The sequence below is a fragment of the Brevibacterium sp. K72 genome (assembly GCF_050562175.1).
Classification (GTDB): Bacteria; Actinomycetota; Actinomycetes; order Actinomycetales; family Brevibacteriaceae; genus Brevibacterium; species Brevibacterium casei.
Window position 1 is genome coordinate 1,309,823 of sequence record NZ_CP191582.1, and the last position, 113,618, is coordinate 1,423,440.

The window sequence follows — 113,618 nt, forward strand, 5'->3', positions numbered from 1 at the left end:
TGCACCAGGCGGCGGACATCCTCTTCTGCCGGGGCAATCTCGTCCCGGTCGGCAAGGACAATCTGCCTCATGTCGAGATCACCCGGACGATCGCCCGGCGGTTCAACGAACGCTACGACCGTGTCTTCGCCGAACCCGAGGCGATGCTCACGACGACCCCGGAACTGCCCGGACTCGACGGACGGAAGATGTCGAAGAGCTACGGCAACGCCATCGCCCTGGGGATGAGCGCGGACGAGACGGCGCAGGTCATCCGCAGGGCGGCGACGGACTCCGACCGGCGGATCACCTTCGACCCGGACAGCCGCCCCGGGGTCTCCGCCCTGCTCACCACCGCGGCGGTGTGCGCCGGGCGGACACCGGAGGCCATTGCCGAGGAGATCGGGGACTCCGGGGCGGGAGCCCTGAAGAAGGCCGCCACCGAGGCGGTCAACGAGTTCCTCGCCGACCACCGGACCCGACGGCGCGAGCTCGAACGCAATCCGTCCGCGGTCCGTGAGATCCTCTCAGCGGGCAACGCCCGGGCGAACGTCATCGCCGAGGAGACGCTCGCCGAGGTGCGCACGGCGATGGGCATGGACTACGGGCGCTGATCGGGCGGGAGCGTCACGGGGGCCGGTCAGCCGGCACTCCGCCACACGTGCGCCCGCTACTTGTCCTTGTCGATGAGGTCGAGCAGCTCCTTCGCCGCCTTCTCAATCTCCGTGTGCTTGTACTCGCCGGCCCGGGATTCCGCGGCGATGACGCCGGCGCGGTGGACCTCGACGAAGTCGCCGTAGGGGAACGAATACGCCTTCTTCGTCCGCGGATCCGCCTCCTCGTCGATGCCGAGATGCCATTTCGCGTACGCGTCCCAGCCGTTGTTGGCGATGAAGACGTCTTCGCCTTCGGCCGTCGGCTTCTCCGCCGACCAGTCGCCGAGGTCGTTGCTGTCCACCTTGCCGGCGCGGATGAGCTCACGAGCGTGCTCGACGGCATCGGTGTTGAGTGAGATCGTCATGGAGTCAATGTAGCCTGCCGAATGGGGAAAGCGCACGGGTTTTCCGCTGACAGTTTCTCCGGCCGCCTCGGTGGGGGTGTCCTTGCCTCGCCGTCGCCGCGACCTCACCGCCCGTCCTTCCGTACCGGCGAAGCGTCGTCACCTCCTCTCCGTCGACGGAGGAGGACGGCGACCTCGAGATGCTTCGTGTGCGGGAACATGTCGAAGACGCGCGCCTGCTCGACGACGTAGCTCGGCATCCGGTCGAGGTCCTTGGCCAAGGTGAGGGGGTTGCAGCTCGAATAGACGATGTGCTCGACGCGTGAGTCCTCGAGGGTCGTCGACAGCGTCGCCCCGATCCCTCGCCGAGGCGGATTGACGATGACGCAGTCCGGCCGGTCCCCGTCCGCCTGCTGGGAGTCCGCCAGCCGAGACTGCGCGAACTCCGTGGCATCGGCGGCCGTGAACTCGACGTCGACGCCGAGTTCGTCCGCGCTCGCTCGAGCCGACTCGATCGCCTGTTCGCTCACCTCGATGCCGGTCACCCGCCGAGGCGGCCGTCCGTGGTCGTCTCCCGCGGCCGTGTCCGTGCCGGGTCTCGGGTCGGCGCCCGGACCAAGGTCGGCGTCTGCACCCGTGCCGGGCACCGCGCACCACAGGGCGAACCCGCCGACACCGCAGTAGAGGTCCCACAGGGTTCGGGGTGCGATCTCGTCGACCCAGGCCGCGACCTGATCGTAGAGGCGCATGGCCACCTCGGTGTTCGTCTGGAAGAAGCTCTGCGGGCGCAGGTGCAGGTCGACGCGCTCGAGGTCCATCCGCAGCGTCTCTCCGCGGAGCATGACCTCCCGACTGCCCTCGAGTGCGGCCTTGTGCTCGGGCAGCAGATTGACGGAGACGACCGTCGCCTGCGGGAGGGCGGCGAGCAGCCGGTCCTGACGTGCGGTGATGACCTCGAGTCCGAACTGTGAGCGGACGACGAACCGGATCATGAGGTCCCCCGAGGGGGCCGCGGTGACGTGGACGAACTTGAGTTCGCCTCGGCGGGTGGGGACATCGTAGGGGTCGAGTCCGGTGTCGTCGAGGAAGTCGGCGAGGGTCGGGATGACCGCGCGGATCGCCGGTGCCTGGATGCCGCAGTCGCGGAGGTCGACGCCGTCGAACTCGGCATCGAGGATGCCCAGCGTCACCGCACCGGCGCTGCCGCCCACGGCGAGCTTCGCCCGGTTGCGGAAGTCGTGGTCGGGACCCGCGGCGGCCGGCAGCCACGTGCGCGGCGGGTGATCGGCGAGGACGTCGCGGCACCAGGATTCCTTATCGGTGATCTGCTGCGCGTGCGGAGTCTCGATGAGCGTGCACGACCGGCAGCGGTGCGCCTCGAAGTACGGGCAGACCAGGCCCCCGGAGGTCGCCGAGGCGGGGGTGAGGGGCAGCGTGGTCATGACCGCCATTTTACGTCGCGGGAACCATGTGGCGGCGAGGGGACCACCTGGGGCTGGTGCGCTCGCCTCGGAGCGGTCCCCTCGGAATGGTTCCGTCGACCCGGGGAGTGCCGAATGCATTGACCTCCTCACGGAGGGGCCATAGACTCGGAGTAACCAAATCGATTTGGCTCACGGTGTGCCACGGCACCGGAGAATCCCGAAGGACATCATGAATCCTCTGCGCACCCTCCATGAAGCTCCGACGCTCCTCGTCCCCGAGCAGGTCCTCATGCCCCACGGCCCGCAGCGCGACTGCGCGGTCCTCGTCGTCGACGGAAGGATCGCGGAGGTCGACTCCCTCGATGCCCTCGCCTCCCGCCCGGCCTGCCTGGGCGCGAACCGCATCGACCTTCCGCGCCGACTCCTCATGCCGGGATTCATCGACGCCCACCATCACCTCTCGCAGGCGTTCGGCAAGTCACTCGTCTTCGGAGAGCCGTCCGAGATCTTCGCCCGAGTCTGGGTCCCCATGGAAGGACACATGGATGCGGAGGCCATCGAGGTCGCCACCAGGCTGGCGGCATGGGAGTCGCTGCGCGGAGGCTTCACCACGGTCGCCGACGCCGGGACGAGGGCCGGGGTCGACGTCGCCAGGATGGCCGAAGCCACGACCGAGGTCGGACTCCGGTGCGTCCTCGGGATCATCGGCAACGACCTCGGCGGCGGGGTGCGCACGGCCTCCGTCGCCGAGGTGAGGGCCGCCGCCGAACACCACCTGAGCAGGTGGGACGATGCCGACCTCGTCCATCCGTCCCTGGCCGTGTCCATTCCCGAGGCCGCCTCGGACGAGGCGCTGGTCGTCCTCGCCGAACTCACCCGCGAGGCGGGTTCGGTCTTCCAGACGCACCTCAACGAGCACCTGGCGGCGGTCGAGCGCTCGCTCATCACGGGCGGCGAACGACCGCTCGAACGACTCGACCGCCTCGGCGTGCTCGGTCCCGAACTCCTCGCCGCCCACGCGACCCTTGTCACTCCCCGGGAGATCCGCCTGCTCGCGGAGTCCGGAGCGGCGATCAGCTACAACCCCGTCGCGAGTTCGTGGAAGGGCAACGCCGTCGCCCCGGCCCTGCTCCTCCACGAACTCGGGGTGCGCATGGGCCTGGGCACGGACGGCACCCGGTCTGACGCGTTCCGCCTCCTCGATGCCGCTGAGACCGCCCAGCGGCTGACGACCGGCGTGGCATCCGGTGACTCCTCGAGCGGCGGTGGGTGGACCTGGTTGGAGAAGGGCCTGCGCGGAGGCGCCGACGCCGTCGGACTCGCCGGCAGAGTCGGCGAGATCGCTCCCGGCGCCCATGCCGACCTCCTCGTCGTCGACCTCGACGTGCCCGAGTTCGTGCCCTCGTGGGACCTTCCGTGGGAACTCGTGCGCCTCGGCAACCGCGACCAGATCGAGTCGGTCATCGTCGCCGGGCGTCTGCGCCTGCACCGAGGGTGGCCCGTCGACTGGGACGGGCACGGTCTGCTTGAGCGTGCCCGGCAGGCGGCCGATCGCGTCGTCGGCGGTTCGCCGATCATCCGCGTGGACCCGCTGTCCACCGAGCATCGGGCGTCCTGGATGAAGGAGCACGGCGCCGAGGTGGCTCAGGCGGAATCCGCTGTCCGCGCAGTCGATCCCTACGAGACTCCGGGGCCTCTGAGCGCCCGCGGTGCCTCAGGGGTCCGCGGATGACGGTCCTCGCATTCTCGATCGTCGCAGCGACGGTCCTCATCTCCGCGTTCGTCCAGGGGTCGACGGGTATGGGGTTCGCGATGATCGTCGCCCCGGTCGTCAGCTTCATCGACCCGACCCTCATCCCGGTCATGCTCCTCGTGCTCATGATCCCGCTCAACGCCTACGTCGCAGCTCGGGAGAGGAGCGCCATCGACTGGCACGGGGTGAAGTGGATCAGTGTCGGACGCTTCGCGGGGACATTCGCAGGACTCTGGATCCTCCTCATCGTCAACCTGCACCAGCTCTCCCTCCTCATCGGCTGGTCGACGCTCATCGCCGCCGTCGCAGCACTGCTCGCACCGAAGTTCTCACCGAATCGCACCGCCCTCGCAGCCGTCGGCCTCATCACGGGGGTGACTGAGACATCGACAGGAGTCGGCGGCCCGCCGTACGCGCTCGCCTACCAGCACAGTCCCGGCCCCGAACTGAGGTCGACCGTGGCCGTGTGCTTCCTCGTCGGTGAGGTGATCTCCCTGCTCGTGCTGGCGCTGAGCGGCCAGGTCGCCGGCCCGACCCTGGTCACGACGGCGATGCTGCTGCCCTTCCTCGTCGTCGGGTCCTTCCTCAGCCGCTACGTCCACCACCGCCTCGACGGTCCGGTGCTCCGTTACACGGTGCTCGGATTCGCCATCGTCTCGGGCGGACTCGTCATCATCCAGGCGTGATGCGACAGGCTCGGCTGTCCCCCGCGCCGGCCGTTCCACCGGGCAACCTCAAGTACCCTGAACCCATGCCTGCTCAACCGCGTCCGCATCGCGCGACGATCGCCGATGTCGCCCGCGAGGCCGGAGTCTCGCGGACGACGGTCTCCCATGCCCTCAACGGTCTGGGCAAGGTCAACTCGCAGACGCGTGAGCGGGTCATGGCTGTCGCCGCCGAACTCAACTATCGTCCGAGCGTGCGGGCGCAGGGCCTGCGGAAGGGAAGATCCCAGAGTCTCGCCCTCCTGTCCTCGATGCCGGCGGCGGTCTCAGCGGGCCCCTCGCAACTCGGCTTCTTCACAGAGCTGGCCATGAGCTGCGCCCGCACCGCGCTGCTGCGCGGGTACGTCTTCATGCTCACGCCTCCGGTGAGCGGCACCGACCCTGTCGACCGCCTCGACATCGACGGTGCGGTCCTCCTCGAACCCGCCGTCGACGACCCGATCGCCTCCGCCCTCGAGGCCCGGGGGATCCCCTACGTGACGATCGACGGTCCCGGCGGGGTTGCGCAAGCCAGTGGGGTCGTCGACCTCCGGCATGCGCAGACGGCAGAGCTGCTCGTCGAGCACCTCATCGCGCAGGGGGCTCGCAGACCCGCCCTCATCGTCGGCACCAGCGAGCGCGGAGCCCAGGTGGCCGCGCGAAACGCGTATCTGGCGGCCGCCGCCGAGTACGGCTTCGCACCCGTCATCGCCGAAGCGGACGAAGAGGAAGGCGAGCCGGCCGGTGCCGATGCGGCTGGGGCCATCCTCAGCGATGCCCCGGATGTCGACGCCCTGTTCGTGCCGATCGACACGTTCGCCTCGGGTGCGGTGCGGGCGGCCGAGGCCGCGGGGCGCTCGGTCGGCGTCGACCTCCTCGTCGCGACACGGTATGACGGCCTGCGGGCGCGGACGAGCACCCCGCCGCTCACCGCGGTCGATCTCGGACTCGACGAGGTCGCGCGAGACGCCGTCGAGCTTCTGCTTGCCGTGCTCGATGGATCGCCCGCCTCTCCGGAGGTCGAGAGGCCCCACCGGCCGGATCCACGACTGATCGTCCGGGCGTCGACCGCGGGACCAGGCGGCCACCTCGGCGAGCGCCCTCAGATCCGGTAGTCCCCTGGCCGCTGTTCGAGCCGGCTCGGATCCTCGATCGGGGTGCGGGACTTCGGGTGCCTGTCTCTGCGTCCGGTGTGGTGGAAGAGGAGATTGAGGAGGACGGAGACGAATGCCGCCATCGCCACACCGCTGCCGAGGAGAGATGCCGCATTCGCGGGCAGGTGTGCGTACATGCCGGGGAGGAGGACGGGGAGCAGGCCAGCGGCGAGGCCGACGGTTGCCGTGATGAGATTGCCGGTCTGGTTGAAGTCGACACGGGCGAGCATCTGAATCCCGAGGACGGCGATGATCGCGAACACGACGACCGCGCTGCCCCCGACGACGGCCGGCGGGATGCCGTTGAGGATGCGGGCGAGCGGGCTGACGCCGATGAGGATGAGCAGGATGCCCGCGAATGCGGTGACGAATCGGCTGCGGACTCCTGATGCGCGCACGATTCCGACGTTCTCCCCACTCGTCACCAGCGCAGGGGTGCCGAAGAGGGCTCCGGCCACGGTGATGAGGCCATCGGCCCGGATGAGGCGGGGAACGTCTCGGGTGGGTTCGACCTTCTTCCCGACGATCTCCCCGTTGATGATCGTCTGGCCGGTGGCTTCGGCCATCGAGGCCAGTGCCCAGAGGAGCATGGGGATCGCTGCGACCAGATCGAAGGTCGGTGCCCCGAGCGGCAGGAGCGTCGGGGTCGCGAACAGAGGACCGTCGAGCTGTTCGATGAAGGTGGTCTTTCCCATGACGGCCGCGAGCACTGTCCCTCCGACGAGGCCGATGGCGATGGAGAGCTTGCCGAGCATGCCGCGCAGGAATCTGAAGGAGAGCACGGTGATGACGATCGTGACGCAGCCGAGAAGGAGGTTCTGTGGGTCTCCGTACGAGTAGGTTCCCGGTTCTCCGACGATGAGCTTGCCGGTGACCTGGATGAGGTTGATTCCGATGACGACGACCATGACGCCGATGACCAGTGGAGGAAAGAACTTGAGGAGTCTGACGAACAGCGTCACGGCGACGATGTAGAAGACGCCTGTGATGAGCACGGCTCCGACCGCCGTGGAGAGGTCGGTGCCTTGGCCGATCGAGATGAAGAGGATCGTCGCCGCACCGCCGGGAACCATGACGAAGGGCAGTCGCACCCCGATCCTCCACACGCCCACCGATTGGAGGATCGAACCGAGCCCGGAGAAGACGAACACCGCCGAGAGGACCGCCGACGTCGTCTGCGGCGACAGCGACAGTGCGTTGGCGATGAGGAAGACGGCTGAGATCGGCGTCGCCACCATGACGAGCACGTGCTGGATCGCAAACGGGATGAGCGTGTGCACCGGTCGCAATCGGTCGACAGGGTGGATGCGCGAGGGGTCGGATGCCGCATGGTCGGTGTTCGTGTCAGCTGCCATCGCTGGGGTCTCTCCTTCGCCAGGGACCTCGTCGCTGAGGCCCATCGACCGCGGCCGAGGCCGCAGGCGCGTGAGTAGGGATTCACTAGAGCCAAATCGATTTGTTCAATCGTGGCGGGAGTCACACTCGACTGTCAAGGGCGGATTCGGATACTGGGATGCCGGGTCGGCCGCCGGCGTGGGATGGGAGGGTCGTGCGCGGACTTGGGGGTCGTGCGGGGACTTAGGGGTCGTGGGGACGCGCGGGAACCATGTCGCGGCGAGGGGACCGGCCGAGGCTGGTGCGCTCGCCTCGGAGCGGTCCCCTCGGGATGGTTCCGTCGACCCGAGGGGGCTGCGCGGGCGACTCAGTCCGCGGTCTGGGCGCTCTTCATCGCATCGTAGGCGGCCAGCGCCGCCTGCCGTGACTCGCCGAGGTCGACGATCGGATCGCCCTCACCCACCGGACCGTCGAGACGGGGTCCGGACTCCTTGAGCCACCGTGTGACATAGACGCGCTCAGGATCGAAGCGGGCGCGCTGCCGCTCGGGATTGAAGACGCGGAAGAACGGTGAGGCATCGGCCCCGCAGCCGGCGACCCACTGCCACGACACCGGGTTGTTCGCCTCATCGGCGTCGACGAGCGTGTCCCAGAACCACTGCTCCCCGGACTGCCATGGCAGCAGCAGGTTCTTCATGAGCAGGCTGGCGGTGACCATGCGCACGCGGTTGTGCATCCAGCCGGTCTGCCACAGCTGCCGCATTCCCGCATCGACGAGGGCGATGCCGGTCCTGCCCTGCTGCCAGGCCGCGAGCGCCTCGGGGTCGTCCTCGTAGGGGAATTCGGCGAACTCGGGTCTCATCGGACGCCAGTCCAGGTCGGGCACGTGGAAGGTGAGGTGCCACGCGAACTCGCGCCAGTAGAGCTGCCGCACCCACGCCTCGCGATCGCTGGCACCGACATCGGTGAGAGCGGTGACGGCGGCGAGGAGCTGCCGCGGGGAGACCTCGCCGAACCGCAGTCGCGGCGAGAGCCTCGACGTGCCGTCCCGGTCTGCGGGGATGTCGCGGTCCTCGGCGTAGCCGTCGACCCGGGCGCCGAGGTCGTCGACCTCCTCCTCGGCGGCAGTGCATCCGGGCGTCCAGTGCCCGGCGATCGTGTCCTCCCACCACGGGAACGGTGAGGTGCGCGAACCCTCGGTGCCGCTGTCCCCACCGGCGGGGCCCGCGGGTGAGAGGAGTGCGAGGTCGTCGATCGTGGCGACGAGATGCGAGTCGGACTCACGGACCTGCTCGATCCGGGCGGCGGTGTCGGAATCGAGTGTCTGCGCCGGCGGTACCGGCAGCGGCGAGCCGACCGGAACCTCGCGGGCGGCGTTCCAGAACGGGGTGAAGACCTTGTAGTACGCGCTCGCCGAGGATGGTTCGACCTGCCACGGTTCGACGAGGAGGGCGCCGGGTGAGGCTTCGACGGCGATGCCGTTCTCGCCGAGTGCGTCGGTGACGACCTCGTCGAGAGCACGTGAGGCCGGTGCGTAGCGGCGCGACCAGCGGACCGTGCCCGCTCCGAGGTCTGCTGCGGCCGCGGGGATGATCTCGGCTGCGGGTCCGGCCGCGACGAGGAGGGGGATGCCGAGCGAATCGAGTTCCCGCTCGAGGACGGTGAGCGACTCATGCACCCACCACCGGGCGGCTGCGCCGAGCGGCCTGGGACCCCGGCCTTCGTCGTCGCGGACCTCGCGGACCCAGATCGCGACGACGTCGCCGTCGGCGCGCGCGGCGCTGAGCGCTTCGTGGTCCGATACGCGCAGATCGTCGCGGAACCAGAGCAGGGTGAGGTGGCGCGGATCGGTGAAGGCCATGAAGAGGATTATGACACCGAGACTGCCGTTTCGCGTCGAGACCGGCAGTTATGAGTGTCCATCTCGACGCGAAACGGCCGTCGCGGCGGGCTGTGCGCTCAGAGGAAGGCGAAGCTGAGGATGAGGAAGAGCGCGAAAGAGACGATCGGGGCGACCACTGAGACCGCGGTGGCGATGATGCCCAGAGTGCGGCCCCGGTCGGACACGGCTGCGACGATGCCGAGGACGAGACCGGTGAGGCCTGCGACCGTGCACAGTGCCTGCACGCTGAAGAGCGTCACCCCGAGATTCGTGTACCACGCATCGTCACCGAAGTACGAGCCGGTCGCCGCCTCCGCAGGCCCGGCAGTGACTCCGAGGATCGCCGAGGCGATGAGGGAGATGCCGGCAGCCGCGAGAGCGAGGAGGAGCGCCCACCTCCCGAGTCGAGACGACCCGGGAGTGCCCGATGCGACGGCGGCGTCGACGGGGCCGGTCTGCACCGGGCGGTGGACCGCCGGGACGGCGTCGGCAGACACGGAGGCTGCACCAGTGGCGCCGCCGTAGACGGTTGGGCCTGGGGAGACGGTGCCGCCGGGCTGGGCGACAGTGGCGCGTGCAGGCGAGTCGGTCGGGGCGATGGCCGGTCCCTGTGCCGCGAGCTCGTCATCGGTGGGCTGGGGGAACGCGAAGTTCGGCGAGGTCATGGTCACGACGCTACGCACGCCCGAGCGCGGGTCCCATGCGGCTTCCCCATGCCCCGGGTCGGGAAAACCTCACACTCTCATCGCAGCGACGTGCGGCCGCCTCTCCCACCCGGGGTGCATCCCACCCGGCGGCCTCTTCCACCCGGCGTGCATCCCACTCGGCGGGCAGCACTCCCTGAGGCACCAGTGACCTGCTCCCGCCCGAGTCCCTTCTCAGCCCTTGGTCGCGGCGATGAGGAACCGCATCTGCGTGACCTCGATCGGTCGGCGCTCGGCGGCAAGTCGTTCGAGGGCGCCGATGTGATCGCCGACGACGAAGCCCGGAACATCCCAGGGGACGTAGGCGAGGTACTCGATGACCGCCTCGACGTCGGTGAACCGCATCGTGCCCATCCACCTCCGCGCCGCCTCGACCGTGAGCCCCTGCGCTTCGACCTCGTCGACGCAGCGTTCGAGCTGGACCTCGGGGTTCTCCGGGGTCCCGCCGAACCACCGGCGGAACTCCTCGGCCTCGGTGCTGTCGACCTGCTGGGTGAGGAAGAGACCGCCGGGGGCGAGGATGCGGGCCACCTCGGCGATGTCGTAGCTCTCGTGCCGGTTCATGACGACGTCGAACTGCCCGTCCTCCCACGGCATGGGGTCCCCGGATTCGCTGTCATACTCGGTGACGTCGATCCCGTAGTCCTCGAGCGCCGAGGTGGCCACGGGAACATTGGGTGCCCACCCCTCGCTCGCGTGGATCGCGACATCCGGGACGGAGGCGGCATTGCGGCCGCGGAAGCGCTTGACGATTGAGATGAGGCGCTCGCCGCCGCCGGTGCCCATGTCGAGCACCTCGTCGGCGTCCTCGATCGCGTCGAGGCACATGGTGTCGAAGTCCCAGGGCGGGTCATCGGCGATGAGGCGGCCTTCGAGGGCGGTGAAGTTCCATCCGGTCATCGCTGCGGTCTCGTGGATCCAGGTCCACCGGGAATGGCGTTCGGCCGTGGATTCGGCGCGAGCGCGGCTGCTGTCGGCGAATTCGGGCATCTCGACGCTCCTTCGTCTGGCACGGCGGCCGTTGCTTCGAGCGTAGCCGAGTCCCCGCGGCATGCGAAGCACCGTTCGAGCACGATTCGGACTCGGCGGCTCCGGCCCAGGCGGGCGACGATGTGGCCGGCGACGCGCCGACGACATCGCCGGTTGCGTGCCGACGGATCACCGGCGTGGCACCTCGGGATCCTCCGGCGACGCGCCGAGAAGATCGACTCAGACCAGGAAGGAGCCGACGAGGACGACGATGCTCAGCGCGAGCAGCCCGAGGCAGTTGAGCCAGAAGTCGCGGCCGATGTACCGGGCGCGGATGTGCGACCATGCCGCGGCGAGGAAGTAGACGACGATGCCGACGGTCGCGGCGAGACCGACGCCGGGGATCCAGAAGCCGGCGACGAGTCCGGAGGCAGCGAGGAACTTGACGACGGCGAGCACCCACCACCAGTCCCGGGGCAGCCCGACCCCGTCGAGGCAGGCCGCGATCGCCTTCGGCGGGCGGAACGTCATCACGCCGTCGCCGAGGACGATGAGGGCGAGGACCGCCACCGGCCACCACGGATCGGGGAGCAGGGTCACGGCAGCCACCTCGGCGAGGGGATCCTCACCGCAGCTACCGCGGCGGGCGAGCTCACGGCACACCCCGGAACCGGGTGTGGAAGGCGATGATGTGGGCGAGTGCTGCGACCGCCTCGTCGAAGCCCATGTCGCTGGCCGCCCATCGGAAGAGCACACCCATGTAGGAGTCGTAGAGCGCCGCCGCCGAGGCCCGCGCATTGGGTTCGCTGATCCCGATCGAGACGAGGTTGTCCCGCAGCGAGGCCTGGAGCGCCTCGGAGAGTCCGGCGAAGACGTCGGGCCGGCCGTGGACGCGGATGAGCGCGGCCGCGTAGTCGCGGGCGAGGTCCTCGTGTGCGGCGAAGAACTCGAGGAACGGGAGGAAGATCCCGAGCAGATGGTCCTGGACCGCCGAGGCGGGCGGCCGTTCCGCGCGAGCGTGCGGAAGCGCGTACGTGCCCGCCTGGAGCTGCGCGATCCACCGGTCGTAGCAGGCGATGAGCAGGGCATCCTTGTCCCCGACGGCCATCACCCGGCCCGCGGACACTCCGGCGGACTCCGCGATCGCCCGTACGGTCGTTCCCCGGTACCCGCGGTCGAGGAAGAGCTCGGCGGCGACGGTGAGGATGTGTTCCTCGGTCCGCTGTCGCTGGGCCTCACGGGCATTCGACTGAACACGTTCAGTGGACATGCATCCACTCTAGGTCCGCGCGTCATCCGGCACAAGGTCGCCGAGGTGTCGAAGAGGTGACGATCGCGCGCACAGGAGGTGCACGCACCCTGTGTTGTCGCGACAGGAAAGTTAATGTACCTTAACTTCATGCCATCGAACGCGTCGGAGACACAGCGGGGGACAGCCTCGGCGAGGAAGCGGGGGACGTCCTCACTCCTCCTGCTCGGGCCGGCCTTCGTCGCGGCCGTCGCCTACGTCGACCCCGGCAATGTCGCGGCCAACCTCACCGCCGGCGCCGAGTACGGGTACCTCCTCGTCTGGGTCCTCGTCGCCGCGAACCTCATCGCCGTCCTCGTCCAGTACCTGTCCTCGAAGCTCGGCCTCGTCTCCGGGCAGTCGCTGTCCGGGATCCTCGGTCGGCGACTCGGGCGCAGGCGTCGGCTCGCCTATTGGGGGCAGGCGGAGATCGTCGCGATCGCCACCGACCTCGCCGAGGTGGTCGGTGGCGCCATCGCGCTCAAGATCCTCTTCGACCTTCCGCTCCTCCTCGGCGGGGTCATCGTCGGCATCGTCTCCCTTGTCCTCCTCTCGATCCAGTCCTCGCGCGGGCAACGGCCCTTCGAGTTCGTCATCATCGGCTTCCTCGCCATCATCGCGATCGGCTTCCTCGCCGGGCTCGTCGTCGGCGATGTCGACTGGGGGCAGGCCGCCGGCGGGCTGGTGCCCCGGCTCGAGGGGACGAACTCGCTCGTCCTCGCCGCCTCGATGCTCGGGGCCACGGTCATGCCGCACGCGATCTACCTCCACTCCGCGCTCTCGGTCGACCGGCACGGAGGGCAGCCGCGCACGGCGATCCCGCGTCTGCTCCGGGCCAGCCGGTGGGACGTCGTCGCCTCCCTCGTCATCGCCGGATCGGTCAACATCGCCATGCTCCTCCTCGCCGCCGCTGCCCTGCGCGGTGAGGGCGGCACCGACACGATCGAGGGCGCGCACGCGGTCGTCACGGCCAATCTCGGCGAGGTGGTCGGGCTCTTCTTCGGCATCGGACTCCTCGCCTCGGGGCTCGCGTCGTCGGCGGTCGGCTCCTATGCGGGGGCCTCGATCATGCAGGGGCTGCTGCGGGTCGACATTCCCATCGTGTGGCAGCGGGCGGTGACGATGATCCCCGCGCTCATCGTGCTCGCCATCGGCGCCGATCCCACGTGGGCGCTCGTCCTCAGCCAGGTCGTCCTCAGCCTCGGAATCCCCTTCGCCATGGTTCCGCTCGTGAGACTGACGGCGAACCGGGCGATCATGGGTGAGTACGCCAACGGGCGGTGGATCACGACGGCCGCGGTCATCGCCTCGGCGCTCATCATCGCCCTCAATGTCGCGCTCCTCGTGCTGCTCGCCCTCGGCATCGAGTAGGCCGGGCGCCCTGGGGCGATTGTGGCTTCGGCGCCGCGCGAGCCGGTGCACCGAGACGGACACTTCGCGCCGAGACCGACAATTCTGGGCGTCGGTCTCGACGCGAAGTGTCGGTTTCGACGGGCTCACCGCCCGCGGAGGTCGACCGGGCGGAGGATAGTCCGCGGGTCGGAGCGCACCCACCACGGGACCGGTTCGCCTGCTACCTTCGCCGCGCGGCGTTCGTCCCGGGTGGCGTAGCGGTAGGTGAACATCCGCGCGCGGATGAGCGCCGGTGCCTCGCCGTCGAAGGGGTCGGGGCCGAGCAGCCTGCGGATGAGGGGGTCGCCGGTGCCGAGGCGTTCGACGAGGGCGAGGAACCACGAGTCCCGATAGTCGCCGAGGGCGGCGAACCACATGAGCCAGTCGAGGCGCAGGTGGTAGGGGGCGACGACGGGGCCGCGACGGTCGACGTCTCCGGGTTTGCCCTTGAACACGTACTCTCTCCACCCGTCGGTGCCCGAAGGGTCGAGGGTGCCCTCGATCGCGATCTCGTGGCGGACCTCGGACATCGACCCGAACGCGCCGTAGGCGTTGCCGAGCCCCCACCGGTTGAAGTGCGCGTTCATCAGCTGCCGCGACGAGAAGAGGTTGCGCAGCGCGGGAACGTTGAGCACGCACTGCCACACGACGAACGCGATGATGAGGAGGACCCACCACAACGGGGAGGTCAGGGTGTCAGCGGGAGTGCCGGTTGCCTCGGCGAGGGAGGCCTCGTCCACCCGGCGAACGGCGGCGTCGATGCCCCACTCGGGCCACGGACCCCCGACGATCCAGCGGAAGAACGAGTCGCTGATCCCCGCGCACGCGAGGAGGATCGTCGCCCAATTCAGCCACGCATAGTTGCCGGTGATGACGAGCGCGAGCTGGGTGATGATGATCGCCATGGCCGCGAACGACGCGATCGGCTGGGGGAGGAAGAGCAGCCACGGCGCGATGAGCTGGACGATGTGGCTGCCGAGGGTCTCGCCCTTGTGCCACCACGTCGGCATGAGGTGGGCGGTGCGGCTGAGCGGATTCGGCATCGGCTGGGTCTGATGGTGGTAGTTCATCGCGGTGAGATCGCGCCATGAGCTGTCGCCGCGCATCTTGATCATCCCGGCACCGAATTCGACGCGGAGGGTGAACCAGCGCAGCAGGAGGATCATGAGCAGCGGCGGGGCGACCGCGTGCGATCCGAGGAAGCCGACGAGGAATCCGGCCTCGAGCAGCAGGCTCTCCCAGCCGAAGCCGTAGAAGCGCTGGCCGATGGACGAGATCGAGAAGTAGAACCACCACATCGTCAGGAACACCGGGATCGGCACCCACGCAGGACCGGCCTGGGGGAGACCGACGATGACGGTGACCGCGAGGACCATGCCGAGGGCGCAGACGATCCGCAGGTTACGGTCGGAGTACGGAGTGCGCGACCACCGGAAGAGACTCGGTGCCTGCTTCGCGGTGGTGAGCGCGAGGAAGCGCGGCGCCGGCAGCAGACCCTTCTCGCCGAGGAGGGCCGGGAACTCGTTCCACGCGTTCAGGAAGGCGATGAGGAAGAGGACGGCGAAGCCGCGTTGGAGGATCTCGCGGGCGATCGTGTAGTCGGGCGCCTCGAGCAGGACGAGCAGTGCGCCGACGTCCATCGTCTCCTCCTTCCCGCCGAGGCGGTCGCCGTCGCCGCCCGCAGGCTCGGTTGCCGCAGCCGCGACGCCCCTCACTTCCGACTATGGACCGATTCTGTGATGTGGGCAACAGCGGGAACCGCTATCCTCTGGTCTACGGCGCGAACCCGTGTCGAAGCACGTCGGCTTGCCGCGACCTCGGTCGCAGAGCCGCCGGGCTGGTTTCCCCACAGCACCCAGGAGGCATCATGAGCGATCACCCGCAGAAGACGAAGGAGGCCATCCTCGGCCATCCCGCTCCGCGAGACATCGAGTGGAAGCACTTCATCACGATGTGGGAGAACTACGCCGACAAGGTCGAGCAGGAGTCGGGCGATCGTCTCGCGGTGGACATGAACGGCCACCGCGTCGTCTTCCGCCGTCAGCACGACGGACTCGTGAGCATCGAGGACATCGAACGCGCTCGCCACCTTTTCGCCTCCCACGAGAGCACCGAGGGCCAGGGGCACCTCTTCGTCGTGACGATGACGGACGAGGACGCCCGCTTCTACGACTTCGACCTCAGCGCCCACGACGTCGAGGTCGACCAGCACAAGCATGAGAAGAACCCCGACTCCCGCGGGCACCACATGCGCACGGTGGAGAAGAAGACCGGTCGTGACGACAAGAAGGACCTCGACCGGTTCTTCGACGATCTCGTCACCGAGATCGATAAGGAGGCTGCCGGTCGCGACTTCGTCCTCCTTGGGCACGGGACCGGCACGTCGAACGCTGCCGAGGAGTTCGAGAAGTTCCTCGCCCACCGGCATGAGCCGCTCCACGAGCACGTCATCGCCTCCGGGGTCATCGACCTCAGTGCCGCGGGTCTTCCCGAGATCGAGAAGAAGGCTCAGGAGCTCGCCGGGCGGTGAGTCCCAGGGCGGTTCGGTGAACGCCTCGGGGACTCCGCGGGCGGTGACTCCCAGGTCGGTTCGGTGAACGCAGTGAGAATCCTCTCCGTCCCTGTTCACAACGGCAGTTTTCACAAGTAGCCTGTCAGCATGGCGGCTCGTTCCACGGGGGACGACGCTGACCCGCACACCACTCGAGACATGACGCGGGTGCCGCCGAGGGCAAGTGACATCAAGGAGGAATCATGACAGAGTCCAACTTCGATCCCAACGAGAACGAGGGCCCGGCCGACGGCGGCGCCGCAGGCCAGCCCGGTGTCCACGACGGCGGTGCTGACGGTGGAGCCGAAGGTCCCGCGGACGGCGGTGCTTCGGGTCAGCCCGGTGTCCACGATGGCGGTGCCGACGGCGGTGCGGAAGGTCCCGCGGACGGCGGTGCTTCGGGTCAGCCCGGAGTCCATGACGGTGGCGCCGACGGTGGTGCCGAAGGTCCGGCCGATGGCGGCGCCGGCGGCACCCAGGGCGTCCACGACGGCGGCGCTGACGGCGGTGCCGAAGGTCCCGCCGACGGTGGAGCCTCGGGTGAGCCCGGTGTCCACGACGGTGGTGCCGACGGAGGAGCCGACCGGCTTTGAGCACGTTCTCCCCTGATCTCCGACACCCCGGCGTCGACAACGGCGCCGGGGTGTTGGAATCACGCCTCATCGACATTCCCCGCACGACGTTCGCCGATGACTACTGGGGCAGGCGCGCCCTGCTCAGCCGTGGTGTCAGCGACTTCTCCGACCTGTTCTCGGCCGACGCGGTCGACGAACTCATCTCCGCACGAGGACTGCGGTCCCCGTTCCTTCGGGTCGCCAAGGACGGTGCGACCCTTCCGACCTCGTCGTTCACCTCTCCCGCCGGTGTCGGAGCGACGATCGGCGACCAGCTTGACGACACCCGCCTGTGGCGCCAGTTCCATGACGGGGCGACCCTCGTCCTCCAGGCGCTGCAGCGGACCTGGGAGCCGATCGGGGCCTTCTCCTCGGCGCTGAGCGAGGAGCTCGGCAACCCGGTCCAGGCGAACGCCTACATCACCCCGCCACAGAACCAGGGCTTCGACGACCACTACGACGTCCACGACGTCTTCGTCCTCCAGATCCAGGGGACGAAGCGCTGGGTCATCCACGAACCGGTCTTCGACTCGCCGTTGCGCGACCAGCCGTGGACGGACCGCCGTGAGGCCGTCGGTCGGGCCGCCGCGACAGAGCCGGCGATCGACGCGGTCCTCGAACCCGGCGATGCCCTCTACCTGCCTCGCGGATGGCTCCATGCGGCCACGGCTCAGGGTGAGGTCTCGATCCATCTCACCCTCGGCATCCACAACTGGACCCGCTTCGCGGTGGCCGAACAGCTCGCCCAGGTCGCGCTCGCACACCTCCAGGATGACCCGGCGATGCGCGCGAGCCTGCCGCTGGGGGAGTCCCGCCCCGACGCGGACGTGCTCGAGCGCATCAAGCAGGCGATGATCGCCGCCGTGACCGAGGCCGACCCGACCGCAGGCATCGACCGCACCCGGCGATCGCAGGCCCGCCCCGCACCACTCGGCCCCCTCGCCCAGCACGAGGCGATGAAGTCGCTGAGCGGAGACACCCCCCTTCGGCTTCGGGCAGGACTTGACCCGACGCTCAACGGCGAGCGCCTGCACACGCGCATCGGCTGGTTCGACTTCACCGCCGACGACCTCGCGGCCGTGCGCGCCCTTCTCGACGGCGTCCCACGTTCGGTCGATGAGATCGGACGCCCCCTGGCCGAACGGCTGCTGGCCGCCGGCGCCCTCGTCCCTGCCCTCGTCTGAGCGTGTGAACTCCCGACCGGCCCGGAACCAGCAGCACCGAGGATGAGCAGACGACGATGACGCAGGCCTTCCGCTGTTCGAACGCCGCCCGGGACCGCGGCGACGGGATCGTCGGCACCGCGCCGATGGGCACGTTCTGGGTGCTCATCGAGCATCGCGGGGGCTGGCCGCTCAACGGCTTCGAGGGCCTCGACATCGACTGGCGCGTCCGCTCCGAGGTCTTCTACGCCGCGCAAGCGCTGCGCGCGCGGATCCTCCTCATCCGCCGTCCCGGCCGGCGCACGCGCGGCGGTCCCGGCGTCTGGGGTGTCATGCACCTCGCCGGACCGGGGCGCCTTCACCAGATGTGGGGGTCGTGGGACGACGACTCCGATCTCCTCGAGATCGTCGGCGCCCTGGAGGCGATCCGGAACCGACCCGCGGAGTCGACTCCGGGTGCGATCCCTGAGGCACCCTTCGCCGAGGCGGTCGACCTCCCCTCCGTCGAACTCGACGAGACGTACGACGCCGGGCTCCTGCCCCCGGTCGTCCTCGTCTGCGCGCACGGTCAGCACGATGTCTGCTGCGCCGTGCGCGGCAGGCCCGTGGCCGCAGTCCTCGCCGAGGAGTGGCCCGACCTCGTGTGGGAGTGCACGCACGTCGGCGGTGACCGGTTCGCCGCGAACATCCTCGTCGTCCCCGACGGCGTCTACTACGGCAACCTCGACGAGGAATCTGCGCTCGACGTCATCTCCGGCCACCTCGCCGATGAGATCGACGGGTCTCACCTGCGCGGATACACCGACCTCAACTCCCTCGAGCAGGTCGCGGTCGCGGCCGTCCTCGAGCATGCGGGACCGGCCGGACGCTTCGACTACGCGATCGGTGCGACCACCTCGGCGGGTGGGGTGTGGACGGTGAGGGTCGAGGGCACACGACCTGAGTTGGGATCCTTCGACGTCGTCATCGGGGTGAGCCGGTCGGCCCCGAACTTCCTCACCTGCCGCGGGGTCGAACGGGCGGTGGCCAACGTCTTCACCGTCACCGAGGTGAGGCCCGCCGGCGCGACCTGAGCCGGCGCATCGCCTCTTCCGCAGTCTCGACGACGACTGCCGGGCTGACTCGGCGACGCCGTGCTCGACCCACCGACCGACCGCCTCGGCGGAGGACGATCCGCTACGCTGAGCCCATGCGTGCAGGCGAAGTGTCCGAGGTCAGCCAGGACTACCTCAAGGCGATCTGGTCAGCGCGCGAGTGGGGCGGGGACCCGATGACGGCGACCGAGCTCGCCCAGCGCTTCGGCACGACGAAGGCCAACGTCACCGAGGTCCTCAAGCGGCTCGACGAGCTTGGCCTCATCCACCGGGTGCCCTACCGTCCGCCCGAGCTCACTGCCGCGGGGGAGACGATCGCCGTGTCGATGGTTCGGCGCCACAGGCTCATCGAGACGTTTCTCGTCGAGTCGCTCGGCTACAGCTGGGACGAGGTCCACGACGAAGCCGAGTCCCTCGAGCACGCCGCCTCCGACCTCCTCATCGACCGGATCGACGAGTTTCTCGGGCACCCCGCCGCGGATCCGCACGGGGACCCGATCCCCGGCCCCGACGGTGCCGTCGAGTCACATAGGACCTCGCTCCTCCTCGCCGAGGCGGACCCGGGCACGTACGTGGTGCTGCGAGTTTCCGACGCCGATCCGGAGATGCTTGCGATCCTCGCCGAGGCGGGACTCCGCCCAGGTGCCGCCGTTATGGTCGTCCCCGGTGCAGGTGAGGGCATGGTCGCGGTCGCCGTCGACGGCGGCGCACCGACCGAGATCGAGTCGGCGGCCGCCTCGGCGGTCTATCTGTCCTAGGGAATCAGTTGTCGCTCAGACGATTCCGTCCTCTTCGGCATCCGCATCGGTCGACCAGAACCGCGGGTCGTGGTCTTCGACAGTCGTCCCGCAATCGACGCAGGTTCGGAACTCGATGGTGCCGTCATCATTGAGTGGGCCCGGGCTGAGGCTGCTGGACTCATTGCAACTCGGACACCAGCCGTTGATGTACCGGTGGATATGCGAACCGATATTCGACACCATTTCTGCTCCAAGATCATCAGACAGCGAAGTGTTCTCGTCAGCATAGTCGGCGGATGGGTGGCGACCTGTAGGTCATTCTGCCTTGGGCTCGTGCCGTGGGTACCGCCCGGAGGCGGTGAACACTGCGGCGATGCGAGCATCTGCAGCCTCGTCCCCATCGGTGAGGTTCGTGTGCCGGCCCGCGCGCATCGACGTTCGATGAATTCGCAGGAACCACCCGACGTGCCGTCGCGAGACGGGAGTAGGCTCGCAGTCACCAGCCGACGAGAGCGCCGGCTCCGGATGTAGAGGAGCAGCGAACATGGCAAGAACAGTGGCCGACGACCTGTGGGGAATGCTCATCGACGCAGGCGTCGAACGGGTCTACGGCATCGTCGGAGACGCACTCAACCCGACGATCGACTCCCTTTCCCGACACCCGCAGATCGAGTTCATCCACGTCCGCCACGAGGAGTGGGGCGCCTTCGCCGCCTCGGCGGACGCCCAGCTCAGCGCGGGGCCCGTCGTCGTCTGTGGGACCGCGGGACCCGGCGTCACCCATCTGCTCAATGGTCTCCTCGACGCCCTCCACGAACAGGCTCCGGTCATCGCGATCGCCGGTGATGTCGAGACGAGCATCATCGACACCGATGCCGTCGAGGAGATCAGCCCGTACGACCTCTTCCGCACCGCCTCCCTCTATACCGGGCGCGTCGTCAGCCCCGAACAGTCGCGGGCCGTCTTCCAGCAGGCGATCACGATCGCCACCGAGGACCTCGGTCCCACCGTCATCGCCCTGCCCGGCGACGTCGCCAGCGCGAAGTCGCCCTTGGACGCACCGCCGAAGTACACGCCCTCGCGCCGTTCCGTGCTCACCCCACGCGATGAGGACGTCCGCGCGGTCGCCGACCTCATCAACTCCCGCGAGAAGATCTTCCTCTTCGGCGGCAACGGCACCGAGCACGCCGCTGACCTCGTGCAGGAGCTCTCCGACAAGGTGAGTGCCCCGGTCGGGTACACGCTCAAAGGCAAGAACTGGCTCGAGGCAGGCAACCCCAACGCCGTGGGCATGACTGGGCTCCTCGGCTACGGGGCGGCCAACGACTGCATCAAGCACGCCGACGTCATGGTCATGCTCGGCGCCGACTTCCCGTTCCCCGGGTTTCTCGACCGCGGGCATGCGAAGGTCGTCCAGGTCGACAACCTGGCCTCCCACCTCGGGCGTCGTGTCGCGCTCGAGATGGGTGTGCCCGCCGATGTGCGGGCCTTCCTCGAGAAGCTCCTGCCGCTCGTCGAACGGAAGTCCGACGACGAGTTCCTCCGCACCGCACAGAAGACGACCGAGGGCTGGACCAAGCGGCTGCGGCACTACGTCGACGGGGGAGAGAAGCGCTCGCCGATCCGCCCCGAGTACCTCGCCTCGCTGCTCGACGAGCTCATCGACGAGGACGCGATCGTCACCGCCGACACCGGCACCTCAGTGATCTGGGTCGCCCATCAGATGAGCTTCGGCGGCGACCGGATCCAGTTGGGCTCGTACTCGTGGGCCTCGATGGCCGACGCCTCCCCGTATGCGTTCGGCGCGACGAAGGCGGTGCCGGGCCGTCAGGTCATCGCGTTCTGCGGTGACGGGGGATTCTCGATGCTCGGCCTCGGCGATCTCCTCACCGAACGCCAGCACAGGTCCCCGATCGTCCACGTCGTCCTCAACAACGAAGAGCTCGACTTCGTCAACATCGAACAACAGGAAGCCGGCTTCCGGCCCTGGGGCACGGGCTTCCCGGCGGCGAACTATGCGGCCATCGCCGAAGGCTTCGGGGTCAAGGGCATCCGGTGTGAGGACCCTGCCCGCCTGCGCGACCAGCTCACCGAGGCGCTCGCGCACAGGGACGGGCCCGTCGTCGTCGATGTCGTCGTCGACAAGCGCGCGCTCGCGCTGCCGTCGACGGTCGACGCCGAGCTCGTCGGGAAGTTCACGCTCAGCGTCTTCAAGCGCGCACTCCACGGTGAGATCCCCGAGCTGTGGGAAGAGGCGAAGGACAACATCCGCCTCCTGTGACGATCATTCGCCGCTGAGCGGATTCATCGCCGAGGTGGACTCGTCATCGCCGTCGATCGGTCGGTCGGGGGATGGAGCGCCGAGGTGGGGCGACCGCGAACGGCCGACCCACCTCGGCGGATTCACTCACCCCTGTCGGCGGGGCAGGTTCCACCGCGGCTGCGGCTGACTCTTCTTCCCGTGCTGGGGCATGTAGCCGCGCTCGGCCTGCAGGTGGGCCTTGTCGTGGCTCTTCGCCGAGGTGTCGACTCCCGGGATCGGGGCGTCGAGCCGAGCGGCCGGCTTCTCGACGCCGACGATCGGCAGCTCACCGGTGATGACGGGCTTGTCCTTCGTCTGAGCGTTCTTCTTCGCACCTTTGTCGTTGCGCATTGTCTCTTCCTTTCCTCGTGCCTTCTCCGGCGTGGTGGTGGTCCTCTGCGTCCGGCGTCCGGTCGGTCGTCCGGCCGGTGTCGCAGGGCTGCTGGCAGACAGGGCGGTGTAGAGCCCGGCCCACTGTTCGGGGGTGAGTTCGCGGGGCAATGCGTCTCCTCTGATGTGATGGCGGTCCATGGTCGATTGCAGTCGTCGTCGGTCGGTGAGCTTCAGGTGGGTGAGGATTCCTTTCATTCCGCGTCCGCGACCGGTGAAGGCCGCGTGGACGAACTGCTGGTAGGAGGACCGGTCCCGGTGGGGAACCAGCCCGGTCGGGAGGCGGTCGACGGTGAGGATGCCGCCGTCGACGCTCGGCTTCGGGGAGAACGCGTGGGCCGGGACCCGCTCGATGAGGTGGAAGTCGAACCAGGGGCTCCACTGCGCGGTCATCATCGTCGCCCCGCCCACTCCGGCGCGTTTGCGTGCGACCTCCCACTGGGTGAGGAGCACCGCTGTGCGCCACGTGCGAGCGCGCAGCAGTCGCCGGAGGATGGGCGTGGTGAGGTGAAAGGGCAGGTTGCCGACGACCACCTCGGCGTCGAACCGGGTTCTCAGAGCATCGGCGTGCTCGACTCGTGCGCGGGGGAATCGGTGTGAGAGTTCACTGATCCTCGTCTCGTCGATCTCCACGAGGGTGAGCGGCCTGCCGAGCCGGTAGAGCTCGGCGGTCACGGCACCCGCGCCGGGTCCGATCTCGAGGATCGATCCCGCGGTGGCGCGGGTGAGGCTGACGATCGTGGCGATGTGGCTGTGGTCGCGGAGGAAGTTCTGGCCGAGTTCCTCTCGGCCGCCGGCCCGCGAATGCGGACGCTGGGAATGGGGTCGCATGGCGTGGTGCTCCAGGAATTGGATGGAGAGCACCCGAGGCTGCGGAATGCGAAGACACTGGTGAGATGCCGGGATCCGACCGTGATGGCGGGATCGGACAGTGTGTCTTCGGTGGTTGCCGCGTCGCCCGGATGCCGATGACTATCCGGGAGGACAGCGCGCAACTGCGTGATCGGTGACAGTCCGACCCGAGAGAGGATCGGGGTTCCTGTTCAGGTCGCGACGGGTATGAGTGCCGACGCGGTCAGCTCCGGCTGAGGGCGATGCTCAGCGGCTGAGGAAAGATCGAGGAACGTGCGCGCTGTCAGGCGCGGCGGTCACGGATGTAGAAGTTGAGCGCAGTCATTGCGCCGCGATTCAATGTTCCCATGAGCGCCAAGGTAGCACAGGTGGCCGCGCGCGGGCCAGGGTTCGCGCGAAGTTCGTCGGGCTGAGCCCCGGTGCCCGCTGAGCCGGTACCGTGCATGCAGTTGCCCGCTGAGCCGGTGGCCGCCGGCCGGCGTTCGCCGAGGGGACCAGGCGGGCGCGAGGGGACCGTCCCGGAGCGGTCCCCTCGCCGTTACGCGGTCCGCTCGGCCATCCCGCCGCCGGCCGCCCCGCCGTCAGCGCCGTCACCGACCCCTGCGTCCGCGGCAGCGAGGTTGAGCTGCCACGACACTCCATACCGGTCGTTGAGCCACCCGAAGGGCCCGAACCCGTAGTCGCCCAGCGGCATAAGCGCGTGCCCACCCCCGCCGAGGAGGCCGGTCCACAGCCGGTCGAGCTCGGCCTGCGACGTCGCCCGGTAGAAGAGCGAGAGGGCCGGGGTGAACCCGAACCCGTGCGGGACGGGACTGTCGATGATGTTGACCTGCGTGCCTGCGATCGCGAACGTGGCGAGGCGGACTCTGCCGTCCATCGCCGGGTTCTCGGGCCCGTACCGGTCGATGAGGACGACCTCGCCGCCGAAGAGGTCGACGTAGAAGTTCAACGCCTCCTCGGCGCGCCCGTTCTCGAACATGAGGAACGGTGAGAGCTGCTGGATCCCTGACATGATCTGTCCCTTCGCCGAGGTGGTCTCCGCCTGCCGCAGGTCGCGCGGCAGGCGTGTCGGTGGCTATTCGATGACTTCTCCGCGGATGGTCTCGCCTCCGCCGTCGTCGCGGCGGGTGAAGCGCGGGTCCGCGGCCATGCGCGACTCGAGCGCGCGCAGCCGGCTGCCCACCCAGATGAGCGCAAGGCCGACGACGGCGATGAAGATCGAGAGAGTGACGATGAGGGCGGTGATGCCCGTCTGCGGGGAGAAGAGGAACACCATGCCGAGGACGATGCCGGCGACGGCGATGACGGTGATGAGCCACCACGCGCGCACGCCCATCTGCCGGACGAAGAGTGAGATGCCGATGCCGAAGACGCTGAGCGCGATGATGGCGAGCCCCGCGAGGACGGTGACGACGGCGGCGAAGAGCATCGGGGCGAGGAAGACGACGGCCGCGAAGACGATCATGAGCACCGACCGGAGGACGAGCGCGCCCGAGCGTCCTCCGCGCGGGGCGAGGACGAGCGAGGTGACGGCGATGAGCGCGACCCAGCAGGCGAAGATGCGGGCGACCACCTCGGCGGTGGCATGCGGCCAACCCAGCATGAGGACTCCGACGAGGAAGGCGATGACCCCGTTGACGATCACGACGGTTCCGGTGCGTTTGAGTTCCATGGACCAAGCCTAGTCAGCGGGAATGGAAGGAGGCTGAGCACCGGCCCTCGCGAAGCTCACGTCGGCTGCTTGCGCTCCCGATTGCGGGCGCTGCGGCGCTGGGTCCGCGGCGTGACTGTGGTGGGGATGCCCACCTCGGCGGGGCTGACCGCATGCCACGGTGTCCGCGGGCTCGACGCCGGCCCCATCGTCGCCGGCCGGGGGACGTCGGGGGTCTCCGGCATCTGCGGCGTCCCGGGCATCTGCGGGATGTCGGAGACGGGGACCTCTGGCTGCCCGGTCGGCCGGGCGGGCGGTGCCGGGCGGTCGGCGGAATCGTCGAGCCATGGCAGGTCGACGTCGAGTCCGTCGGTGCGCTCTTCGCCGGGCGCGGAATCCGCGAGCGCCCGGACGACCGAATCGAGGTCGTCGAGGGAGAGCTTCGCGGCCTCCATGAGGTGGGCCACATCGAGGTCGGGGACCGCCTCGGCGAGGCTGTCCGACCCGCCACCCTGCCGGGCACCCGCAGCACCCGCGGCACCCTGCCCGGATCCCGTTGCTCCCGCGGGTGACTGCGGGGTATTCGCCTCGAGGAACCGGAGGAGTTCGACGGGGAAGGGAAGGACGAGGGTCGAATTCCGCTCCGAGGCGACCTCGACGATCGTCTGGAGCAGGCGCAGCTGGAGGGCTGCCGGGGTGTCGGCCATGGCGCCCGCCGCCTGCGAGAGCTTGTTCGACGCCTGCAGCTCACCGTCGGCGATGATGATGCGTGAGCGGCGTTCGCGTTCGGCCTCGGCTTGGCGGGACATCGAGCGCTTCATCGCCTCGGGCAGGGCGACGTCCTTGATCTCGACGCGGTCGATGTGGATGCCCCAGTCGACGGCGGGACTGTCGATCATGATCGCCAGACCCTGGTTGAGGCGCTCCCGGTTGGTGAGCAGATCGTCGAGTTCGCTCTGCCCGATGATCGAGCGCAGCGAGGTCTGCGCGACCTGCCCGACGGCGAGATTGTAGTCCTCGACGTCGACGATCGCCTTCCGGGGGTCGACGACCTTGAAGTAGATGACCGCGTCGACCCGGACGGTGACATTGTCGCGGGTGATGCCGTCCTGTGCGGGGATCGGCATGGTGATGATCTGCATGCTCACGCGTTGGAGTCGATCGGCGAAGGGGATGATCGCGGTGAGCCCGGGCTCCTTCGCCTCGCCTCTGACTCGGCCGAGTCTGAAGAGCACTCCGCGTTCGTACTGCCGGATGATCTTGAGGCTGTTCGCGGCGGTGATGGCGCCGACGGCGACGAGACCGATGAGGATGTAGAGGAACAGCATCACGATCGCCTCCCCTGACGAATGCTGTCCTTACAACGCTAGCACCGGGAGGCGGATTTGCACCCGGCATCTGTGCAATCCTCGGCCGATTGCCGAGTTACCTCAAGATTCCTGCCGCTCCCGGGCGAGGAGGCGCCGACCTGCGGGGTAGGCGGCGAGTTCCGCGGGGAGGCGGACGCGTCGTCCTGAGGCGAAGGTTGCGAGGATCTCGCCGAGGCGGCCCTCCGTGCCGTCGTCGCCTTCGGTCCCAGCTCCGCCGGGAGCCGAATCGCCGGGCGCCTGCTGCCCGGCGGGAGCTGCCTGCCCGCCGGGTTCGAGTCCGATCCGGCGCAGGGTCTGCTTGGCGACGGGGACGGGGGAGTCGAAGAGGGTGATCGCGCCGGCGCGGGCCGCGGTGATCCGGTCGGCGACGAGACCGTAGTGCGTGCAGCCGAGGACGATCGTCTCCATCCCCGGGTCCATCTGTGACAGGGCCGCCTCGATCGCGGCGTCGATCGTGGTGACATCGGCGGCGTTGATCGCCTCGGCGAGTCCGGGGCAGGCGATCTGGGCGACGGAGAGGTCGCCGGCGAAGGTGTCGATGAGTGTGCGCTGGTAGGGGCTGCCGGTCGTCGCCGGGGTCGCCCACACCGCGAAGTCCTGCCCGGTGCCGGCGGCCATCTTCACCGCCGGGACCGTGCCGATGACGGGGATCGCCGGTTCGTAGCGGGCGCGCACCGCCTCGAGCGCCTGCACCGAGGCGGTGTTGCAGGCGATGACGATGGCGTCGGGTTCCCATTCGGCGAGCACGGCCGCCGAGGTGAGCACGCGCTCCTCGAGCGCCTGCGGGCTGAGGCTGCCGTACGGGGTGTGGTCGGGGTCCATCGCGAGCACGAGGTCGGCGTGCGGGGCGAGGTGGAAGAGCGCGTCAGCGGTGCCGAGGAGCCCGAGACCCGAGTCGAGGAGTCCGATGCGGGTCATGAGCGCTCGGTGTCCTCGTCAGAGGCGTCATCGTCGGCAGTCACCGGCTTCGAGCGCGGGTGCGCGAACTCCCTGATCTCCTTGAGATGCGCTTTGGTCAGACCGTGGGCGAAGTCGGGGGCGATGATCTTCAGGCGCTGCGCCGAGTACCTCTCCGTGAAGTACTGCCTGGTCACAGGGGCGGCGAGATCGTCGTCGATCCACACCGCGCGCTGGTGGCCGTGCGAGTCGAGCCACTCCTCCATGGCGCGGGCCTTCCACCACTTCTCGGGGTCGTTCGCGTAGCGGTTGTGCGTGTCATCGGGCATCTCGATGACGTCGAAGGAGTTGCGCAGACCGAACTTCGGTTCGAGCTCGGTCTTGCACCGCCTCGACCACGTCGAGAGCCAGACGACGTCGACCTCGTGGGTCTCGACGAGGCGGTCGAAGAACTCGATGACCGCGGGCCGGTAGTGGAGTTCGAAGTCCCAGGCCTGCAGCTTCTTCCGGCCTTCGGTCATGAGACGCAGCTGCGGGACGGGGTAGGAGTTGAGGACGCCGTCGACGTCGAGGAAGACGGTGACATGGCGGGCCTGCCGACGCGCCGAGACCGGCGACGAGGATGCAGCTGCCATCGTTCCTTCCTGAGAGCGGCGGGGGCGACCGGCTAGTCTGAGCCCAGGTCGACGTTCGATCCCAGGATACCGCCCACCAGCCGAGAGGAGTCGGGTCGGGATGTACCGGGAGATCCGCATTCACCGGCTCCACGCCGTCCTCTGGGTCAACGCGCCCGAGGCCGTCGATGCCCAGCCTTCGACGGCGACGATCACCCCCGACGGGTGCATGGATCTCCTCGCCACCGGCTCCGGGGTCGTCATCGCCGGTGCCGACACCGCGGCGCGGACCGTGCCCGCGACCGGGGAGACGATCGCGGGCCTGCGCTTCGATTCGGGGGTGCTGCCGCAGCTGCTCGCGACATCGGCGGCGGAGCTGGCGGATCGTCTCACCCCGCTCGCCGAGGTGGCCCCACCTAAGCGGGTGCGTATCCCCGGTGCCCGCCTCGCCGAGGCGACCTCACCGAGCGTGCGCGTCCGGTCCCTCCTCGGGCTCGCCGAGGATCTTCTCGCGCGAACCGAGATCGATCGTCGCCCGCTCGCGCTCGCCGACGCCCTCGCCGCCCGTGGTGACGGTTCCTCGGTGAGCATCGCCGAGGCGGCCGCCGACTTCGCGTACTCGCCCAGGCAGCTGAGGAGGCTCTCGGCGCAGTGGTACGGATACGGGCCGAAGCATCTCGCGAAGATCCTGCGGTGGCGGCGGGCCCGGGCCCTCATCGACGCAGGACTCACCCGCACCGAGGCCGCGGCGCGGTCGGGGTACTCCGATGCCGCGCACCTGTGGCGCGAGGAGCGGGCGCTGCTGGGGCGATGATCCGGTCGGCGGTGACGCCGTTCAGCTCAGGGCGGCGAAGAGGTCGACCGTGTTGCCGTCCGGGTCGGCGATGACGGCGTAGCGCTGACCCCAGAAGGCATCCCACGGTTCCTTCACGGGTTGAGCGACCGGGGCGGACCCAGCCCCCGGCGATGTGAGCTGGACGAACGTCGCATCGACCGCCTCGGCGCTGGAGCAGTCGAAGGCCAGGGCCATGACATGTCCACCGGTCGGCCGTGTCCATGCCGGGTCGATGCTCAGCATGACGGCCTCGGTGTCGAGGAGGAGGCGGATGGTGCCGGTCGAGAACTCCGTATGCGGAGCCTCCGGCCCGCCGTCGGTGAGGTCGAGGCCGAGCGCGGTGTAGAAATCCACTGCCCGGGCCATGTCTGCGGTGACGATCGAGATCGCGTCGAGTTTCATGGCCTCAGCCTAGGGCGGGGAACCGGTGCGGGCATGAACGAAACGGCCATCCTCGGCGGGGTGCGCCGGCAGGGTTTGCCTTCGGGGTTCGCCTCCGGGTTTCGCTGGGGTAGACGTGCCCTATTCGCTCAGGCCGTCCTCGATCGCGAGGTAGGGCTCGAAGACGGCGCGGATCTCATCGGTGAGCGGGGTCGGGCGCCCGGTCCGACGGTCGATGTGGACGAGGACGACGTCGGAGTCGAAGACCTTCCTCCCGCTCTGCTCGCCGATCGTATTCACCGTGAACGACGAGGTGCCGATGCGCTTGACGCTCACCGTGAGCCTGAGTTCGGGGCCGTACATGACGGGGATGAGATAGTCGATCGACTGGTGGGCGACGAGGAGCCCGCCGCCGGTGATGTGGGTGGCCTTCTCCTCGTGGAGCCAGCGCACGCGGCACTCCTCGATGAGCGTGATCATCCGCGCGTTGTTGACGTGCCCGAGCAGATCCTGGTCGGACCAGCGCACCTCGGGAGAGTACTCGAATGTCTTCACGCCGCACCGCTTCCGTTGTCGAAACTGATCGAACGTTCTACAGTAAATCAGGATGGGCCGAGGAAAGGGAAATCGATGACGATGCCACCGGAGACGGGCACGAGGAGCGCGCCGACGACGGCGACGGACCCGACCGCCTCGGCGACGGACCCGGGCATGCTCGACGGGGTCCGCGTCCTCGACCTCGGCGGCATCGGGCCGGGTCCGTTCGCGACGATGATGCTCGCCGACCTCGGTGCCGAGGTCATCCGCCTCGACCCGCCCCAGGCCACGGGGGAGGCGATGAACCCCGTCCTCGACCGTGGCAAGAAGTCCGTGATCGCCGACCTCAAGACGTCTGAGGGAATCGCGCTCGCCCGGGCCATCGCTGGGCGTTCGGACATCGTCATCGAGGGCTTCCGACCCGGGGCCGCGGAGCGCCTCGGCCTCGGACCGGACGACCTCCAGGCCCTCAACCCCGCCCTCGTCTACGGGCGCATCACCGGCTACGGGCAGGACGGGCCGAAGTCGCAGAAGGCCGGCCACGACCTCGGCTACATCGCCTCGACCGGTCTGCTCGCGCAGCTCGGGCGCGCGGACGGTCCGCCCCAGTTCCCGGCCAACCTCCTCGGCGACTTCGGGGGCGGGGGCATGCTCCTCGTCGTCGGCGTCCTCTCGGGACTCACCCGGGCCCGGGTTAGCGGGGAGGGCACGGTCGTCGATGCGGCGATGATCGACGGCGCGAACCTCCTCTATGCGATGATGCACGGCTTCGCCGCGATGGGCCTGTGGCGCCACGACGCCCGGGGCCACAACCTCCTCGACTCCGGGGCCCCGTTCTACGACGTCTATCCCACCGCCGACGGTCGCCACCTCTCCGTCGCGTGCATCGAGCGGCCCTTCTTCAACGAGTTCGTCCGAGCTCTCGGCCTCGAGGACGAGCTTCCCGAACCGCTCGAGTCCCTCGACCACTGGCAGCCGCAGCACTGGCCGGCCCTGCGCGCGATCATCGCCCCGGCGATCGCTGCGCGCTCCCTGACCGAACTCGAGACCCTCTTCGCCGACCGTGACGCGTGCGTCGAACCTGTCCTCACGATGGCCGAGGCGAAGGCCGATGCCCACAACGTCGCGCGCGGGCTCTTCGCCCCCGACGCCGACGGCGTCGACCAGCCCGCCCCCGCGCCCCGGTTCGCAGGCGCTGGGACCGGGCGGTCGCCTCGGCGGGCACCGCGGATCGGGGACGACACCGCCGAGGTGATCGCAGGTCTCGACCGATGACGACCACGACCCGCCCCGTCCGGACGGTGCGGTAGGGTGAGGGGCGCCGGAGCGCTGAGGCGCGGACGGCTGAACTTTCCCCGACGGAGCTGAGCAGTATGAGCAATGGGACGCAGTCGATCGACCGGGCGGCAGAGATCCTCTCCCTCGTCGTCACCGCGGACGAGCCGATCTCGTACACCGACGTCGTCGAGGCGACGTCGCTGGCCCGATCGACGGTCTCGCGGCTGCTGTCCGCGCTCGAGCGCAACGGCCTCGTCGAACGCAACTCCGCCGGCCTCTACCGCGGGGGATCCCTCTTCGCGACGTACGCCTCCCGCTTCGACCGGGTCGAGACCCTCGTCGCCGCCGCCGACCCGATCCTCCAGCGGGTGAGCGAGGAGACGGGGGAGACCGTCAACCTCGCCGTGCCGAGCTCGAACGCGGTCGTCCAGGTCGCGCAGGTCGATTCGACCTTCGTCCTCGGGGCGACGAACTGGGCCGACGTCACCGTGCCCGCGCACGCCTCGGCGCTGGGGAAGGTGATGTATGCGTTCGGCGCCATTCCCGTGCCCACCGGCCGGCTCGAACGCCTCACCCAGCGGACGCTGGGGTCGCGCAGGGAGCTCATGTCCGACCTCGCCGAGGTGCGCGACCGGGGCTTCGCCGTCGTCCACGAGGAGTTCGAACCGGGCCTCGACGCGCTCGCCGCGCCCGTGTTCGGCACCGACGACCAGGTCGTCGCGGCCGTCGGCATCTCCGGACCGACGATGCGCATCGCCGAGAACCACGACCGGTTCGGCGAACTCCTCGTCGCCGAATCCGGTCTGCTCTCCCGCAGCCTCAAACGCAAGGTCAGCAGCCGGTAGGTCTCCCTCACCCCTCGCCGAGGTGGTCGAGCTTGTCCGGATTGTTCACCTGGCGCATCCCGCGGATGAGGCCGCCCGTCCCGAGTTCGATCTCGAGCACCCGCACCTGATCCTCGTGGACGACCGCGAGACCGAGACCGCCGTTGACCTCAAGGAACCTCGAGAAGTGGTCGCCGTCGAGGAGTTCGGGGGTGAGCACCCCGGCGAGGAAACGGACGATCTTCTCGGCGCCGAAGATCGGGTTGAACGCGCTCGGCACCTTCCCGCCGCCGTCGCTCCAGTACACCGCGTCATCGGCGAGCAGTGCCCGCAGCGTGGCCTCGAGATCGGCGCTGTGGATGGCGTCGACGAGGCGCCGCAGCGCCGCCGGGTCCGCCGGCCGCGAGACCTCGCGGTCGAGGTCGAGGCGACGTGCGGCACGGGAGATCAGCTGCCGCACCGCGGCCGGGGACTTGCCGAGGATCCGGCCGACCTCCTCGGCGGGCATCGCGAAGGCCCTGGAGAGGACGAGGGCGGCGCGGGACTCCGGGGCGAGCTGTTCGGCCAGGTGGAGCAGCGTGATCGAGAGCAGCTCGCGGTTGGCCACGGCCTCCTCGGGGAGCTGGTCGGTGGCGATGGGCTCGGGCAGCCACGGGCCGGGGTAGTCCTCGCGGATGCTCGCGAGGTGCCGGGCGCGGTCGATCGACTTGCGCACGCCCACGGTCGTCAGCCACGCCGGCCACGAGCGCACGCGCTCAGGGGAGTCGCGCTCCTCGACGATCGCTGCCATGCCGACCTCGGAGACGACGTCCTCGGCATGGCCGACGTCGCCGAGCATGCGGTAGGCGATGCCGAAGAGGCGCCCCCGGCTCTCCTCCCAGGCCACGGTCGCCGGCGACCGGGTGTCGGTGATGTCCACGGACATCAATGTAGACCACCTCGGCGGGACATCACCGGGGCTGCGCGGATTCGGCGTCGACGACGGGGACCGTCTCGGTCGAGATCGCCAGCCGGTTCCACACATTGATCGTCGAGATCGCCATGAGGAGGTCGCCGAGCGCCTCGGGTTCGAAGTGCGCGGCGACGCCCTCCCAGATCTCGTCGGTGACGCTGTCGGGGCTTATCCTGGTCACCGCATCAGTGAGGGCGAAGACGCTGCGCTGGCGGTCGTCGAAGATCGCGCCGGTGTGCTCCCACGCGGCGACGGCGTTGATGGTCCGCGCCGGAACGCCGAGGGCGGCGAGGTCGGTCGAGTGCATGTCGACGCAGAAGCCGCAGCCGTTGACGATCGAGGCGCGCAGTTTGATGAGGTCGTAGAGTTCGGCGCCGAGCGCCTCCCGGCAGTACGTGTCCATCCGCGCCACGGCGGCGTACGCCTTCTGGTTGACCTGGTCGAGGCTGATGCGGGTCATGGGATTCCCTTCGGTTCGTTGGTGTCGGTCTGTCGGGCACACTCGCGCACCCGGCACCAGAGATGTCGGATGGGGCACGAAAAGTGTGACAGCTGAGCGAAGAACCGCGGTGGACGGGTGCGAGACGACCCCCTCGGCGAGGTGGGGCAGCGGAGGCGAACCGGGTCAGGAGACGAACGACGAGGAGTCGGGGTCCCCGAGGAGCTCGAGCTGCTTGCGCCGCCACGCCTCGGTGTCCTTGACCTGGTTGAACGTGTAGATGTGGAGGCCGGAGACGTCCATGTACGGGTCGGCGAGGACAGGGGAGAGGCGGTCGAGGAACTTCCGCGGGTTGTAGCCGCCGGGCCGAGCCATGCGGGTGAAGGTTCCGGTGTTCTTGCGGAGGAAGCGCGTCGACTCACCGACGCCGATCTTCGCGGCGACCTTGGCGAGCTTGGCGAGCTCGACCTTGCCGGGGATGCCGAGGATGAGGGGCAGTTCGATGCCGCGGGCGCGGACGCGGGCGAGCCACGTGCTCACGACCCCGGGATCGAAGCAGAGGTTGGAGACGATGTGGGTTGCGTAGTCGCGTTTGTCCCACATCGCCTGGACGGTGACGTCGTCGGGGATGAGCGGGTGCGATTCGGGGTACGCGCTCACCCCGATCCGTGAGATCGGGGGCGCCATGCTGGTGAGGTCGACGAGGAGGTCGAGGGCGCTCGCATATCCGCCGGCCGGTGGGGTGGCGTCGCCGGCGGGGACGAAGATCGTGTCGATCCCGGCGTGTCCGATGCGGTCGATGATCTCCGTCAGCTCGGTCCGTCCTTGGACCATGCGGGCGGCGATGTGGGGGACGGCGTCGTAGCCGAGGGCCTGGAGCTGCTCGGCCGTGGACAGGGTCGCATCGAGGCCGAGCCCGGTCGATGCGGTGACGGTGATCGTCCGACCTGGGGCGACGTGGTCGGTGATGCGGTCGATGATGCCTGAGGTCGGCAGGATCTCGTAGCGCGCGGAAGTGAGCAGCGAGCGCAGTGCAGAGGCAGACAACGGTGTCTCCTTCCAGCAAGGCAACGTGTGGTGAAGATCGGTTGCGATCCCCCGGCTGAAATTTCCGGCCGGATGTCCTTGCGTCTTCTGTGCCGTCGATTCTACACTCAAACCACCCATAATATGGGAATTGAGTTCCATAATATAGAACTGTGTATGCAGGGGGAACACCATGGACAATAACGTTCCATCCGTTGATCAGAGCGACAGAGCCGTCCCGATCAACCTGAGACAGTCCGGCCCGACCCCAGTGGAAATGCTCATCGACACCCGGGTGCGCAAGTCCCCGTACTGGGAGCTGTCCATGCAGCAGGGCTGCTGGAGGGCCTCGATCTACAACCGCATGTACCACCCGCGCGGCTACATCCCTCGTGAAGAGGGCGGAATGATGGCCGAGTACCAGCCCCTCGTCAATGACGTCACCCTGTGGAATGTCGCCGTCGAGCGGCAGATCCAAGTCAAGGGACCCGACGCCGAAGCGTTCGTCGACTACGTCATCACCCGGGATGCGACGAAGATCCCGGTGATGCGGGCCCGGTACGTCATCCTGTGCAACGAGGCGGGAGGGATCCTCAACGACCCGATCCTCCTGCGCGTGGCGGTCGACGAGTTCTGGTTCAGCCTCTCCGACTCCGATCTCATGCTCTGGCTCCAGGGCGTCAACGTCGGCAAGAAGTTCGACGTGACGATCCGGGAGATCGATGTCGCGCCGGTGCAGGTGCAGGGACCGAAGTCCGTCGACGTCATCGCCGACCTCGTCGGCGAGGAGGCGCGTGAGCTGCCGAGCTACGGGCTCATGGACGCCCAGGTCGGCGGTCACGACGTCATCATCTCCCAGACCGGGTTCACCGGTGAGAAGGGGTATGAGATCTACCTCAAGGATGCGACGAAGTACGCCGAGGACATGTGGAATGCCGTGCTCGCCGCCGGCGTGCCCTACAACCTCCGGGTCGTCGCGCCGAGCCACCACAGGCGGATCGCCGCAGGCATCCTCTCGTGGGGCCAGGACATGGACTTCGAGACCTATCCGTTCCAGGTCAACCTCGGCTATCAGGTGCCGCGGAAGAAGGAGGCCGACTACATCGGCAAGGAGAGGCTCGAACAGGTCCGTTCCGAGATCGAAGCAGGCAAGCCGCCGTACAAGACGCAGCTCGTCGGGCTCGTCGTCGGCGGCAAACCGATCACCGACTACGCGCCGGACTTCTGGCTCGTCAGCGACACTCCGGACGGTGAGGCTGTCGGCTACGTGACCTCGCCGTGGTACTCGCCGGAGCTCGAGTCGAACATCGCGATGGCCCACGTCCCCGTCGCGCAGGCCGAGCTCGGCACCGAGTTCTGGGTGCATCTGCCCGAGCCGTACGCGGACACTCCCGGTGAGCCCGTGCGCGCCGAGGTGGTGGAGATGCCGTTCCGCCCGAGCGTCAACCCCAACCAGCGGGAGCGACTCAAGGTCAAGGGCCTCGACGCGGCCATCTGAGAAGCCGCCCTCCGATCCGGGCGCGGTCACTGTGCGAGAAGCCGGTGGCCGCGTTCGCATGTCCGGACGGGTTCGTGGCAGTGCGCACCCGCAGCGACACGTCCTACCCTTAGCGGCACTCCGCACCCGGACGCTTAAATCGCCCCCGCGGCTCGGCACCCCGCACCCTTAGTGCCGAATCCTCCTGTTGCACGGGGAGGATTTGCTGCTGCGGGTGCCGGTGCCTCACCGGGCGGGCTTCGTCCACGCGAGCGTGTATCGGAACCCCACCCGATGCCGGAAGTCCGCGCCGGGCAGGTGACGGCGGGCCGCCTCGGCGACCTGGTCGAACGTCGTCGTCGGATCGGTGACGGGGAACGGATCGGGTTGGCCCCCAGCGGATCCGGGCCGCCGCAGATCCCCTCGCCGAGGCGGGATGTTCTTCGCGATCCCGATGACCGGATTCGTCACCGCCGAGATCCCCTCCCACAGGTAGTCGCGGGGCGTGGCCGAGAGCGCGAGGCCGACGACGAGGAGCCGACCGCCGGGGGAGAGGAGGCGGGCCGCCTCGGCGAGGGTCTCGTCGACATCGACGTGGTGGAGGGCGGCGACCATCGTCACCAGGTCGACCGGCTCGGGCTCCGTTTCCGGGCCGAGATCGGGAAGCTGCGCATCGTCGACGACGACGTTGTCCAGCCCCACACAGCGAGCCCGCGCATCGGCGCGCATCTGCGCAGAGGTGTCGGTGCCGTGGACGTGCCGGAACTCCCCAGCGAGCTGGGCGAGGAGTTCACCCTGCCCGCATCCCAGGTCGATCGCCCCGCGCCTGCGGGCGGGCAGATTCGCACGGATCCAGGGATGGAAGTGGTCGTTGTGGCTCCAGGGGAACCGGTCGTTGAGACGGTCGAGGGCGGGGGTTGCCCGATCGAGGATCCGAATCATCCGCTCCGCCATCCGCGATCTCATGCGCCCGCCTCGGCGCCCGGCCGACCCACCGCCTCGGCGCCCGGCCGACCCGCCGCCTCGGCGCCCGACGTACCCAGCTCGCCGGACTCACCGGAACCCGTCGGACTCACCGCCGCTGGGACCGGGACTTGACCTTGGCGAGGAGTTCCGCCTCGGCGTTGGGGCCGGCCTTGACCCCGCCGGGGAGGCGGAGCATGAAGATGATGCCGACGAGGAGCCAGGCGGCGAACATCGCCCACGACTGCCAGGCGAGCTGCGCGGAGAACGGGGTGATGGGAATGTAGAGGATGAAGAGGACGAGCGTGAGGACGGCCGCGATGACGCCGATGACCATACCGCCGCCCCCGGCCCCGCCGATGCGCAGCGGACGGGCCATGTCGGGTTCGTTCTTCCGCAGGACGATGAAGGCGATGCTCACGAGGAAGTAGGCGATGACGATCGCCGGCGACCCGGCGTCGACGATCCAGCCCAGCGCCGCGGCGCCGAGGAACGGAGCGAGCGCGGAGAGGATGCCGATGAAGATGATCGAGTTGACCGGGGTGCGGTACTTCGGGTGGAGCTTGCCGAACCATGCGGGGATCATCCCGGCCACAGCCATCGCCCACATCAGCCGCGAGGATCCCATGAGGAACGCGTTCCACGAGGTGATGATGCCGGCAAGGCCGCCGGCGATGACGATCTTGCCCCAGACGTCCGAGCCGAACATCGCCGAGAGCGCATCGGCGGTGACGAGGTCGTGGGCGGTGAGCTCGGAGGCGGGGATCGCGAGCGAGGTCATCCAGATGATGACGATGTAGAAGGCGATCGCCATGAGCACCGAGATGACGACGATCTTGCCGATCTTCCGCGCCGGCAGGTTGATCTCCTCCGCCGACTGCGGAATGACGTCGAAGCCGACGAAGAGGAACGGGACGACGGCGACGACGCCGATGAACCCGGCCGCACCGCCGGTGAAGAGCGGCTCGGTGTTCGCCGGGTCACCGCCGACGAGGCCGCCGGTGAGCAGGAGGAGGGCGACGATGATGAGGAACGAGACGACGAAGGTCTGGACCAGGGAGGCCAGCCGCACGCCGCGGATGTTGATCCACGCGATGACGATCGCGGTGACCGTGCCGATGAGGGCCCACGTGAGGTAGACGTCGGTGTCGGCGATCGTCCACAGCTTGATGTACTCGAGGTCGGGGAAGAGGTAGAGCGCGGTCCTCGGCACGGCGACGGCTTCGAACATGACGACGCTGATGTATCCGCCGGTGATCGCCCACGAGCCGAAGAGGGAGATCTTCGGGCCCATCGCCCGGATGAGGTAGTTGTGCTCGCCGCCGGCGTGCGGCATCGCGGCGACGAGTTCGGAGTACACGGTGCCGACGAAGCACATGATGATGCCGCCGACGGCGAACGCGAGGATCGCCCCCAGGGTCCCCGCCCCGGTCAGCCATTCCCCGGTGAGGACCACCCAGCCGAAGCCGATCATCGCGCCGAAGCCGATGAACAGGGCGTCGACGGTGCCGAGCGCCTTGACGAAGCCGTGGCCCCGGTCGTCCGTCTCTGCCTGCTGAGTGCTCATGGCGTCTCCCTCATCGTGTGCCGCTGACCCCGCCGAGGTGGCCGACAGTGGCCCTTGCCCGTCCCCGTGGGTACATGCACAGTAACAGGATTCTGGGAGTTTACTCGGTGGTAGTTGAGGGATTTCGGGGCCTGATCGAGGCAGGTGCTAGATTTCCTCTGTGCAGAGCACACATCGAAATGCAATCGTCCGCGTGGTGCTGGGTTACCTGACGGCGTTGGTCGTCGGGACCGGTCTGCTCATGACCCCCGCCGCGACCGTGGCGCCGGGCGGGATCTCCCTGCTGTCCGGACTCTTCACCGCCACCTCGGCGCTCAGCGTCACCGGACTCGTCGTCCTCGATACCGGTCAGGACTTCACGTTCTTCGGCCAGATCGTCATCCTCAGCCTCATCCAGGTCGGCGGCCTCGGCGTCCTCCTCCTCACGACGCTGCTCGCCCTCGTCGTCGCAGGCCGGGCAGGCCTGCGCCTGCGCCAGTCGGTGGCCTCGGAGACGAAGAGTTCGGGGATCGGCGGGATCAAGCCGATGGTCCTGCGCATCATCGCGCTCACCCTGACCACCGAGGCGATCGTCGCCGTCCTCCTCTACCTGCGGTTCCGGTTCTTCTACGGCGACCCCGTCGGCGAGGCAGTGTGGAGTGCGATCTTCCATTCGATCTCCGCGTTCAACAACGCCGGTTTCGGTCTCAACGCCGACAGTCTCATGGCGTACGTCGCCGACCCGTTCGTCACCGGTCCGATCGCGCTCGCCGTCATCCTCGGCGGACTCGGCTATCCCGTGCTCATCGAGCTCTTCCGCAAGTACCGCTTCCCGCTGACGTGGAACATGACGACGCGTGCGGTCGTCGTCGTCACCCCGATCCTCCTTCTCACGGGCACAGTCTTCATCGCCGCGATCGAATGGACCAACCCGGCCACGCTCGGTGCCCTCGACTGGTGGGGGAAGATCCAGGCGGCGTCGTTCCAGTCGACGATCACCCGCACCGCCGGCTTCAACTCGATCGACATCTCTCAGATGCACCCGGCATCGTGGTTCGGCATGGACATCCTCATGTTCATCGGCGGCGGTCCCGCCGGCACCGCCGGCGGCGTGAAGATCACGACCTTCGTCGTCCTCGCTGCGATGACGTGGACCGAGGTCAGCGGCGGCCGGGCGGTCAACCTCTTCGGCCGCCGGGTCTCCCGTTCGGTGCACCGTCAGGCGACGACGGTCATCGTCCTCGCCCTCGGACTCATCGTCGTCTCGACGATGGCGATCATGCTCAACGCCCCGGACCTGCGCTTCGACCGGATCCTCTTCGAGGTCGTCTCCGCGTTCGGCACCGTGGGCCTGTCGACCGGCATCACCGCGCAGCTGCCCGCCTTCAGCCAGGCCGTCCTCATCGTCACGATGATCTTCGGTCGCCTCGGACCTGTCACCGTCGCCTCGGCGCTGGCTCTGCGCTCCCGGCCGATCCGCTACGAACTGCCCAAGGAGCGCCCGCTCATCGGCTGACCGGCGCTGTCAACCGTGAACTGTGACCACGTGAAAGGACACTGACATGAACGAGAAGTCCTGGCTCGCCCGTCCGGCGGCCTTCTTCGCCGGGGATGCCAAGCCGATGGCCGAAGCCGGTGCCGTCGCCGTCATCGGCCTGGGCCGGTTCGGCGGCTCGCTTGCGGTCGAGCTCGCCAAGCACGGCGTCGACGTCATCGGCATCGACAGCGACGAAGCCGTCGTCGCCGAGTACGCCGACAAGCTCGCGCACGTCTCCCGGGCCGATGCCACCGACGAGGAGGTGCTGCGTCAGCTCGGCATCGATGACGTCAGCCGCGTCGTCATCGCCATCGGCAGCGACCTCGAGGCGAGCATCCTCGCCGCTTCGCGCATCCTCAAGCTCGGCAACCGGCACATCTGGGCGAAGGCGATCAGCGAGACCCATGCGGAGATCCTCCACCAGCTCGGCATCCGCAACGTCGTCCGCCCTGAGAACGACATGGGTCGGAGGTTGGCCCACCTCATCCGCGGGCACATCTCCGACTTCCTGCCCATCGACGAGGACTTCGTCCTCGCCCGCACGACCCCGCCCGTCCGGGTCTCCGACGTGCCGCTGGCCTCCCTCGGCGTGCGTGCCGCGTACGGCGTGACGATCGTCGCCGTCAAGCGCGCCGGCGGGTCGACGTGGGACATCGCCGACCGGGACATGACGGTCTACGCCGACGACGAGATCCTCATCGCCGGCCATCCCCGCGAAGTCGAGGCCTTCAGCGAACTCGACAAGGACAGCGACGGGTGAGCAGGTCGACCTGCGCGGGGGCGGCGTTCGCGATGGGGCTGAGCGGCCCGCGATGCCGGTCTCAGAAATCCCGACGACGCAGTCGCCAGGCTGCCACCGCCCATCCGACGGCCACCCACGCAGCGAGGACGACGACCGCTGGGACGACGCCGAGGTTCTCGGCCGATCCCACCTCGGCGGCACCGCTGATCGTGTGAACTGCCGCCAGCGGCAGCAGGGGTTGAACGAGCACAGCGAGCGCGGATGGCAGCCACGACGCCAGCGTCGATGCCACGATGTGCCCGAGGGCTCCCAGCAGCCCGGCGGCCAGAGAACCGGCGGCTGCGGCGATGAAGACCGCGAGCACCGCGAACTCGACCGGCATGAGGATGCTGCCGAGAAGGAGACGGACATGATCGGGGGCGGTCGCCTCGGCGAGGGCGGCTGACCATGGCGCTCCCGTGACAGCGGTGGAGAACCCGACGGCGACGAGGGTGACCGCGGCGGCGGTGAGCAGCGCGGCACCGGCTGAGACGCCGGCGGCGACCACTGCCTTCGCTGTGATCACCACGGAGCGGCGAGGCAGACGGACGAGCGCCTCGGTGATCGCTCCTGTGCGGAACTCGATGCCGACGAACCACGACGCCAGGACGATGAGGACGATGGCGGCGACGTCAAGCCCGAGCACGCTGGCCGAGAGGACATCGACCGCTTCGGCGTCGGCGAGCGCGGTGCCCCGGGTGACGGGAAAACTGAGGATGAGCACGGCTGCGGCCACGGTGCCGAGGATGACGGCGGCTGCGGTGAGTCGTCGTGCGGTGGGCAGACTGCGGAACTTCACCCATTCGGAGCCGAGGACGTCACGCAGTCGTCCTGCGGATGCGGGTTCGGAGGCGGGCAGGGTCAGGGACGGCATTCAGCTCTCCTCGGTCGCGGGCTCGGTACGGTTCGTCAGCTGGAGGAAGATGTCCTCGAGGCCGGGATCGACGGTGCGCAGCTCGTCGAGCTCGACCTCGAGACGGATGCTGTCGCGGTGGACGTCTCGCGGCCTCGCGCCGGCGATGAGTGCTGTGGTGCCGCCGTCGGTGACGGTGACCGTGCGCCCGGCGGCACGCTGGCTCGCGATGAGCGGATCGAGCTCGGGTCCAGTGACCGAGACGCCCCGGTGGGTGTGCGACCGCAGTTCGGCTAAGGAGACGTCGGCGACGAGCCGGCCTCTGCCGATGATGATGACGTGGTCGGCGGTGAGTTCCATCTCCGAGAGGAGGTGGCTGGAGAAGAAGACGGTGCGTCCGGTGGCGGCGAAGTCCTGAAGGAACGTTCGCAGCCAGGTGATGCCTTCGGGGTCGAGGCCGTTGAGCGGCTCATCGAGGATGAGCACCTCGGGGTCGGCGAGCACGGCGGCCGCGAGACCGAGGCGCTGCCGCATGCCGAGGGAGAGGTGGACGATGCGCCTCTTCCGCGCTGAGGCTAAGCCCACACGGTCGAGGAGCTCGGAGATTCGCCGGTTGCGGTGCGCGGCGGAGATGCCGGAGATTCTGGCGATCGCGTCGAGATGAGCCTCTGCGGTGAGTCCGGGCAGCATCCTTTCGGTCGTCAGCAGGGACCCGGCGGCAGCTGCGGGTGCCGAGTGCTCGGCGAGGCGGCGACCTCCGATGAGAGCTGTGCCGGAGTCCGGAGTCGTGAGACCGAGGATCATCTGCAGAGTCGTCGACTTCCCGGCTCCGTTCGGTCCGAGGAATCCGGTGACGTGTCCGGGAGTGACATCGAAGTCGAGTCCGTCGACGACCCGCGAGCGGCCGAAGCTCTTCGTCAGTCCTCGGACGCTGATGCCCTCTGTGAGGGGTGGTTGCGGAGGCACCCGGAGGGGTGTGCGGAGCAAGCCGGACATGTCCGCCGTACCCGAGGGCGGAGTCTGTTTTTGCGGTATATGCATAATGCAATACTGATGCAAGTTAAACATATTGTAAAGATGCAAGTTGAGCATATTGTAAAATGGCGGCATGCCGAAGATCGTCGATCACGCCGCCCGACGCACAGAGATCGTCCATGGGCTGTGGCAGGTCATCTACACCCGCGGCATCGACGCTGTGACCTTCAGGTCTGTCGCCGATGCCGCGGGGATCTCCATCGGTCGAGTCCAGCACTACTTCCCCTCACGCGAAGGGCTCATCCTCGAGGGGTGCCGGCAGCTGGTGGCAAGTGCCGAGCTCGGCGACGGAGACGATGCTGGGGATCGGGTCGCTGAGCTCACGGAGTTCCTCCATGCCTTCATTCCGGGCAGTGAGGCGAGGAGGATGGGTGCGTCCGTCTGGTTCACCTACGTCGCCAAAGCGGTCGGCGACCCGGACATCGCCGAGATCGTCGTCGCCAACGATCGCAGGACGGAGGAGGCGGCGACGGCGAAGGTGGAGCGAGCAGGTGTGAAGGGCGACGGGTCGGTGCTGTCGGCTGCCGATGTCGCAGTGCGTCTTGTCGCACTCGCCAAGGGGCTGGCCCAGGACGTCATGCTCGACGTCCGCTCGCCGGCCTCGGCCTATCGGATCCTCGATGACGAAGTCGAACGGGTCGTGTCGTAAGCGGCTCGGCAGTGACGACTCAGGCGACCGGGTGGAAACCCGGTCGCATGAGATGAGAAAGGAAGCGTCCCGTTGCGGGAGGGGTCGTTGCGAGGCTGCACAGTCGTTGACCGTTCAGTCGCCGAGGTCGACGACCTCGAACTCGAGGAGTTCGGCACCCGTCGACACGGGCTCCTTGCCGGTCGACTCGTGCGAGGACTTGCGGTTGGCCTTCCAGTTCTCGAAGTCCTCCTTCGTCGCCCACTGGGTGTAGACGAAGTAGCGGTCGCCGCCGGCCGTGGGTCGTAGCAGCTGGAAGCCTTCGAAGCCCGGGGCGTTGTCGACCGAGTGCTTGCGCGCGGCGAAGCGCTTCTCGAGCTCGGGTCCCGCGTTCTCGGGGACGGTGAGGGTGTTGATGGCGACGACCGACATGTCTTCTCCTTGGGTGATCGACGGTGTGGCTGCTGTCGCCTCCGACACTACGACCGCACCCTGGGCCGGAGCTGGGCTGTCCGCATGCGATCGCGGTGCGTCTCGCCGCCGTAGGGTACAGGGCGGAGTGCGCTGACTCGCCGGGGGCGGCGCGAAACCGGGCCGCTGACGCGCCGCTCGAGCGAAATCGAGGACGCTCAGTGTCGATATCGGCGCGCCGAATCGACACTCCGCGTCCTCGACTCGGCGGGTGGTCGGGGCCGCGCCCACCGCCTCCGCCGGCCGCGCCCGCCGCCCCCGCCAGCACCCTGCCGCGCGCAGCACCCGCGACCCGCTCAGAACGTCGAGTGCGGCGCCCCCTGCCCGGGATCGATCTGCACGGGGCCGCCGGCGCCGGGGGTGACGTCGAAGTCGAACATCGCCGTCGGCAGGTAGACCGTTGCGCACGAGTTCGGGATGTCGACGACGCCGGAGAACCGTCCCTCGATCGGCGCCGCGCCGAGGAGCAGGTACGCCTGTGCCGCGCTGTAGCCGAACTTCGTCAGGTAGTCGATGGCGTGGAGGCAGGCGCGCTGGTAGGCGAGCTGAGAGTCGAGGTAGCGCTGCTCACCGTCGAGGGTGACCGAGGTGCCGGAGAACGCGAGCCACTCCGAATACTGCGGATCGGTGTTGCCCGGCTGGAAGATCGCGTTCTCGCTCACCCCGTACGTGTCCATGCCGCCCTTGATGATCTCGACGCGGAAGTCGATGAACCCGCCCATCTCGATCGCCCCGCAGAACGTGATCTCGCCGTCGCCCTGGCTGAAGTGGAGGTCGCCGACGGAGAAGTTCGCCCCGTCGACGAACACCGGATAGAACACCCGAGTGCCCTTCGTGAGGTTCTTGATGTCCTGGTTGCCGCCGTTCTCGCGTGGGGGAGCGGTGCGCGCGCCCTCCTCGGCGACCCGGTCGAAATCCTCACCGGTGAGCGATCCGAGGATCGCACCGTTGGGCTCCGGCGGCAGCGCGAGCGGGGGTTCGCGGTCGGGGTCGGTGGCGATGAGCGCGGCCTCGCGGGTGTTCCACGTTCCGAGCAGGTCCGCACTCGGCGCGGTCCCCATGAGGCCGGGGTGGATGATTCCGGTGAACGAGACGTGCGGGACGTGGCGGGAGGTCGCGGTCCCGCCGCTGAAGTCCCAGATCGCCTTGTACGCGTCGGGGAACTGGTCGACGAGGAACGAGCCGCCGTTCTGCTTTGCGAAGATGCCCGTGTAGCCCCACCCCTGACCGGCGAGCGGGCCCTCCTCCTGCGGGATCGGCCCGACGTCGAGGATGTCGACGATGAGGAGGTCGCCCGGCTTCGCGCCCTCGACGGCGATCGGACCCGAGAGCGCATGGACGATGTCGACCGGGGCATCGCGGACGTCGTCGGCGCTGTCGTCGTTCTTGATGAAGCCGTCGAACCATTCGCGGCAGTCGACGCGGAAGGACTGTCCCGGCTTGACGTGGACGGCGGCGGGGATGTCGGGGTGCCACCGGTTGTGGCCGACGATCTTCTGGTCGGTGAAGGGCTTGGTCGAATCGAGCGGGAAGACGACGTCGGGCATGGCACTTCCTTTCCTCTGGGGTGTCCGCGGTCGCGGTCGACCGCGGGGATGGTGCGGGCAGTACGCATGGGGCGGGTGGAGCTGGCGATGTGAGTGGTGCCGGTCGTGCGGGCGGAGCTGGCGGTGCGGGTCGTGCAGGTGGAGGTGCGGTTCGGCTAGGCGCGCGGAAGCTTTGCGTGCCGAGGATCGCGGCTGACCTTCTGGCGCCGACGGCTCGACCCGGGAAGGCGAGAGACGACGGCGGGGGATTCGGCGGAGCGTTCCGTGGATTCGATGAGTTGCTTCGCCTGAGATGATCCGGCGCCGAGGTGGGGCGACCCGACGATCGACCGTGCACGTCCGCTGCAGCCGGGGCAGGGGATGGAACCGGGTTTGTCGGCCATCGGATAGACACGCTCGGAGTCACCGCACGCGTCGCAGCGGAAGAGATACGTGGGCACTGCACCACCCCTGTCATCAGCGTCGGAGGAATCTCATTCTGTCAGTGTGATCGCCATCACGGAAGAGGTGTGGGGCAAATCCCTGCGCGATCGTGGGCAGTCGCGGTCGCGCCTGCCCTCGTGCGCTTCTGGGCTGCGGAGAGTCGGCCGCGCCGGGAAGGTGGACGCTCAGTGTCGATTCCGGCGCCGTGAATCGACACTCCGCGACCTGAACTCACTGAGTGCCCGCCCCCGCGGCTCAGGCCTCTGCGGCGGGCGGGTCCGCGACGGCCACCTCGGTGAAGGTGAGGCCGGGTGCCGAGGCATCGGCGGCGCGGCGGATGCGTTCGGCGGTGAGCTCGCTGATCGTCGCGAACTCGGGGCGGGCACTGTCTGCGTCGCTTCCGCTCGCAGCGCGCACGTCTGCCTCACCCTGACGACCCCCGTTCCCGTTGACCCCAGCACCCGCACCTCCCCGAGCACCGCGCCCGCCACTGGCCCCGCGCCCGCCACTGGCCCCGCGCCCGCCGCGCAGCTCCTCCGGCGTCTGGATGAGGATGAAGGACCGCTGCCCGTCGTCGCGGCGGTTGGCCTCCATCACCGCCTGCGCGGTCGTCCCGGATCCGGCGAAGAAGTCGAGGACGATCGCCGTGGGGTCGAAGAAGGTCTGCGCGGTGATGAGCGTCTTGACGAGTTCGACGGGCTTCGGATATCCGAACACACCGCCGAGCCCGAGGTCCTCGAGGTCGTTCTGCCCGCCGAGCGCCTTGATGATCGAGTAGAGCTTCGAACTCGCAAGTTCGTACGGCGTCACCCGCACGACCGCGTGCTTGCCCGGCCCCCACGGGCGGAGGACGAACTCGCCCGAGGCCAGCTTCGCGTCCACCTCGGCGAGCTTCTTCTCCCCTTTGACCGCGAGGATGTCCTCGTACATGAGCCGCCGCTCCGACCCCCGCGCATAACGGCCGAAGCTCGCGCGCAGGACGTCGGTCTCGACGAGCATCTTGCGCCCGTCGATGACCTCGACCTTCGCCGGTGCCTTCTTCTCGGTGAGGAACGTCCCCGCGGACCGGGCGTCCTTGCCCCACACGTGGATGTAGTCGTGCCCGCGGACGAACGACGGCGAATTGCCCCCGCCTTTCGCGCGCTGGTGGATGAGGGTGCCGAGCGAATTCGCCTCCCCGAAGACCTCGTGCCCGAGCAGCTGCGCCCACGCGCTCTCCCCGTCGTCGAGGTGGAGGTAGAGCACCCCGTCATCGCGCATGAGCTCGCGCGCGAGCATGAGCCGCGGCGCCATGAAGTCGAGCCAGCTGTCGTGGTCGTGCCCGCGGTCGCGGTACGCGTGCGCATTGCCCGTGTTGTACGGCGGATCGATGTAGACGACCTTGACCCGCCCCCGATGCGTGGCGAGCAGGCTCTGCAGGCCGGGCAGATTGTCCCCGACGATGAGGAGGTTCTCGTCCGGATCCGGCACGACCGACCGTGGCCCGGCTGTCTTCGCACTCGGATCCATCCCCTCGCCGAGGCGGCCGCCGGCAGCCGTGAATCCCGGACCTGCCGTGGCGCTGAGTTCGCGTCCGAGGGTGAGCGACTTCTCCTTGCCGGGCCAGCTCAGAGCGGTCGCCATCTTCTCCAACTCCCTCGACGATGCCAAGATTGCTGTATGAGTATTTCACGAGTGGCAGTCGTCGGCGCAGGCATCATCGGTGTGGCGCTCGCCCGCGAGATCACCCGTCAGCTCCCCGACGCCGAGGTCACGGTCTTCGACCGCGGGCCGGGAATCGCCTCGGCGCAGAGCGGTCACACCGCGGGCATCGTCCATGCCGGTCTCGACGCCGAGCCCGGATCCCTCGACGCGACGCTCGCCCGCCGCGGGCTCGAACTCCTCATCCCCTACCTCGTCGGGCAGGGACTCGCCTACCGAGAGTGCGGGCAGCTCGTCGTCGCGCAGGACACCGACGAGGTCGACCGCCTCGACGACCTGCTCACCAGGGCGAAAGCGAACGACGTGCCCGGGGTGCGCATGGTCGATCGGGCCGAGATGCGCGAGATCGAACCGGCCGCCAGGGGAGTCCAGGCTCTCTACTCTCCGCACACCGCGATCACCGACTTCGAGGCCGTCACCGAGGCGCTCGCCTCCGAGATCCGCGACGCAGGCGGCCGCTTCCGCTTCCTCACCGAGGTCACCGGCATCGACGCGCTGAGCAACGAGGTGCGCATCCGCACCCGCGCCGTCAGCCCCAAAGACGACTCGGGAGTGTCCAGCGAGTCCGGCTATTCGACCGACCTCGTCGTCGAATCGGACTCCGACCCCGACGGGGAGGTCCACGACCGTCCCCGCACCTACCGCGGCGGTGAGGACGAGGCCGTCGCCGATGTGTCGGCACGGGGCGGTCTGCGCGGTCGCCTCGGCGATGAGCTGCGCACCCGGTTCGGCGACAAGGACTGGTTCAAGCAGGCCGAGGACCGGATCGACGGGTGGTCCGATCGGAACCGTCCCACCGGCACCGAGGTGGATGCCGGCACCTTCGACCTCGTCCTCGTCGCCGTGGGACTCCAGTCCGATCGACTCGCCGCGGCGTCCGGGCTCTCCGCCGATCCGCGCATCGTTCCGTTCTCGACGACGTATTCGCGACTCGATGCTCCCGCCGCCGAGGCGGTCCACGGCATCATCTCGTCCGTGCCCGACCCGCAGGAGCCGTTCGAGGAGACCGTGCTCGCCCGCACCGTCACCGGTGGGCTGCTGCTCGGGCCGAACACGCACATCGCGCTCGGTCGCAGCGACGGTTCGGTCGGCGACATCGACCTCGGCGACCTCGGTGCCTCGTTCGGATTCTCCGGGTTCTGGAAGTTCGCGAAGCGCAACGTCCGCTCGGCCGCGGAGGGAGTACGGTCGGCGGCGAGCACCTCGGCGTTCGTCGAGCGGATCAGGAAGTACGCCCCCGACCTCGACACCGCGGGGATGGCTGCCGGACCCAAGGGGGTCAGCGGCCAGGCGATCGATGGCAAGGGCGAACACGTCACCGGGCTCGTCGTCACCGCCCGCGGACGGCTCACTCAGGTGCGGAACACCCCACGGGCGGGAGCCACCTCGGCGCTGGCGATCGCCGAGCACGTCGTCACCGCGGCCCTGAAGTCCGCGGGGAGACGGTGAGGCTTGGCGGCTCGCTGAAGTCAGCGGAGAGGACAGGGGACACAGCGGTCGGTCGCTGAGGTCGGCCGAATCGAGCGGACTATCGCTCAGGATCTCCGGCGGAACGCTTCCTCAGCGACGAGTCCTTCTTCTGGGTCGAATAGACATAGGTGAGGACAAGCCCGGACACGATCGGAACGACGATGAGGCTTGGCAGGATTCGGGTGAAGGCCTCGCCCATCTCGCCGGTGAGGAATCCGAGGATCGGCCACATCATGATGGGCACGGCGGAGATGCCGACCCATGTGAGGACGAAGTCCGTGCGAGTCTGCGGACGCTCTGTGAAGAATCTGCGGATCGCGCTCTTCTCCGACGACGGCACTGCTCAACCTCCCACGTTTCTCAACCTCACGGTAGTGGCTGGTGGGAGGCCATTCAAGGATCGTCCACGGGACGCGACCTCAGCCGGAGTGGCGCTCGAGGAACTCGTAGACCTCGGTGTCGTCGACGCCGGGGACGGCGCCGGGCGGGACGGCAGCGAGGAGGGAGGCGTGCATCTTCGCCGAGGGCAGGGAGTTGTCCTCCCACTTCGCGGCGAGCTCCTCCGGGGCGGTGCGGCAGCACGAGGGATCCGGACAGCGTGACTGCGAACGGATCGAGGATTCCCGGCCTTCGAACCATTTGACGTGGGCGAACGGCACGCCGACGCTGATCGCGTAGTCGCCTCCCGGCAGCACCCTGGCCGTGCACCAGTACGACCCCTGCGGGGTGTCGGTGTACTGGTAGTACGGGCTGAACCGGTCGGCGACCCGGAAGACCGTGCGCGAGGTGAACCGCTTGCACGCGAACTGCCCCTCGATGGCCCCGAGCGGGTCCGTGGGGAAGGGGAGCCCGTCGTTCGAGTACGCCTTGTGGATCGTGCCCGAGGCGTGGACCTTCATGAAGTGGACGGGCAGACCGAGGTGCTCGGTGGCGAGGTTGGTGAACCGGTGCGCGGCCATCTCGTAGCCGACGCCGAACATGTCGCGCAGGTACTCCACCGACAGCTCGCGCTTCCGCTTCGCCTCGGTGAGGACGGGCACCGCCGCGCTCTCAGGCAGGAGGACGGCGGCGGCGAGGTAGTTCGCATCGACGCGCTGCTGGAGGAACTCGCGGAAGTCCTTCGGCGCCCCGTGCCCGAGGACGTGCGGGGCAAGGCTCGTGAGCAGGTGCGTGCGCGGATCGAACGCGGCATCGGCATTGGGCAGGTAGATGCGCCGATTCGCGGTGTCGGAGATCGACCGGGTCGAGCTCGGCAGGTCGGAGACGTAATGGAGGCTGAAGCCGAGCTTCTCCGCGATCGTCGCCGTCTCGCGCTGGGACACGGTCCCCGACTCGTAGCCGGCGAGGCTGAGCAGCTCGGCCGCCTGCTCCTCGAGGTCGGCGAAGTAGTTGTGCTTCTCGCGCATCGTCTCCCGCAGCTCACGGTTGGCTCGCCGTGCCTCCTCCGGGGTCGCCGCCCGCCTGGTCAGCACCTCGGCGAGCTGGCGCTGGAGGCCGACGATCGCCTCGAGCGCATCCTGCGGCAGCGACTTGATGCGCACCTGCGGCAGTCCGAGGGACGAGTACATCGGGGAGGCCTGATTCCGTTCGGCCTCGAGTTCGAGGCCCTGCCGACCGTCGACGGGAGTCGGGTCGAGAAGGTCCGCGACCTCGGTTCCCAGGGCCTCGGCGATCGCGGTGAGCAGGGTGACAGAAGTTTCTCGCTTGCCGTTCTCGATCGTCGAGATCTGCGAGGCCGCACGGTCCACCTTCTCCCCGAGCTCGGCGAGCGTCATCCCCGCCTGTTTGCGAAAGAATCGGATTCTTCTGCCGATGCTGAGGCTGTCGACGGACTGCTTCGACTCCGACTTTGAAGCTTGAACACTGGTCACAACCGCCTCCGAGGCGTCGATCCGGATGGTGCATTGCGAATGTGACCAGTATGACAGAACCGGGAAATTTCACCAATGGGAAGAACGCAGAATTTTCTCCTCACTTTTCTCTGTCGGAGGGCTTGCGCGCCCAGCAAGATGGATCACACGAACCTCGGAACGACACAGGAGAGAACCATGAACACCACGCCGAACGAACTGCACGACGTCGAAGCGATCCGCCGCGACTGGGCCACCAACCCCCGCTGGCAGGGAGTCGCCCGCGAGTACTCGCCGGAAGACGTCGTCAAGCTGCGCGGCTCGGTGATCGAGGAGCACACGCTGGCCCGCCGCGGAGCCGAGAAGCTCTGGGAGGAGATCCACGACCTCGACTTCGTCAACGCCCTCGGCGCGCTGACCGGCAACCAGGCCGTCCAGCAGGTCAAGGCCGGCCTCAAGGCCATCTACCTCTCCGGCTGGCAGGTCGCCGCCGACGCGAACCTCTCCGGCCACACCTACCCGGACCAGTCGATCTACCCGGCGAACTCGGTTCCCGCGGTCGTCCGCCGGATCAACAACGCACTCATGCGCGCCGACCAGATCGAGCACGCCGAAGGCGTCAAGACCGTCGAGGACTGGATGGTCCCGATCGTCGCCGACGCGGAGGCCGGCTTCGGCGGTCCGCTCAACGCCTTCGAGCTCATGAAGGGCATGATCAACTCCGGCGCCGCCGGCGTCCACTGGGAGGATCAGCTCGCGAGCGAGAAGAAGTGCGGCCACCTCGGCGGCAAGGTCCTCATCCCGACCTCGCAGCACATCCGTACCCTCCAGTCGGCCCGTCTGGCCGCCGACGTCGAGAACGTCCCCTCGGTCATCATCGCCCGCACCGACGCCGACGCCGCGACGCTCATCACCACCGACGTCGACGAACGCGACCAGCCGTTCATCACCGGCGAGCGCACCGCTGAGGGCTACTACAAGGTCCGCAACGGACTCGAGGCCTGCATCGCCCGCGGCAACGCGTACGCTCCGTACTCGGACCTGCTGTGGATGGAGACCTCACTGCCCGACCTCGAGGTCGCCAAGCAGTTCGCCGAGGCGATCCACACCGAACACCCGGACCAGCTGCTCGCCTACAACTGCTCGCCGTCGTTCAACTGGAAGAAGCACCTCGACGACGACACGATCGCGAAGTTCCAGCGCGAGCTCGGAGCGATGGGCTACAAGTTCCAGTTCATCACGCTGGCCGGCTTCCACGCCCTCAACTACTCGATGTTCGACCTCGCCCACGGCTACGCCCGCGAGCAGATGAAGGCCTACGTCGACCTGCAGGAGCGCGAGTTCGCCGCCGAGGATCGCGGCTACACCGCGACCAAGCATCAGCGCGAGGTCGGCACCGGATACTTCGACCTCGTCTCGACCGCAGTCAACCCGGACGGATCGACCCTCGCGCTGTCCGGCTCGACCGAGGAAGCCCAGTTCCACTGAGCACCCGCCCCGCACTTGCCGGGCCCAGACGGCCCGGCAGGTGAGGACCCACCAGACTCGGCGCGGTTCGGCGATGTTTTCACGGGGTTTGCATCGTCGATCCGCGCCGGCACCTCCGCCCAGCACCCACCCCGACCAACCGCACCGCACCACTCCAGTTCCCACCAGCACGGTCCCACACAGCACTCGAATGAGTGAGGAGAAGACAATGTCCCGCATCACGATCAACGCACCTGAGGCACCCGGACACGACACCGTTCTCTCGGCACAGGCGCTCGACTTCGTCGCGGGCCTCCACGAGAACTTCGCCGACCGCCTCGGCGGGCTCATGGCCAAGCGCGGCAGCCGTTCGGCGGAGATGAACGACGGCACCCTGCCCCGCTTCACCCCCGACTACGCCGCCGTCCGCGCCGACCGCACCTGGCAGGTCGCCGGCTCTCAGGACGCTCCGGGACTCGAGGACCGCCGGGTCGAACTCGCCGGCCCCGTCACCGAACCCGAGGTCGTCCGGGCGCTCAACTCCCAGGCCAAGGTCTGGATCGCCGACTTCGAGGACTCGACGAGCCCGACGTGGGCGAACATCCTCGGCGGACAGCACGCCCTCTACCTGGCCGTGCGCGACCAGCTGCCCGGCGTGAGCAACCGCAACCAGCCGACCATCGGCATGCGCCCCCGCGGCTGGCACCTGCCGGAGAAGCACCTCATGGTGACCGGCGACGACGGTGAGCAGACCCCGGCGATCGGCGCGCTCGTCGACTTCGGCCTCTACTTCTTCCACAACGCGAAGACGCTCATCGATTCCGGTTCGGGACCGTACTTCTACCTCCCCAAGCTCGAGTCCTCGCTCGAGGCCCGGCTGTGGAACCAGATCTTCGTCTGGGCGCAGGATGAGCTCGGCATCCCGCAGGGCACGATCCGCGCGACCGTCCACATCGAGACGATCGCCGCCGCATTCCACATGGAGGAGATCCTCTGGGAGCTGCGCGACCACTGCGCCGGTCTCCAGGCCGCCGGCTGGGACTACCTGTTCTCGGTGGTGAAGAACCTCCGCCACTCGACGGAGTTCATCCTCCCCGACCGCGACCGTCTGACGAACTCGCTGCCCCTGATGAAGGCCTTCACCGACCGTCTCGTGTGGACCTGCCACCGCCGCGGCGCCCACGCGATCGGGACGATGACGAACCTCATGACCAGCCACCCCGACGAAGGCTTCGTCGCCGCCGAGTTCGCGCGGATGCGTGAGGACAAGGCCCGTGAGGCCTGGCAGGGCTTCGACGGCACGTGGGTCGCCGATCCCGGCCTCGTCCCGGCCGCACTCGCCGTCTACGACGCAGCCCTCGGTGAGAAGGCGCACCAGCTGGAGAACATGCGCCCCGACGTCCGCGTGTGCGCCGAGAACCTCCTCGACATCACCGGACTAGAGCCGGTCGTCACCGAAGAGGGCGTGCGGGTCAACATCCGCGTCGCCATCGGCTACCTCAACGAGTGGCTCGGCGGCAACGGCAACGTGGCGCTGGAGAACCTGCTCGAGGACGTCTCGACCGCGGAGATCTCCCGGTCGCAGATCTGGCAGTGGATCCACCACGAGGTCACCCTCGACAACGGCCAGCCGGTGACGCGGCAGCTCGTCGAGCGCTACCTCGGCGAGGAGCTCGCGCTCATGGAGCGCACCCCCGCTGACCACGTCACCGAGGCGGTCGAGATCTTCCGGGCCTCAGCGCTCACCGACGACTTCCCCGAGTTCCTCACGGTGCCCGCCTACACCGAGCACCTCGTCGACCGCGTCGCCAAGGCCGCGGTCAGCGCAGCCTGAGTGGTCCGCCTCGGCGGGAGACGTCAGACGGCGGACCGTCTCGGCGGGGACCATCGATCCGCATCGGCACCCTGGACCTGTTCGGACTCGCACTGCACAGCGAGTCACGGCAGGAACGGGGTGCCGATGTGTGGGTTCGGCTCAGCCCTCGGGCGGCCACGGCAGCCCCTCGGCCTGGGCGTTGAGCTGGTACGAGACCGCGCCGTCGATCGATTCGCGGATGATGTCGGCGTGGCCGGCGTGCCGCGCGATCTCCGTGTTGAGGTGGGCGAGGATCCAGCGCACCGACATGTCGAAGTCCTTCGGCATCCACGGGTTGTTCACCGGGACCTTCGCGTCGAGGTCGATCCCGTCCGCCGCGGCCTGGGTGCGGGTGGCGGTGATCTCGGCGACGGCGCGGTCGAAGGCGGCGAGCACCTCGGCCAGGGTCAGATCCGGCAGGGTCGCGCCCTCGAAGGATCCTAAGAGCCCGAGTTCCTCACCGAACGCGGCGTAGTCCTCCTCGGTGGCGACAAGCGACGGGTCGCGGACCTGCTGCAGCCAGCCATAGACGACGTGGGCTGAGTGGGCGAGCAGCCCGGCGATGCTCAGCGAACTCACCGTCGGGGTGCTGCGGGCCTGCTCGTCGGTGAGGCCTGCGGCGGTGAGGCGCAGCTGCTGGCACTGCTGTTCGAGGAAGCTCAGCTGGGCGTCGGTCTCGGTGGTCACGGGCGGGGCGAAGAAGGGCATGACGACTCCTGATGGTCGGGTCCGGCCTGGTGTGGGGTGAGCGGCTCGGCGCGATCGGCGATGCGCTTGAAACCATCATCCGACCGATTGCGGACATATGATGTCCGCATGCACGATGATCCGGCCAGGTGCCCATGAGCTCCGAATCCCGCCTCCTCTCCCTCCTCGCGCGGCTCGGGACCGGTCGGTCGTTCACCGCGACTGACCTCGCCGTGGAGTTCGGCGTCACCGAACGGACGATCCGACGCGACATCGCGACCCTGCGCGAGCTCGGCTACACCGTCGATGCCGCCCCCGGAGTCGACGGCGGGTACCGGGCCGGCAGCCGGACCGTGCTGCCGCCCCTTCAACTCGAATCTGGGGAGGCCTTCGCGACCGCGCTCGGTCTCTCACTCCTCGCTGGCGCGGGCCTCGGAAGTGCGGACACCGCCTCGGCGAGCGGGAAACTCGAGGCGATGCTCCCGACCACGGCCGCCTCCGCGGTGAGGGAGATCGGGACCGCGGTCACCGTCGCCCCCGGCAACGAGCCCGACGTCGACCATGCCGCGGTCGGGGCCATCGCCTCGGCGATCGCCGCCCGCCGTCGCATCACCTTCGCCTACGCGAAGCCGTGGACCGACGCCGCGCCGGCCGTCCGACGGGTCGAACCCGCCCAGCTCGTCGTGCTCGGCTCTCATTGGTACCTCTACGCGTGGGATCTCGACCGCAGCGACTGGCGGGTCTTCCGTCTCGACCGGCTGAGCGAGGTCCATGTGACGACGTTCGGCTTTCCGCTGCGACCTGCCCCCGACGCCGAGGCGGCGGTGCGTCGCGCGGTCACCGTCGCCGCGTACGAGCACACGATCGTCCTCGACCTCGAGGCCACCCCGGCCGAGATCGAGCCATGGTTCTCCACCCGTGCCGCGACGATCGCCGAGGTCAGCGGGGGTGTGCGCGTGACGTTCGGGGTGCCAGACCTCGGCGCGGCGGCGATCTACACCGCAAACATCCCGTTCCCGTGCCGCGTCGTCGATCCGCCGGAGTTCGTCGCGGAGCTCTCAGTGATGCGCGGGCGGATCGGCGCGATCATGGCCGCAAGCGACACCGAGGTGTCCGGGAAATGACCGGACGGTGAACGACAACGGGAGTCGTCCATATACTGATGCCATGACGATTCTCATCGGCTATCTCCCTGCCCCGGAAGGCGAGGCGGCGCTGCGCGCGGGATTCGCAGAGGCCGCGCTGCGCACGTGCGACGCCGTCGTGGTCAACTCACAGCGACGCGGTGCCAGCGGCACCCCGACCGAGATCGACAAGGACGACATCGATCGCATCGTCGCCCTCGGTGAGGAGGCGGGAGTCGCGGTCACCGTGCTCCAGCCCGACCATGAGGACGACGTCCCGGGAACCCTCAACGACCTCGCCGCCGAGCACGATGCCCAGCTCATCGTCATCGGCCTGCGGAAGCGCTCGGCGATCGGAAAGTTCATCCTCGGATCCCAGGCCCAGCGCATCCTCCTCGAAGCCGAAGTCCCCGTCCTCACAGCGAAGGCCTGAGACTCAGCGCCCCACCTCGAGACCGTGCCCCCACGCGAGGAGCTCGGCCAAGGAGACCCCGGTTGAGTCGCTGAGATCGGCGATCTGCGTCCTGCACGAATAGCCGTCGGCGAGGACGACGCGCATCCGTTCGTCGTCGTCCCGCTCTCGTTCGGCGCGTTCGCGGTCGGCGCGTTCGCGCTCGACGCGCAGTGCGGGCAGCAGCGCAAGCTCAGCCACGGCGACCGAGGTCTCGAAGTGACCGGCCTCGACCCCGAAGTTCCCCGCCAGCCCGCAGCACCCGCCGAGGAAGTCGGCGCTCGCTCCCGCCCGGGAGAGGAGCTCTCGGTCTGGGGCTGTCCCGAGCACCGCCGACTGATGGCAGTGCGGCTGGACGACCGCGTCGACGCCGGCGAGGTCGGGCAGTTCGGCACCGATCCCGAGGAGATATTCCGCGAGCGTCTGCACCCGCGACCCGACCCGCTCGGCCGCATCGCTCGCGAGCAGCTTCTGCGCATCGTCCTTGAGAGTCGCTAGGCACGAGGGTTCGACCCCGACGATCGGCGCATCCCCGGTCGCATCGAGGGCGGCGACCGTCTCGCCGAGGTGGTTGCGCGCGGCATCGAGCTGGCCGGTCGAGATGAGGGGTAGACCGCAGCACACCGACTGCTCGACCACACGTACCCGCACGCCCGCATGCTCGAGGACGGCGACCGCGGCCGCAAGGATCCTCGGCGCGAAGTGGTTCGACCACGAATCCGCGAAGAGGATGACTTCGCCGAGGCGGTCGGAGGCCCCAGCCCCCGCCTCGGCGCGGGACCGCCACCAGCTCCGGAACGTCGTCGTCGCGAACGTCGGAATCGACCGGCGGGGATCGATCCCCGCCACCCGCTTTCCCAGCGCACCGACCCCCGGCACCCGGGCGACCCGGTTGACCAGGTGCGCGACCGGGGTGAGAGCGTTCGCCAGCTGCGGGAGGAAGCCGAGCGCATAGTGCGAGGGCGGCCGCATCCGACCCCGATAGGACTGGTGGAGGACTTCGGCTTTGTATGTGGCCATGTCCGTGCCCGTCGGGCACTCGCTGCCGCACGCCTTGCAGGACAGACAGAGGTCGAGCGCCTCGGCGACGGCAGGGGAGTCCCATGCGGTCGTGACCAGGTCACCGGAGACCATCTCCTGGAGCACCCGGGCGCGCCCCCTCGTCGAGTGCAGCTCATCCCTCGTGGCCTGGAACGATGGGCACATGATCCCACCGTTCGCCGCGGAATCCGCGCGGCATTTGCCGACCCCCGTGCACCGGTGGACGGCCGAGGCGAACCCGTCGGACTCGTCCGGATACGCCATCGCGAGCGGACCGGGCAGCCGATCGCGGCTGGGCAGCTCGGTCAGCCGGATCGATGCGTCGAGGGGGTCGGGGTCGACGATGACCCCGGGGCCGAGAAGGTGGCGGGGATCGAAGAGCTCCTTGACCGTTCGGTTGAGGTCGATGACCTCGGGCGGGTAGAGCAGCGGCAGCAACTCGGAGCGCGCGCGACCGTCACCGTGCTCTCCCGAGACCGACCCGCCGTAGCCGGCGACGAGCTCGGTCGCCGCGACGAGGAATCGCCGCAGCACCGCCGGGCCGTCGGGCTCCTCGAGGGGGAAGTCGACGCGCATGTGCAGGCATCCGTCCCCGAAGTGCCCGTACGGGATCCCCCACAGCCCGTGCTCGTCGAGGAGGTCCATGAGATCCCGCAGATAGTCGCCGAGGTGCTCGACCGGAACCGCGGAATCCTCCCACCCGGCGTGGGCGTCGCGCCCGTCGGGGGTGCGCGAGACGAGCCCCGCACCGTCGGCGCGGATCGCCCACACCGCCGCTGCGGTCTCCGCGTCGACGACGGCGGAGTCGAGAGCACGGGACTCATCGATGAGACGGTGCGCCTCCTCGGCGAGGATCTCGGCATCGTCGCCGGTGAGTTCGACGACGAGCCAACCGGCGCCCTCAGGCAGAGCGGGAACGGCGTTCCCGCCCTTGGCCGCGATGACCCGGTCGAGCATCCGCGAATCGAGACCCTCGCACGCCGCGACGGGGAAATCGCGCAGCAGCGGAGCGTCGTGGGCGGCGGCGACCATGTCCGGATACCCGAGGACGACCGCGGCCGTATGGGCGGGTTCGGGTACGAGCCGCATCTTCGCGGCGAGCACGATGCCCCACGTGCCCTCGGACCCGGCGAAGGCACGACGGACGTCAAACCCGTTCTCCGGCAGCAGCGCCTCGAGACCGTAGCCGGAGACCTGACGGGAGAACGTGCCGAGATGGGTGCGGATCGTGCCCAGGTGCTCACCGATGAGTGCATGGAGGCGCGGGAACAGTTCCCGGGGATCCGCATCATCGAGGTCGACGACCGTGCCGTCGACGAGCATGATCCGCAGCGCGAGGATGTTCTCCCCCGTGCGTCCGTAGCCGAGCGCACGCGGACCGCACGCGTTGTTGCCGATCATCCCTCCGATCGTGCACCGGGTGTGCGTCGACGGATCGGGACCGAAGCGCAGACCGTGCTCCCGCGCTCGTGCCTGCAGGCTCGCATGGACGCACCCGGCTTCGACCCACGCGCTCTGCTCGACGGGGTCGAGGTCGAGCACCGTGTTCATGTGCCGAGAGAAGTCGAGGACGATCCCGGTGCCGATCGCGTTGCCTGCGATCGACGTCCCCGCACCACGACAGGTGATCGGCACGCCGAGGCGGCGGGCGACCGAGAGCGCAGCCGCGACGTCGTCCTCGCCGCAGGGGAAGACGACAGCCTGGGGCACGAGACGGAAGAGGGAGGCATCCGAAGAGTAGGCGGCGCGGTCGGCGGTTTCTCCGGTGACATCGCCGACACCGGCGGCGGAGAGCTCGGCGACGAGTGCCTCGGCCGAGGCGGAGGATGGAGCGCTCATGGGAGCATTGTGCCACCGGTGCGGAGGCGGCGGCGCCCGAGTCCGTGCGGAACGAGCAATGCCCTTTTCGCAATCGGCATTGTCACGGTCGGATATTGTGCCGATGTGCGGAATTCGCACACCTCGTACTCAGATTAGGACCGAACCTTCCAGTATTCGGGAAAAATTGGCGTGACATAGGCGTCGTGGTATTTAATAGAAGTACATTTTCCTGTGGCGGTGTGCCACATGTGCAGGCAAGGAAAGAAACAATGTCACGTCGCGCTCGCGAATTAACAGTGGATCAGACAGCCCTGGTTGCGGCTGTGCGCAGAATTTCACGGCAGCGAACCAAGATCAACACGAACTACGTCATGTCCATCCTCCGCGCACGCGAGGAGGGAGCCACCTTCGGTGCCATCGCCGAGGCCGCAGGCACCTCCTCCCAGGCAGTGCAGGAGATCGTGCGCAGGCACGGGCGTGTGCAGCGCTCCGAGGGATCGGGCGACGCTGCTCGGAAGCAGCCCGAATCGGTCGGCGCCGAAGCGCCGGCAGCAGCCGCCGAGTGACGCAGTCGGGCAGGGTGACGGCGGGACGACCCGCCGTCGGCCTCCCCGTGTGCGTTGATGCGAGATGGGCGTAGTGCCCCGAGATCGTGAATTTTTATAGGGTAAGGCAAATTGTAGCCATTCCGGTTTATCGGACAATTCGACTGGTGTTTACACGGTAAGTTGTCGAATTCTTCAATAAACAATTCGGCTGGTCGTCTTGTCTTTTCCCGCTGGCAGGGATCCCTCATTTCACTGCGGTCGCAGCGGGCCCGCCCTGTGCGGAATCCGCACCCCTGCCGGGGTGGGAGCCGAGCCCATGCCGAAACCTCGCCCCGACCCCGGCCGGGGCATCGGCCGGACCCTCGCTGGGACGCGAACCGGACTCGCGGATCGTGCGCGTTAGAGTGGCGGCATGAGCGCATCCACGCACCTGCCCGCCGACCTCGCCGCGGACCCTCTCGTCCGCATCGCCGCTGACTTGGCCGTCATCGCCTGGGAGCGGATGACGGCATGGCGGGCATCGCTCGGTGCCGATCTCGACGAGTCGGTCGTCGACACGAAGACCTCGCCGAACGACCTCGTCACCCTCGCCGACGCGCAGATCGAAGCACTCGTGCGCGGGTACCTCAGCGCTGTGCGTCCCGGCGACGTCATGGTCGGCGAGGAGGGCGCCGAGGCGATCGACCCGGTGGAGTTCTTCGACCGCGATCTGCTGCGCCGCCTCGCCGCGTTCGATCCTGTCGCCGGTGCCCTCGCCGAGGCGGGGAGCGAGGGCCGCTTCGAATGGCACGTCGACCCGATCGACGGCACCGTCAACTTCGTCCGCGGCATCGAGCACTTCGCCTTCTCCGTCGGCGTCCTCGACACAGCGACCGACGCCTGGGCAGTCGGACTCGTCGCCTCTCCCGGGCTCGGAGCCACATGGGTGGCCGGACGGTCTCGGGGTGCCTACCGCGTCGAGGGTCGGCTCTTCGACCGGATGCCGGAGCCGGATCTCAGCGCCGCCGATGCCCCCGCCGCCGGCGTGCCCGCGGCGGCCACGTCCGCGACTCGGCTCTCGGGGGCGCCCGTCGGTCTCTCGGGACGGCTGCTCGCGACCGGGTTCGCCTACCGCGGTGACAACCGCGGCCGACAGCTGGCCAAGCTGCCCGCTCTCATGGACGGCTATGACGACATCCGCCGCTGCGGGTCGGCCGCGCTCGATCTCTGCATGGTCGCCGAGGGACGAGTCACGTGCTACGCCGAACGCGGGCTCGGCATCTACGACTACGCCGGCGGCGCCCTCGTCGCCGAGGAGGCCGGAGCCTTCGTCCACCGCGGGGGCAGTGGCGGTCCGACGGCCGCGGCCGATTCGGCCGCAGAGCTCGCGCGCCTCATCGACACCATCTGAGGCCGGGGCCCGACCCGGTCGACCTGCGCCGATACTCGTTCGAGAGCCTCGGCGCGGGAACTGTGACAGGGATAACGCAAGACAGGCGTCGTCTATTTCTGAGAGATTAGGCTAAGCTAACTCACAGATGGCTCACATCTGCGTACCGATCGCCTCAAGGAAGTAGAACACGATGATCTCGACCCGCCTCCGCCTCGGCGCCGCCCTCGGTGTCCTGGCCCTGGCCCTGTCCGGCTGCTCCTCCGCGGAGTCCGAAGCCCAGGCCGACACCGCCGCCTCGAGCACGATCAAGGTCGAGGACAACAACGGCACGCAGACCGTGACGACCCCTCCGACCTCCGTCGTCGCCACGGACAACCGCACCTTCGAGACACTCGACGCGTGGGGCATCAAGCTGAGCGCGGGCGCCCGCGGCCTCATGCCGCAGGGACTCTCCTACACGAGCGACGAGTCGATCCCCGACCTCGGCACCCACCGTGAGCCCGACCTCGAGCAGGTCGCCGCCGCCAAGCCCGACCTCATCGTCAACGGGCAGCGCTTCGCCCAGTTCCACGACGATCTGCAGAAGCTCGCCCCCGAGGCCGTCGTCCTCGAGCTCGACCCGCGCGACGGCGAAGCCTTCGACGAGGAACTGCGTCGCCAGACCACCGTCCTCGGTGAGGTCTTCGGCAAGCAGGACGAGGCGAAGAAGCTCGTCGAGGACTTCGACGCCTCGATCGACCGTGCCAAGGCCGCCTACAACGGCAGCGACAAGGCGATGGGCGTCATCACTACCGCCGGCGACATCGGCTACGTCGCCCCGTCGGTCGGCCGCACCGTCGGACCGGTCTTCGACATCCTCGACCTCGATCCGGCCCTCGAGGTCGAAGGCGGCAGCGAAGGCGACAAGGGCGACGACATCTCCGTCGAGGCGATCGCCGAGTCCCAGCCCGACCTCATGATCGTCATGGACCGCGATGCCTCCTTCACCGCCGACCGCCGGGAGAAGGGATCGGCTCCGGCCGCCGAGGTGCTCGAGAAGTCCGAAGCCCTCAAGGACGTTCCCGCGGTGAAGAACGACAAGATCGTCTACTTCCCCGAGGACACCTACCTCAACGAGGGCATCCAGACGTACACCGAGTTCTTCAACGGCTTCGCCGACAAGCTCGAAGCGCAGAAGTAAGCAGAACCGGGTGCGGGTGAGACCCGCACCGGAACCACCGCGGCGGCGCCCACGCGCCGCCGCGGTGCGAGCGGGAACGGCAGCATGACGAACTCAGGGACCACGGACGACCGGACGGCCGCCTCGGCGGACGACCGCCTCGGCGAGGACACGAACGAGCCCCAGGACACGGACGGCACCGGCAGGACCGGCAGGACCGGTCGCCCGGCGACGAGTCGGGGACCGCTCTTCAGCTGGCAGCTGGGACTCGCGACCCTCGCGGTGGCGGGCCTCCTCGTCGCCTCCCTGCTCACCGGGGTCTACGACATCTTCGGCGCGGCCGACGGGGCGGAGATGTTCCAGATCACCCGGGTCCCGCGGACGGTCGCGCTCGTCCTCGCCGGCGCGGCGATGGCGATGTGTGGGCTTGTCATGCAGCTGCTCACGCAGAACCGATTCGTCGAGCCGACGACGACGGGCACGACGGAATGGGCGGGCCTCGGGCTCATGCTCACCGTCATCATCTACCCCGAGGCGACGATCGTGCAGCGGATGATCGGCGCGATCCTCGCCGCCTTCATCGGCACCCTCGTCTTCTTCCTCTTCCTCCGCCGCGTCTCGCTGAAGTCCTCGCTCATCGTCCCCATCGTCGGGATCATGCTCGGCGCCGTCGTCGGAGCGGTCTCGACCTTCATCGCCGTGTCCACGGACATGCTCCAGAGCCTCGGGATCTGGTTCGCCGGCAGCTTCACCTCGATCCTGCGCGGACAGTACGAGGTCCTCTGGATCGTCGCGATCGTCGTCGTCGCCGTGTTCATCACCGCCGACCGGTTCACCGTCGCGGGCCTGGGCAAGGAGATCTCGACGAGCGTCGGACTCAAGTACAACCAGATCATCCTCATCGGCACCGTCCTCGTGGCCATCGCCACCGGCGTCGTCACCGTCGTCGTCGGCAACCTCCCCTTCCTCGGGCTCATCGTGCCCAACATCGTCTCGATGATGCGCGGCGACGACCTGCGCTCGAACCTGCCGTGGGTGTGCCTGCTCGGGATCGCGATCGTCACCGTCTGCGACCTCATCGGACGTCTCATCATCGCCCCCTTCGAGATCCCCGTCTCCCTCATCCTCGGCATCGTCGGGGCCGCCGTCTTCATCGTCCTGCTGCTGCGGCAGCGGAGGAGGAGCTGACATGCGCAGCATGGACACCGACGACCGCGGTGCGGAACCGCGCACTTCCGCGACCACCCCGGCAGCCGCCTCGGCGAGGACGACCGGACGCCATTCGGGGGCACTGACGACGGCTGCGGCCCGTCGACGGTACTGGACGATCATGGGCGTGCTCGCGGCGGCCGCGCTCGGGATCGCCTTCGGACTCCTCGCGTGGGACAACCCGCTGCCGATCACGGACGAAGGCTTCTGGCTCATCGCGGGCCTGCGCGGGCGCAGCCTCGTCGTCCTCGTCATCGTCGCCCTGTGCCAGGCGTTCGCGACGGTCGCGTTCCAGACGGTGACGAACAACCGGATCATCACGCCCTCGATCATGGGCTTCGAGTCGCTCTACGTCGCGATCCAGACGGCGACGATGTACTTCTTCGGGGTGACCGCACTCGTCGAGCTGCGCGGGGTGCTGCCCTTCACGATGCAGCTGGTCGCGATGATCGGGCTCTCGCTCGCCCTCTACGGCTGGCTGCTCTCGGGGAAGTACGCGAACGTCGAGGTCATGCTCCTCGTCGGCATCGTCATCGGCGGCGGACTCGGAGCGGTGGCGACGTTCATGCAGCGCACGCTCACCCCGAGCGAGTTCGACGTCCTCTCCGCCCGCCTCTTCGGATCGATCGCGAACTCCGATGCGACCTACCTGCCGGTGGCGATCCCCCTCTGCCTCATCGCATGTGCGGCCATCTACCTGTCCGCACCGCGGCTCAACGTGCTCGCGCTGGGCAAGGACGTGACCGGCAACCTCGGGCTCAGCCACAGGGCCGCGACGATCACAATCCTCTTCTTCGTCTCGATCCTCATGGCGGTGTCGGTGTCGATGATCGGGCCGATGATCTTCCTCGGCTTCCTCGTCGCGATGCTCTCCTACCAGTTCTCCGACACCTACGACCATCGGTACGTGCTGCCGATGGCGGGCCTGCTCGGGTTCGTCATCCTCGGCGGAGCGTACTTCATCCTCAAGAACATCTTCTACGCCGAAGGCGTGGTCTCCATCATTATCGAAGTCATCGGCGGAGGCGTGTTCCTCTTCGTCATCATGCGGAAGGGTCGACTGTGATCACACTCGGCGACGTGGCCAAGAACTACAGCGAGACCGTGCAGATCGGTCCCGTCGACGTGACGATCCCCGCCGGCGGGGTGACCGCCCTCGTCGGACCCAACGGGGCGGGGAAGTCGACGCTGCTGACGATGATCGGGCGCCTGCTCGACATCGATTCCGGGGCGATCGAGATCGCCGGATACGACGTCGCCTCGACGAAGTCGAAGGACCTCGCGAAGATCGTCTCCATCCTCCGCCAGGAGAACCACTTCATCACCCGGCTGACGATCCGCCAGCTCGTCGGCTTCGGCCGGTTCCCCTACTCGAAGGGGCGTCTGACCACGGCCGATGAGGAGATCATCTCCCGGGCGATCGACTTCCTCGAACTCGGGGAGCTCGAGAACCGCTTTATCGACGAGCTCTCCGGCGGCCAGCGGCAGCGTGCCTACGTCGCGATGGTGCTCGCCCAGGACACCGACTACGTCCTCCTCGACGAGCCGCTCAACAACCTCGACATGAAGCACTCCGTGCAGATGATGCAGCACCTGCGCCGAGCCGCGACCGAGATGGGGCGCACGATCGTCATCGTCATCCACGACATCAACTTCGCCGGCCACTACGCCGACCACATCTGCGCGGTGAAGAACGGGAAGGTCGCCGAGTTCGGCACCCCCGAGGAGATCATGACCGCCGAGGTGCTCACCCGGGTCTTCGACACCCCCGTCGACGTCGTCGACGGCCCCCGCGGCCGCCTCGCCGTCTACTACTGAGAGATGGCGGCCTGAGCGGTGGTGATCGTCCGCTGCTGAGCGGCGCCACCGCCGTGATGGCTGGCGCCGCCCGCGTTTGTGGTCAATAAACCGAGGGTTTCAGGCCGGATCGGCGATTTTCCCTCGGTTCTTCGACCACAACTCGCTGCAGCGCCGCAGTGCTTCTGAAGAACGTTGCAGCCCGCCCGCTGCTTGGGGATGCTGCCGCTCTCCTGCTGCTGAAGTTCACCGCAGCCCGCGCTCGTGGCTGGAGGGTTCCCCCGCGCGCGTTAGTGGTCGAAGAACCGAGGGTTTCAGGCCGAATCGGCGATTTTCCCTCGGTTCTTCGACCACAAACTCGCCGCGACCCGGCCCAAGAGCCCCTCAGCGGTCAATGGAACCGGGGGCGGCCGCCTCGGCGGGGACGCGGATCCACTTGCGCGCTCCGACGACGATGAGGGCGATGAGGCCGAGGATGAGCAGCCCGTCGGCGGCGATGTAGAAGAGATGCATGGCCGAACCGCCGTCGTCGATGCCGGCGAGCACGGCGTCCGTGCGCTGGTTGAGCAGGGGTCGGACGAATGCGACCTTGAGGATGAGCACGCCGATGATTCCGCTGGTGAGACCGCGGAAGAGCGGTCCGACTCCGTCCTTGAGGATCGCCCAGAGGAGGATGACGGCGATGACGATCTCGACCCAGTTCATCGCCGTGAACACGAGGCGGCCGATGCCCAGTCCCAGCGGGATCGTGATGCCCGGAGCCTGGAACTTCAGCGGCGCCTCGATGAGCGAGATGCCGATGATGAGACCGAGCCACACCGCCGGGAGGATGAGCCGCGCCGAGGCGGCGAGCCGGGAGTCCTGGGAGCCGAGAGCGTTGACCATGCCTGAATTCTACGCCTCGTAGAAGTCGCGTGCGCGGCCGGCACCGCCTCGGTGACGGTAGAGGAGGATGCCGAGCACGATCGCTCCGAGGGCGAAGAACGGGGTCGAGGCGATGTCGGGAAACGAGAGGTTCGCGGTGTCGCCGACATCGCGGAGGCCGAGCCCGCGCTGGTCGACGGCGAAGAAGACGACGTTGTACCCGCCGTGGACGCCGATCGCACCCCACAGATGGCGCTGCCAGACGACGAGCAGGCCCGCGAAGATCGCATAGGAGAGGACGAAGGCGCCGTAGAGCGGGGTGAAGCCGGGGTTGCCGACGTGGATTGCGAGGAAGAAGAGCGCCTGGAGGACGACGGCGGGGCCGAGTCCGATCCACCACGAGGTCCCGCGCAGGAGCAGGCCGCGGGCGACGACCTCCTCGCCGGCGCCCTGGGCGATGTAGGTGACGAGGTAGAGCACGGCGACGACGGCGAGGACGATCCCGGAGGGGAGGGTGGCCGGCTCGGCCGGGCGCACCCATCCGCCGCTCCAGGCGATCGCTGTGCCGCCGGCGCTCACAGCCGCACCGACGAGCAGGCCGATGACCGCGGATCCCCAGCGCGGGCGGGTGAGCCCGATCGCCGTCAAACCGACTCCGAGCCGCCGCCGCAGGTAGAACGCGATGATCCCGACGGTGGCGACGATCGCGACGAGGTAGCCGAGGGCGCGACCCGATCCGTCGGGGAGGGTCCACGGCTGGGTGTCGGTGATGCCGAGCGCGAGGAGCGGGAGGATGCCGATGGCGTTGAACGCGAAGCCGAACACCGAGAGGAGGCCGGCGATGACGAGGATCTCGACGACGCCGATGACTCGGCGGGTCGGGCGGGCATCGCGGGCTCCGGTGGGGACGGGGAGGCCGTGGCCAGGGGAATCTGCGGGGGAGGGGTGCTGGGAAGCGGGCATGCCACCATTGTCCTGAGTCATCGTTTGCAACCACAACTGACGGGTCGGCCGGGAGGTCGGAACGCGTATCTGGGTCGGGCCGGTGGTGCGGTCGGACCGGGCCTCGGTACCGTGCCGGCGAGGCGGTCGGAACGCGGCTCGCGGCGGGGTCGACAGAGCGGTGGAATCGCGCCTTAGACTGGGCGAATGCGCCTGTTCTCCCATGCCGTCGTGCGTTCATTCGCGCCCGACGACGACCCCTCCGCGACCCCGCCCGACGCGATCCTCGTCGACGGGGAGACGATCGTCGCCGTAGGCACCCGCGATGACCTCCTCGACATCGCCGCCGCGCAGACGTCGTCGACGGCGGCGCTCGCCTCGGCGGGCGGGGTCGGGGCGACCGCGGTCATCCCGGGAGCCGCCGTCGAGGAGATCGACTGCGGGGGCCGGGTCATCCTCCCCGGCCTCATCGACGCCCACATGCATTCGGTCGCGTACGCGGATTCGCTGACGAACCTCGATCTCTCCGGTTCCCGCTCCCTCGCCGAGGCGGTCGCCGCCATCCGCGAACGTGCCCAGACGCTGCCGGTGGGCAGCTGGGTCGTCGGCGCCGGCTGGGACCTCAACCGCTGGGACGACCCGCGCTACCCCGACCGGCAGCTGCTCGACCGCGAGGTCCCCGACCACCCGGTCGCGATGTGGTCGATCGACCTGCACACGGTGTGGGCGAACGGCAGCGCGCTCGAGATCGCCGGCATCGACGACGACACCCCTGACCCGTCCGGCGGTGAGATCGTCCGCGGACCCGACGGCGTGGCCACGGGTCTGATCAGGGAGGACGCAGCGGATCTGCTCATGCGCTACATTCCGGAACCGACGCGGGAGGAGCAGGCCGAACGGCTCGAGACGACCCAGCGGCTCTTCCTCTCGCTCGGACTCACCGGCATCCACGACTTCGACGGAATCGCCTCGACGCTGGGGTGGAACGATCTGCGGGAGGCCGGTCGGCAGGATCTGCGGGTGACGAAGTTCCTCCGCCAGCCCGAGGTGCCGTGGGCGATCGAGACCGGGTGGGTGACCGGCGGCGGGGACGACTGGCTGCAACGCGGTGGGGTCAAGCTCTTCGCTGATGGTGCGCTCGGCTCACACACGAGCCACATGTCCTCGCCCTATCCGGAACCGGAGCCGGCGGGCGTCGGGATCCACGGGGCCGAGGTGCGTGAGGCCGCTGCCGAGGCCTCGGTCGGGACCGAAGACGGCGGCCCTGCGCTGCCGGTTGCCGAGTCCCACCTCAACTACGGTATCGCGCAGATGAGCGAGGACGAGCTCTTCGAGCAGGCGCGGATCGCGACCGAGGCGGGGATCTCCGTGGCGATCCACGCGATCGGCGATCAGGCCAACCACCACGTGCTCAATGTGTTCGAGCGGCTGCGACCGACCACACTGGCGGTCGAGGAGAAGACCGGGCGGCGTCTGTGCCACCGCATCGAGCACGCCCAGTTCATCCAGCCCGAGGACGTCGCGCGCTTCGCCGAGTTCGACGTCACCGCCTCGATGCAGCCGCGGCACTGCATCTCCGACCTCCATCTCCTCCACCTCGTCGACGAGTCCGCTCAGCTCGCCGCCTACGCGTGGCCGGATCTCGTGCACGCGGGTGCGCAGGTGATCTTCGGCTCGGACGGGCCGGTCGAGCATGCGAACCCGTTCGCGGCGATCTACGCGGCGATGACGAGGGCCGACATCTCCGGGGATGCGAGCACGAGCTTCCAGCCGTGGCGTCGGCTCTCGGCGGTCGAGGCGCTGCGACTGCACACGCACGCCCCTTCGGTGGCCGCCGGTCTCGGTGATCGACGCGGGTATCTGGCGCCGGGCATGGACGCGGACTTCATCGTCGTCGACGTCGACCCGTTCGTCGCCGAAGGGCTCACCGACGCCGAGGCGGAGGCCGGGCCGGAGGGTCTGCTCGGCTACGAGTCCGAGGAGGCGCTCTTCGGCCACGCCGAAGCGATCCGCGATGCGCGGGTGTTCCTCACGGTCGTCGGCGGCGAGGTCAAGCACTCGGCGTAGTGGCGGGAGGCGATGTCCTGTTCGTTGCTCGGGCAGGCAGCCCGTCTGACTGCCGAAACGAGTCGCATTCCGCCCGACCGATCGGTTTCCGACACCTGCCGGCCGCGACGAGTCACTTTCCGCCCGATCAGTCGGAAAAAGAACCGACTGATCGGGCGGAAAGTGACTCAGACGCAGGCGTTTCGTCGACCTCGACGCGACATCGCAAGGCAGTGAGCACAGCGGGATCGCGATCGGTGGAGGTCTCAGTAGCTGCCACGCGACGGAACTCGTCCAGCGCGAACCCTGGTAACGCTCAGTCCCCGTGCTGCGCGAGCAGGCGTTCGAGACCGGCAGCGTAGCGGGCGGCCATCATCTTCTGCGCCGCAACGGACAGGGGAGCGGCCGCTTTGAGCAGGGGATGTCCCGGCAGCGAGCGAGAGGTGATCGAGACGACGAGCCGATCGTCATCGTCGATGGAGACGAGGAACGTCTGCACACCCGACTCGAGGTGGCCGGGCCGCGTGCGGTAGACGAAGCCCGCCTGCCGTTCGGTGTCGATGACATCGACGACGATGCACGAACCGACCGGGATGACGAGGTCCTCACCGCGCTGCCGCAGCGGCGGAGCCGGCCACCGCGGATTGAGCCAGAGGTCGACGACCGTTCCCGGTCGCACCCGCCGTTGCGGGCGCGCGATGACGCCGGCGCCCTCCTGCAGCTGCCATGTGAGGATCGCTTCGCTGGCCAGCGGGAACAGCTCGGCCGGCCCGATGTCGCGGACGTGCTCGAGGTGGTTCATCGGGTTCCCCTCGAAGCAGTGCGCGGCCCCGTCTCGCCGCCGGCAGAACCGGCACCTTGTCCGGCGGCGTGACGGCAGATCTCCCCATACCGTGCTGCAACGCCCTCGGGATCGAGCTCACCGTCGGGTCGATACCACTGCGCCACTCCCGTGCAGATCGTCGTGATCGCTCGCGCGGCGTCCCGCGGGTACGGCGTTGAGAACACGTCGGCGTCGACGCATGCGACGACGCAGTCATCGAGAAGCTTCTGCTGCCGGTCCCTGGCCGCGATGTGCGAGTCGCGTGCCTCTGTGGGGAGGCTGCGGATCTCGCTGAACGCGATGAAGGCGATGTCGGCCTGGTGCGCGTGGAAGAGGAGGAGGCATTCGACGAGGCGGTCGAACCGCGGGAGCGGCTCCTGCGGGCCGTCCGCGAGCGCCGCGGTGCTCCGCTCCCAGAGATCGGCCATCGCCAACCGGTCGATCTCGGTGAGGATCGCCTGCTTCGACGCGAAGTGGTGGTAGAGGCCGGGAACCGAGAGTCCGGCCGCCTGGGCGACCTGGCGGATCGACGTGCCGTGGAACCCGCCGCGGACGAAGCAGTCGAGAGCAGCCCGCAACAGCGGGGGGAGGAGGGGAGTGTCGTACGTTCTCCACGGTGCCACGGCGTCATCCTTGTCTCGTGCCGGCAGGGGGATTCCGCCGACGGGCGTGCTTGGGCAGTCGCCGAAGTCCGACCCGAACGCTGCCCCGGGTACCAATCTAGTGTGCTGAGGCCGTGTTCCGTCCGAAGTCCCGGAGCCGAGTTCCGTCCGATTTCCCGGGGCCGAGTTTCGTGTGGGCGCCCGGAGAGGACTCACCCGGAGAGAATTCACTGCTGCCTGCAGCCGCGGCTCACGCGACGACGTGCGCCAAACCCTAAGACGTGTGCCACACCCTGCCACGAGCCCCAAACCCTGCGACGAGTACCAGTCGTGCCCTTGTGCCTCTCGAGGATGTGACCTAAGCTACATGAAAACCGAGCGAGCGCTCGGTCGGGCGCAGCGGCGATGTGCCGAGGTGCCCGAGACAACGGAGTGGACAACGATGACGACGGACCAGCCGATGACGGCAACTGCACCCGTGTGGACGGCGCTCTACCCCGAGACGGTCGATCCGCAGACCGATCTGCCGTGGGACTCGGTCGCCCACGCCTGGCACGACCGGGTCGCCGCACACCCGGAGGCCACAGCGATCCTCTACCGCGGCCGACGCCTGACCGTGGGCGAAGTCGACCGCGACGCCGAGGCGCTCGCCACCGGCTTCCTCGACCACGGACTCGACCGGGGCGGGATCGTGGGCATCTGCCTCCAGAACGTCCCCCAGTTCGCCGTCGCCCTCCTCGCGGCGTGGAAGATCGGCGCCGTCCCGCTCGTCCTCAACCCCATGTACCGCGGCCGCGAGCTCCGCGCCCTCATCGACGACTCCCGTGCCCTCGGGTTCATCTGCGATGCCTCCGACGCCGAGGCGGTCGCCCAGTCCCTGTCCGGGAGCTCGGTGTCGTGGATCATCACGACGACCGACGACGAGTACGCCGCTGCATGCCCTGACCCCGGCGGCGAGGCGGCGGGCCCCGGCGGCGAGGCGGTCGACGCCGTCTCGTCCGACTCCCCGTCGGCAGGGACGACCCGAACGCCTCACTGGACCGAGATCCCCACGACCGGGTGGGCCGAGGTGCTCGGGACTCGTCGTCCCACCTCGGCGAGGGATGCTGAACTCCGCGACGACCTGCTCCCCGGCCTCGACGATCCGGCGCTGCTCACCTACACTTCGGGGACGACGGGACCGGCGAAGGGTGCGGTCGCCACGCACTGGAATCTGCTCAGCGTCGCGCAGACCTGCGGACAGTGGTTCGGTCTGGGCAGCGGTGATGTCATGCTCGCCGTCGCCCCGCTCTTCCACATCACCGGCGCCGTCGCGTGTGCGACGACCTCGCTCATCCATCCGATCGTCCTCGACTTCGTCGGACGCCCCGATGCGGAGAAGATCGTCACCGCAATCCGCGAGGACGGTGTGACCGTGACGATCGGGTCGATCACGGTCTTCAACGCCCTCCTCGAACATCCGGGGGCCACCTCGGCGGACTTCGGAAGCATCCGCCTCCTCTACTCCGGTGGCGCACCGGTGCCCCCGGCGACGGTCGCGAAGTTCCGGGACCGCTTCGGCCACTACGTCCACAACATCTACGGGATGACGGAGACGGCCTCGGCGGTCATCGGCGTGCCGGCGGGGATCGAGGCACCGGTCGACCAGGCGACCGACACGCTCGCGATCGGGGTGCCATTCCCCGGACTCGACGCGCGCATCGTCGACATCGCCACAGGTGAGGTCGTCACCGACGGGACCGCAGGGGAACTCCAGCTCCGCGGCCCGCAGGTCACTCCCGGTTACCTCGGCCGTCCCGACGCGAACGAGCGCGCCTTCGATGACGGCTGGCTGCGCACCGGCGACGTCGGGGTCATGGACTCCGCGGGATGGATCTACCTCGTCGACCGGATCAAGGACCAGATCAACGTCTCCGGGTACAAGGTCTGGCCACGCGAAGTCGAGGACGCCCTCTACGAACACCCGGCCGTGCTCGAGGCGGCCGTCGTCGGCCAGCCCGACGACTACCGGGGCGAGACCGTCGTCGCCTACGTCTCCCTCCGCGCCGGACAGACCGTCAGCGCGCCGGACCTCATCGCCTTCGCCCGCGAACGCTTGGCCGCATACAAGTCCCCGCGTATCGTCCACATCATCGCCGACCTCCCGAAGACCCACACCGGCAAGATCCAACGGCGACTGCTGCGGGACCAGAGACCGCCGACCGCGCCGGACGCAAACCGACCGGACGCGAACCCGCCGGAGGCGAACCCGCCCACCTCAGCCCCGACAGCCCCAGCCCCGACAGAGGAGACATCATGAGTGCACCCATCACCGGTCGCAGGTTCGAGGGGCAGGTCGCCCTCGTCACCGGAGCCAGCCGCGGCATCGGGCTCGGCATCGCCGAACGCCTCGCCGCCGAGGGGGCGAGTGTCGTCCTCACCGCACGCAAACCCGACCCCCTCGCCGAGGCGGTCGCCTCCTTCCCTGAGGGTACCGCCGTCGGCATCGCCGGAAAGTCCGATGACCCCGCGCACCGAGCCGAAGTTTTCGACACCATCGCCGAGCGGTTCGGCCGCCTCGACGTCCTCATCACCAACGTCGGGATCAACCCCGTCTACGGCCCGACCATCGACATCGACCTCGACGCCGCACGGAAGATCCTCGACGTCAACGTCATCGGCACGCTCGCGTGGGTGCAGGGCGCCGTCGGACACGCCGGCCTGCACTTCCGCGAGAACCGTGGCCGGATCGTCTCAGTCTCCTCGGTCGCCGGGGAGGTGCCGAGCCCGGGCATCGGCTTCTACGGCGTCTCGAAGGCCGCGGTCTCGCACCTCACGCGCACGCTCGCCGTCGAACTCGGACCCGACATCAGGGTCAACGCTGTCGCGCCCGCCGTCGTCAAAACGCAGTTCGCGACCGCTCTCTACGAAGGCCGGGAGGACGAGGTCGCCCAGGCCTACCCGGTGGGCCGCCTCGGCACCCCTGAGGACATCGGGGCAGCCGTCGCCTACCTCGCCTCGGCCGACGCCGACTGGATCACCGCCCAGGTGCTCACCGCCGACGGGGGACTCATCACGGCAGGAGGCACGGCATGAGCGCGCTGCCGCCCGAGGTCGAGGACATCCGGCAACGGACCCGGACCTTCATCCGCGAGGTCGTCGTCCCGTCCGAGCCGAGGCCGGGAGCGACACTCGACGAGGCGGTCCTCGCCGACCTGCAGGCCAGAGCGAAGACCGCCGGCGTCTTCGCCCCGCACGTGCCCACGGAGTGGGGCGGCCTCGGGGTGCCCATCGAGCACTGGTCGCCGATCTTCCAGGAGGCGGGGTACTCGCCGATCGGACCGGCGGTGCTGGGCTGCATGGCTCCCGACGAGGGCAATATGCACATGCTCGCCCGCATCGGCACCGCAGACCAGAAGGAGCGGTACCTGCGTCCGCTCGCCGCCGGCGAGGTCCGGTCGAGCTTCGCCATGACCGAACCCCACCCCGGTGCCGGATCCGATCCGGCGGCACTGTCGACCCGCGCCGTGCGCGACGGCGATGAGTGGGTGATCACCGGAGACAAGCGCTTCATCTCCGGGGCCGAACTCTGCGACTTCTTCATCGTCATGGCCGCCACCGGTGACGGTGATCCGGAGGAGTCCGGCGCCGAGGCGGCCGGGAGTCCCGCTGACAACGGGAGTTCGGCTGGGGCCGGGAAGCGCCGCGGCCAGGAGGCGACGATGTTCCTTGTCGACCGCAGCGCCCCGGGCGTCGAGGTCGGACGGTCGATCCACACGGTCGACACGACGATCGCCGGCGGTCACCCCTATGTCCGCTTCGAGGGTGTCCGCGTGCCCGAGTCCGCCGTTCTCGGCGAACCGGGCAAGGGGTTCGCCTACGCCCAGGTGCGACTCGCCCCCGCCCGCCTCACGCACTGCATGCGCTGGCTCGGTCTGGCCAGGCGGGCACTCGACATCGCGCTCGACCGGGCCGAGCACCGTTCCGTCTTCGGCGACGTCCTCGCCCGACAGGGACTCGCCCAGGAGCTCATCGCCGCCTCGGTCATCGACATCGAGACCTCTGATGCGATCATCGCGAAGACCTCCCTCGTCCTCGACGGCGACCAACACGAGGCGAACTCGCTGTCGTCGATCGCGAAGGTCCACTGCTCGGAGGCCATCTATCGTGTCATCGATCGGGCCGTCCAGCTCACCGGCGGCGACGGGATCTCCGACGAGCTGCCGCTCATCCAGTACCTCAACGAAGTGCGGCCCTTCCGGATCTACGACGGATCGACCGAGACCCACAAGTTCGCGATCTCGCGCCGAGCGTCCTCGCGACGCCGCAAGGAGGTCGCCGCCGGCGCCCCGCGCCTTGACGTCGTCGCCGGCCCGCGAACGGAAACCGAGGAGGACGCGCGATGACCGCCCAGCTCGTCGACGTCGTCGAGACCTCAGCCGAAGCCGCGGCCCTCGACATCCCGCCGCTGCTCGTCCTCGACGCGCTCGCGCGCCACCTCGACGATCGCGGAATCGGCACCGGTCCCATCCACTGGGAGCGGATCGGTGAGGGCCAGTCGAACGTCACCTACCGGATTCGCCGCGACGGCGCCGACGTCGTGCTCCGGCGCGGACCCCGACCGCCCCTTCCCCGGTCGACCCACGACATGGTCCGGGAGGCACGCATCCAGACCGTGCTGCGCGGCCAGGGAGTCGCGGTGCCGAGGATCATCGACGTCTGCGAGGACGAGACCGTCCTCGGCGTCCCCTTCTACCTCATGGACTTCGTGCCCGGAACCGTCGTCACCGACACTTTGCCCGAGATCCTCGCCCCCGCCGAGGCGCGGCAGGCGTTCGGGGAGGAGCTCATCGACCGCCTCGCCTCCCTCCACGACGTCGACGTCGCGGTCCCCGAAGTCGCCGCCCTCGGGCGCCCCGAGGGCTACCTCGAACGCCAGGTCGCGCTCTTCTCCGCACTCTGGGAGAAGAACACCCGGCGTGCGCTGCCCGCGGTCGGCCACCTCGGCGAGTGGCTGGAGGCCAACCGGCCGAAGACTCAGCGTCATTCCGTCGTCCACGGCGACTATCGGGCGGGGAACGCGATGCTCGCGCCGACCGCGCCGGTGCGGGTCACGGCGATCCTCGACTGGGAGATGTCGACGCTCGGGGATCCGCTCGCCGACCTCGGATACTTCCTCGCGACCTACACCGATGGGCGGCATCCGCGAACGGTCATGGACCTCACCCCGGTGACCTCCGGGCCCGGATTCCCCGATCGTGCCGAGCTCACCGCGCGCTACCGGGACCGGACGGGACTCGATCTGACGAGTCTGCCCTGGTACCAGGCGCTGGCGCTGTGGAAGGCCGCGATCTTCTCCGAGGCGATCTACACCCGGTGGCTCGCCGGGGAGGCGCCGGCAGCCGGGGACTTCACCGGGGCGCTCGAGCAGGGAGTGCCGGCCCTCCTCGACGTCGCAGGGGAGGTGGCGGCGACTCTCAGGTAAGCGGTTCTGCCGCAGACGACCCTGATCACGCCCCGCCTCTGAGGGGTGACCGCCCCCGCCCGCGTCCACACGACCCCGGGGCGAGGTTCCCTCCTCGAGTGCGCCCGATTTCATCCCGATTCCGCCCCCGATCCCGACCCGATTCCGGGGTCGACTCCGCCCTATTCCGGCCCGATTTCGTGCCCGAATCCGAACCCGAACCACCCGCTGGGCCGTCTCCCTCGGTCACAGCGAACCCAGCTACCCACCACCACCCAGCACGGGAAAGGCAGACATGACTGCACAGACGACAGGGACGATGGTGACCCTGCGCGAGAAGCGGCGATCGGTCGTCGCGAGCACCGTCGGCAACATCCTCGAATGGTACGAGTGGAGCGCATACGCCGTCTTCACCCCCTTCATCGCCGCGGCGATGTTCGACAGCGACGATCCGGTCTCAGCGGTGCTCGCGACCCTCGGCGTCTTCGCCGTCGGCTTCCTCATGCGGCCTCTCGGCGGCATCGTCTTCGGACGCATCGCCGACCGCAGGGGACGCAAGTTCGTCCTCATCACGACGATGCTCATCATGGCCGCAGGCTCCTTCCTCATCGCGGTCATGCCCGGGTACGCGCAGATCGGGGCAGCAGCGTCGTTCGTCCTCCTCATCGTCCGCGTGGCCCAGGGCTTCGCCCACGGCGGGGAGTCGGCGACGGCGAACTCGTACATCGCCGAGATCGCCCCCGCCCACCGCCGCGGCCTCTGGGGCAGCATCGTCTTCGTCGCGATCTTCGGCGGTTCGGTCCTCGCCTACACCGTCGGCGGTGCCGTGACGAACCTCTTCCCCGAAACCGCGGTCACCGACTGGGCCTGGCGGATCCCGTTCGCCCTCGGTGCCCTCCTCGCCCTCGTTGCGCTGTGGATGCGGCGGGGCATGATCGAAAGCGAGGTCTTCGCGGCAGAGGACGCCACCCTCGCCGAGGCGGCCGCCGACACCGCCGCCCCGACCCCGGCGCTTCCTCCCGCCCTCGACCGCCGCCGGGTCGCCCGGTCGATCGTCCTCGTCGTCCTCATGACCGCCGGCATCACCGCCGCCCACTACACATGGTCGTCGTACGCCTCGACGCTGGCGATCACCGAACGCGGGATGGATCCGCAGGCCGCCTACTGGGCGACGGTCGGTGCGCAGGTCATCGCACTCGTCTCGCTGCCGTTCTGGGGAGCCGTGTCGGATCGGATCGGCCGGCGCCCCGTCCTCATCGGATTCGGGGTGCTCATGGCGGTCCTCCAGTATCCGCTCATGGGGATGATCACCTCGGTGGGGTGGACGCTCTTCCTCGCCTCGTCGATCGCTCTCCTCGTCGTCGCGATGGCCGGAGCCCTGCTCTCGGCAGTCCTCTCCGAGGCGTTTCCGACGACCGTCCGCACGCAGGGCATCGGCTTCGCCTACTCGATCTCCGTCGCGGTCTTCGGCGGGACCGCGCCCTACCTCAACGGACTGTTCAATTCGCTCGGACTGCCGTGGCTCTCGAGCGGGTGGGTGATCCTCCTGTGCGGCTGCACGATCGCCGCCGGCGCGCTCCTGCCGGAGACGAAGGGCGCGGACCTCGCCGAGGTGTGAATCCCGAGCAACCCTCCGGGCGCTCGGCACCCCGGCACAGGGTTGCCGAGCGCCTGCAGGGTTGCCGACAGCGGTCGCCCCCGCCACCTCGTCGGTTGTCGCCGAGTGCGCCATGCCACTAGAATGAATGCGGACAATTTCATACGCCGTTAAGACATGACGTGGGAGAGCTGCCCGGTCTCCGCGATCGCTCCTCGGACACCCTCCGAGCCTGTGACCCGGACCGCAGTGCAGCGCCGTAGGTGCAATTCCCTCCCCGGGAAACTCTCAGGCCCAGTACCACCGATTGCAGGCATATCTGGAGGACCGCTTCCTCGCAGCATCCCGTGCAGCGAGCTCGTGATCCGACAGATCGGGGAGGACCCTCACTGTTCAGTGCGTCCTCCACAGGTGGGCGCGACACCGATCAAGGACGGCCATGACCAGTTCACTCGCCCACACCACGCAGGCCACCGGGGACACGGCGCGGCCGTTCTCCGACCGCCACATCGGTCCCCGTGCCGACGACACCGAGGCGATGCTCGCCGAACTCGGCTACGAGTCCCTCGAAGCGCTCTCGACCGCCGCCGTCCCGGCCACCATCCAGATCGACGGCCTCGACCTGCCCACCGGCAAGTCCGAGTCCGAGGTGCTCGCCGACCTCCGCAATCTCGCCTCCCAGAACGTCATGCGCACGCAGATGATCGGCCAGGGCTACTACGACACCGTCACGCCCGCCGTCATCCGCCGCAACCTCGTCGAGAACCCCGCCTGGTACACCGCGTACACGCCCTACCAGCCGGAGATCTCGCAGGGACGCCTCGAGGCTCTGCTCAACTTCCAGCAGGTCGTCCAGGACCTCACCGGCCTCGACATCGCCAACGCCTCCCTCCTCGATGAGGCCACCGCCGTCGCCGAGGCGGTCCTCCTCATGCGTCGGTCCGTGAAGAAGGGCTCGACGGTCGTCCTCGACTCCGAGCTCCATCCGCAGGTCATCGCCAACGTCCACGTCCGCGCCCGGGCACTCGAGTTCGACGTCGTCGTCGCCGACCTCTCGCAGGGTCTCGTCGGCGAGGACATCTTCGGCATCGTCTGCGCCCAGCCCGGCACCACCGGCGTCATCCGCGACCTCTCGGCAGCCGTCGAGGGCGCCCACGAGCGCGGTGCCCTCGTCACCTTCGACACCGACCTCCTCGCCCTCACCCTGCTCAAGGATCCGGGCTCGCAGGGTGCGGACATCGCCGTCGGCTCGGCTCAGCGCTTCGGCGTGCCGCTGTTCTTCGGCGGACCCCACGCGGCGTTCATGGCGGTCAAGGACTCCCTGCAGCGTCAGCTCCCCGGCCGCCTCGTCGGCGTCTCGAAGGACGCTCAGGGCAAGCCCGGCTACCGGCTGGCGCTCCAGACCCGCGAGCAGCACATCCGCCGTCAGAAGGCGACGAGCAACATCTGCACCGCCCAGGCCCTGCTCGCCAACGTCGCCTCGATGTACGCCGTCTTCCACGGCCCCACCGGACTGACCCGCATCGCCTCCCGCATCCACCGCCTCGCTGAGGCGTTCGCCGCTGCCGCTGACACGGCCCCCGGCGCCGAGGTGCTCAGTTACGACTTCTTCGACACCGTCGCCCTGCGCGTGGCCGACGCCGAAGCGGCCCGCGTCGTCGCCGAGGCCGCCGGATACAACATCCGCGTCATCGACGAGACGACGATCGGCGTCTCCTTCGGCGAATCCCACACCGTCTCCGACGCCAACGGACTCCTCGAAGCCCTCGGCATCATCGCCCGGATCGACGAGGACGACTTCGCAGCCGCCTCGGCGGGGACCTTCGGACCCAACCAGGTGCCGGAACCGCAGTTCGCCTCCGACCTCCACCGCGACACCGAGTTCCTCACCCACCCGGTGTTCAACACGCACGGCTCCGAGACGTCGATGATGCGCTACCTGCGCACGCTGGCCGACCGCGACCTCGCACTCGACCGGACGATGATCCCGCTGGGCTCGTGCACGATGAAGCTCAACTCGGCCATCGAGATGGAGCCGATCACCTGGCCCGAGTTCGCGACCATCCACCCCTTCGCCCCCATCGAGCAGACCCAGGGATGGCGCACCCTCATCGGCCGCCTCAAGGACTCCCTCGTCGAGGTGACCGGCTACGATCGCGTCTCCCTGCAGCCCAACGCCGGTTCGCAGGGCGAGTTCGCGGGCCTGCTCGCGATCCGCCTCTACCACCGGGAGAACGGCGACCCGCAGCGCACCGTCTGCCTCATCCCGCAGTCGGCGCACGGGACGAACGCCGCCTCCGCCGTCCTCGCCGGACTCGACGTCCAGGTCGTCAAGACGACCGACGGCGACGGCTCGATCGACCTCGACGACCTCGATGAGAAGATCGCCAAGCACGGTGATCGGCTCGCCGCGATCATGATCACCTACCCGTCGACGCACGGCGTCTTCGAGTCCGATGTCCGCGTCGTCTGCGACAAGGTCCACGCCGCCGGCGGTCAGGTCTACGTCGACGGGGCGAACCTCAACGCGCTCGTGGGACTCGCCAAGCCCGGCGACTTCGGCGGCGACGTCTCCCACCTCAACCTCCACAAGACCTTCTGCATCCCGCACGGCGGCGGCGGCCCCGGCGTCGGACCGGTCGCGGTCCGCGAGCACCTCGCCCCGCACCTGCCCGGCAACCCGGTCAACCCCGACCTCGTCTCCGGCGACATGTCGACGGTCGACCTGCCGGTCTCCGGCTCGCTCTACGGTTCTGCCGGCGTCCTGCCGATCAGCTACGCGTACCTCGAGCTCATGGGCGGCGAGGGACTGCGCGAGGCGACCCGGGCGGCCCTGCTCGGTGCGAACTACATCGCGAAGAAGCTGGGTGACTGCTACCCGGTCCTCTACTCGGGAGAGAACGGGCTCGTCGGTCACGAGACGATCCTCGATCTCCGTGAGATCACGGCGAAGACCGGGGTGACCGCCGAGGACGTCGCCAAGCGCCTCATCGACTACGGCTTCCACGCGCCGACGCTCGCCTTCCCCGTGCCCGGCACCCTCATGGTCGAACCGACCGAATCCGAGGACAAGGCCGAACTCGACCGGTTCATCGAGGCGATGCGCAGCATCCGCGCGGAGATCGACGCGATCGGCACCGACTACAGCTACGAGGAGTCCCCGCTCAAGGCCGCCCCGCACCCGGCGACCGTCGTCATGGACGACTGGGACGGCAAGTACACCCGCGAGACCGCGGTCTTCCCGGTTCCCGGCCTCACCCTGTCGAAGTACTTCCCGCCGGTGAGCCGCATCGACGGCGCCTACGGCGACCGCAACCTCGTGTGCTCGTGCCCGCCGCCCGAGGCCTTCGAGATGACCGAGACCACCGAGACCACCGAGACCGAGGCCGCCTGATGACCGCTGAGATCAAAGAGACCCCGCTCCACGAGACCCACGCGAAGCTCGGCGCGACGTTCACCGACTTCGGCGGCTGGGACATGCCGCTCAAGTACGGCTCCGAACTCGCCGAACACCGCGCCGTGCGCGAGGCCGCCGGCATCTTCGACCTCTCCCACATGGGCGAGGTCCGCATCACCGGTGCCGGTGCCGCAGCCTTCCTCGACTACGCGCTCGTCGCGAAGTACTCGTCGATGAAGGTCGGGAAGGCGAAGTACGGAGTCATCGTCAACGAGCAGGGGTATCTCCTCGACGATCTCATCACGTACCGCCTCGGCGAGGAGGAGTTCCTCATCGTCCCCAACGCCTCGAACACGCCTGCCGTCGTCGAGGCCCTGCAGAACCGTCTGCAGACCTTCCTCACCGAGGTCGAACCCGGCGCCGACGTCCGCATGTTCGACGAGTCCGGGGACACCGCGCTCATCGCGGTGCAGGGACCGCACTCGCAGGCCATCATCCTCGCCGCCCTCGACGAGGGTGCCAAGGGGGAGTTCGGGCCGCGGACGACGACGAGCGACGAGGATCCCTCCGGGACGATCACCGTCGGCGAGGCCGTCGACCAGCTCGGCTACTACGCGTGGATGCCGCTGACGATCGCCGGCATCGACCTCATCCTCGCCCGCACCGGCTACACCGGTGAGGACGGGTTCGAACTCTACGTGCCCAACATCGGGGCCGAGCGCCTGTGGGACACGCTCGTCACCGCCGGTGCCGACCACGGGCTCGTGCCCTGCGGTCTCGCGGCGAGGGACTCGCTGCGCCTCGAGGCGGGCATGCCGCTCTACGGCAACGAGCTCACCCTCTCGACGACCCCGTACGACGCGGGCCTCGGCCGGATGATCGGGTTCAAGACCAAGGGTGAGTTCGTCGCCCGGGACGCGCTGGCCGCCCTCGGGGAGACCGAACCCGAGCGCATCCTCGTCGGCCTCACCGCGACGGGACGTCGCGCTGCCCGGTCGGGTTCGGTGATCCTCTCCGACGGCGCCGAGGTGGGTGTCGTCACCTCGGGACAGCCCTCCCCGACGCTCGGCCATCCCATCGCGCTCGCGTACCTCGACCGTGGCCTGGCGGTGCCGGGCACCGAGGTCGAAGTCGACATCCGCGGCAAGGCCCACGAGTTCACCGTGGTCGAGCTGCCGTTCTACCGGCGTTCGGAAAACTGACCTGTCGGAACCGGTGAGACTTGCCCGCGCGGCTCGTACACTGGTCACACCTGCTCGCCACAACCGCTGTTCGACAGCAGAAAGGGAAGATCATGGCTGATCTGCCTGCACTTCCGAAGGACTTCTCGTACTCCGCTGAGCACGAATGGGTCAACCAGGGCCCCGACACGATCGCCGGACAGACCGTGAAGATCGGCATCACCGCCGTCGCCGCCGATGCCCTCGGCGAAGTCGTCTACCTCGATCTGCCGAGCGTCGGCGACGGCGTCAAGGCCGGCGAGACCTGCGGCGAGGTCGAGTCGACGAAGTCGGTCTCCGACCTCTACTCGCCCGTCGGCGGCGAGGTCACCTCGATCAACCAGAAGGTCCTCGACTCTCCCGGGCTCGTCAACTCCGATCCCTACGGCGAGGGCTGGCTCTTCGAGGTCAACGTCGACGAGGTCGGTGTCGTCATGGACGCCGACAGCTACGCGAAGAACAACTCGCTGTAGACCAGCAGGGTGGGTGGGACGCCGCAGCGCCCACCCCACCGTGCGGAACCCGTGCCAGGCGGCCCCAGCGCCGTCGGAAGCGGGTTCTGCGAACCGAAAACGACAGGGTCGGTCATATCCGCAAGCGTCCGGATGCGGCCGACCTTGTCGTTCCCGCACATGACCGTTCCAGGGAAGGACACCATGCCTCTGAGCGTCTTCGACCTCTTCACCGTCGGCATCGGCCCGTCGAGCTCCCACACCGTGGGCCCGATGCGCGCGGCCGCGAGCTTCCTCGACCTCCTCGGCGAGAAGCTCGAGTCCGTCGCGAGCATCCGCGTCGACGTCTTCGGTTCCCTGGCTGCCACCGGTGCCGGTCACGGGACCTTCGACGCGATCCTCCTCGGCCTCGAGGGGTGCCGTCCCGACACGGTCGAGGGCAACGAGCTCACCGCCCGCCGCACCCGGATGGCCGAGACCGGCGAGATCATCCTCGGCGACTCCACCGGCCACGGCGTCGAGCTCCCCTTCACCGAGGCTGACATGGTCAAACGCCCCCTCACCGTCCTTCCCCGGCACACGAATGCGCTCACCCTCGCCGCCTTCGACGAGGCGGGGGAGCCCCTGGTGGAGGAGACGTACTACTCCGTCGGCGGCGGCTTCGTCACCTCGGAGACCGAGTTCGTCGAGAAGGAGAGGGCCGCGCTTGTCGACGAGGCCCTTGTCGAGGACGCTGACGAAGGGTTCGACGACGAGGTCGACGACCCGTCGAACGCCGACGAGGACCAGGAGTTCGCCGTCGCCGAGGCGGTCATCGACGCCGAACTCGAAGCCGCCAGCGAAGAGCTGCCCTACCCGTTCCACTCCGCCGCCGACCTCCTCGAGCAGTGCCGGAAGAACGAACTCTCGGTCGCAGAGGTGATGCTCGGCAACGAGCTGACGATGCGCGACGAAGACGAGATCCGTCACGGGCTCCTCCGGATCTACTCGGTGATGGAGGAGTGCGCGGCGAATTCGCTCGACCGCTCCGGGCATCTGCCCGGGGGCCTCAAGGTGCGCCGGCGCGCGCACGACTGGTACCTCAAGCTCAAGGCCGAGGACCCCGACCGGGATCCCCGCTACTACCTCGAGTGGGTCAACCTCGTCGCGATGGCCGTCAACGAGGAGAATGCCTCGGGCGGCCGGGTCGTCACCGCCCCGACCAACGGTGCGGCAGGCATCATCCCCGCCGTCCTCCACTACGCGCTCAACTACGTCGACTCCGTCGTCGACGGGGGTGAGGGCGCCAAGCACGAGGCGATCATGACCTTCCTCCTCACCGCCGCCGCGATCGGCGTCCTCTACAAGGAGCGGGCTTCGATCTCCGGCGCCGAGGTCGGTTGCCAGGGCGAGGTCGGATCCGCCTCGTCGATGGCCGCCGGAGGACTGGCCGCCGTCATGGGCGGCACCCCGGAGCAGGTCGAGAACGCCGCCGAGATCGCGATGGAGCACAACCTCGGGCTCACGTGCGATCCGATCGCCGGGCTCGTCCAGGTCCCCTGCATCGAACGCAACGCGATCGCCGCGGGCAAGGCGATCAACGCCTCCCGGATGGCGCTCTGGGGCGACGGACAGCACCGGGTCAGCCTCGACGAGGTCATCGAAACGATGCGCCAGACCGGTGCGGACATGAGTTCGAAGTACAAGGAGACAGCGCTCGGCGGACTCGCCGTCAACGTCGTCGAGTGCTGATCCGCGCGGGCACCTCGGCGACCGTCCGCGGCCGACGACGACCGTCCGGCCAAGGTCGGCGACCGTCCGGAGGAGGATCGAGTTCGAGAACGGAGCGTTTTTCGCATCGGATCCTCCTCGGGAGGCTGTGCCGCGGTCGACGGTCGGCGACGTTCGGGTGGTCCGCGGCGTCGCGCGAGCGACCGCCGGAGTCGGCGCGGAACTCCCGAGGAGGATCGAGTTCGATGTGGGGTCGTTTTTCGCACCGGATCCTCCTCGGAGGGGCCGCCCCTGAGGAGAGCGGCCCATCCGGGGGATCGGGAGGGCGCCTCGGTGACGCCGCTGGCCGCTCCCAGCGCCTGGAACTCGAGTTCCACGTCACGATAAATGTAACGAACCGATAACGAAGACTTCCGCCGAGGCGGCCTCGACGACTCGATCCGGCGATCCCCAGAGATGCTCTGGGGAAGCTCCGCTGCGCTCACGGCGCGATCCCGGCGGTGCTCCCGGTCGCACCGGGGCGAATCGGGGGTGAAATCGCCGAGGCGAGATTGACGCCGGAAGTCATCTCGTTAGGTTGGTGGGCGTGAGAAACGCACTCGCTCAACCGAAGACGGAAACCGACGTTCGGACTCCCTCGCTGGAGGACGGACAGCATTTGTGGCGGCTGGCGAAGGATTCGGCCGTCCTCGATCTCAACTCCTCGTACTCGTACCTGCTGTGGTGCCGGGACTTCGCGGACACCTCGGCGATCGCGTGGATCGAGAACGAACCCGCAGGGTTCGTCACCGGGTACACGCGACCCGAGTCACCGGACACCCTGATGATCTGGCAGGTCGCCGTCTCCGAGCGCTTCCGCGGCCGCGGGCTGGCCTCGACGATGCTCCACGCACTCGCCGACCGGACCGGGGCCCTGCGCCTGGAGACGACGATCACCGACGACAACGCGGCCTCGAACCGCCTGTTCCAGGCCTTCGCGGAGCAGCGCGGAGCCGGCTTCGACCGGCGGCCGCTCTTCACCCCGGACCTCTATCCGGACGGCCACGACACCGAATACCTCTATGAGATCGCCCCGCTCTGACCGCGGAGGGGTGGCGCACACCTCGCCGAGGCGGTGGTCCGGAACGCTCCGACCGCCTCGGCGACCATCCACGCACCATTGCCGGGCCCGACGCCCGCACCCGCAGACGACCGGCGACCCGTCGGCCTGCATCAGCAGTCGAAAGGAATCACACGATGACGACGACCAGCACTGATACGACGACCGAGACCACCCCTGACATCTTCGAGACCCGCGAATCGGCGGTGCGCGGATACTCGCGTTCGTGGCCGGCGACCTTCGCCCGCGCTCAGGGCCCCAAGCAGTGGGACGAGGACGGCAAGGAGTACCTCGACTTCTTCTCCGGTGCCGGCGCGCTCAACTACGGGCACAACAACCCGGCCGTGATGACCCCGCTCGTCGAGTACCTGCAGTCGGGGGCCGTGCTCCACTCGCTCGACATGAAGACTCCGGCCAAACGGGAGTTCCTCGAGACCTTCGAAGAGCTCATCCTCAAGCCGCGGGGACTCGACTACACGGTGATGTTCCCCGGCCCGACGGGGACGAACACCGTCGAGGCGGCGCTCAAGCTCGCCCGCAAGGTCACCGGGCGCCAGCACCTGCTCTCATTCACGAACGCGTTCCACGGGATGACGCTCGGGTCGCTGTCGGTGACCGGGAACTCGATGAAGCGCGAGGGTGCGGGCATCCCGCTGACGAACAGTTCGAAGATCCCCTACGAAGACTACCTCGACGGGGAGACCCCGGACTTCCTCTGGCTCGAGCGGGTGCTCGAGGACTCCGGCTCTGGTGTCGACAAGCCCGCGGCGATCATCGTCGAGACCGTCCAGGGCGAGGGCGGCGTTCGCGCTGCCAGGGCCGAGTGGCTGCGGGAGCTCTCGGCGCTGTGCAAGAAGCACGACATCCTCCTCATCGTCGACGACGTCCAGGCCGGCTGCGGTCGCACAGGAACGTTCTTCAGCTTCGAGGACGCCGGCATCGAACCCGACATTGTGTGCCTGTCGAAGTCGATCTCCGGGTCGGGCCTGCCGATGGCGCTCACGCTCTTCCGCCCCGAGCTCGACGCCTGGGAGCCCGGTGAGCACAACGGGACGTTCCGCGGCAACAACCCCGCTTTCGTCACCGCGACCGCGGCGCTGAAGACCTTCTGGGCCGACAACGGCTTCCAGAATCGGCTCGCCGACACGATCGCCCACCTCCACCAGCGCCTCGACCAGATCGCTGAGAAGGCCGAGGGGGCGACGGTCCGCGGGCGCGGCATGCTCGCCGGTCTGCTCTTCGACGACCCCGAGGTCGCCGGCCAGGTCGCGGCCGATGCCTTTGCAGGCGGCCTGCTCATCGAGACCTCCGGTCCGCGCGACGAGGTCGTCAAGATCATGCCGCCGCTGACGATCTCGGAGGCCGACCTCACCGCCGGGCTCGACATCCTCGAAGCCTCGGTGCTCAAGGTCGCTCCGGCTGGAGCTGAGGCTGCGCCGGCGATGGCCTGAGGCCCGGACGCTCCGGCGATGGGCTGAAGGCCGGATGCTTCGGCGATGGGCTGAGGCCAGAACGCTGGGCAGGACCGCAGACTTACCACTTCGAAAGGACTCTCCATGTACGTGATCAACCGTGACGACCTCAACGACACCGACCGCGACGTCCAGTCCGAGACGTGGCGCAGCCGCCGGATGGTGCTCGGACGGGAGGGCGTCGGCTTCTCCTTCCACGACACCGTCATCTACGCCGGCACGCGCTCGACGTTCCACTACCAGAACCACATCGAAGCCGTGTACTGCGTGCAGGGCGAGGGGACGCTCACCGACGAGGAGACGGGCAAGACCTACCCGCTCTCGGACGGAACGATGTATCTCCTCGACGGGCACGAGAAGCACACCGTCGTCGCCAACACCGAGCTGCGCATGGCGTGCGTGTTCAACCCTCCGGTCACCGGCCGGGAGGTCCACGACGAGAACGGCGTCTACCCGCTCATCATCGAGGAGACCGCCGCAGTGTGAGGTGCTGAGGGACTCTGAGGCGCTCGGGGGCTCTCTGCCGAAATCCTCACGCGCAGAAGTGACCAGTTTTCGCCGGATCGGTCAGGTCGCAACCTGACCTTCTCGGCGGAAACTGGTCACTTCTGTTTGCAGCGCCGTCGGGCTGCACGCCAGCGCGCCGCCGGCCCGCACCCGCGACCGGCCGGCGCCTTCTCAGCGGGTCTGCGCGCCCTTCGCGCCTTTCGCGCCCTTCGCAGCGTCCTTCTTCTCCCAGTACGCGCGGGTCGTCACTTCGTCCGAACCGTCCCACGCGTCGATGCCGGTGACACCGGGCAGGTCATCGCGGTTGAAGACCGGCTCGAGACCCTGCTTGCGCTGAGCGGTGTAGTTCTTGAGCACCTTGAGCGCGATGCGTCCGAGGAGGAAGACGGCCACGAGGTTCGTCAGCGCCATGATCGACATGAACACGTCGGCTGCCGACCAGGCCAGAGGCAGGGCGATGACGGAGCCGGTGAAGACGGCCGCCATGACGATGAGACGGTAGGTCATGATCGCCGGACGCGCGTTCTTCTTGAACAGGTAGGAGATGTTCGCCTCGCCGTAGTAGTAGTTGCCGAGGATCGAGGAGAACGCGAAGAGGAAGATCGCCACGGTGAGGAAGTGCACCGCCCACGTGCCCAGCTGCGAGGCCAGCGCGGTCTGCGTGAGGGAGGCACCCTGGGCCTCGTCATAGACGGGGTTGGACAGGAGGACGATGAACGCGGTGATCGAGCAGACGAGGATGGTGTCGAAGTAGACGCCGAGGCTCTGCACGAGACCCTGCTTGGCCGGGTGCGACACCGACGAGGTGGCTGCGGCGTTGGGGACCGAACCCATGCCGGCCTCGTTGGAGAAGAGGCCGCGGCGGATGCCCTGGAGGATGACGATGCCGATGCCGCCGCCGACGACGGACTGGATGCCGAACGCGTTCTCGAAGATGAGGGCGATCATCGCGGGGACCTCGGTGATGTTCATCGCGACGACGAGGATGCCGAGCAGCAGGTAGGCCCCGGCCATGACCGGGACGATGACCGAGGACCATGCTGAGATCCGCTGCACGCCGCCGAGGAAGACCGCGCCGGTGACGAGGGCGAGGAAGATGCCGAGGCCGACCGGCAGCCAGAAGCTCTGCGTGGTGTCGACGTTGAGGCTCGTCGCGGTGGCGTCGACGATCGAGTTCGCCTGAAGCGAGTTGAACACGAGGCCGTAGGTGACGGTGATGATGACGGCGAAGAACGCGCCCATCCACGGCTGCTTGAGCCCGACGCTCATGTAGTAGGCAGGACCGCCTCGGTAGGAGTCCTTGTCCTTGACCTTGTAGAGCTGACCGAGAGTCGATTCGACGAACGCGGTGGCCGCGCCGAAGATCGCCATCAGCCACATCCAGAAGATCGCGCCCGGACCGCCGATCGAGATCGCGAGCGCGATGCCGGCGATGTTGCCGGTGCCCACGCGCGAGGCCGCGGAGATCCAGAAGGCCTTGAACGAGGAGATCGACTTCGTGCCGTCCTTGTTCTCCCCGGGGCTCTCGCCGATGACGCGGAACATCTCCGGCAGCATCCGCAGCTGGACGACGCCGGTGCGGATGGTCAGGTAGAGGGCGACGGCGATGAGGACGACGATGAGCACCCAGCCGAGCCTGTCATTGACGAGTGCGATGAGGTCCTGGAGGGTTTGCATGCGATGGTCCAATTCGTCAGGAGTTCTTGAGAGTTTCCTCACCTCATTGTGCCACTCCGCTGTGAGCCGAGCCGCACCTGGGGAGCGTTCGGAAGGTGCGGTGATCCTTCCGTGCCGAGGTCAGGGCGCCCCCCCGCCGAGGCGGTCGGTGACTGAGATCACGGCCGTGCACTTCAGGCGTGGTACGCTTCGATGGATTCGACCCGAAGACATCGTGACGCAGCCTGCCGACGCATACCTCTGAGACTCCTACTCCGGCACCCACCCTGTTCAGTTCCCCTTGATGGAGTCTCCGTGAAACTCATCCGTCGCGCCGCCGTGTCCGCGCTCGCCGCCGTTGCCCTCGTCATCGCCCCCGCCGCCTCGGCGGACGCCGCGAATGTCTCGTTCGACGTCACCAAGCTGACAGCAGACAACCTCGTTGTGTCTGATTCGAACTGCAAGTATTTCAACGTCTACCTCAAATACCGGTCCTCAGGAACCGACTCGTGGACAGTCATGCCTGAAATCATTGGGCGGCACGGGTACGCAGGCGACCTGTTCTTCGCATCTACATTTCGTCCGAACGATGTTGACCGTGGGATGGTCTGCCCCAGCAGCGACGGTCTGGGGAAGTACACCTTGGGGCCCTCGGAGGTGACAGCGGAAAACTACAGCGGTGACTACTACGATCACTATGCCGGTACCGACCACACCAAGGGCAGCTTCTATGTCCGCGGCAAGGCCTACGCGTCGCTGTCCACCAAGCGCAGCGGGAAAACGGTGACCCTGACGTCGACGACCAAGGTCTACAGCCCGGAGGACTACGGCAAGGTCAACTACAACCCGAAGGTGAAGTTCCAGGTCAAGTCCGGCAGCAAGTGGAAGACCATCAAGACCGTCTCCGCCAAGAAGGGAAAGGCGACGCTCAAGGTGACGTCGAAGGGCAAGAAGACCTACCGCGTCACGTTCGATCAGGTCAGCTGGGCGACCGGGGCGACGTCGAAGACCGCGAAACGCTGACGCGGCCGTTCGCGAGATCCGTCCAGCGTCGATTCTCCCAGAAGTCAGCTCGCTCCGATCCAGGATTCACGTGCGCGCAACCCAAACATCACTCGCACATCGCCTCCCGAGACTAGGCTGATCCGCAATCGCCCTTGAGGTACCACGATGACGGCACCACCGGCACCGCCTCGGCGATCATCCCCGAAGGAGTCTCCCCATGCCCATCACCGTCCTCACCCATCCGCCAAAGGGCGGTGTGCGCACCCCGGTGCCGCCGCTCGTCATCGCACATCGAGGTGCGTCCGCGGGCTGGCCTGAGAACACGATCCCGGCGTTCGTCGCCGGGATCGATCAGGGGGCGGACATGATCGAGGTCGACGTGCACCTGAGTGCCGACGGTGAGCTCGTCGTCGTCCACGATGTCACCCTCGATCGGACGACGAACATTCGCACCCTCCACCCCGAGCGCACCGACACGAGAGTGAAGTCCCTGACCGCGGCCGAGATCGCCGAACTCGACGCGGGCAGCTGGAAGGACGAGTCGTTCGTCGGTCTGCAGGTCCCCACCCTCGCCGAGGTGCTCGCCCTCGTCCACACGACCCGCACCGGTCTGCTCCTCGAGGTCAAGCACCCAAACCTCTATCCCGGCATCGCCGAGGCGATCGTCCGTGCCTGCGATGAGCTGCCCGACTACCTCGACCGCTCTCTTGCCGCCGGCCTCCTCGTCGTCCAGTCCGCCGACTGGGACTTCGTCCGCGAGTTCCACGAGCTCGCGCCCGAGGTGCCCGTCGGTCTCCTCGGCCGCCCGACGCTCGAGCAGCTGCGCGAATTCGCCGCGTGGGTCGACCAGATCAATCCTGAGCACATCGACGCCGATGCCGAGTACCTGACGACCGTCCACGAGCTCGGCATGTCGAGCCTTGTGTGGACGGTCGACGCGGTGACCGACATGGAGAAGTCGATCGAGTACGGCGCCGACGGAATCATCACCAACGTCCCCGACGTCCTCGTCGAGGTCGTCGAGGAGCTGTAGGCGCCGCTCACTCCCGCGGAGCGCGAAGCTTTCCGCTCAGCGGGGTGTCCCACTCCGCCGGCTCCGCCACGGGGAAGCTCAGGCCGGTGATCTCGCCGGTGTGGATGCGGACGAACCGGTTCTTCCTGCCGCCCTGCCACGGGGTGACGTCGAGGGAGATCGTGTCGAGGAGCTCATCGGTGCGGTTGATCGGCTTCGCCGTGCCCTTGACGACGACGCTCCACGCGGTGCCGGTCTCCGGATCGAATCCGTCGACCTCGAAGGCGACCTGCGGATGCTCGTGGATCGCCTCGACCTTCGTGCCTTCCCCGGAGCGGAAGACGACCGAGGCGTGATCGACGGCGTAGTTGACGGGGAAGATCTCCGGGTGGAGATCAGCGCCGTCGCCGACGATGACGGCCAGGCATCCGATCGACGTGCTCCGCAGTCGGTCCCAGCACTCGTTGACACCGAGGACCATGGTCGGGTCTGCATTCATCGCGCTGCCTCCTGCTCTGGCCCGGCGGCCGTCGCCGGATGCGACTGCCGGCCCGGGTTCTTCTACGCAGTGTAGAAGAACTGTCAGTGGTGAGGCGCGGTCCGCCGCGATGCGGCACTCGCCGTCTCATCACGGGCACAGGTGCGGTTGCGCCCTCGCGGTCCCCGCGCGGAGATGAGACGCTGGAGGCATGGCCAACGAACTCGCAGCATCGACGAGCCCCTACCTCCGCGCGCACGCCGACAACCCCGTCGACTGGCGGATGTGGACGAAGGAGTCCCTCGCCGAGGCGGTCGATCGCGACCTCCCCCTCCTCATCTCCATCGGCTACTCCACGTGCCACTGGTGCCACGTCATGGCCCACGAATCCTTCGAGGATCCCCAGGTCGCCGCCCTCATCAACGACCGCTTCGTCCCGATCAAGATCGACCGGGAGGAGCTGCCCGACATCGACGCCCACTACATGAACGCCCTCCAGGCGATGCGCGGGCAGGGCGGCTGGCCGATGACGATCTTCGCGACCCCGACCGGCAGCCCCTTCTACGCCGGCACGTACTTCCCGCCGACCCCGCGCGGCAGCCTTCCCTCGTTCACCCAGGTCCTCGACGCCGTGTCCCAGACCTGGACCGACCGCCGCGCCGAGGTGACCGAGATGTCCCAGCGCATGGATCGAGGGCTTGCCGAGATGGCCACCGCCGTCACCGACGCCCTCCCCGCCGAGGCGGTCGCCGAGTCCCTTTCCGCCGACGAACTCGACGCGGCCGCCGCAGCGCTCCTCGACTCCTACGACCCCGCATGGGGCGGCTTCGGCAGTGCCCCGAAGTTCCCGCCGTCGATGAACCTCCTCCAACTCCTCTCCACTTTCGTCCGCTTGGGCGGGACCACCTCGGCGGGGGAAGGATCCGATGACGGAGACCCCGTCGCCGAGGCGAAGCGGACAGGACGGCTGAACGTCCTCGGGGCGGACGGCCACCTCACCGGTGAGCTCGTCCTCGACTGCCTCGTCGCCGTCCGGTCGACGTTCGCGCACATCGCCGCGGGCGGCATGCGCGACCAGATCCGCGGCGGCATCGCCCGCTACAGCGTCGACCGGCAGTGGTTCGTCCCCCACTTCGAAAAGATGCTCTACGACAACGCCCTCTACCTGCGCGCCGCCGTCGCGTGGGCCAAGGTCGAACGCAGCCTCGACCCGGCCTCGAAGTGGCTCGCCCTCGCCGAACGCGAAATCGACGACACTGCCGACTTCATGCTCGCTGACCTCTCCGACGGCGACCGCTTCATCGCCGCCCTTGACGCGGACTCGTTGGGGGCCGACGGGACGCTCGAGGAGGGGGCCGCCTACGTCGTCACCCCCGAGGAGTTCGCACCGGTCGACGGTGTCGGGGTGCTCCAGCTCGTCGATTCTCCGGCCGCCGCCGAGCTGCCGGGTCAGGTCATCGGGGCACCGCGGATCGTCGACTGGCTCGGAATGGACGACGTGCCCTTCGACGCCGATCACCCCGCGCCGTGGGCGACCGAGGGCACTGAGAGGCAGCGGTTGGCGCTGCGGGACCTCCTCGATGAACGGCCCCGGCCGGCGCGGGATGAGAAGACGATCACCGAATGGAACGCCTTGGCCATCACAGCCCTCGCCGAGGCGGCCCTCTACCGTCACCCGGACGACCGCGCCTCCGTGTGGGGGAGCACCGCGACCGCGTACTGGGAGGCGATGCTCCACCGGTTCGGCACCGGAGTCGGAGACATCGACGCGGCCCCAGACGAGGTCGAAGTTCCGGCCGTTCGCGACCTCGACGTCCGGCGCAGCTTCACCGGCGACGATCCCGGGCCGGGTGCCGCGGGATTGGCCGACTGGGCGCAGATGCTCGTCGCCGGCCTCACCGTTCTCCAGTTGCGCAACGCCGGGCTGGCCGATGGCGCGGGCGAGCATGCGCGGCCGCAAGTGAGCTTCGACGATGGCGCGCTCTCGCCGGCGGGGCTGACCGAGATGGCCGCGGTCATGCTCGAGAGGTTCACCTCGCGGAACGAGGACGGCACTCTCACCGTCGTCGACTCGGCCCCCGATGACCTCATCGGCGTCCGCGGCTCCGACCCGGTCGACAACGCCCTGCCCTCGGCACGGGCAGCGGCCGCCGAGGCGATGCTCCTCCTCGGCGAACTCGGAGTCGAGGGCAGCGCTGGGTCGGAGGGGCGCCTCGGCGACTGTGATCGAGACGATGCGGGCACCGGACGGACCGACGGGCACCAGTCTCTGACGACGGGGACGATCCTCGAGGTCCGCGACCGCCTGCTCGGGGTCTATCGGGCGCTCGCCCAGCGGGCACCGCGCGGGTGCGGGCACGCGCTCTGGCAGGCCGAACGGGCGCTCGCCCCGGTCCGCGTCGCGAGTCGCGACGATGCTCTGCGCACTCTCGCGTCGAAGCATCCTGCGGTCACGGTGCTCACCGATTCGACGGGGGTGCCGGATGAGAACGGGGAAGAGGTCGCCGTCCCCGAGGGCGCGGCGATCGTCTGCCGGGGATCGGCATGCTCGCTGCCGGTGAGGACGGCCGAGGAGCTGGCCAAGCTGCTGGACGGATGAGATCGGGAATCGCTTCGGCGCAAGGGTCAGTCGCCTCGGTGGCCGGGGGATCCCACCCAGCAGAGGGCGGTCCCCGGTCGCTGAAACCCTTAGTGAAGACCCCTCATCCATGTGATTCGCTTTTCGCCCGATCGCTCGGTTCAAGAACCGACTGATCGGGCGAAAAGTGACTCAGACTGGCCTGCTGGCGTCGATCACAACGTGTTGTCTGCCGAATCGCACAGGTGGCTGTCGCTCAGATGCAGAATCCTGTCGGAGCGCTCGGCGACCCGTTCACTGTGGGTGGCGATGATCAGGCTCGTGCCCATGCTCTTCACGATCTCGAAGACCCCGAGGATGCGATCTTCGGATTCTGGGTCCAGCGAGCCGGTGGGCTCGTCGGCAAGGATGACTCTGGGCCGTTTCACCATGGCCCGTGCGATGGCGACTCGCTGAGCTTCGCCGCCGGAGAGCTGCTTGACCCGCTTGCGTGCGAGTGAGCCGATCCCCAGGCGTTCGAGGCACTCCTGAGATCGTTCCTTCGCCGTTCGTCGGTCCGGGCAGCCGAACATCACATTGCGCAGAGCACTGCGATCGTCGAGGAGATCGAACCTCTGTGTCACATAGCCGATCGATGACCAGCGAAGGCGCGACAGACGAATCGCATCCCGGTCGACGGTTTCACCCTCGAACGTGTATGTTCCCGTATACCCCGTGTCGAGACCCGCGATGATGCGCAGCAGCGACGTCTTGCCGGAGCCGCTTCTGCCCATGATCGCGACGGCGCTCGGAGGCCGGCCGAGACGGAAGTCGAGATCGTCGAAGAGTACTCGAGTCTCCCCGTTCGGTTCTTTGATGCGCTTGCCCACTGACAGCAGTTCCACGGTCATGATTCCTCTCCTTCCAGAAGATGCCTGCGTATGTTGTTTGTGCGCAGCAGAGCCTGGAGTGCACTGTCAATGACGAGACAGGCCACCGCGATGAGCGCGACCGGTGCCAATGCGGCGAGATTCATCTGCGGAACGGACAGAAGAAGAAGCGCGAACGCGATCAGCAGACATGCGTATTCGACCGCGGTCACGGTGATGATCCGGGTCAGTGTCACGCGGCTGCTGACGCCGAGCAGATGTTCGATCTTCTGGATGCGCCAACGTCGCCTGGCGACGTGTGCGCCGATGATTCCGTTCGACAGTCCCACGCAGATGATCAGCAGCACCGCGATGCCGGTGAGCAGGGCCGTGTTGTCCTGGATGAGTTGCCTCGTCAACTGGAACTGCACCAGGTACGTCGGTGCGTTGAGAACGGTGAAGTCGTCGAATCCTGCACGCGTGGAGACCTCTCCAAGATGACGCAGCACCTCGTCCGAAGAGGCCTCGGTGTCGACTGCAAGGTCACCGGCGATCATCGCGAATGCGAGTATCCCGAAGAAGTACTGACTTGCTTCGGTCGTCCGCTCCATCACTGGCGGATACGGAACGATGACTGCATCATCGAGGAACGTATTGAGTTCCCCCTGGTAGTAGATCGACGAATCGGGGGGAAGGAAACCACTGACGACGAGTGAGAAGTCCTCGAAGTAGTAGCTGGCCTCCACGACGTCGCCGACGGCGTAGATCCCCGAGTAGTCCGCGCCGAGAATCACGGGAATCGTCCGCGTCGAATAGTCGACCTCCGACCAGTCGATTCCTGGACCGTCCACCGCCTCGAGTGAATAGAAGTCGAAGGCCCGCTCATTCATCTGAAATGATCTGACGTCAGTCAGGAGCTGTCCGGTCTCGTCATCGACATACTCGCCGCCAGCGTCCAAGCCACCCTCGAGCGAGGCGTCGAATTCGGGTCCTCCGCGGAAGTCAGGGATTGAAACGGGCTGGTCGAACACTGAGAGGAACGGCATCTCGGTACTGCCGTTGAGCTCGTTGTAGAAACGAGCGACAGTATCGAGCCGCTCCCCTGATTCGCGGAACGAGGAGAACGCATCAGGGTCGGCCAGAGTATCGGTGACCCCGTACATGTCGACTTCGGCATCGCTTGAGAAGCTTCGCGAGATCGCGCTCTTGCTGATTCCGGCGAACGCCACCACTTGGTAGATCAACGTCAGCACGAGCCCGAGAATGATCATCTTCATCACAACGAAGACCCAGTTCTGTCTGAGATCGCGAACTATCTCCATTTCCGCATCCTTAGGTATTCGATGGACGACCCGCCAGGGAACGCCAGAACCGCAATGACCACGGGCATAACCACTGTGATTCCCGAGCTGCTTCGGAGTTCAGTGAACAAGTGCTGTCCGGCGGTGAGGCTGAGTCCGGCTCCCACGGCCGCGGTCAACAGGAGTGCCATGAGAGCAGCCGTGAACATCCGCAGCGGGCTGCGCCCGACCAGGAACCCGACCCGAAAGGTCCGCCGCGAGAGCTGACTGGCGAGGATCCCGGTGAACACCGCGCAGATTCCCACAACAGCGACAACGACGAAGTCGACGACCGGCGAGACGAGGTCAACCCTGGCTCGGCGATTGACACTGGCATCACTCCTCGTCACCTTGTCAGCCGGCAGCGCTGCTGCCTGTTCCTCCATTGCTGGCCCGTCGAGAATGACTCCACTCTGAAGATCCGGAGAGTCCACGATGTCGCGATCGGCGACGATGACGTCATCGGCCAGGAGACTGCGATTGTCTCGACCCAGTCGACCGATCACCTCGTATCCGACTCCGTCGAGTTCGTAGACGGACACCCCGTTTTCGCGTGTCACAGGCACCTGATCGCCGACCAGTGCCACGTGTTGCTCACCACGGCGAAAGCTGCGCCCCTCGTGGATAGGAAGCTCGAGAAGATCGAGGCGATCGCTGTCGACGGCGCGAATTGCTCCGCCATCGTCGAGGTCGCGGAAGATGGAATAGTGCCCCAAGGATTGGTCAAGGAGTGTACGCGCCTCTTGGGCCGTGCCTGAGAAGGTAACCATGTGCTGCGTGAGCAGATGGTTGCCCTCTCGGGTGATTTCGGACTGCCGGGTGTCATAGATCCGGACCCCCAGGAGAGCCACCGACATGACGACGAACAACAGTCCCACAATCAGATACTGGTAGGACCTCATCGACCGTAGTAGGTGCGCGCCCTGCCGTAGCCGTTGCTCTTGGCATTTGGATTGAACGGAACCCACTTAGTCACCGCTTGTGATTTTCCCGTCCCGTATTTTCTGCCCGAGCTTGTAATGACACCCTTGTTGGGCCAGTAGTGTTCGAGACGAGCAGTCGTATAGTGCTTCACGCCCTTCCACGTCGTCCATCCATGCGACCGCTTATTGGTCGTGCCCTTGATTGTCTTCTTTTCGGACCAGCCTCCATACACTGAGGCTGTTGTTCACTTGCGGACACAGCCGTTGCGGATGCGACCGAGACCACTACGGCAATCGCAACGCCATTGGCAGGTTTCTTGAGGAAACTCATTTCATCCTTTTGATTGATACTTCTACTATTGTCAACTGATATGCATGTGTAGTAGAGCACTTCTTCCTCGCCACGAAGCAAGTGAGGCGCACAGCAGCGAGAGCCACGATAGCGGGGATGACGAGTTTCGTCTTCATGCTTCTGAGGTAGATTTTCGGTTTGATTCTTGGCGGTGGTAATGATAGCTCTGCGATGCTTGGTCAAGATTTATGGACGCATTTATCACGCCGATCTTCGCAGAGGAAATTATGTGTACGTGTCGTTCATCTCTGGAGTCGCGTGACCAATTTGAGAACACCCCGACGCCGCGATTGAACTGCCTGTCACGTGCACCCGGAAGCGGCGCTGCGCGATCGAAGCTGCAATTGGGGTCGGAAGCCGTCGGCATCGAGCAACAATATTGCGATGCAGTCGGTAGGATTTCGGACGTCAAGGGTGGTGTCATAGCGTCGAAGCAACACTCCCGGTCGGCGGGGGTCTGATCGGTGGAGTGTGCAGATGGCGCGGGTGGGGTTGTCGTTCAGCGACAGGTCGGAGATCTCGGCGGCCTCGAAAGCGGGCTGGTCGGTGCGGAGGATCGCCCGTCACCTGGGGCGTTGCCCGTCGGTGATCTCGCGGGAGCTTCACCGGAACTCGACGAAGACCCGCGGCTACCAGGCCGTGACCGCAGACGTCAGAGCGCAGCGTCGGCGAGCTCGCCCGCAGCAGCGGAAGGTCGCGGGGGATCCGGTGCTGCAGGCGAGGGTGGACGCCGACCTGGCCGCGTCCTGGACGCCGAACGAGATAGCGGGCCGGTTGCGTCTGGAGGCGACAGACCCGACCGTTGAACGCATGGCGAACTCTCCTGACGCACGCGGCCGAACCGTCTCCGGTGAGGCTATCTACCAGTACATCTACGCAATCCCGAAGGGTGAGCTCGCCCGCAAGGGCATCTTCCTGCAGTCCAAGCGGACCAAGCGCCGACCACGTACGACCGGGCGGACGCGCGGTGGCCCAATCGTAGGTATGGTCCCGATCGCGGAGCGAGGTGAGGACGCCGCCCAGCGTCGGGTGCCGGGGCACTGGGAGGGTGACCTGATCATCGGGAAGAACGGCACCTCGTGCGCGGCGACGCTGGTGGAGCGGATGAGCGGGTTCACCGGGCTGCTGGCCCTGCCCTCGAAACACGCCGAGCCAACCGCTGACGCGGTCATCGAGTTTTTCAACGACCTGCCCGAGATGATGAAGGCATCGTTGGCGTGGGACCAGGGCAGCGAGATGGCCCAGCACGCGAAGGTCTCCCTGGCCACGGCGATGCCGGTCTACTTCGCCGATCCCCACTCGCCCTGGCAGAGGCCCAGCAACGAGAACACGAACCGGCTCTACCGGGAGTATCTGCCCAAGGGCACGGTGATCCCCGATCACCAGCCCTACCTCACCACCATCGCCGAGGAGATCAACAATCGACCCCGCCGCCGACTGGGCTATCTCACGCCCACCGAGGCATTCGCTCGACTGCTCGCCGGCGAGCCCCATGTTGCTTCGACGCCTTGACATCGCCAAGAACGATGCCACGAAAATGTTCGAAACGACCATTGATTGCTGGGGCGGGGAGGTTGCCGGTCCTGGGTCGGTCGGAGTATGCGAGGAAGCCAGCGACGCACTGTTTCAGTGAACGACCGCGAACGCGGATCCCGACGTGAACACCGCTGCTGGGCGAACAGATCACGGCGTGTATCATCGCGTCGCTCTTGGTTGGGTCGGGTTTCCGGTAGGCAGCGATGCTGCCCCAAATCGCCCCGCCCTCGTCGTATTCCTCAGTGATGCCCGAGTGTTTCCAGATGGACGCGCTGGTGATACCGGTCGAGTCCGTCGCCGGCGGGTGGGGTGAGCAGCTCCGCCCTCACTCGACCAGGCGCAGACCCCGGTAGCGGTTGAGGGCGGCCGCCATCTCCTGCGGGCGCGGCCTCGCCACGTGCCCGGGATGCCTGCGATGGCCGGTGAGCCCGTCGATGCCCTGCGCGTCGAGCATCTCCTCGATCTCCGCCAGCGCCTCGACGACCGAGGTGCGACCGTCGAAGATCTTCGCCATGTACTCCAGGGCCTCGGCCACGCCGTTCGTCTGCTCGGGATCGACGAGCTGGGAGACCGCGGCGAGATCGATGAAGGACTTGCCGAACTGGATGAGATCGAGGCCCTTCGCCTTCGCTCCCTTGGTCTTCGCCGCCGGTTTGAGCGCATCGGCGGTGGGGATCCTGGCAGGCGGATCGCCGAAGACGTCGTCACCGGACTCGGCGTCGGCGACGAGATCGGCGGCATCGACCCCTACGAGCTCATGCGCCTTCTCCGTGACATCGCTCGGCACATAGGCGTCCATCGCGATGACGAGGTCGGCGACCTCGAAGAACGCACTCGATCCGCCGGCGACGAGCACCGTCGAGACGCCCCGTTCGGCGAGCAGCGGGCGGACGCGTTCGACGAACGGCGTGATCGGCTCCCGGTTCGCAGGAATGAGGGCTCGCATCCGCTCGTCGCGGATCATGAAGTTCGTCGCCGAGGTGTCCTCGTCGATGAGCAGCGTCTGCGCAGACGCCTCGACGGCCTCGACGAGGTTGGCCGCCTGCGAGGTCGAGCCGCTCGCGTTCGTCGTCGAGAAGAACCTCGTGTCAGTGCCGGATGGGAGATTGTTGATGAACGGCGAGATGTCGTCACCGGTCACCGCGCGGCCGTCTTCGGCCCGGATCGCCGTCGCAGTCGGCTCGGTGATCACCCATTCGCGCCCGTCGCCGGCCACGTGCGGGTAGACGCCGCGTTCGAGCGCGCGCAGGATCGTCGACTTGCCGTGGTAGCCGCCGCCGACGATGACGGTGACACCGCGGGGGATCGCCATGCCCGTGACGCTGCGCCCGCTGCTGAGGTCGAAGGTCCGCTCAAGGCTCTCGGGACTGCGGAAGGGCACGGCCACCTCGGCGTCCATCGGACGATCCGAGTCGCCCGACCGGCGGGGGAGGACCGCACCGTTGCCGACGAAGCCGAGCAGATCCTCCTCGCCGAGGCGGCCCTGCAGCTCGGTCTGATCGCGGAGCAGCTGCACGTGGTCGGCCAGCGCCTCGCCGTCGACGTTGGCGAAGAGGAACATCTGCCGGGCGAGTTCGACGACGTCGCGGGTGACGGTGTCGGCGGCCTGATGCCCGAGGATGCGCCGCCCGCGGGCGGGCAGGTTGACGAGCAGACGCGCCTCGAACCCGGCGTCGTCGATGATGACGTTCGTCCGCTCGAGGACCTCCTGGCCGGGATGTCCGAGGTTGATCGCGCGCCCATGCTGCTTCCGCAGCACGGCATTGCCGGCCCGCAGGAGGAAGTCGGAGGCTCCGATCCGGTCGAGGCGATCGGTCGTGAGGTCGGCCGGGAAACCGGCGTCGGCGCGGTCGACGCGCACCCGCACCTTCGAGGGGGAGGCGAAGGGATCGACCTGGACCCGATCGACGGTGAGCGTGACCGGTCCGAACCGGTACTGCCCGGTGATCTGCTTGTAGTTGCCGTAGCTTCTGCCGTCGAGACCGTGGAGCGTCTCAGCGAGCGGGGACCGTTGAGGACTCATCTGTGAATGCTACGTGACGACGCGCCGCTGTGGGGCTCGCTCAACCGCTGGAAAAATCTGGTGTCATTGATTCTTGCATATGACACCAGAATGGTGTCATCATGGATGCATGAACATCACACGACATGTCGAACAGCTGCAGAATCAGCTCGCGACGGCTGCCGCGGCCGGCGATGACACCACGCGCGAAGTCGCCGGTCGTCTCGCTTCGGCCCTCGAACCCGCCGCACGGGTGACGATCCTCGACGCCCTCGCCGACGCCAGCGCCGAACTGACGACGGCGATCGCACCGGCCTCGATCGACGTCCGCCTCCGCGGCCGTGACATCGACTTCGTCGTCGACGGGCTGTCCGACGCGACGGAGCCGGCACCCGCCTCGGCGAGTCAGCCGCCCCCGTCCGACGATGCCGGCGAGGCTCTCGACCTCGACGAGGCGAGCACCTCCCGCACGACCCTGCGCCTGCCCGACACCATCAAAGCCCGCGCCGAGAAGGCGGCGAAGGCCGAAGGCCTCTCGCTCAATGCCTGGCTCGTGCGAGCCATCGCCGCCGGCCTCGACACCAGCGGCTCCGCCCGGACCCGAACCAGCCGAATCTCAGGATGGATGCGATGACCGACACCACTGCCACAGTCCACCAGGCCGTGACGATCGACGTTCCCGCGGCCGCACTGCTCGTCACCGCGAGCGACCGCGCCGACGTCGACGTGACGATCGAACCCTCCAACCCCGACCGCAGCGCCGACCGCGAGGCCGCCGAACGGATCACCGTCACCGAGACCGAGAACGGCATCGCCGTCACCGGTGAGAAGCGTCTGCTCCTCGGCGCGAACGGATCGGCCGACGTCCGGCTCGCGGTGCCCGCCGGCACCGACCTCGAGGCGACCATCTCTGCGGGGGCGGTGCGGCTGCGGGGCCACCTCGGCGCTGTTCGACTGAAGATCTCCGCCGGTGACGTCACAGGTGACACCATGGTGTCGATCCGTGCCAAGGTCAGCCACGGAAGCATCGCCCTCGCCGAGGTGGCCGACGGTGCCGATCTCCAGCTCTCCAGCGGTGAGGCCGAGATCGGTCGCATCGGGGGCGGCGAGACCAGGATCAAGTCGGGACACGGTTCGATCCGCATCGACGACTTCGCCGGTTCCGCCGAACTCATCACCGCGACCGGCGGCATCGCCCTCGGCGAGGTCGACGGCGACGTCTCGGCGACCTCGGGGCACGGCACCGTGCGGGTCAGCCGTGCCCGCGGCGGCCGTCTCGAGCTCGGCTCGAACTTCGGCGGCATCGACGTCGCCGTGGCACCGGGAGCACCGGTGTGGATCGACGCCGACTCGAAGCGGGGTGTCGTGCGCACCGACCTCGAATCCGACGCCGGCCCGCTCGGCGATGAGAAGCCCGTGGAGGTGCATGCGCACACGAAGTTCGGCGACATCGCCATCGACCGCGCGCGCTGACGCCGCGCTGACCCCCGCGCGCTGACTCAACTGTCTGACGCCGCGCGCTGACTCAACGGACTGACGCAGCGCACTGACTCAGCGGGCTGACATCGCGCGCGGACCCCGCGCTGTCTCGGACGGCCGCCTGGCGGATCATCGACCAGGGCACGCGGCCCATCCGACCGCCACTCTCACCCTTCATCGACCACCTGCCCTGGACGAACGCACCCGAAAACCGGCCCGGACCACCGACCGCGGTCGAGCGCGCCCGAAAACAGGGTCAGAAACTAAGCATCACCCGTGACACCCCACACCCCACACATCCATCGACACCCAACCCACCCATCGACGGCTCATCGAGCCGGGAACCAGGAGCATCCCATGTCGGATCTCGCGATCAGCACCACACGGCTGATGAAGTCCTACGGGGACAAGAGCGTCCTCGACGGCATCGACCTCGAGGTCGCCGCGGGGGAGGTGTTCGCCCTCCTCGGCCGCAACGGCGCCGGCAAGACGACGACGGTGAACATCCTCTCCACCCTGCAGCGACCTGACGGCGGTCGCGCCGAGGTGTTCGGCCTCGACGTCGTCCGCCAAGGCACGCAGGTGAGGCCCCTCATCGGCCTGACCGGGCAGTTCTCCGCGATCGACGGCCTCCTCACCGGCCGCGAGAACCTCGCCCTCGTCGCCGCCCTCGCCCACCTGCCGAAGTCGCAGCAGCGCCAGCGCGTGGACGAGATGCTCGAGCGCTTCGACCTCGGCGATGCCGCATCGAAGCGGGCGTCGACGTACTCCGGCGGCATGCGCAGGCGCCTCGATCTGGCGATGACGCTCATCGCCCGACCCCGACTCGTCTTCCCCGACGAGCCGACGACCGGTCTCGACCCGCGCAGTCGCCGCACGATGTGGGACATCGTCTCCGAGCTCGTCGCCTCCGGGGTGACGATCTTCCTCACCACCCAGTACCTCGACGAGGCCGACGCGCTCGCCGACAGGATCGCCGTCCTCGACGGCGGACGCATCGTCGCGAACGACACCGCGGCCGGGCTCAAGCGGCTCATCCCCGGCGGGCACGTCGACCTCGCCTTCGCCTCGGCGACGGATTTCGACCGGGCCCGCAGCCTCTGGCCTGAGGCGAGCGCACGATCCGAGGCGCTGTCCCTGTCCGTGGCCGGCGACGGGGGAGCCGGACACCTGCGGCAGATCCTCACCGGCCTCGAAACGGCGGGCATCGAACCGCTGGGAATCACGGTCGAGACGCCGAGCCTCGACGACGTCTTCTTCGCCCTCACCGGCCACGGCACCGCCCCCGCGCAGCCCGATACGGCGCCCTCCGGGACCGCCCGCACCGGCCACGGCACCGCCCCCGCCACACAAGACCCCGCACCCACCGAGCCGAAGGGCCGATGATGATGGCCACGACACTTTCCACCCCCGCCCCGCAGACGCACTCCCGCCCGCTCCGACATGCCTGGTCGGACACGGCGACGATGGTCAGACGGCAGTTCGTCCACGCCGCCCGCTACCCCGTCTGGATCTTCCTCGTCGTCGCCCCTGTCGCGATCCTCCTCCTCGCCGTCTTCGTCTTCGGCGGGACGCTCGGGCGCGGGCTCGGCGGCGACGCCGGGGACTATCTCGACTACATCATGCCGGGGATGATCGCGCTGACGATCGCCGGCGGCATGCAGCTGACCGCGCTCTCGGTCTCCCAGGACATGAACGAGGGCATCGTCACCCGGTTCCGGTCGATGTCGATCTCGCGCGGCGCCGTCATGGCCGGCCACGTCATCGGCAACGGCCTCCAGCAGTGCGTCGCCATCGTCCTCGTCATCCTCGTCGGAGTGGCCATCGGCTTCCGCCCCCACGCCGACGTCGTCGGCTGGCTCGGTTTCGCCGGGTTCGCCGCGGCGATCATTCTCGCCCTCGGCTGGCTCTCCGTCGCCCTCGGCGTCACCGCGAAGTCCGTCGAATCCGCGAGCAACCTCCCGATGATCTTCATGCTCCTGCCGATGATCGGCTCCGGATTCGTGCCCACCGACACGATGCCCGGGTGGATCCAGGCCTTCGCCGACTGGCAGCCGTTCACGCCCATCATCGAAACCGTCCGCGGCCTGCTCATGGGCACCCCGATCGGCGCCGACTGGTGGATCGCACTGCTGTGGTTGGCCGGCATCGGCATCCTCGGCTACGTCCTCGCCCGCGTCGCGTACGAACGCCGGGCTGCGCAGTAGGGCCTTCCCTCGCCGAGGCGGCCGCCGGGTCCCCGTCATCGTCGAGTCATCGACGGCGTCGGGGCCCGGCGGTCGTGCGATGTCGGAGGCCGCACCAGTCCGAGGTCCGCACGCTCCCTGGCCGAACGGTTGCCCCACCGGTGTTCCTCTCAGGGCGGGTGTTCAGCCCCGGCTGATGTCCTGTCACCTCGGTGTTCACTCCCGCGTCCCGACCTCCCCGAGGTAGAAGGCGGCGGCATTGTCCCAGAACACGGCGTCAGCCTCGGCAGGGGTGAGCACACTCTCGATGAGTCGGAGGTCGTCGTCGGCGAACGGGCGCCGGGCCCGCGTCGAGGGCAGGTCGGTGCCGACCATGAGCGCTCTCGGGTCGGTGTCGACGATGCGGCGGATCACCTCGGCGGGGTTGAGCTCGACGCGACCGAATCCGGTGGCCTTGACCTTGACGCCGCCCTCGACGAGGCGGAGCAGCCTCGCCAGGCCATCGGCGTGCATGCCGAGATGGTCGATGCTCACCGCCGGCAGCGCGACGAGGCGACCGGCCAGTTCGGAGTCGATCGTCCGGGCGTCGATGTAGAGCTCGGTGTGCCACCCGGCGAGATCGTGGACCCGGCGGGCGAAGCGGTCGAGGTCGTCGAGCTGAGCCGAGCCGCCGCGGGCGACGTTGAACCGCACGGCGCGCACGCCCGACTCGGCGAGCCCCAGGATCCGCGCATCAGGGGTGTCCGCCGGCAGCTGGGTGACCCCGACGAACGTCGGACCCAGTGCGCGCAGAGCCTCGACGAGGTAGCCCTGATCGAAAGCCTGGAACGACCCGGACACGACGGCACCGCCGGCGATGGTGAAGGCCGACTTCTCGGTCGTCGGTGGCTCGCGGTCGGGGGTTGCCCCGAGGTGGGCGACGCGGGCGCGATAGTCGGCGACGGTGAACGGGTCCGGAAGGAAGCCGTCGTTCTCGACGAGCGGGTGTGCGGGATCGATGATGTGAAAGTGCGCGTCGAACACGCGCCGAGGGACGGTCATGGTCCCAAACTACACACGCGCACCCCTCGGAACACTGCGTCCTCCCGCAACCGGGAGTCCCGAATAACGGCACTGCGGATAACGATCTCGCCAAACCGCGGCCGGTTCGCGTCGATGTGCGGAGAGCCGGCGGGCGACTGAGTATATTGTGAATCAGCTCACAATCGCGTGTGAGGGCAGAGGGCAATGACGCTCGATCGCCCCGCGCACCCGAGCCTCCCGCACCAGCCCACCCAGCACCACCGCAACCGTCATCGCCGAATCCGAAACCACTGACCGCCCCCGCACCGCAGACACCAGAGAGAGCGAGAGGACACCGATGTCCGAGCGTCCGTCCGGGACCGCCACGAGTCCGCTTCCCCAAGCGAACGTCGACGAACTCATCGCGCAGTACGACGAAGAGCTGCCGCAGCGCACGCTCACGCGCCGGCTCGACCTCGGTGTCTCCATCGTCTGCTTCCTCATCTCGCTCTACGTGCTCAACCAGGTGTTCTTCCCGCTCAGGCAGGGCAACCAGTACTACCTCATGTGGTTCCTCGCCTTCGTCCTCCCGCTCGTCTTCATCTGCTACCGGCCCGGCTTAGGCCGGAAGAAGGAGGTGGGGGAGCGGGTCGCGGACGCCGCCGAGGAGGTCGCCGCCTCGGCGACGGGACCGTCCACGGCAACCGGCTCAGCGGACCCGACCCAGGGCAGCCCCACCTCGGCGAGGACATCGAAAGCCAAGACCCAGCCCCCGTCGAAGCCCCAGCGCTCCACGGACAATCCCTCGGTCATCGACTGGATCCTCGTCGTCGTCACCTTCCTCACCTGCGCCTATCCGGTGCTGCCGTTCTTCTCCGGCGGCTTCAACGAATTCCTCAACCGGCAGGGCTCGCTCTCGACCCTCGACGTGACGATGGGCGGGATCCTCCTGCTCCTCATCCTCGAAGCGACGCGGCGGACGACCGGCCTCATCCTCCCGATCTTCTGCGTCGTCTTCTTCCTCTACAGCTACTACGGGGCCTACATCCCCGTCGGCTGGCCCGGCGCGCACGCGGGACAGAACTTCGACCAGATCATCAACGCGCTCTACAACGACGCGTCGGGCTTCTACGGCATCCCGCTCGACGTCGCCGCGACCTACATCGTCCTCTTCACGATCTACGGCGCGGTGCTCGACAAGACGGGCGCGGCGAACTTCTTCATCGACCTCTCATTCTCACTCTTCAAGAAGTCGAAGGCCGCGCCGGGACGCACGGTCGCGCTCTCGGGCTTCCTCCTCGGCACGGTGTCGGGGTCGGGCACAGCCACGGCCGTCTCGCTCGGCGCGGTGACGTGGCCGGTGCTCAAGAAGGCCGGCTACCCGAAGGAGAACGCCGGCGGCATGCTCGCGGCCTCGGGCATCGGCGCGATCCTCTCTCCGCCGACCCTTGGCGCCGCGGCCTTCATCATCGCCGAGCTCCTCAACGTCTCCTACGGCCTCGTCCTCCTCTGGGCGGTCGTCCCGACCCTGCTCTACTACTTGGGCATCTTCCTCGCCATCGAGATCGACTCGCGCAAGATCGACGTCGACTACCGCCCGCCGCCGGGGCTGCGCTCGTGGCCGATCCTCAAGAAGGGCTTCTACCACTTCATCTCGCTCGGCATCATCGTCGTCTTCCTCGCCCTCGGCATGGCCCCGTTCAAAGCCGTCGTCTACGCGACGCTCGTCGGCATCGGCTTCGGCATCATCGAGATCGTCCTCACCCACCGCAGGCAGCCGGCCGCGATCCTCCGGGCGATCTGGGACGTCATCTTCGGCGCACTCTCGACGGGCATCCGCTCGGTCCTGCCGGTGACGAGCGTGTGCGCGGCCGCCGGCATCATCGTCTCGACGATCACGAAGACCGGGCTCGGCCAGGTCATCTCCGACATCCTCGTCAAGGGCGCGCAGGCGATCTCGACGAATCCGACCGCCGTCCTCGTCTTCACGTGCATCTTCGCCGCGATCGCCGTGACCGTACTCGGTCTCGCGGTACCCGTGACCGCCTCGTTCATCATCAGCTGGGTCATCGTCGGTCCGGCCCTCATCACCCTCGGCGTCCCCGAGGCGGCGGCCGCGATGTTCATCTTCTACTACGCCGTCCTCTCCGAGGTGTCCCCGCCGACCGCGCTCGCCGCCGTCGCCTCCTCGGCCATCACCGGGGGCCGGGTCATCGCGACGATGTGGCAGGCGTGCAAGTACGCGATCCCCGCCTTCCTCGTCCCGCTCGCCTTCACCTTCACCCCCGAAGGCGCCTCCCTCGTCGCGCAGGGCGGATTCCTCGGGGCCCTGTGGACCGGTGCCGTGTCCGCGTGCGCCGTCGCCGCGCTCGCCGCCGGGGCCGGCGGCTGGATCATCCGCCGAGCCGGCTGGCCCGAACGCGTCCTCTGCTTCATCGCCGCCGGCGCGCTCCTCTACCTCCAGCCGCTGTCGATGACCATCGGCTTCGCCGCCCTCGCTCTCGCTGTCATCGTCCACCTCATCCTCCGCCGTCGTCCTCGGAGTCCGCAGGCCACCCCCGCCGAGGCGGCCCACCCATGACCTCGCACCTGACCTCCCAGCCCGGTGCGGGGACCGGACGGCCCAGCCGCCCAACCGCCGACGCCAACTGCTGGCGCCAACCGCTGGCCCCCGATCGTCCACTGAAGCCGCTGTCACCGGACCTCCACTGAGACACCCACCGAGAAAGGGAAGAGCCCATGAAGAGAACGAAGATGTTCACCGTCACCGCGGCCGCGATCGCCACGGTCCTGGCCCTGAGTTCGTGCGGCGGCAAGCGCGAGAACACCCCGGCCGCCGAAGGCGGTGACGGCTGCACGGCGGCGTCGGGCCAGATCACGATCGCCACCGGCAACTCGACGGGCGTGTACTACGTCCTCGGCGGCGGTCTCGCACAGCTGATCTCCGACAACACCGAGCTCAAGGCCACCGCCGCCGAGACGGGCGCCTCGGTGCAGAACCTCCAGCAGCTGGCGAAGGGCGACTACGACATCGCGTTCTCGCTCGCCGACACCGCAGCCGATGCCGTCACCGGCAACGCCGACTTCGACAAGCCCGAGGAGATCTCGGCGCTCACGCGCATCTACGACAACTACACGCACGTCATCGTCCGCAAGGACGCGAACATCAAGTCCGTCGAGGACTTCAAAGGCAAGACGATCTCGACCGGGTCACCGAAGTCCGGCACCGAGGTCATCGCCAACCGTCTCATCGAATCCGCGGGCCTCGCCGAGGGTGATGTGACGAAGCAGCGGCTCGACCTCGCCAAGACGGTCGACGGGATGAAAGACGGGACGATCGACGGCATGGTGTGGTCGGGCGGTCTGCCCACCGCAGGCGTCACCGACCTCTTCACCTCGAACGGCGGGGACGTCGAGTTCGTCGACATCTCCGGGCTCGAGAGCAAGATGAAGGAGCTCAACCCCGTCTACGAGGTGGCCGAGATCCCCGCCGACACCTACAAGGGCGCGGGCACGGTGAAGACGATCGTCACCCCGAACGTCCTCATGGTCCGCAACGACATGGATGAGGGCACGCAGTGCGCGCTGACGAAGCTCATCTATGACAAGAAGGCCGACCTCGAGAAGGTCCACGCGGCCGCGAAGGACATCACACTCGACACTGCGGTGCCGCCGGAGCCGATCACACTCGCCCCCGGCTCGCAGAAAGCCCTCGACGAGCTGCAGAAGTGAGGGACTGAGTCACCCGACGCTGGCAGCGCCCCCGGCGCCTCAGCCTCGGCGGGGGCCGACCGTCGGCTCGGGAAGGTACACCTGGGCCCCGCGCTCGAGGAACTCCCGACTCTTGGCCTGCATGCCCGCGATCGCGGCCTGCGCCTCGGCGCTTCCGTAGGTGTCGCGGATGTCCTGGGAGATGCGCATCGAGCAGAACTTCGGCCCGCACATCGAGCAGAAATGCGCGGTCTTCGCCGGTTCGGCGGGCAGGGTCTCGTCGTGGAATGCCTCCGCTGTCTCCGGGTCGAGGCCGAGGGCGAACTGATCGCGCCAGCGGAACTCGAACCGCGCCTTCGACAGTGCGTCGTCACGGGCGCTCGCCCCGGGATGTCCCTTCGCGACGTCGGCGGCGTGCGCGGCGATCTTGTACGTGATCACGCCCGTCTTGACGTCCTCGAGGTCGGGCAGGCCCAGGTGCTCCTTCGGGGTGACGTAGCAGAGCATCGCGGTGCCGTAGCGGGCGATCTCCGTGGCCCCGATCGCCGAGGTGATGTGGTCGTAACCGGGAGCGATGTCCGTGACCAGCGGACCCAAGGTGTAGAAGGGCGCGCCGTCGCACAGCTCCTGCTGCCTCTCGACGTTCTCCCGCACGAGGTGGAGCGGAATGTGGCCGGGACCTTCGACCATGACCTGGACGTCGTGGGCCCACGCGCGCTTCGTCAGCTCGGCGAGGGTGTCGAGTTCGGCGAACTGTGCGGCGTCGTTGGCGTCGGCGATCGATCCGGGACGCAGCCCGTCGCCGAGGGAGAAGGCGACGTCGTACTGGGCGAAGATCTCGCAGAGCTCGTCGAAGTGGGTGTAGAGGAAGTTCTCCTCGTGGTGGGCCAGGCACCAGCCGGCCATGATCGAGCCCCCGCGAGAGACCATGCCGGTGACCCGGTCCGCGGTGAGCGGGACGTAGCGGAGCAGCACGCCGGCGTGCACGGTCATGTAGTCGACGCCCTGCTCGCACTGTTCGATGACGGTGTCGCGGTAGATCTCCCAGGTGAGCGCTTCGGCGTCGCCGTCGACCTTCTCAAGCGCCTGGTAGATGGGGACGGTGCCGATGGGGATCGGGGAGTTGCGGATGATCCATTCGCGGGTGGTGTGGATGTCGTTGCCCGTCGAGAGGTCCATGAGGGTGTCGGCACCCCACTTCGCGGCCCACTGGAGCTTCTCCACCTCCTCGGCGATCGAGCTCGTCACCGCAGAATTGCCGATGTTCGCGTTGATCTTGACGAGGAACGCCTTGCCGATGATCATCGGTTCGGACTCGGGATGGTTGATGTTCGACGGGATGATCGCCCGGCCTGCGGCGACCTCGGAGCGGACGAGTTCGACGTCGCACTGCTCGCGGATCGCGACGTAGCGCATCTCCGGAGTGATGATGCCCTTCCTGGCGTAGTGCATCTGCGTGACGGTGCGTCCGTTCTTCGCTCGCCGAGGTGACCGTTCCGGACCCTGCCACTGCTGAGAGGGCGCCCCGCGACGGACGGCGGCTCGGCCGTCGTCTTCGATGAGGTGTCCGCGCGCCTCGTAGGTCTCGGTGTCGTCGCGGTCGTCGATCCAGGGCGCGCGGTGCGGCGGAAGCCCGTGTTCGGGAACGGCGCCGGGGCCGACGGTGCGGTAGACGTGGACGGGTTCGTTGGGGCGGCCGTTCGTGTCCTCGAGGTCGATGCGGGTGACCGGGACGCGGATGCCGTGCTCGCTGTCCTCGACCCAGGCGAGCGAATGCGAGGGGTACTGCTCGAGGGAGTAGTCCTCGGCGGGCGTGGTGTTTTCGGGTGTGTCAGGGGTAGGCGCAGTCATCTGCGATCCTCTCTTCCTCCGCCGGTATCAACCGGATCAGGTTCAACGGTCTCGAGCGGCCTTAGCCCGATCTCAGCCTCCTGCCGGAGGCCCCCGTGGGGTCACACAACGACTATCACAGTGTGCGCGTCGCCACAAAACAGCGCGTCTCGTCGACCGCCCGTCGACCGTTCGGCGACCACCTCGTCGACTGTTCGGCGGCCACCTCGTCGACCGCCCGGCGACTGCCGATCGCCCTCGATCACCGCGTACCCGGTCGCGCTCGATCAACGCGGCGGGAGAAAATCGATGCTCCCGCGAAGTCGGTCGCTCTCGATCAACGCGCAGCCGGAATTCCGCGTCTTGGGCGACGCGGAATTCGGGCCCAGCGTGGATCGGGGTTGGAAATGTCGGCTGCGCGTGGATCGGCGTGCGGAATGGCGGCGCCGGCCCCTACGCTCCCTGGAGGAAGGCCTTGGCGGCGGCACCGAGGGCGACGACGTCGCTGATCGCGCACATCTCCCGCGCCGAGTGCATCGAGTAGAGCGCCGGTCCCACGTCGACGGTCGTCATCCCCATCCGCGTCGCCGTCAGCGGTCCGATCGTCGACCCGCACGGCACCGAGTTGTTCGACACGAAGTCCTGGTACTCGACCCCGGCCGCAGTGCACGCCTTAGCCCACACCGCGGTGCCCACGGCGTCGGTCGCATAGCGCTGCTGCGCGTTGTGCTTGAGCAGGGGTCCGCCGCCGAGGCGGGGCCGCACCTGCGGGTCGTGCCGCTCCTGATAGTTCGGGTGGACGGCATGACCGGCGTCCGAGGACACGCACACCGACCTGGCAAGCGCGGCGAGGTGGTCGCTGCGAGTCGCGTCGGGGTAGAGGGAGGCGACGATGCGCTCGGCGACGTCGGCGAGGAACGGTCCGCTCGCCCCGGACCGAGAGTTCGACCCGATCTCCTCGTGGTCGAACCCGGCGAAGAGGGCGAGGTGGTCGAGCGCCTCGGCGTCGAGCCCGACCATCGCGCTGACCCCGGCGTGGACGGAGAGGAGGTTGTCCAGCCTCGGCGAGGCGAAGAACTCGTCCGCGGCACCGAAGCGCGCAGGCTCCTGGACGGGGATCGTGTAGACGTCGTGGCCGACGATGAGCTCGGGGTCCACCTCGGCGGAGGCGGCGAGGAGCTCGAGGACGTCGGCCTCGGCAAGGTCGGCGAGACCGACGATCGGGGTCGTGTGGCGCTGCTTGTCGAGGGTGAGGCCCTCGTTGACCTGCCGGTCGAGGTGGATGGCCAGCTGCGGGATGCGCGCGATCGCCCCGGTGCGTGCGAGAACGACGGTGCCGTCGGCGAGGCTGAGGCGCCCGGCGAACGCGAGCTCCCGGTCGAGCCACGAGTTGAGCAGCGGCCCGCCGTAGATCTCGACGCCGACCTGGCGCACCCCGGCGGTCGTGAACTCCTCACCGGGCTTGAGCTTGAAGGCGGGGGAGTCGGTGTGCGACCCGAGGACGCGGAACGGCGGGATCACCGAGGTGGTCTCTGTCGGGGTCATCCACGCGATGATCGCACCGTCGCGGACGACGAAGTATCCGCGGCCGGGTTCGAGCGCCCAGGAGTCGCGTTCGTCGAGCCGGTGGAAGCCGGCGGCGCCGAGACGGTCGGCGGCGGCAGCGGTGGCATGATAGGAGCTGGGAGAGGCAGAGACGAATTCCGAGAGATCGGCTGCGACCTGCGCGTTTGCTGTCTGGTCGGTGGGAGGAGTGCTCATTTTCTCAGCCTATCCTTTGCGGTAGCTTTGATCACAGGTGCTCTGATCACAGAGCCGAAGCGGCAGGCGCGGGACGACGAATGAGATTGCGAGGGGACTTCGACGTGAACCAATTCGTGGCCGAATGGAACACCTGGCGGGACTCGCGGAACTCGTCGTTGGCGACCCCCTTCGGCTGGCTCAGCGTCGTCGGCCTTCACTGGCTCGATGAGGAGTCGACCTGGCCCGACGCCCCTGGAACCTTCACCGTCGACGACGACGGCTGGGTGCGCCTCGCGCTCGACCCGAGCACGAAGGCCGGCCCTGCCGCACAGACCTTGGACCTCCTCTCCCGCCCCGCCGAGGACAGGGCTTCCGCCAGGGAGGCCCCCGCCGGGGACGGAACTACCGCCGAGGACAGGGCTTCCGCCGGGGAGGCCCCCGCCGACGACTCGCCCCAGGTCAGGGTCAACGACACCGGTTTCAGTGCGAAGCTGCCGACGGGCGGTTCGCTCGGCTGGTTCACCGTCGGGCACGTGCTCTACGAGCTCATCGACCGCGGTGGGCGGATCGGTGTGAGGATCCGCGACGCGAAGTCGCCGCTGCTGAGCAAATTCGTCGAGGTCCCCGTCTACGACCCCAACCGTGAGTTCGTCTTCCTCGGTCGCTTCACCCCCTATGAGCAGCCGCAGGCACAACCGGTCTCCACCGCGCAGGAGGGTCTCGAGCTGACGACGACGGTCGTCGGCGAGGTCACGTTCACCGGCCCCGACGGCGAGGTCACGCTCATCGCCTCCGGGTGCCCGGCGACCGGACTCCAGCTCGACTTCCACGATGCCACGAACGGGAGGACCACCTC

Annotated in this window: 97 protein-coding genes, 1 pseudogene and 2 riboswitches (2 of these 100 running past the window's edge); of the genes and pseudogenes, 53 read left to right on the top strand and 45 right to left on the bottom strand. The window is 68.2% G+C overall.

What is annotated here, in order from left to right; genetic code table 11:
- Positions 1 to 593, top strand: the 3' portion of a protein-coding gene (gene trpS, locus ACQ1RG_RS05825; protein ID WP_430600687.1) for a tryptophan--tRNA ligase. 454 nt of this gene lie to the left of the window's left edge; the window shows 593 of its 1,047 coding nt (coding positions 455-1,047); its start codon lies off the left edge, out of view; the stop codon is at positions 591 to 593.
- A 56-nt stretch (positions 594 to 649) separates the two neighbouring features.
- On the opposite strand, the gene ACQ1RG_RS05830 is transcribed toward trpS, so the two are convergent.
- Both ACQ1RG_RS05830 and ACQ1RG_RS05835 read right to left on the bottom strand, forming a co-directional pair.
- Positions 650 to 1,000 (bottom strand): hypothetical protein, encoded by a 351-nt coding sequence (locus ACQ1RG_RS05830; protein ID WP_101624341.1) that lies wholly within the window; start codon positions 998 to 1,000, stop codon positions 650 to 652.
- Between the two features lie 104 nt (positions 1,001 to 1,104).
- Positions 1,105 to 2,430, bottom strand: a complete 1,326-nt coding sequence (locus ACQ1RG_RS05835; RefSeq protein ID WP_259787094.1) for a methyltransferase domain-containing protein — start codon at positions 2,428 to 2,430, stop codon at positions 1,105 to 1,107.
- A gap of 202 nt (positions 2,431 to 2,632) precedes the next feature.
- On the opposite strand from ACQ1RG_RS05835, the gene ACQ1RG_RS05840 reads away from it, so the two are divergent.
- The 3 genes from ACQ1RG_RS05840 to ACQ1RG_RS05850 all read left to right on the top strand — a co-directional run bounded on the left by ACQ1RG_RS05840 (position 2,633) and on the right by ACQ1RG_RS05850 (position 5,975).
- On the top strand, positions 2,633 to 4,135 hold the full coding sequence (locus tag ACQ1RG_RS05840) for an amidohydrolase family protein (RefSeq protein WP_009377527.1): 1,503 nt from the start codon (positions 2,633 to 2,635) through the stop codon (positions 4,133 to 4,135).
- Positions 4,132 to 4,842, top strand: a complete 711-nt coding sequence (locus ACQ1RG_RS05845) for a sulfite exporter TauE/SafE family protein (RefSeq protein ID WP_009377526.1) — start codon at positions 4,132 to 4,134, stop codon at positions 4,840 to 4,842. Before ACQ1RG_RS05840 ends, ACQ1RG_RS05845 begins: the two co-directional genes overlap by 4 nt.
- 65 nt (positions 4,843 to 4,907) lie before the next feature.
- Complete coding sequence (locus tag ACQ1RG_RS05850) at positions 4,908 to 5,975, top strand: LacI family DNA-binding transcriptional regulator (protein WP_009377525.1); 1,068 nt, start codon at positions 4,908 to 4,910, stop codon at positions 5,973 to 5,975.
- Here the strand turns inward: ACQ1RG_RS05850 and ACQ1RG_RS05855 are convergent.
- The 6 genes from ACQ1RG_RS05855 to ACQ1RG_RS05880 form a co-directional block, all read right to left on the bottom strand.
- On the bottom strand, positions 5,963 to 7,369 hold the full coding sequence (locus ACQ1RG_RS05855) for a uracil-xanthine permease family protein (protein WP_430600690.1): 1,407 nt from the start codon (positions 7,367 to 7,369) through the stop codon (positions 5,963 to 5,965). The genes ACQ1RG_RS05850 and ACQ1RG_RS05855 overlap by 13 nt on opposite strands.
- 347 nt (positions 7,370 to 7,716) lie before the next feature.
- A complete protein-coding gene (locus ACQ1RG_RS05860; RefSeq protein ID WP_063248978.1) occupies positions 7,717 to 9,210 on the bottom strand; it encodes a cryptochrome/photolyase family protein in 1,494 nt (497 codons plus the stop codon).
- Between the two features lie 98 nt (positions 9,211 to 9,308).
- Positions 9,309 to 9,896 (bottom strand): hypothetical protein, encoded by a 588-nt coding sequence (locus tag ACQ1RG_RS05865; protein WP_063248979.1) that lies wholly within the window; start codon positions 9,894 to 9,896, stop codon positions 9,309 to 9,311.
- A 213-nt stretch (positions 9,897 to 10,109) separates the two neighbouring features.
- The gene (locus ACQ1RG_RS05870) at positions 10,110 to 10,925 is read right to left on the bottom strand and encodes a class I SAM-dependent methyltransferase (RefSeq protein ID WP_009377521.1); all 816 of its coding nucleotides are present in this window, start codon (positions 10,923 to 10,925) and stop codon (positions 10,110 to 10,112) included.
- A 219-nt stretch (positions 10,926 to 11,144) separates the two neighbouring features.
- The gene (locus tag ACQ1RG_RS05875) at positions 11,145 to 11,504 is read right to left on the bottom strand and encodes a DoxX family protein (protein ID WP_082834862.1); all 360 of its coding nucleotides are present in this window, start codon (positions 11,502 to 11,504) and stop codon (positions 11,145 to 11,147) included.
- 52 nt (positions 11,505 to 11,556) lie between these two features.
- On the bottom strand, positions 11,557 to 12,174 hold the full coding sequence (locus ACQ1RG_RS05880; RefSeq protein ID WP_131248164.1) for a TetR/AcrR family transcriptional regulator: 618 nt from the start codon (positions 12,172 to 12,174) through the stop codon (positions 11,557 to 11,559).
- A gap of 129 nt (positions 12,175 to 12,303) precedes the next feature.
- Between ACQ1RG_RS05880 and ACQ1RG_RS05885 the strand changes: the two genes are divergently transcribed.
- Positions 12,304 to 13,563 carry an Nramp family divalent metal transporter gene (locus tag ACQ1RG_RS05885; RefSeq protein ID WP_232254157.1) on the top strand — a complete coding sequence of 420 codons (1,260 nt, stop codon included), beginning with the start codon at positions 12,304 to 12,306 and terminating at the stop codon, positions 13,561 to 13,563.
- Between the two features lie 125 nt (positions 13,564 to 13,688).
- Here the strand turns inward: ACQ1RG_RS05885 and ACQ1RG_RS05890 are convergent, their stop codons facing one another.
- Positions 13,689 to 15,224, bottom strand: a complete 1,536-nt coding sequence (locus tag ACQ1RG_RS05890) for a lipase maturation factor family protein (protein WP_009377517.1) — start codon at positions 15,222 to 15,224, stop codon at positions 13,689 to 13,691.
- 227 nt (positions 15,225 to 15,451) lie between these two features.
- Here ACQ1RG_RS05890 and ACQ1RG_RS05895 point away from each other — a divergent pair, with 227 nt between their 5' ends.
- The 6 genes from ACQ1RG_RS05895 to ACQ1RG_RS05920 all read left to right on the top strand — a co-directional run bounded on the left by ACQ1RG_RS05895 (position 15,452) and on the right by ACQ1RG_RS05920 (position 22,027).
- Positions 15,452 to 16,114, top strand: coding sequence for a hypothetical protein (locus tag ACQ1RG_RS05895; protein WP_063248983.1), 663 nt, complete (start codon positions 15,452 to 15,454; stop codon positions 16,112 to 16,114).
- 224 nt (positions 16,115 to 16,338) lie between these two features.
- Positions 16,339 to 16,728, top strand: a complete 390-nt coding sequence (locus ACQ1RG_RS05900) for a BatC protein (RefSeq protein WP_081590988.1) — start codon at positions 16,339 to 16,341, stop codon at positions 16,726 to 16,728.
- Positions 16,725 to 17,933: a cupin domain-containing protein gene (locus ACQ1RG_RS05905; protein ID WP_009377514.1), complete on the top strand. Its 1,209-nt coding sequence runs from the start codon at positions 16,725 to 16,727 to the stop codon at positions 17,931 to 17,933. The genes ACQ1RG_RS05900 and ACQ1RG_RS05905 overlap by 4 nt, the downstream gene beginning before the upstream one ends.
- A 56-nt stretch (positions 17,934 to 17,989) precedes the next feature.
- Positions 17,990 to 18,985 carry a sucrase ferredoxin gene (locus tag ACQ1RG_RS05910; protein WP_009377513.1) on the top strand — a complete coding sequence of 332 codons (996 nt, stop codon included), beginning with the start codon at positions 17,990 to 17,992 and terminating at the stop codon, positions 18,983 to 18,985.
- A gap of 116 nt (positions 18,986 to 19,101) precedes the next feature.
- Positions 19,102 to 19,764, top strand: a complete 663-nt coding sequence (locus ACQ1RG_RS05915; protein WP_119296846.1) for a metal-dependent transcriptional regulator — start codon at positions 19,102 to 19,104, stop codon at positions 19,762 to 19,764.
- Positions 19,765 to 20,290: 526 nt separating this feature from the next.
- A complete protein-coding gene (locus ACQ1RG_RS05920) occupies positions 20,291 to 22,027 on the top strand; it encodes a thiamine pyrophosphate-dependent enzyme (RefSeq protein ID WP_205772276.1) in 1,737 nt (578 codons plus the stop codon).
- A gap of 474 nt (positions 22,028 to 22,501) precedes the next feature.
- Here the strand turns inward: ACQ1RG_RS05920 and erm are convergent.
- From erm to ACQ1RG_RS05950, 6 genes and pseudogenes are all read right to left on the bottom strand, one after another.
- Positions 22,502 to 23,269 (bottom strand): annotated as a pseudogene (erm, locus tag ACQ1RG_RS05925) (23S ribosomal RNA methyltransferase Erm); the annotation flags it as partial.
- A gap of 559 nt (positions 23,270 to 23,828) precedes the next feature.
- On the bottom strand, positions 23,829 to 24,302 hold the full coding sequence (locus ACQ1RG_RS05930; protein ID WP_009377508.1) for a VOC family protein: 474 nt from the start codon (positions 24,300 to 24,302) through the stop codon (positions 23,829 to 23,831).
- 63 nt (positions 24,303 to 24,365) lie between these two features.
- Entirely contained in the window at positions 24,366 to 24,962 is a 597-nt protein-coding gene (locus tag ACQ1RG_RS05935) for an HdeD family acid-resistance protein (RefSeq protein ID WP_009377507.1), read from the bottom strand.
- A gap of 56 nt (positions 24,963 to 25,018) precedes the next feature.
- Positions 25,019 to 26,269, bottom strand: a complete 1,251-nt coding sequence (locus tag ACQ1RG_RS05940) for an SPFH domain-containing protein (protein WP_430600864.1) — start codon at positions 26,267 to 26,269, stop codon at positions 25,019 to 25,021.
- Between the two features lie 102 nt (positions 26,270 to 26,371).
- Complete coding sequence (locus tag ACQ1RG_RS05945) at positions 26,372 to 27,229, bottom strand: glutamate racemase (protein WP_009377505.1); 858 nt, start codon at positions 27,227 to 27,229, stop codon at positions 26,372 to 26,374.
- Positions 27,226 to 27,843 carry an HAD domain-containing protein gene (locus ACQ1RG_RS05950; RefSeq protein WP_009377504.1) on the bottom strand — a complete coding sequence of 206 codons (618 nt, stop codon included), beginning with the start codon at positions 27,841 to 27,843 and terminating at the stop codon, positions 27,226 to 27,228. Before ACQ1RG_RS05950 ends, ACQ1RG_RS05945 begins: the two co-directional genes overlap by 4 nt.
- A gap of 100 nt (positions 27,844 to 27,943) precedes the next feature.
- Here ACQ1RG_RS05950 and ACQ1RG_RS05955 point away from each other — a divergent pair, with 100 nt between their 5' ends.
- The gene (locus ACQ1RG_RS05955; RefSeq protein WP_009377503.1) at positions 27,944 to 28,636 is read left to right on the top strand and encodes a helix-turn-helix domain-containing protein; all 693 of its coding nucleotides are present in this window, start codon (positions 27,944 to 27,946) and stop codon (positions 28,634 to 28,636) included.
- Positions 28,637 to 28,657: 21 nt separating this feature from the next.
- On the opposite strand, the gene ACQ1RG_RS05960 is transcribed toward ACQ1RG_RS05955, so the two are convergent.
- Both ACQ1RG_RS05960 and ACQ1RG_RS05965 read right to left on the bottom strand, forming a co-directional pair.
- Entirely contained in the window at positions 28,658 to 29,059 is a 402-nt protein-coding gene (locus tag ACQ1RG_RS05960) for a VOC family protein (protein WP_009377502.1), read from the bottom strand.
- Between the two features lie 120 nt (positions 29,060 to 29,179).
- The gene (locus ACQ1RG_RS05965) at positions 29,180 to 29,593 is read right to left on the bottom strand and encodes an acyl-CoA thioesterase (protein WP_009377501.1); all 414 of its coding nucleotides are present in this window, start codon (positions 29,591 to 29,593) and stop codon (positions 29,180 to 29,182) included.
- Between the two features lie 75 nt (positions 29,594 to 29,668).
- Between ACQ1RG_RS05965 and ACQ1RG_RS05970 the strand changes: the two genes are divergently transcribed.
- Positions 29,669 to 30,850, top strand: coding sequence for a CaiB/BaiF CoA transferase family protein (locus ACQ1RG_RS05970; protein ID WP_131248157.1), 1,182 nt, complete (start codon positions 29,669 to 29,671; stop codon positions 30,848 to 30,850).
- A gap of 98 nt (positions 30,851 to 30,948) precedes the next feature.
- Positions 30,949 to 31,698, top strand: a complete 750-nt coding sequence (locus ACQ1RG_RS05975; RefSeq protein WP_009377499.1) for an IclR family transcriptional regulator — start codon at positions 30,949 to 30,951, stop codon at positions 31,696 to 31,698.
- Positions 31,699 to 31,705: 7 nt separating this feature from the next.
- Here ACQ1RG_RS05975 and ACQ1RG_RS05980 read toward each other — a convergent pair whose 3' ends face one another.
- The 3 genes from ACQ1RG_RS05980 to ACQ1RG_RS05990 all read right to left on the bottom strand — a co-directional run bounded on the left by ACQ1RG_RS05980 (position 31,706) and on the right by ACQ1RG_RS05990 (position 34,115).
- Positions 31,706 to 32,596, bottom strand: coding sequence for a sigma-70 family RNA polymerase sigma factor (locus ACQ1RG_RS05980; RefSeq protein ID WP_373270482.1), 891 nt, complete (start codon positions 32,594 to 32,596; stop codon positions 31,706 to 31,708).
- 31 nt (positions 32,597 to 32,627) lie between these two features.
- A complete protein-coding gene (locus tag ACQ1RG_RS05985) occupies positions 32,628 to 33,089 on the bottom strand; it encodes a carboxymuconolactone decarboxylase family protein (RefSeq protein ID WP_095375141.1) in 462 nt (153 codons plus the stop codon).
- Positions 33,090 to 33,254: 165 nt separating this feature from the next.
- Positions 33,255 to 34,115: a methylenetetrahydrofolate reductase gene (locus ACQ1RG_RS05990; protein WP_095375140.1), complete on the bottom strand. Its 861-nt coding sequence runs from the start codon at positions 34,113 to 34,115 to the stop codon at positions 33,255 to 33,257.
- Between the two features lie 256 nt (positions 34,116 to 34,371).
- Here ACQ1RG_RS05990 and ACQ1RG_RS05995 point away from each other — a divergent pair, with 256 nt between their 5' ends.
- The gene (locus ACQ1RG_RS05995) at positions 34,372 to 35,592 is read left to right on the top strand and encodes a glycine cleavage T C-terminal barrel domain-containing protein (protein ID WP_082834859.1); all 1,221 of its coding nucleotides are present in this window, start codon (positions 34,372 to 34,374) and stop codon (positions 35,590 to 35,592) included.
- Positions 35,593 to 35,817: 225 nt separating this feature from the next.
- Here the strand turns inward: ACQ1RG_RS05995 and ACQ1RG_RS06000 are convergent, their stop codons facing one another.
- Both ACQ1RG_RS06000 and ACQ1RG_RS06005 read right to left on the bottom strand, forming a co-directional pair.
- Positions 35,818 to 36,537 carry a class I SAM-dependent methyltransferase gene (locus ACQ1RG_RS06000; RefSeq protein ID WP_227007180.1) on the bottom strand — a complete coding sequence of 240 codons (720 nt, stop codon included), beginning with the start codon at positions 36,535 to 36,537 and terminating at the stop codon, positions 35,818 to 35,820.
- Between the two features lie 106 nt (positions 36,538 to 36,643).
- Positions 36,644 to 38,101, bottom strand: coding sequence for an APC family permease (locus tag ACQ1RG_RS06005; protein WP_095375137.1), 1,458 nt, complete (start codon positions 38,099 to 38,101; stop codon positions 36,644 to 36,646).
- A 193-nt stretch (positions 38,102 to 38,294) separates the two neighbouring features.
- Between ACQ1RG_RS06005 and ACQ1RG_RS06010 the strand changes: the two genes are divergently transcribed.
- Both ACQ1RG_RS06010 and ACQ1RG_RS06015 read left to right on the top strand, forming a co-directional pair.
- On the top strand, positions 38,295 to 39,596 hold the full coding sequence (locus ACQ1RG_RS06010) for a TrkH family potassium uptake protein (RefSeq protein WP_232252546.1): 1,302 nt from the start codon (positions 38,295 to 38,297) through the stop codon (positions 39,594 to 39,596).
- Positions 39,597 to 39,642: 46 nt separating this feature from the next.
- Entirely contained in the window at positions 39,643 to 40,377 is a 735-nt protein-coding gene (locus tag ACQ1RG_RS06015; protein ID WP_009377494.1) for a potassium channel family protein, read from the top strand.
- A gap of 61 nt (positions 40,378 to 40,438) precedes the next feature.
- Here ACQ1RG_RS06015 and ACQ1RG_RS06020 read toward each other — a convergent pair whose 3' ends face one another.
- A complete protein-coding gene (locus ACQ1RG_RS06020) occupies positions 40,439 to 41,272 on the bottom strand; it encodes a hypothetical protein (RefSeq protein WP_119296851.1) in 834 nt (277 codons plus the stop codon).
- Entirely contained in the window at positions 41,273 to 42,217 is a 945-nt protein-coding gene (locus ACQ1RG_RS06025; RefSeq protein ID WP_430600698.1) for an ABC transporter ATP-binding protein, read from the bottom strand.
- Positions 42,218 to 42,359: 142 nt separating this feature from the next.
- Between ACQ1RG_RS06025 and ACQ1RG_RS06030 the strand changes: the two genes are divergently transcribed.
- On the top strand, positions 42,360 to 42,935 hold the full coding sequence (locus ACQ1RG_RS06030) for a TetR/AcrR family transcriptional regulator (protein ID WP_095375133.1): 576 nt from the start codon (positions 42,360 to 42,362) through the stop codon (positions 42,933 to 42,935).
- A 114-nt stretch (positions 42,936 to 43,049) separates the two neighbouring features.
- On the opposite strand, the gene ACQ1RG_RS06035 is transcribed toward ACQ1RG_RS06030, so the two are convergent.
- From ACQ1RG_RS06035 to ACQ1RG_RS06050, 4 genes are all read right to left on the bottom strand, one after another.
- A complete protein-coding gene (locus ACQ1RG_RS06035) occupies positions 43,050 to 43,346 on the bottom strand; it encodes an antibiotic biosynthesis monooxygenase family protein (protein ID WP_009377486.1) in 297 nt (98 codons plus the stop codon).
- 335 nt (positions 43,347 to 43,681) lie between these two features.
- A complete protein-coding gene (fmdA, locus tag ACQ1RG_RS06040; protein WP_009377480.1) occupies positions 43,682 to 44,932 on the bottom strand; it encodes a formamidase in 1,251 nt (416 codons plus the stop codon).
- 155 nt (positions 44,933 to 45,087) lie between these two features.
- Positions 45,088 to 45,315, bottom strand: coding sequence for a zinc ribbon domain-containing protein (locus ACQ1RG_RS06045; RefSeq protein ID WP_414017403.1), 228 nt, complete (start codon positions 45,313 to 45,315; stop codon positions 45,088 to 45,090).
- A gap of 295 nt (positions 45,316 to 45,610) precedes the next feature.
- Positions 45,611 to 46,978 carry a site-specific DNA-methyltransferase gene (locus tag ACQ1RG_RS06050; protein ID WP_063250436.1) on the bottom strand — a complete coding sequence of 456 codons (1,368 nt, stop codon included), beginning with the start codon at positions 46,976 to 46,978 and terminating at the stop codon, positions 45,611 to 45,613.
- A 36-nt stretch (positions 46,979 to 47,014) separates the two neighbouring features.
- On the opposite strand from ACQ1RG_RS06050, the gene ACQ1RG_RS06055 reads away from it, so the two are divergent.
- The gene (locus ACQ1RG_RS06055) at positions 47,015 to 48,505 is read left to right on the top strand and encodes an FAD-dependent oxidoreductase (RefSeq protein WP_430600700.1); all 1,491 of its coding nucleotides are present in this window, start codon (positions 47,015 to 47,017) and stop codon (positions 48,503 to 48,505) included.
- Positions 48,506 to 48,584: 79 nt separating this feature from the next.
- Here the strand turns inward: ACQ1RG_RS06055 and ACQ1RG_RS06060 are convergent, their stop codons facing one another.
- Both ACQ1RG_RS06060 and ACQ1RG_RS06065 read right to left on the bottom strand, forming a co-directional pair.
- Entirely contained in the window at positions 48,585 to 48,866 is a 282-nt protein-coding gene (locus ACQ1RG_RS06060; RefSeq protein WP_063250438.1) for a hypothetical protein, read from the bottom strand.
- Positions 48,867 to 48,945: 79 nt separating this feature from the next.
- Complete coding sequence (locus ACQ1RG_RS06065) at positions 48,946 to 50,301, bottom strand: helix-turn-helix transcriptional regulator (RefSeq protein ID WP_063250439.1); 1,356 nt, start codon at positions 50,299 to 50,301, stop codon at positions 48,946 to 48,948.
- A 273-nt stretch (positions 50,302 to 50,574) separates the two neighbouring features.
- Between ACQ1RG_RS06065 and aceA the strand changes: the two genes are divergently transcribed.
- Positions 50,575 to 51,864, top strand: coding sequence for an isocitrate lyase (aceA, locus tag ACQ1RG_RS06070; protein WP_131248148.1), 1,290 nt, complete (start codon positions 50,575 to 50,577; stop codon positions 51,862 to 51,864).
- Between the two features lie 208 nt (positions 51,865 to 52,072).
- Positions 52,073 to 53,677: a malate synthase gene (locus ACQ1RG_RS06075; RefSeq protein WP_082834980.1), complete on the top strand. Its 1,605-nt coding sequence runs from the start codon at positions 52,073 to 52,075 to the stop codon at positions 53,675 to 53,677.
- A gap of 141 nt (positions 53,678 to 53,818) precedes the next feature.
- Here the strand turns inward: ACQ1RG_RS06075 and ACQ1RG_RS06080 are convergent, their stop codons facing one another.
- Positions 53,819 to 54,406: a DinB family protein gene (locus ACQ1RG_RS06080; protein ID WP_009377461.1), complete on the bottom strand. Its 588-nt coding sequence runs from the start codon at positions 54,404 to 54,406 to the stop codon at positions 53,819 to 53,821.
- Positions 54,407 to 54,540: 134 nt separating this feature from the next.
- Here ACQ1RG_RS06080 and ACQ1RG_RS06085 point away from each other — a divergent pair, with 134 nt between their 5' ends.
- Complete coding sequence (locus ACQ1RG_RS06085) at positions 54,541 to 55,509, top strand: helix-turn-helix transcriptional regulator (RefSeq protein WP_063250441.1); 969 nt, start codon at positions 54,541 to 54,543, stop codon at positions 55,507 to 55,509.
- A 43-nt stretch (positions 55,510 to 55,552) separates the two neighbouring features.
- Positions 55,553 to 55,942 (top strand): universal stress protein, encoded by a 390-nt coding sequence (locus ACQ1RG_RS06090; protein WP_009377457.1) that lies wholly within the window; start codon positions 55,553 to 55,555, stop codon positions 55,940 to 55,942.
- 3 nt (positions 55,943 to 55,945) lie between these two features.
- On the opposite strand, the gene ACQ1RG_RS06095 is transcribed toward ACQ1RG_RS06090, so the two are convergent.
- The gene (locus tag ACQ1RG_RS06095; RefSeq protein ID WP_063250442.1) at positions 55,946 to 58,840 is read right to left on the bottom strand and encodes an FAD-binding and (Fe-S)-binding domain-containing protein; all 2,895 of its coding nucleotides are present in this window, start codon (positions 58,838 to 58,840) and stop codon (positions 55,946 to 55,948) included.
- 353 nt (positions 58,841 to 59,193) lie between these two features.
- Here ACQ1RG_RS06095 and ACQ1RG_RS06100 point away from each other — a divergent pair, with 353 nt between their 5' ends.
- The 6 genes from ACQ1RG_RS06100 (at position 59,194) to ACQ1RG_RS06125 (ending at position 64,928) form a co-directional block, all read left to right on the top strand.
- Positions 59,194 to 59,388 (top strand): hypothetical protein, encoded by a 195-nt coding sequence (locus ACQ1RG_RS06100; protein WP_009377453.1) that lies wholly within the window; start codon positions 59,194 to 59,196, stop codon positions 59,386 to 59,388.
- A gap of 394 nt (positions 59,389 to 59,782) precedes the next feature.
- Positions 59,783 to 60,760, top strand: a complete 978-nt coding sequence (locus ACQ1RG_RS06105) for an inositol monophosphatase family protein (protein ID WP_063250443.1) — start codon at positions 59,783 to 59,785, stop codon at positions 60,758 to 60,760.
- Between the two features lie 172 nt (positions 60,761 to 60,932).
- Entirely contained in the window at positions 60,933 to 61,922 is a 990-nt protein-coding gene (locus ACQ1RG_RS06110) for a siderophore ABC transporter substrate-binding protein (RefSeq protein ID WP_063250444.1), read from the top strand.
- An 84-nt stretch (positions 61,923 to 62,006) separates the two neighbouring features.
- A complete protein-coding gene (locus ACQ1RG_RS06115; protein WP_197464196.1) occupies positions 62,007 to 63,089 on the top strand; it encodes an ABC transporter permease in 1,083 nt (360 codons plus the stop codon).
- Position 63,090: 1 nt separating this feature from the next.
- Entirely contained in the window at positions 63,091 to 64,176 is a 1,086-nt protein-coding gene (locus ACQ1RG_RS06120) for an iron chelate uptake ABC transporter family permease subunit (protein ID WP_179952598.1), read from the top strand.
- Positions 64,173 to 64,928 carry an ABC transporter ATP-binding protein gene (locus ACQ1RG_RS06125; protein ID WP_063250445.1) on the top strand — a complete coding sequence of 252 codons (756 nt, stop codon included), beginning with the start codon at positions 64,173 to 64,175 and terminating at the stop codon, positions 64,926 to 64,928. The genes ACQ1RG_RS06120 and ACQ1RG_RS06125 overlap by 4 nt, the downstream gene beginning before the upstream one ends.
- A 363-nt stretch (positions 64,929 to 65,291) precedes the next feature.
- On the opposite strand, the gene ACQ1RG_RS06130 is transcribed toward ACQ1RG_RS06125, so the two are convergent.
- Complete coding sequence (locus ACQ1RG_RS06130) at positions 65,292 to 65,792, bottom strand: hypothetical protein (protein ID WP_063250446.1); 501 nt, start codon at positions 65,790 to 65,792, stop codon at positions 65,292 to 65,294.
- A 9-nt stretch (positions 65,793 to 65,801) separates the two neighbouring features.
- Positions 65,802 to 66,734 carry a CPBP family intramembrane glutamic endopeptidase gene (locus tag ACQ1RG_RS06135; protein WP_063250447.1) on the bottom strand — a complete coding sequence of 311 codons (933 nt, stop codon included), beginning with the start codon at positions 66,732 to 66,734 and terminating at the stop codon, positions 65,802 to 65,804.
- Between the two features lie 186 nt (positions 66,735 to 66,920).
- On the opposite strand from ACQ1RG_RS06135, the gene ACQ1RG_RS06140 reads away from it, so the two are divergent.
- Positions 66,921 to 68,780, top strand: a complete 1,860-nt coding sequence (locus tag ACQ1RG_RS06140) for an amidohydrolase (protein WP_430600706.1) — start codon at positions 66,921 to 66,923, stop codon at positions 68,778 to 68,780.
- Positions 68,781 to 69,075: 295 nt separating this feature from the next.
- Here ACQ1RG_RS06140 and ACQ1RG_RS06145 read toward each other — a convergent pair whose 3' ends face one another.
- Complete coding sequence (locus tag ACQ1RG_RS06145) at positions 69,076 to 69,561, bottom strand: DUF1990 family protein (RefSeq protein ID WP_201671766.1); 486 nt, start codon at positions 69,559 to 69,561, stop codon at positions 69,076 to 69,078.
- Positions 69,558 to 70,205 (bottom strand): TetR/AcrR family transcriptional regulator, encoded by a 648-nt coding sequence (locus ACQ1RG_RS06150; RefSeq protein ID WP_095375123.1) that lies wholly within the window; start codon positions 70,203 to 70,205, stop codon positions 69,558 to 69,560. The genes ACQ1RG_RS06145 and ACQ1RG_RS06150 overlap by 4 nt, the downstream gene beginning before the upstream one ends.
- Before the next feature lie 439 nt (positions 70,206 to 70,644).
- Here ACQ1RG_RS06150 and ACQ1RG_RS06155 point away from each other — a divergent pair, with 439 nt between their 5' ends.
- The 12 genes from ACQ1RG_RS06155 (at position 70,645) to ACQ1RG_RS06210 (ending at position 87,060) form a co-directional block, all read left to right on the top strand.
- Positions 70,645 to 72,483, top strand: a complete 1,839-nt coding sequence (locus ACQ1RG_RS06155; RefSeq protein ID WP_259819587.1) for a class I adenylate-forming enzyme family protein — start codon at positions 70,645 to 70,647, stop codon at positions 72,481 to 72,483.
- Positions 72,480 to 73,259 carry an SDR family oxidoreductase gene (locus tag ACQ1RG_RS06160; protein WP_063250452.1) on the top strand — a complete coding sequence of 260 codons (780 nt, stop codon included), beginning with the start codon at positions 72,480 to 72,482 and terminating at the stop codon, positions 73,257 to 73,259. Before ACQ1RG_RS06155 ends, ACQ1RG_RS06160 begins: the two co-directional genes overlap by 4 nt.
- Positions 73,256 to 74,569, top strand: coding sequence for an acyl-CoA dehydrogenase family protein (locus tag ACQ1RG_RS06165; protein WP_278373322.1), 1,314 nt, complete (start codon positions 73,256 to 73,258; stop codon positions 74,567 to 74,569). The genes ACQ1RG_RS06160 and ACQ1RG_RS06165 overlap by 4 nt, the downstream gene beginning before the upstream one ends.
- A complete protein-coding gene (locus ACQ1RG_RS06170; RefSeq protein WP_430600708.1) occupies positions 74,566 to 75,648 on the top strand; it encodes a phosphotransferase family protein in 1,083 nt (360 codons plus the stop codon). The genes ACQ1RG_RS06165 and ACQ1RG_RS06170 overlap by 4 nt, the downstream gene beginning before the upstream one ends.
- A 274-nt stretch (positions 75,649 to 75,922) precedes the next feature.
- Positions 75,923 to 77,245, top strand: coding sequence for an MFS transporter (locus ACQ1RG_RS06175; RefSeq protein WP_278373323.1), 1,323 nt, complete (start codon positions 75,923 to 75,925; stop codon positions 77,243 to 77,245).
- A 152-nt stretch (positions 77,246 to 77,397) separates the two neighbouring features.
- Positions 77,398 to 77,537, top strand: a riboswitch (glycine riboswitch).
- Between the two features lie 126 nt (positions 77,538 to 77,663).
- Entirely contained in the window at positions 77,664 to 80,618 is a 2,955-nt protein-coding gene (gene gcvP / locus ACQ1RG_RS06180; RefSeq protein ID WP_430600710.1) for an aminomethyl-transferring glycine dehydrogenase, read from the top strand.
- Positions 80,618 to 81,823, top strand: a complete 1,206-nt coding sequence (gene gcvT, locus ACQ1RG_RS06185; protein ID WP_063250456.1) for a glycine cleavage system aminomethyltransferase GcvT — start codon at positions 80,618 to 80,620, stop codon at positions 81,821 to 81,823. Before gcvP ends, gcvT begins: the two co-directional genes overlap by 1 nt.
- 92 nt (positions 81,824 to 81,915) lie before the next feature.
- Positions 81,916 to 82,314 carry a glycine cleavage system protein GcvH gene (gene gcvH, locus ACQ1RG_RS06190; RefSeq protein ID WP_009377400.1) on the top strand — a complete coding sequence of 133 codons (399 nt, stop codon included), beginning with the start codon at positions 81,916 to 81,918 and terminating at the stop codon, positions 82,312 to 82,314.
- Positions 82,315 to 82,497: 183 nt separating this feature from the next.
- Positions 82,498 to 84,024, top strand: coding sequence for an L-serine ammonia-lyase (locus tag ACQ1RG_RS06195; protein ID WP_415711664.1), 1,527 nt, complete (start codon positions 82,498 to 82,500; stop codon positions 84,022 to 84,024).
- Positions 84,025 to 84,589: 565 nt separating this feature from the next.
- The gene (ectA, locus tag ACQ1RG_RS06200) at positions 84,590 to 85,084 is read left to right on the top strand and encodes a diaminobutyrate acetyltransferase (RefSeq protein WP_176472393.1); all 495 of its coding nucleotides are present in this window, start codon (positions 84,590 to 84,592) and stop codon (positions 85,082 to 85,084) included.
- Positions 85,085 to 85,239: 155 nt separating this feature from the next.
- Positions 85,240 to 86,553 (top strand): diaminobutyrate--2-oxoglutarate transaminase, encoded by a 1,314-nt coding sequence (ectB, locus tag ACQ1RG_RS06205; RefSeq protein ID WP_009377394.1) that lies wholly within the window; start codon positions 85,240 to 85,242, stop codon positions 86,551 to 86,553.
- Between the two features lie 105 nt (positions 86,554 to 86,658).
- Entirely contained in the window at positions 86,659 to 87,060 is a 402-nt protein-coding gene (locus ACQ1RG_RS06210; RefSeq protein WP_009377392.1) for an ectoine synthase, read from the top strand.
- A gap of 192 nt (positions 87,061 to 87,252) precedes the next feature.
- Here the strand turns inward: ACQ1RG_RS06210 and ACQ1RG_RS06215 are convergent, their stop codons facing one another.
- Positions 87,253 to 88,758 carry an alanine/glycine:cation symporter family protein gene (locus ACQ1RG_RS06215; protein WP_009377390.1) on the bottom strand — a complete coding sequence of 502 codons (1,506 nt, stop codon included), beginning with the start codon at positions 88,756 to 88,758 and terminating at the stop codon, positions 87,253 to 87,255.
- Between the two features lie 294 nt (positions 88,759 to 89,052).
- On the opposite strand from ACQ1RG_RS06215, the gene ACQ1RG_RS06220 reads away from it, so the two are divergent.
- Complete coding sequence (locus tag ACQ1RG_RS06220; RefSeq protein WP_009377388.1) at positions 89,053 to 89,760, top strand: hypothetical protein; 708 nt, start codon at positions 89,053 to 89,055, stop codon at positions 89,758 to 89,760.
- 199 nt (positions 89,761 to 89,959) lie between these two features.
- Complete coding sequence (locus ACQ1RG_RS06225) at positions 89,960 to 90,775, top strand: glycerophosphodiester phosphodiesterase (RefSeq protein WP_009377386.1); 816 nt, start codon at positions 89,960 to 89,962, stop codon at positions 90,773 to 90,775.
- A 7-nt stretch (positions 90,776 to 90,782) separates the two neighbouring features.
- Here the strand turns inward: ACQ1RG_RS06225 and ACQ1RG_RS06230 are convergent, their stop codons facing one another.
- Complete coding sequence (locus ACQ1RG_RS06230; RefSeq protein ID WP_009377384.1) at positions 90,783 to 91,253, bottom strand: pyridoxamine 5'-phosphate oxidase family protein; 471 nt, start codon at positions 91,251 to 91,253, stop codon at positions 90,783 to 90,785.
- Positions 91,254 to 91,443: 190 nt separating this feature from the next.
- Here ACQ1RG_RS06230 and ACQ1RG_RS06235 point away from each other — a divergent pair, with 190 nt between their 5' ends.
- Positions 91,444 to 93,831, top strand: coding sequence for a thioredoxin domain-containing protein (locus tag ACQ1RG_RS06235; RefSeq protein ID WP_009377382.1), 2,388 nt, complete (start codon positions 91,444 to 91,446; stop codon positions 93,829 to 93,831).
- 194 nt (positions 93,832 to 94,025) lie between these two features.
- Here the strand turns inward: ACQ1RG_RS06235 and ACQ1RG_RS06240 are convergent, their stop codons facing one another.
- The 3 genes from ACQ1RG_RS06240 to ACQ1RG_RS06250 are packed head-to-tail and all read right to left on the bottom strand — an operon-like array spanning position 94,026 to position 96,900.
- On the bottom strand, positions 94,026 to 94,700 hold the full coding sequence (locus ACQ1RG_RS06240; protein ID WP_009377380.1) for an ABC transporter ATP-binding protein: 675 nt from the start codon (positions 94,698 to 94,700) through the stop codon (positions 94,026 to 94,028).
- Positions 94,697 to 95,980, bottom strand: coding sequence for a hypothetical protein (locus tag ACQ1RG_RS06245; RefSeq protein ID WP_009377378.1), 1,284 nt, complete (start codon positions 95,978 to 95,980; stop codon positions 94,697 to 94,699). The genes ACQ1RG_RS06240 and ACQ1RG_RS06245 overlap by 4 nt, the downstream gene beginning before the upstream one ends.
- Positions 95,971 to 96,900 carry a hypothetical protein gene (locus ACQ1RG_RS06250; protein ID WP_009377377.1) on the bottom strand — a complete coding sequence of 310 codons (930 nt, stop codon included), beginning with the start codon at positions 96,898 to 96,900 and terminating at the stop codon, positions 95,971 to 95,973. The genes ACQ1RG_RS06245 and ACQ1RG_RS06250 overlap by 10 nt, the downstream gene beginning before the upstream one ends.
- 850 nt (positions 96,901 to 97,750) lie before the next feature.
- On the opposite strand from ACQ1RG_RS06250, the gene ACQ1RG_RS06255 reads away from it, so the two are divergent.
- Positions 97,751 to 98,785, top strand: a complete 1,035-nt coding sequence (locus ACQ1RG_RS06255) for an IS30 family transposase (RefSeq protein ID WP_009381402.1) — start codon at positions 97,751 to 97,753, stop codon at positions 98,783 to 98,785.
- 349 nt (positions 98,786 to 99,134) lie between these two features.
- Here ACQ1RG_RS06255 and ACQ1RG_RS06260 read toward each other — a convergent pair whose 3' ends face one another.
- Complete coding sequence (locus ACQ1RG_RS06260; protein ID WP_063250385.1) at positions 99,135 to 100,832, bottom strand: ABC-ATPase domain-containing protein; 1,698 nt, start codon at positions 100,830 to 100,832, stop codon at positions 99,135 to 99,137.
- 109 nt (positions 100,833 to 100,941) lie between these two features.
- Between ACQ1RG_RS06260 and ACQ1RG_RS06265 the strand changes: the two genes are divergently transcribed.
- The 4 genes from ACQ1RG_RS06265 to ACQ1RG_RS06280 all read left to right on the top strand — a co-directional run bounded on the left by ACQ1RG_RS06265 (position 100,942) and on the right by ACQ1RG_RS06280 (position 104,497).
- Positions 100,942 to 101,445 carry a toxin-antitoxin system HicB family antitoxin gene (locus ACQ1RG_RS06265; RefSeq protein WP_063250386.1) on the top strand — a complete coding sequence of 168 codons (504 nt, stop codon included), beginning with the start codon at positions 100,942 to 100,944 and terminating at the stop codon, positions 101,443 to 101,445.
- A complete protein-coding gene (locus ACQ1RG_RS06270) occupies positions 101,442 to 102,284 on the top strand; it encodes a DUF4097 family beta strand repeat-containing protein (RefSeq protein ID WP_063250387.1) in 843 nt (280 codons plus the stop codon). The genes ACQ1RG_RS06265 and ACQ1RG_RS06270 overlap by 4 nt, the downstream gene beginning before the upstream one ends.
- A gap of 363 nt (positions 102,285 to 102,647) precedes the next feature.
- Positions 102,648 to 103,676 (top strand): ATP-binding cassette domain-containing protein, encoded by a 1,029-nt coding sequence (locus ACQ1RG_RS06275; RefSeq protein WP_259819583.1) that lies wholly within the window; start codon positions 102,648 to 102,650, stop codon positions 103,674 to 103,676.
- 2 nt (positions 103,677 to 103,678) lie between these two features.
- The gene (locus ACQ1RG_RS06280; RefSeq protein ID WP_259800831.1) at positions 103,679 to 104,497 is read left to right on the top strand and encodes an ABC transporter permease; all 819 of its coding nucleotides are present in this window, start codon (positions 103,679 to 103,681) and stop codon (positions 104,495 to 104,497) included.
- Between the two features lie 195 nt (positions 104,498 to 104,692).
- Here the strand turns inward: ACQ1RG_RS06280 and ACQ1RG_RS06285 are convergent, their stop codons facing one another.
- Entirely contained in the window at positions 104,693 to 105,517 is an 825-nt protein-coding gene (locus tag ACQ1RG_RS06285) for an amidohydrolase family protein (RefSeq protein ID WP_131248594.1), read from the bottom strand.
- 319 nt (positions 105,518 to 105,836) lie between these two features.
- On the opposite strand from ACQ1RG_RS06285, the gene ACQ1RG_RS06290 reads away from it, so the two are divergent.
- Positions 105,837 to 108,059 (top strand): TRAP transporter permease, encoded by a 2,223-nt coding sequence (locus ACQ1RG_RS06290; protein WP_082834971.1) that lies wholly within the window; start codon positions 105,837 to 105,839, stop codon positions 108,057 to 108,059.
- A gap of 158 nt (positions 108,060 to 108,217) precedes the next feature.
- Positions 108,218 to 109,210 (top strand): TAXI family TRAP transporter solute-binding subunit, encoded by a 993-nt coding sequence (locus ACQ1RG_RS06295; RefSeq protein ID WP_131248593.1) that lies wholly within the window; start codon positions 108,218 to 108,220, stop codon positions 109,208 to 109,210.
- 39 nt (positions 109,211 to 109,249) lie between these two features.
- Here the strand turns inward: ACQ1RG_RS06295 and thiC are convergent, their stop codons facing one another.
- Both thiC and ACQ1RG_RS06305 read right to left on the bottom strand, forming a co-directional pair.
- Entirely contained in the window at positions 109,250 to 111,040 is a 1,791-nt protein-coding gene (gene thiC / locus ACQ1RG_RS06300; protein ID WP_063250392.1) for a phosphomethylpyrimidine synthase ThiC, read from the bottom strand.
- Positions 111,037 to 111,147: riboswitch (TPP riboswitch) on the bottom strand. (Overlaps the previous gene by 4 nt.)
- A 325-nt stretch (positions 111,148 to 111,472) precedes the next feature.
- Positions 111,473 to 112,780, bottom strand: a complete 1,308-nt coding sequence (locus ACQ1RG_RS06305; RefSeq protein ID WP_430600717.1) for a M18 family aminopeptidase — start codon at positions 112,778 to 112,780, stop codon at positions 111,473 to 111,475.
- 104 nt (positions 112,781 to 112,884) lie between these two features.
- On the opposite strand from ACQ1RG_RS06305, the gene ACQ1RG_RS06310 reads away from it, so the two are divergent.
- Positions 112,885 to 113,618 carry the 5' portion of a DUF1684 domain-containing protein gene (locus ACQ1RG_RS06310; protein ID WP_308443592.1) on the top strand. Its footprint extends 778 nt past the window's final position, so only the first 734 of its 1,512 coding nucleotides appear in the window; its start codon is at positions 112,885 to 112,887; the stop codon falls past the right edge of the window.

Excerpts from the sequence above, each read along its gene's own strand:
- ACQ1RG_RS06005 (WP_095375137.1), bottom strand. The coding sequence starts at position 38,101 with ATGAGCACTCAGCAGGCAGAGACGGACGACCGGGGCCACGGCTTCGTC.
- fmdA (WP_009377480.1), bottom strand. The coding sequence starts at position 44,932 with ATGCCCGACGTCGTCTTCCCGCTCGATTCGACCAAGCCCTTCACCGAC.
- ACQ1RG_RS06100 (WP_009377453.1), top strand. The coding sequence starts at position 59,194 with ATGTCCATCCTCCGCGCACGCGAGGAGGGAGCCACCTTCGGTGCCATC.
- ACQ1RG_RS06105 (WP_063250443.1), top strand. The coding sequence starts at position 59,783 with ATGAGCGCATCCACGCACCTGCCCGCCGACCTCGCCGCGGACCCTCTC.
- ACQ1RG_RS06030 (WP_095375133.1), top strand. The coding sequence starts at position 42,360 with ATGCCGAAGATCGTCGATCACGCCGCCCGACGCACAGAGATCGTCCAT.
- ACQ1RG_RS06160 (WP_063250452.1), top strand. The coding sequence starts at position 72,480 with ATGAGTGCACCCATCACCGGTCGCAGGTTCGAGGGGCAGGTCGCCCTC.
- ACQ1RG_RS05945 (WP_009377505.1), bottom strand. The coding sequence starts at position 27,229 with ATGACCCGCATCGGACTCCTCGACTCGGGTCTCGGGCTCCTCGGCACC.
- aceA (WP_131248148.1), top strand. The coding sequence starts at position 50,575 with ATGAACACCACGCCGAACGAACTGCACGACGTCGAAGCGATCCGCCGC.
- ACQ1RG_RS06120 (WP_179952598.1), top strand. The coding sequence starts at position 63,091 with ATGCGCAGCATGGACACCGACGACCGCGGTGCGGAACCGCGCACTTCC.
- ACQ1RG_RS06130 (WP_063250446.1), bottom strand. The coding sequence starts at position 65,792 with ATGGTCAACGCTCTCGGCTCCCAGGACTCCCGGCTCGCCGCCTCGGCG.
- ACQ1RG_RS05860 (WP_063248978.1), bottom strand. The coding sequence starts at position 9,210 with ATGGCCTTCACCGATCCGCGCCACCTCACCCTGCTCTGGTTCCGCGAC.
- ACQ1RG_RS06115 (WP_197464196.1), top strand. The coding sequence starts at position 62,007 with ATGACGAACTCAGGGACCACGGACGACCGGACGGCCGCCTCGGCGGAC.
- ACQ1RG_RS06255 (WP_009381402.1), top strand. The coding sequence starts at position 97,751 with ATGGCGCGGGTGGGGTTGTCGTTCAGCGACAGGTCGGAGATCTCGGCG.
- ACQ1RG_RS06280 (WP_259800831.1), top strand. The coding sequence starts at position 103,679 with ATGGCCACGACACTTTCCACCCCCGCCCCGCAGACGCACTCCCGCCCG.
- ACQ1RG_RS06245 (WP_009377378.1), bottom strand. The coding sequence starts at position 95,980 with ATGGAGATAGTTCGCGATCTCAGACAGAACTGGGTCTTCGTTGTGATG.
- ACQ1RG_RS05970 (WP_131248157.1), top strand. The coding sequence starts at position 29,669 with ATGACGATGCCACCGGAGACGGGCACGAGGAGCGCGCCGACGACGGCG.
- ACQ1RG_RS06225 (WP_009377386.1), top strand. The coding sequence starts at position 89,960 with ATGCCCATCACCGTCCTCACCCATCCGCCAAAGGGCGGTGTGCGCACC.
- ACQ1RG_RS06215 (WP_009377390.1), bottom strand. The coding sequence starts at position 88,758 with ATGCAAACCCTCCAGGACCTCATCGCACTCGTCAATGACAGGCTCGGC.
- ACQ1RG_RS06155 (WP_259819587.1), top strand. The coding sequence starts at position 70,645 with ATGACGGCAACTGCACCCGTGTGGACGGCGCTCTACCCCGAGACGGTC.
- gcvT (WP_063250456.1), top strand. The coding sequence starts at position 80,618 with ATGACCGCTGAGATCAAAGAGACCCCGCTCCACGAGACCCACGCGAAG.
- ACQ1RG_RS06090 (WP_009377457.1), top strand. The coding sequence starts at position 55,553 with ATGACGATTCTCATCGGCTATCTCCCTGCCCCGGAAGGCGAGGCGGCG.
- ACQ1RG_RS05940 (WP_430600864.1), bottom strand. The coding sequence starts at position 26,269 with ATGCTGTTCCTCTACATCCTCATCGGTCTCGTCGCCGTCGGCGCCATC.
- ACQ1RG_RS06055 (WP_430600700.1), top strand. The coding sequence starts at position 47,015 with ATGAGTATTTCACGAGTGGCAGTCGTCGGCGCAGGCATCATCGGTGTG.
- ACQ1RG_RS06240 (WP_009377380.1), bottom strand. The coding sequence starts at position 94,700 with ATGACCGTGGAACTGCTGTCAGTGGGCAAGCGCATCAAAGAACCGAAC.
- ACQ1RG_RS06145 (WP_201671766.1), bottom strand. The coding sequence starts at position 69,561 with ATGAACCACCTCGAGCACGTCCGCGACATCGGGCCGGCCGAGCTGTTC.
- ACQ1RG_RS05930 (WP_009377508.1), bottom strand. The coding sequence starts at position 24,302 with ATGTCAGGGATCCAGCAGCTCTCACCGTTCCTCATGTTCGAGAACGGG.
- ACQ1RG_RS05985 (WP_095375141.1), bottom strand. The coding sequence starts at position 33,089 with ATGACCCGCATCAGCCTCGACCAGGTCAACCAGAAGGCGTACGCCGCC.
- ACQ1RG_RS06285 (WP_131248594.1), bottom strand. The coding sequence starts at position 105,517 with ATGACCGTCCCTCGGCGCGTGTTCGACGCGCACTTTCACATCATCGAT.
- ACQ1RG_RS06000 (WP_227007180.1), bottom strand. The coding sequence starts at position 36,537 with ATGAGATCGCGGATGGCGGAGCGGATGATTCGGATCCTCGATCGGGCA.
- ACQ1RG_RS06265 (WP_063250386.1), top strand. The coding sequence starts at position 100,942 with ATGAACATCACACGACATGTCGAACAGCTGCAGAATCAGCTCGCGACG.
- ACQ1RG_RS06175 (WP_278373323.1), top strand. The coding sequence starts at position 75,923 with ATGACTGCACAGACGACAGGGACGATGGTGACCCTGCGCGAGAAGCGG.
- ACQ1RG_RS05910 (WP_009377513.1), top strand. The coding sequence starts at position 17,990 with ATGACGCAGGCCTTCCGCTGTTCGAACGCCGCCCGGGACCGCGGCGAC.
- ACQ1RG_RS05855 (WP_430600690.1), bottom strand. The coding sequence starts at position 7,369 with ATGGCAGCTGACACGAACACCGACCATGCGGCATCCGACCCCTCGCGC.
- gcvH (WP_009377400.1), top strand. The coding sequence starts at position 81,916 with ATGGCTGATCTGCCTGCACTTCCGAAGGACTTCTCGTACTCCGCTGAG.
- ACQ1RG_RS06035 (WP_009377486.1), bottom strand. The coding sequence starts at position 43,346 with ATGTCGGTCGTCGCCATCAACACCCTCACCGTCCCCGAGAACGCGGGA.
- ectB (WP_009377394.1), top strand. The coding sequence starts at position 85,240 with ATGACGACGACCAGCACTGATACGACGACCGAGACCACCCCTGACATC.
- ACQ1RG_RS05955 (WP_009377503.1), top strand. The coding sequence starts at position 27,944 with ATGTACCGGGAGATCCGCATTCACCGGCTCCACGCCGTCCTCTGGGTC.
- ACQ1RG_RS05900 (WP_081590988.1), top strand. The coding sequence starts at position 16,339 with ATGACAGAGTCCAACTTCGATCCCAACGAGAACGAGGGCCCGGCCGAC.
- ACQ1RG_RS06020 (WP_119296851.1), bottom strand. The coding sequence starts at position 41,272 with ATGCCGTCCCTGACCCTGCCCGCCTCCGAACCCGCATCCGCAGGACGA.
- ACQ1RG_RS06295 (WP_131248593.1), top strand. The coding sequence starts at position 108,218 with ATGAAGAGAACGAAGATGTTCACCGTCACCGCGGCCGCGATCGCCACG.
- ACQ1RG_RS06305 (WP_430600717.1), bottom strand. The coding sequence starts at position 112,780 with ATGAGCACTCCTCCCACCGACCAGACAGCAAACGCGCAGGTCGCAGCC.
- ACQ1RG_RS05885 (WP_232254157.1), top strand. The coding sequence starts at position 12,304 with ATGCCATCGAACGCGTCGGAGACACAGCGGGGGACAGCCTCGGCGAGG.
- ACQ1RG_RS05840 (WP_009377527.1), top strand. The coding sequence starts at position 2,633 with ATGAATCCTCTGCGCACCCTCCATGAAGCTCCGACGCTCCTCGTCCCC.
- ACQ1RG_RS05995 (WP_082834859.1), top strand. The coding sequence starts at position 34,372 with ATGCTCATCGACACCCGGGTGCGCAAGTCCCCGTACTGGGAGCTGTCC.
- ACQ1RG_RS06135 (WP_063250447.1), bottom strand. The coding sequence starts at position 66,734 with ATGCCCGCTTCCCAGCACCCCTCCCCCGCAGATTCCCCTGGCCACGGC.
- thiC (WP_063250392.1), bottom strand. The coding sequence starts at position 111,040 with ATGACTGCGCCTACCCCTGACACACCCGAAAACACCACGCCCGCCGAG.
- ACQ1RG_RS06270 (WP_063250387.1), top strand. The coding sequence starts at position 101,442 with ATGACCGACACCACTGCCACAGTCCACCAGGCCGTGACGATCGACGTT.
- ACQ1RG_RS06260 (WP_063250385.1), bottom strand. The coding sequence starts at position 100,832 with ATGAGTCCTCAACGGTCCCCGCTCGCTGAGACGCTCCACGGTCTCGAC.
- ACQ1RG_RS06165 (WP_278373322.1), top strand. The coding sequence starts at position 73,256 with ATGAGCGCGCTGCCGCCCGAGGTCGAGGACATCCGGCAACGGACCCGG.
- ACQ1RG_RS05920 (WP_205772276.1), top strand. The coding sequence starts at position 20,291 with ATGGCAAGAACAGTGGCCGACGACCTGTGGGGAATGCTCATCGACGCA.
- ACQ1RG_RS06210 (WP_009377392.1), top strand. The coding sequence starts at position 86,659 with ATGTACGTGATCAACCGTGACGACCTCAACGACACCGACCGCGACGTC.
- ACQ1RG_RS06290 (WP_082834971.1), top strand. The coding sequence starts at position 105,837 with ATGTCCGAGCGTCCGTCCGGGACCGCCACGAGTCCGCTTCCCCAAGCG.
- ACQ1RG_RS05830 (WP_101624341.1), bottom strand. The coding sequence starts at position 1,000 with ATGACGATCTCACTCAACACCGATGCCGTCGAGCACGCTCGTGAGCTC.
- ACQ1RG_RS06095 (WP_063250442.1), bottom strand. The coding sequence starts at position 58,840 with ATGAGCGCTCCATCCTCCGCCTCGGCCGAGGCACTCGTCGCCGAGCTC.
- ACQ1RG_RS06195 (WP_415711664.1), top strand. The coding sequence starts at position 82,498 with ATGCCTCTGAGCGTCTTCGACCTCTTCACCGTCGGCATCGGCCCGTCG.
- ACQ1RG_RS05960 (WP_009377502.1), bottom strand. The coding sequence starts at position 29,059 with ATGAAACTCGACGCGATCTCGATCGTCACCGCAGACATGGCCCGGGCA.
- ACQ1RG_RS06230 (WP_009377384.1), bottom strand. The coding sequence starts at position 91,253 with ATGAATGCAGACCCGACCATGGTCCTCGGTGTCAACGAGTGCTGGGAC.
- ACQ1RG_RS05950 (WP_009377504.1), bottom strand. The coding sequence starts at position 27,843 with ATGGCAGCTGCATCCTCGTCGCCGGTCTCGGCGCGTCGGCAGGCCCGC.
- ACQ1RG_RS06015 (WP_009377494.1), top strand. The coding sequence starts at position 39,643 with ATGAACGAGAAGTCCTGGCTCGCCCGTCCGGCGGCCTTCTTCGCCGGG.
- ACQ1RG_RS06140 (WP_430600706.1), top strand. The coding sequence starts at position 66,921 with ATGCGCCTGTTCTCCCATGCCGTCGTGCGTTCATTCGCGCCCGACGAC.
- ACQ1RG_RS05895 (WP_063248983.1), top strand. The coding sequence starts at position 15,452 with ATGAGCGATCACCCGCAGAAGACGAAGGAGGCCATCCTCGGCCATCCC.
- ACQ1RG_RS06110 (WP_063250444.1), top strand. The coding sequence starts at position 60,933 with ATGATCTCGACCCGCCTCCGCCTCGGCGCCGCCCTCGGTGTCCTGGCC.
- ACQ1RG_RS06085 (WP_063250441.1), top strand. The coding sequence starts at position 54,541 with ATGAGCTCCGAATCCCGCCTCCTCTCCCTCCTCGCGCGGCTCGGGACC.
- ACQ1RG_RS05880 (WP_131248164.1), bottom strand. The coding sequence starts at position 12,174 with ATGTCCACTGAACGTGTTCAGTCGAATGCCCGTGAGGCCCAGCGACAG.
- ACQ1RG_RS06050 (WP_063250436.1), bottom strand. The coding sequence starts at position 46,978 with ATGGCGACCGCTCTGAGCTGGCCCGGCAAGGAGAAGTCGCTCACCCTC.
- ACQ1RG_RS05845 (WP_009377526.1), top strand. The coding sequence starts at position 4,132 with ATGACGGTCCTCGCATTCTCGATCGTCGCAGCGACGGTCCTCATCTCC.
- ACQ1RG_RS05935 (WP_009377507.1), bottom strand. The coding sequence starts at position 24,962 with ATGGAACTCAAACGCACCGGAACCGTCGTGATCGTCAACGGGGTCATC.
- ACQ1RG_RS05915 (WP_119296846.1), top strand. The coding sequence starts at position 19,102 with ATGCGTGCAGGCGAAGTGTCCGAGGTCAGCCAGGACTACCTCAAGGCG.
- ACQ1RG_RS05835 (WP_259787094.1), bottom strand. The coding sequence starts at position 2,430 with ATGGCGGTCATGACCACGCTGCCCCTCACCCCCGCCTCGGCGACCTCC.
- ACQ1RG_RS05890 (WP_009377517.1), bottom strand. The coding sequence starts at position 15,224 with ATGGACGTCGGCGCACTGCTCGTCCTGCTCGAGGCGCCCGACTACACG.
- ACQ1RG_RS06065 (WP_063250439.1), bottom strand. The coding sequence starts at position 50,301 with ATGACGCTCGCCGAGCTCGGGGAGAAGGTGGACCGTGCGGCCTCGCAG.
- gcvP (WP_430600710.1), top strand. The coding sequence starts at position 77,664 with ATGACCAGTTCACTCGCCCACACCACGCAGGCCACCGGGGACACGGCG.
- ACQ1RG_RS05850 (WP_009377525.1), top strand. The coding sequence starts at position 4,908 with ATGCCTGCTCAACCGCGTCCGCATCGCGCGACGATCGCCGATGTCGCC.
- ACQ1RG_RS06045 (WP_414017403.1), bottom strand. The coding sequence starts at position 45,315 with ATGGCCGACAAACCCGGTTCCATCCCCTGCCCCGGCTGCAGCGGACGT.
- ACQ1RG_RS06250 (WP_009377377.1), bottom strand. The coding sequence starts at position 96,900 with ATGAGGTCCTACCAGTATCTGATTGTGGGACTGTTGTTCGTCGTCATG.
- ACQ1RG_RS05975 (WP_009377499.1), top strand. The coding sequence starts at position 30,949 with ATGAGCAATGGGACGCAGTCGATCGACCGGGCGGCAGAGATCCTCTCC.
- ACQ1RG_RS06170 (WP_430600708.1), top strand. The coding sequence starts at position 74,566 with ATGACCGCCCAGCTCGTCGACGTCGTCGAGACCTCAGCCGAAGCCGCG.
- ACQ1RG_RS06235 (WP_009377382.1), top strand. The coding sequence starts at position 91,444 with ATGGCCAACGAACTCGCAGCATCGACGAGCCCCTACCTCCGCGCGCAC.
- ACQ1RG_RS05870 (WP_009377521.1), bottom strand. The coding sequence starts at position 10,925 with ATGCCCGAATTCGCCGACAGCAGCCGCGCTCGCGCCGAATCCACGGCC.
- ACQ1RG_RS06075 (WP_082834980.1), top strand. The coding sequence starts at position 52,073 with ATGTCCCGCATCACGATCAACGCACCTGAGGCACCCGGACACGACACC.
- ACQ1RG_RS06080 (WP_009377461.1), bottom strand. The coding sequence starts at position 54,406 with ATGCCCTTCTTCGCCCCGCCCGTGACCACCGAGACCGACGCCCAGCTG.
- ACQ1RG_RS06275 (WP_259819583.1), top strand. The coding sequence starts at position 102,648 with ATGTCGGATCTCGCGATCAGCACCACACGGCTGATGAAGTCCTACGGG.
- ACQ1RG_RS05865 (WP_063248979.1), bottom strand. The coding sequence starts at position 9,896 with ATGACCTCGCCGAACTTCGCGTTCCCCCAGCCCACCGATGACGAGCTC.